The organism is Pseudoalteromonas thalassia (genome assembly GCF_049257215.1).
Classification (GTDB): Bacteria; Pseudomonadota; Gammaproteobacteria; order Enterobacterales; family Alteromonadaceae; genus Pseudoalteromonas; species Pseudoalteromonas lipolytica_C.
Genome location: NZ_JBMMUE010000001.1, coordinates 403,700 through 518,022, shown reverse-complemented (window position 1 = coordinate 518,022; position 114,323 = coordinate 403,700). Strand labels below are relative to the sequence as shown.

The following is a 114,323-nucleotide window of genomic DNA, read 5'->3' as shown; positions in this document are numbered from 1 at the left end:
TGTGAACAGACCTGAAGCTTTCAGCGCCATGAATTCGATAAATAGCGGTCCAATATCGGACCTGCCTATCTGTAACATTAAATCTGTTACTTACCGCCGAAGAGCTTTCAGACAAAGCGAGTTCAGCTATTTTGAGCTTGAATGCTCGGTGATGTTTGGACATAAAAAGACCCCCAGTAATTGGAATGTCCAACTATTGGGGGTCACTTCACATTGCTCGGTTTTTTTATGTACAATATGCCAACTTGCTAATTAATTAAACCAACTTAATTATTCTAACGTTACCCGCAGCTCTCTTGATTGGGCAACCCCTTCCTGCCGATGCTCGAATCCAGAGTAATCTACTTTTACACCGCTAAATTCAAATGCATAACCCCCCGTTTTGCCTTCTGAATCTATCATAGCTAATAGGGCGTTATTGTCTTTACCTGCAAAGTTAGTATTCTCGTACTTAACAAGATACTTAGCTTGAGCACCATCATAATATACGCAATACCCTACAAATAATTGATTATTATCATCATCAGTATAAATAACCCAACCAAATGAGCCGTCTAGCCCCATTGAACGCTGAGTCCATGCACGAGCAAAATGTGCCTCAATGCCTCCACTTTGAGGATATTGCATTGTCCCTTGCATAGTACCACTTGTTTTATAACGCCATGTTTTGTTGGTGTTATTCACAATTTCAGGCACTATCTGCGTTGAGGCATTCCCTTCATTTTTTAGTATTTCAAACGCTGTATCGGCTAATTGAGTAAATACATCGGATACTGGTCTTCCATCGATTGATACATAAAGTGAACTCATTTTCCTTCTCCTAGTAAATTTTTAGCTAAACCCTCATGGTTCAGTTAAATAGTAAGATGGAGAAATTCACTTGTGTATTACAGATTATTACATGGCTTGAGTACAGAATGCTGTGCAGCAGACATAAAAAAACCGAGCTCGTTGGCTCGGTTTATTATTGGATAGTATTACTCTTTAATCTTCGCCTTTAACGAAAGTGCTTCTTCTTGCACTTCTTCTGGACCATTTTCGATCACATCTTCAATGGCTTGTAATGCAGCATCAAAGTCGTCGATTTCAATATATGCCCTTGCAAGGTCTAGTTTTGCTGAGTATCCGCCACTTTCGGCATCAACATCTGTTGGGTTGTCACCTGCGAGTAATTCATTAAAATCACTAAGCCCTACATCCATATCAACCTCATCGTAAGGTTCATGGTCTAATGCTTCATCGTCGCTTTGCTCAAGTAACGAGTCAATATCAACAAACTCATCGCCTGTAGACTCAGGCTCTTGAGCTGCTGATACATTATCCTCAGGCTCTGGCTGTGCGTCGTTTTCAATCTGCAAGTCTTCATTTAACAGTGCGTTAAAATCAACATCAAACTCACTGGCATCTGCAATGTCGGCTTCATCTGGCTCTGCTAGCTCATTTAGCAGCGCATCAAAGTCTGTTTGAGTTAAATCAGCCATGAAATCATCGTCGATTTCATCATCAGATAGCGTAGTTAAGTCATCACTGCCCACAATTTCTGATTCAATGTCTGCGATGGTGTCAGCTTCGTCTTCATGTTCAAGCTCAATATCGTCAAGGTCTAGCTCAAACTCCGCTTCGCTCTCAAGGTTATCGCTATTATCTGCAGCTGTCGGCAGCTCAGACTCAGCACTTGTACCCACTGCATCATTTGACTCTGTTAAGTCATCTTCAGATTCTAGAGCATCTTGCTCAGTAAACTCATTATCTAGCAACAACTCATCGTCAAAGTCATCCTCTAACTGATTAAGTTCATTACCACCCGCCAGTGAATTTGCAAGATCTTGCTCTGCCTGACTTGGCTGTAAAGATAAATCGTCTTGGAACTCATCTATTGAGTCTTCTGACTCAAAACCAGCATCATCTAACTCAAGTTCAGGATATTCATCAAGTTCTTGACTCGGTGTAACTGTGTCTTGAACGAGAGGCTCATCTTCAACGCCTAGGTCAAATTCATCTGTTAGTTGATCATCTGCAAGAGGATCGTCACCTAAATCTATTTCAACTTCTTCAATATCTTCTTGAGGTTCATCATCAATAGACCAGTCTGGAGCTGCTATATAATCATCTTCGTCTTCACCTATTTCACTTAATAATTCATCAACACTTTTTAGTGATGGATCATCAAATTCATCCAGTGAATCTTCGTCATCTAGTAGATCATCGGTGTCTTCGTTAAACTCGTGATTAAGCGCTTCATCAATATCGACTAAATCAGAAGCCACTGACTCAACATTCAAGTCATCTATTGCTTGGTCTGCATCAGCTAGATCTTCTAGTGACTCTTGTAAACTCTCATCGTGTTCTTGGCTTTGGGCATCATCATGACTTAAGTCATCTATCTGAGCTTGTGTGTCCTCTTTAAGTTCATTAGCCTCTTGAATTAACTGTTCAAGCTCATCATCTGAAACAGCTTCATCATCATCTTCTTCCAGTAGTGAGTCTAAGTCGCCCATATCTAAAGAGTCAGCTAACTCGTCCTCAGAACTGCTTGGCTGTGCTTGTTCAACTTCATCAAGTAAAGAATCTATATCGTCTTCTTCAAGTGCATCTTCTGAATCACTTTCTTCAAGATCACCTTCGTCGATTAAAGAGTCAATGTCATCGGTATCAAGGCTATCTTCATCGTCTTGCTCGTCGACTAGCTCATCAACCGCAGGCTCTTCAGCTGCTGCATCTTGCTCGGCTACATCGTCAATTAAAGAGTCAATGTCATCGCTAACAAGGCTATCATCATCGTCTTGCTCATCGACTAGCTCATCAACCACAGGCTCATCTGCTGGTGCGTCTTGCTCGGCTACATCGTCGATTAAAGAGTCAATGTCATCGCTATCAAGGGTATCGTCATCATCTTGCTCGTCGACTAGCTCATCAACCGCAGGCTCTTCAGCTGGTGCCTCTTGCTCGGCTACATCGTCGATTAAAGAGTCAATGTCATCGCTATCAAGGCTATCGTCATCGTCTTGCTCATCGACTAGCTCATCAACCGCAGGCTCCTCTTGCTCGGCTACATCGTCGATTAAAGAGTCAAGATCATCGCTATCAAGGGTATCGTCATCGTCTTGCTCATCGACTAACTCATCTACTGCCGGCTCTTCAGCTGGTGCATCTTGCTCGGCTACATCGTCGATTAAATAGTCAATATCATCGCTATCAAGGCTATCTTCATCGTCTTGCTCATCGACTAGCTCATCAACCGCAAGCTCTTCAGCTGGAGCCTCTTGCTCGGCTACATCGTCGATTAAAGAGTCAATATCATCGAGATCAAACGTATCGTCATCGTCTTGCTCATCGACTAACTCATCAACCACAGGCTCTTCTGCTGGTGCATCTTGCTCGGCTACATCATCGATTAAAGAGTCAATGTCATCGATATCAAGAGTATCTGAATCGTCTTGCTCATCGACTAGCTCATCAACCGCAGGCTCTTCTGCTGGTGCCTCTTGCTCGGCTACATCGTCGATTAAAGAATCAATATCATCGAGATCAAACGTATCGTCATCGTCTTGCTCATCGGCTAAATCATCAGCCTCAACTTCCTCTGCGGTATCATCTATTGACGCATCAAGGTCGTCTTCGTCTAACTCATCTTCGTCAATTAAGTCATCAATATCACTTTGCTGTGCAGGCTGTTCGTTTTTAGTTTCTTCTATTAACGAATCAATATCATCAGAGTCGTCTTCTGCTTGTGTATCATCAATTAGACTATCAATATCGAAATCGTCTTCATCAATGAGTTCTGCTTCAACATTGCCTGTTGTAGGCTGTTCATCGGCAGCATCGAGTAAGTCATCAATATCATCTAAATCAACGTCTTGGTTATCATCTGCACTCGCATTTTGCTCATCAATTAAACTATCAATATCAAAATCATCTTCAGCAAGCTCTTCACTTAGAGCCGCCATATCTTCATTTGTATCATCAAGTGAATCATCTGCATCATTGTCGAACAAGTCATCAATATCGTCAGCACTTAAAATATCGCCAGATAAGTCAGTATCTGACTGTTCACTATCCAGATCTATTTCATCACCTAAACTATCGTCTGTTTGGTCAAAATCTTGCTGTAAAAATGCATCCAAATCATCGTCGTCAACGCCCGCTGTCGACTCATCAGCAAACTCAATATCATCGCTAAGCAAACCGTTTAGTTCATCTTGATTTAATACGCTATCGTCGTCCTCGAAACTATCATCAATACTGTCGTCGAAAATAATATCATCGTCTGGCAGCATATCTTGATCGTCATCTAATCGGACACTTAGTTCGTCATCATCGTCTGAGGGCTCAGGGACAAGTGGATCAGTTTCTACAATTGGATCAAGATCATCATCTGGCGTATGGACAGGGCTTTGCGGTAAAAACTCATCGTCATCAATATCATCGGTTTCGCTGCTATTGCGTTTTTTCAAGAACATCACAACGGCTGCAATTATCAGCAAAGCTGGTAGAAACATTAAAGCACCGAGAACAAATGGGTTACTCAGAATAGACGAAAAATTAAACCCACTGTCCTCTTCAATCTTTTTTGCTCTTTGCTGCTCTATAATTTCGTTTTGTTTGGCTATCAGCTCTTTAAGCTGCTTTTGGATTTCACTGTCTTGACCAAGTTGATCACGAACAGTCTCAAGCTCCTTAGATATACCCGTTAACTGTTTTTTTAGTTTGTTATTCTCTTCTAAAATTTCTTCTACATTCTCGACCGACGATTTAAATTGCTTTTGCAACTCAACAAGCTGAGTGCCTTGCTCTGCTTTGATCGTATTTATTTCTTGTTTAAGCTCTTGTTTTGCTTCGTCTACATCGACTTTACGAGCCTGCGTTACATTCTTTTGTGATTCATTTATTTCAGCAGTCGTTAACGTGCCGTTTTTCTTTTTTTCCCATAATTCATCATCTTGCTCTGAGCGCGCTTTTGCTAACGTGGGATTGACCGCACGCATCTCTGCAATTGTTGGGATTTTAAGGTATGCGCCATCGCGCATATGATTAAGGTTTTGGTCTAAAAAAGACGACGGATTTTTGTCATACAATGCTTGCATGACTTGGTAAATAGAAACTGAGTTATCAGGACGAATTTTTGCGGCGATACGCCATAACGTATCAGTTGGCTTTATTGGGCCAATTGATCGCCCTTGCTCACCATAGTCGACCCCTTTAGGGCCTTTAAGTGTGGAGCCTTCATCAGAGTATGTCGGTGTAACCACCAATGCAGACGCTAATATGAAGAGTGTTGCTAAACCGCGCATGCTGATCCTTTATGTTTTAAATGTTAACGCAGCAACCTTGGTTGCTTAAACATCAAGTAATTCTTGCAGAATTGATTCTTAATTATGCTTTCTTGCAAGCTCTATTCCAGCTGCAGACTATAAACCAGATGCTAGGCAATATCCATCGCAACACTTTGAAAGTAAATAGCTTAAATATCTACGGCTGAGAGTTTTATTTATTGTTATTGTTAAGTTTATACGCTTTTACAGCGTATGCGGCAATAATTTGGCAGTGAATTCACAAAAAAAGCGGCAAATTGCCGCTCTCTTTCACTTATAGCTCAGCCAAAATCATCAGATTTACAAATAATTTGCGATTAGCTCTTCAGCAATCTGCACACTATTTGTTGCCGCACCCTTACGTGTGTTATCACTAACAACCCACATATTTAAACCATGTGGATGCGAAATATCGGCACGTAAACGCCCTACATACACAGTATCGTTGCCGCTAGCGTCAGACACTGCTGTTGGGTAATCCGCTAAGTCTTCAATAAACTCAACACCTGGTGCATCGTTTAATAGCTGCTTCACATGTTCGATATCTACCGGCATACGCGTTTCAATATTAATCGCTTCACTGTGACCAAAGAACACAGGTACGCGAACACAGGTAGGGTTAACCACTACGCTGTTGTCACCTAGGATTTTTTGTGTTTCGTTCACCATTTTCATTTCTTCACGTGTATAACCGTTATCTTCAAAGCTGTCGATTTGCGGGATCACGTTAAAAGCGATTTGTTTAGGGAAAACAGCATTATCCATCGGGCGCGCATTCATTAAGTTTGCTGTTTGCTTAGCAAGTTCATCAACCGCTTCTTTGCCTGCACCTGATACTGCTTGATAAGTTGAAACATTAATGCGGTCAATACCATAAGCATCATAAATTGGCTTTAACGCCACCAGCATTTGAATAGTTGAGCAGTTAGGATTTGCAATAATATTGCGGTTTCTGAAATCAGCTAAACTCGATGCATTCACTTCAGGAATGATTAATGGCACATCGAAGTCATTACGAAAGTGTGAGGTATTATCAATTACCACACAGCCAGCATCTGCCGCAATCGGTGCGTATTTTTCAGAGACACTACCGCCTGCTGAAAATAAACCAATGTGAGCTTGGCTAAAATCAAATTCTTCAACATCGATTACTTCAATGCTTTCACCGCGAAATTGAATTTCTTCACCAGCACTGCGGCTGCTTGCGAGTAAAAATAATTGGTCAACTGGAAACTTACGATCTTCTAGGGTTTCGATAATTTGACGACCCACTAAACCAGTGGCACCTAATACGGCTACATTAAATTTTTGCGACATGTGTTTTCCTCTGTTGAATAAAGCAAATGGCTTTATTCGTTAATTCTAAATCCCAGTGCAGCTAATGCGCCTTCACATGCACTGTTGGCAGCCACCGATAAAGTACTAAACTCTCGTCGTGGCGGGTAATTCTTGCGTAAACTATCAAAGCCTTCGCTTGCTAATTTACTTCGTAAAATGCCATCGTCACGACGCACATCATAAATTAGATGCACTAAGCGACCTATATCGTCTAGATTAAAGGTTTCACCTAGTGTGACACAATGGCTGATTGGCTCCGGTAAAAAATCGTCCAGAGACTTAAGCGCTACGATGCCTTCAAGCTCACACACTTGCTGATACAGCATTTGTGTGCCGCGAGCTTTGCCTTCGAGTGTATGCCCTGCAATATGCACACTGGCATAACGCACATAATCAAGCAAAGGAGTCAGTATATTGGGTTCATTTTCCCAAACATCAAGCACGCAATCTAATTGGGCACCTTGTTCAAACAATGCTAGCAATGCTTGGTTATCAATTACATCACCACGGCTTGCATTGATAATTGTCATTCCAGGCTTAAGTGCCTTTAAGCGTGTTTCATTAAGCATGTGCAAGGTTTTATGTGGCCCCTGCTTAACTAATGGCACGTGAAAAGTCACAATATCAGCTTGAGCTAGTAATGTGTCTAACTCAATGTGTTCTGCAAGTTCACCAGCTTCATACTTTGGTGGGTCACATAGCAACACATTCATACCGAGCAGGCTCAACTTATCACGTAAGCAGCTTCCTATACTGCCAACACCAACTATCCCTATGGTTTTACCCTGTAATGAGCTGGCATTTTCTTGGCTCAAGGCATATAAGCTACTAATAACATATTCAGCTACCGCAACGGCATTACAACCAGGGGCGCTGCTAAATGCGATATTTCGCTCAGCAAGTAATTCGGTATCAATGTGATCGACACCTATGGTTGCTGTGCCCACAAATTTTAATTTATCTGCTTGAGTTAGTAGGGCTTTATCTACATTGGTCACCGAGCGAGTTAACAAAATGTCGACTCCAACTAGCTGCTCTGGTTGTAGATTACGGCCATCAAATCGCTCAACATCACCAAAATCGGCAAAGTACTGCTCAACCAATGGCATATTTTGATCTGCAAGAATTTTCATTTGTGTGTCCGAGAGGCAGAAAGTGGCGCTATTGTAGCGAATTTATCGGTATTCGGATAGGTAACAACTAAGACGATTTTGGGGTTATTTATACCCAAACCACCTCAAGGTGCGAGTTTCAGTTGGAATTAAATGCGATAATGAAAAAGCCGAGCAATTGCTCGGCTTTAAGCAAATACTGGAGAGGTTTAACCTTTATATTTGCTCATTACGAGAGTGGCGTTCGTGCCACCAAAACCAAAGCTGTTAGACATAACTGTATTTAGTTCAACGTCTTTACGCTCAGTTACGATATTTAGACCTTGTGCTTGCTCATCCAGTTCATCTATGTTGATTGATGGAGCAACAAAGTTATGCTCAAGCATTAATAGCGAGAAAATTGCTTCGTGTACGCCTGCTGCACCTAAAGCATGACCTGTCATCGCCTTAGTTGCACTGATCATTGGAGAGTTACCACCAAATACTTCTTGGATAGCGCCAAGCTCTTTAACATCGCCAACTGGTGTTGAAGTACCGTGAGTATTTAAGTAATCAATACCACCTTCAAGGCCTTGCATTGCTTGTTTCATACAACGTACAGCACCCTCACCTGATGGAGCTACCATGTCGTAACCGTCAGAAGTTGCACCGTAGCCTGTGATTTCTGCATAGATGTGCGCACCACGAGCAAGTGCATGCTCTAATTCTTCAACAACAACGATACCGCCACCGCCAGAGATAACAAAACCGTCACGGTTTGCATCGTATGTACGTGATGCTTTCTCTGGTGTTTCATTGTACTTAGTAGACAATGCACCCATTGCATCGAATTCCATTGCAAGTGTCCAGTGAAGCTCTTCACCACCACCTGCAAAAATAACGTCTTGCTTACCTAGTTGAATTTGCTCAACCGCATGACCAATACAGTGTGCCGATGTCGCACACGCAGAACTGATTGAGTAGTTAACACCTTTAATTTTGAAAGGTGTTGCAAGACACGCAGAAGTCGTGCTCGCCATAGTACGTGGTACCATGTAAGGACCAACACGTTTTACGCCTTTTTCACGTAAAATGTCAGCTGCCTCAACTTGCCACTTAGATGAACCACCACCTGAACCCACTAATAAACCAGTGCGCTCGTTTGAAACTTGCTCTTCACTAAGGCCTGCATCTTCAATTGCTTGTGCCATTGAGATATAAGCGTATGCAGCTGCATCGCCCATAAAACGCATTGCTTTACGATCAACAAACTCTTTAACATCAATATCGATTTTGCCCGAAACGTTACTACGTAGGTTGTAGTCGGCAAATTCTTGGTTGAATGCAATACCACTGCGGCCTTGTTTTAATGATTCTAATACTTCTTCTTTGTTGTTACCGATGCTTGAAACAACACCGATGCCCGTAATAACGGCTCTTCTCATGGGTAATTACCTTAGCTCTATACTAAATTGTGTTCTATTTTACGCTGAAATTACTTTCGAAGTGGTCAGCTTTCTAGCGTACACTTGTACTCTGAATGTCTAGCTTATAAATAACGCCAGACTATTTCAAAGAAAACACGTAAAATAATTAAAAAAAGTTTGTAGTTAATTAGTTAAACCATGATCAAAAACGCACATATTCATTTTAATCACCTTGGTACCCCTGTCGCCGATCAGTTTGACGATGTTTATTTCTCTAACGACGATGGCTTAGCCGAATCACATTATGTTTTTTACCAACAAAACAATATCCCGCAACGATTACAAAATCATGACCGTAACCACTTTGCCATTGCTGAAACAGGCTTTGGTACTGGGCTTAACTTTTTAAATACCTGGCAACATTTTGCTGCTCACCTTGATAGGCAGCATGCAGAGCTAGAAGTTCAAAATCAACACGACCTTAGTGGCAATAAATGCGTAAATAGACTGCACTTTATCTCATTCGAGAAATACCCTATTAAGCGTGATGACCTCGCACAAGCACTTAAAGCCTGGCCTAATTTAAGCGATTATAGTGAGCAACTAATTGCTCAATACCCTATTAATTTGGCCGGTTGTCATCGTCTTGAATTTGCTGGCGGCAAGCTAATACTCGATCTTTATTTTGGTGACGTACAAGACAGCATCGATATCATGAGCTACCCAAGTGAAGGGGTTATCGATGCCTGGTATTTAGATGGTTTTGCTCCAAGCAAAAACCCTGATATGTGGCAGCAAAGTTTGTTTAACAAAATGCGAACTATTTCAAGAGCAAATGCCACACTCGCCACTTTCACTGCAGCCGGCTTTGTAAGAAGAGGGCTAATCGAAGCAGGCTTTAGCATGAGTAAAGCAAAAGGCTACGGTAAAAAGCGCGAAATGCTGATTGGTAAGCTAACCGAGCCTAATCAGCAACAATCAGGACCTGCGTATTTTGCTCACCAACAAAGTGAACTGAGTAATGTAGCTGTTATCGGCGGCGGTATTGCCAGTAGCTGCGTACTGTATTCACTGGCTAAAAGAGGCCTGAATGCCACACTTTTTTGCCAAGATAAAGCCCTTGCCATGGGCGCTTCACACAATGTACAAGGGGCTGTTTATCCGCATTTACAAGCGAAGAATTCACCGCACAGTGAAATGTTTGCCTATAGTTTTTTATATGCGATGCGTCTTTATCAGCAATTGCTTGATGATGGTTTTGACTACCCTCACCAGTGGTGTGGTGTATTGCAACATGCGGTTAAACAAGGCCTAGCTGATAAACATCAAAACCTTGCCGATAAAGAACTTTGGCCTACTGAATTAATGCGCAATGTAAGTGCCGAAGAAGGTGATAAAATTGCCGGTGTAGATACTGGTTACTCAGGTGTGTTCTTTGCAAAAGGCGGTTGGGTAAATCCACCAGCACTTGTTACAGCAATATTTAAAGCAGCAAACTCCTTAAGTGCGAGTAACAATAGTAAAATAGATAGCCACTTTAATTGCCATATTGAAAAACTCGAGAAAACCGCTGACGGCTGGCTGTTACACAGCAAAGAGCAAACATTTGGGCCTTTTAGCGATGTAATTAACTGTGCTGGTGAACACAGTGATCAGTTTAGCCAAACTCACACACTCCCCGTTGTCGGTGTGCGCGGCCAAGTCTCTCATGTACAAGCAAGCGAGCAGTCAAAACGCCTGAAAACCGTGCTTTGCCATAAAGGCTATTTTACTCCTGAATATCAGGGTCATCATTGTATGGGCGCGACCTTTGAAAAAAACTCAAAAAGCCGTGAAGTTAAAGAGCAAGACAACCACACTAATCGCGAGCAATTACTAAATTTTTATCCCAACTGCGAGTTTGCCAATAGCTTAGGTGAAATAACGGCAGCGAAAGCAGCGGTTAGATGTACCTTCATCGACCACCTTCCTATGGCTGGTGAGTGGGCTGAACAAAGTGATTATGTAAATGCGTTTGCCAATCTACGCTTGGGTAAGCGTTATCAATACCAAGCTTTAACGAAACCTCAGCAAGGCTTGCATGTGCTTACTGGCTTTGGAGCAAGAGGCCTGTGTAGTGCCCCTTTGTGTGCTGAGCATTTAATTGCTTGTTTAAACAATGAACCAAGACCATTTAGTGAACGTGTGAGCCAAGCCATTCACCCTGCTCGCTTTATTGTACGCGATTTAATTCGCAATAAAATTTAGCGGTTGGATGGGGCTTTAATTAGCCCCATTATTGTTCTTGATTACAATTTCGTTTTTAGTTTCCCCTTTAAAAATAATTCCTCACCCCAAGGTCTTTACTTACACAGTAATTAGAAGGAGTTTGATATGAAGACCTTAATCATTGGCGCCACAGGTCAAATAGGTAAAATGACCACCGAAAAAATGCTGGCAAGCGGTCATGATGTAGTGGCTTTAGTTCGAGACAAAAGCAAACTGAGTACGCTTGAAAGTAATAATTTAACGATTGTTGAGCAAGACCTCGAAAATGATTTTAGTCGTGCCTTCGAAGGCGTTGAACAAGTAATTTTTAGCGCGGGCTCCGGCGGCGCAACAGGTGCAGATAAAACCTTACTGATAGATTTATGGGCCGCTGTTAAAGCGATTAATTATGCGGCAGATGCCAAGGTTAAGCACTTTATTATGGTCAGCTCAATTGGTGCTGATGCCCCAGACAACATTGAAAGCAGTATAAAACCGTATTTAGTTGCTAAGCACATGGCTGACCAGCATTTAATCAATAGCGAATTAAATTACAGCATAGTCAGACCTGGCACTTTGTTAAATGATGCAGCAACGGGATTATTAACCACCACACGCCCTGTAACCCGCCAAGATGCGGTGATCAACCGTGAAGATGTGGCCGATACCCTGCTATACCTTGCTGAACATACACCGAAAAAGCCAAGAGTGTTTGAATTGTTTAATGGTGATAAATCAATCGACAGCCTTCTGAGCGATTGAATACGTATGCATAAGAAATAAGATTGAGAAAGCGCGTAAAGCACTTTAGTTTATTGTTTACATAATAATAACAAAGGTGCTTTATGCGTCATTTTGCTTTTCTTTTTTGCTTTGCTTTTACGTCGGCTTGTTTCGCTGCACCGGTAAAAGTACAAAGCTACAGTGGCGATACCTCCCTTCCCCACAAATTATTGATCAGCGCCATTGAACGTGCTGGCTTAGAGTATGTTCATCCTTACGAAACCAATAAAGATATCTCTAATGCACGTATCTTAAACGATGTAAAAAACAACCAGCTGGATGTGATGTGGAGCATGACATCTACTCAGTTAGAGCAAGATTATCAAGCTGTTTATATTCCCTTGTTTCGTGGCTTACTTGGCATGCGAGTAGCAATAGTGAAAGCACAAAACCGCGAACTGTTTAGCTCGGTAACTAGCTTACAAGATTTAAAACGTTTCACCGCTGGGCAAGGTAAAACCTGGCCAGATACGAAAATATTAAAAGCAAATCAACTACCCGTTGTTACCACATTAAAATACCCTAACTTATTTCCAATGCTTGAAGGCGAGCGCTTTGACTACTTCCCACGTGGGGTGAATGAACCTTGGGATGAAATTGCCAATCACTCAGAGCTTAACCTCACTGTTGAGCCATACTTAGTTATTAAGTACACCGCACCACTTTACTTTTTCGTCAACAAAAACAATCACACACTACATAAACAGCTAAATGATGCCCTAAACGAGATGATTGCCGATGGCACATTTAACGCCATGTTTTTGGCAGACAGCCAAGTACAAACGGTTTTATCAAAAGCCAATTTAAGCTCGCGTCGCGTTATTGAGCTAGATAACCCAACGTTATCGTCGAACACACCTAATAAAAATAGCCCTTTGTGGTTTAACCCATTTCAATGAGCGCACAATGAAATCATTAAAATACAAAATGACTTTGGCACTGTCTTTGTGCCTTTTACTAAGCGTGATCTTCGTGATCAGCGCAAACTACCTGCTGGCAAAGTCGAATCAGACACAGCAATGGCAAGATGACATCACTGCCCTTAATGAGCAAATGCAGGTTATTTTAGCTGAACCGGTATTCTCTTATGATGAGCCGTTAATCAATCAGATTATTAAAGCCTTTTCGCAAAACAAACATGTACATAGTATTTCAGTGACAGATCATCGTAATAAGCCACTTGCCGCTATCGCTAAACAAAGCAATAGTGCATCGGTTAGCAAAACTATTGATTTGCACTATTTAGATAATTTAATTGGTCACATAAAAATTGGTTACTCACAACAAGCACTGCATAGCACCATTGCTGAGTCGACACGCACCATGTTTATTACCTTGCTAGTCTCTTTTATCGCCTTGGGTGCGGTGATTATTTATATCGTGCGGCTTTTAGTGATAAAACCAATCGATAGCGTAAATAGCCTTGTTGATGAAATTGTCAAAGGTGAAGGCGACCTTACAAAACGCATTAGCTACCAATCGAATGATGAAATTGGCTATTTAGTTGATGGTTTCAATCGCTTTATAGCGCAAGTACAAGAAATAATTACAGAGTTAGGCAGCACAGCCAGCGAGCTTGAAATGATAGCCAGCACAGTAAACGAAGCATCTGTGCGCTCTAAAAACGAAGCCGAGCTTGAATACAACCGCACTGATTCAGCAACCAATGCGCTTAGTCAGTTAAGTGAAGCAACCAAAGAGATTGCCCAAGGAGCTAATCAAACCGCGCAGCAGACAACCGACGTTCATCGCTTATGCCAACAGGGCGAACAAAATATGAATGCCAATGGCAACATGGTAGATGAGTTAGCTGCACAACTCGACCATACATCAAACGTGGTTAAACAACTTAACGCCAGCAGTAATGAAATTAGCCAAGTGCTCGATGTTATAAAAAGTATTGCCGAGCAAACCAATTTACTGGCTCTAAATGCTGCTATTGAAGCGGCTCGTGCTGGTGAATCTGGTCGTGGCTTTGCTGTAGTAGCCGATGAAGTAAGAGCGCTTGCTAGTAAAACCTATGATTCAACGTCTGAGATTGAATCAATTATTGTATCGCTACACAACAATACCTCTGACTGCGTAACGGCAACGGAGCAAAGTAAATCATTAAGCGATAAAGTAAGCCAAGCGAATCAAAAAAGCCAAGCAGTGTTTAAAGATATTGCTAAACAAATCAATACCATTAATCAAATGAACGAGAGCGTTGCAGCAAGTTCTGAAGAGCAAACCAGTGTGACCGCTGATATATTAAATACCATGCAGCTTATTAACCAAGGCGCTAAGAGCCTATCGCAAGAAGCTCAACACCTCGATAACACCATAGGCCAACTCAATGAATTAGAACGCGGCATCGTTGCTAAACTGGGTTTGTTCAAATACTAAAAGCCATAATTCCCTGCCACGCAAGTTGCAGGGAAAGCACCGTTAACACTAAACGAAAAATCTTTTTAAATTTATCTGACGAAATGCGGTGCAGTAACTTAAGGCCAAGCCAAGTACCTAATGCACCGCTCAATATCATGAGCATAACCAGCGGCAACCACTGCCAAAATGCAAACCCGACAGCCCCATATAAAATCGCTTTTAAGGTATGTTGCACTGTCATGCAGCTTGAGAATGTGGCGGTAAATTTAAGCTTATTATAATTATTGACATATAAGCAGCTGCCAACCAAGGGCCCGCTTGCCCCTACAAACATCGAGATAAACGTGGTCCAAAGCCCTGCGAGAACACGCCATAACTTTGAGGTTTCTCTAAGCTTTGGCGTAACTCCCCACAGTAAATAAAGCACAAAAGCGGCTACCACTATTTTCATTAATTCAAGCGGAATTGATGTGACAATCGTTGAGGCAACCAGCGCACCTATGACTCCCCCCAGTGAGAAGTACACAAACATAGCACCATCAATATGTTTAAACGTGAACATAAAGCGGTTTGCATTAGAGCCTAACTGCACTAAGCCATGAACAGGAATAACCACACTCATAGGAAGCATAGATGCCATGATCACCAGCAACATCAATCCGCCACCCGCACCAAAAGCCGCTGAAATCATTGAAGTAAAGCCCGCAACCACAATGAGCATTATTGTGCTGATCGGACTTAATAAATCTCCACCCAAAAACTGCCAACTGATCAAATCCATTGTTATGCTTTAAATAGTGTGTTTAATCTAACGCTACCATGACTCACCACTATTAGCGACAAATTGGAAAATAGTTTCGACTAAAAGACCATATCAACCAAAAGAGAAGTGCCCCTAAATTCACAACTGGTCAGACTTGTGGTTTATTTTGTTAAACCGATGGTATATAACTATGCCCACAACACAATAAAATTGAAGGCACAGCATGACACTGATGAATGTAAGTACACAAGGATCTGTTGCTATATTAACTATGACAACAGCTGAAAATCGCCACAATCCTGCTTTTGCAGAGGCCTTTTTAACTTGCCTTGACGAAATCGAACGTAACCCTGAACACAAAGCACTGGTGATCACTTCAAGCAGCGAGAAATCATGGAGCTTGGGCATAGATACCGATTGGCTTATGCCCGCATTAAAAACACAAAAATTTGCAGAAGTAAGTGGCTTTATGCACTCAATGGATGCGGTATTCAAACGCCTATTACTGTTCCCAATGCCAGTAATCGCAGCGATAAACGGCCATGCATTTGGTAATGGTGCAATTTTATCGTGCGCCTGTGATTTTAGGTTTATGCAAAGCGACCGTGGTTTCTTCTGCTTCCCCGAAGTGGACTTATCAATCCCGTTTTTACCGGGCATGCTCGCCTTCATTAAAAAAGCCATTCCAGACTATCGTTTTAACGAGATGATGCTAACGGGCCGCCGTGTTACTGCAGACGAACTTGCCGCTGATCATGTTATCGAACAAGCCTGCCCAAACAGTGATGCCTTGTTAAATACCGCCCTCGAATTTGCCAGCCAGTTCGATAAAAAACGCGCTATTTTCGCCGAGCACAAAAAGCGCCTACACAAACACATCATCGACACCATAGATATAGAAAACAAACCGATTATTGATACCGTTCAGTTGGTTGTTTGATAAATAAAAAACCCTTAAGTTACAACTTAAGGGTTCTTATCTTAATCTTTTACATTAAATTACTCTTATAAGGCCTAATTGATATTTAGCCTTCATCATGTTGCTTAAGTTTGAGCCTCGAATACGAGACTACTAAAATAGTCAAAGTAAATGTAATTACAACTAAAATATAAAATACAGAAACACGCTCAACGGTAATTACTTTTAAATGGTTCAGCGCATAAGAGCATGCCTTTTCATTATATTTATTGGCTAAAACAACTAGGAATTTATGACTATAAATCAATGCTGTATAGTTACCCACACAAAAAGCTAAATAGCCAATAACAATGGCTATAGGCTCTTTGATTGTTCGAGTCGCCTTCTCATTACCTATGGTAAACCCTGCAACAGCTAGGCTGACGACCCCGAAGTAGTTCCATAACTTATCAACTTGTGAGTATTGAGCTTGAAACATTTGGAAAATTTCTACCATATTAACTGAATTATCCATTTATAATCCCCTAAGCAACACGCGTTACTTTAAGTTGAATACTTCCTTGGTTATTACGGTACAGAGACCAAACATCATTTGGAAAAGCATAAAAATACCCTGAAGATTCAACTTTTAAAGCGTTAGGTTTATTTTGATGCCTAGGAAGCGCAACATACTGATGCGGATGAGGACTACCATCATTTGGTACTGCTGTTTCTTGGTTTGAGTCATTAGCAATGCAACCCACAGCGATAAACCAAGGCATATGCTCTACACGCTTGGTTCCCCAAAAATCTGTAGATCTATTTTCTGTTGCTTGCTTAAATTTGCGCTCTGTCATCCCCCAAATAGACGATGCAAATCTAATAATATCGCCAGCTGTTAACTTGCCATCTTCTGTCCCTAACCAGTCGCACACATCTTTGCTATCTTGCCAACATCCTTCAGCTTCAAAAATATATCGCTGCCCTTTTTCCATATAAATATAGGTAGGAGTCCAATGCTGCTTTGCAAAGATATTTACTTGTGAAGATTCATTTTTTGCTAATTTTATTGTTGGCCAATATTCAGGATGCTCTATAGGCGAGACTGCTTGTCGTTGAAACACACTTTCATGGAAGTGCGCTTGGTTTTCAGCAACAACACAGTCTATATTTCGAGGTCGTGATCTAAACTTAGCAAAAATGCCTTTATAAGAGTTGTGTAACACACCTGCGGGATTTGGCTTCAATTGCTCAAATATTCCATCTCTAAAAACTAATCCAGCTTCGGCTGCTTCTTTTAACATCCATTCAAGTGTTATATCTGATAAGTCAGTATCGCTGTATCCACCGCCCACATCAGAATGCACGCCCGGAAACCATTTTTCTTTAACGTCACGATCACTTGCATACTCAGTCCAGCGAGTAACACAAAAGCTACTCCTTTTTTCATCCATAGCCATTGCATGCCTTGCAATATTTATATGTTTGCCAAGCGTGGTATCGTGGAAACGCCATGAGGCAGGATTATCTAATAAGTTAAAAAGCTCCATATCATTAGGAATACCTAGCGCCCCTACGGTATCCCATACACCAATAAAATGAATTTTTAGAGCAGCTTTGTGATTTAAAAACTGGCTAGGTTCAATAGTTTTAACACCTGATTTATAGTTATCAAAATGCTTATGAACATGCTCCCATTGTTCCTCACTTTTATCTATTTTGCTAAAATCAAGCAAGCCTAGATTAAGTAGCCCGCCTAAACTTCTTGCTGTAAAGGCGCCGCGACTAAAACCAAATATATAAACCTTATCACCATCGCAATAGTTATTTGCCAACCAGTAATAGGCACTACAAATATGACGCTTAATGCTTTTTCCTAAAGCTCCATCAACAATCGAATCTTTTAAACCTGTTTCTTCACCACCAAGCCCTGGGTGGTAATATGCTTTTTGTAACTCCCCCATACCATCTTTTTTTGCTAGAGCATGGTAAAGCTTTACAACATTTGTGGGTGCGGGTATGCCGTTATCTTCTTGACTTGGGTTATTCCAGGTTCCGTCACAACAAATAATTAAATTAGCCATAAGTACATCCTTGTATGTTCATTTGTCTAACTTATCTAGGCAACGGCCTCTATAAAGTCAAAATTTAACCACTTCAATAATGTAATTTAGGAATTTTCTGAGAAGGTACTTTTATGAGGAAACAGTTTCACATTCTTAGTTAAACTGTTGTAACCGAATGTTTTTTTGAAATAAAAAAGGCCGCTCCGAGAGCAGCCTTTTTCATATTTGGTGGAGCTGGGGTGAGTCAAACCAAACAATCAACCACCTGATTTTAAATAAAAATTTAAAAACCTAAATAACCCATGGGCCTCAAACTATCTCTGAACCCCGGGTTCAACTTTGCTCAAAAACAGGGATGAAAAAATTTTGAAATTTTCCCTTTTTTAATGCTTTCAGCATCGTATTTTGTCTGATAAGTTCGAAATTGTACGATGAGTACTTAATATAGCAGGGATGCCTCAGTTTTAAAATTAATACGTGAGGGCAAAATGCATCTAAACGGAATAACAACTAACGCGCATGAAATAACCAACAATTTTATTTCAGAACAGATTCAAATTTCCGGCTCTAAAAGCATATAAAACAACAACTTAAAATTAACCACTTCCGTGGAACATATGACATATGTGCGACATTAAAAGAAATTGTCATAACCTTGTCGTCATACTTAGTTTTAAGTGAAAATAGTAAAAATGGGCTTGGCATGATCCAGTTTCTTTAAATAGAAAAAAAGCGCAGTTAAACTGCGCTTAAACTTCTCACTGTAAATTTATTTTTTACCTTGGTAATTTGGGTTGTTAGGGTTTAATTGATTAGCCCGATTATCCTGAGCTTTTTGATACGCAGGATTATTACCTGAAGTACCTTTATTACCGTTATTTTGATTAGCTTTGTGATTATTGTTAGACATAAGAGTCTCCTTTAAAGGTTAAAAAAGAAAATTCGATTTTAGGAACTTCAGCGATTGCTAAAGCTCCTTCAATCGTCGAATATCATTTTTAAAATTTTTAAACGCTCTAAAATCACTTGGAGTACTTGGTACAGTTACTTTAAAACCCGAAGGTGTTATTAACTTTGGATGCTTGCCTTGCCTAATAGACCAACCTTTTTTCTTCAACAAAGCGCGCACTAGCATATTTATATCTTTGTCACTGCTATACTTTTTCATATACAAAGCCCTAAAAGAGTAACTTTGTCTATTGACGTATAACACTGTTTCTTAGCATCACTAGTCCAACAACTAAAATTGTAGCTTTCAGTCATGTTACAGCTAATAGTGAACTCTTTAATGTTTGTCATGTAAATCTCCATTTGTTGCTGACAAACACAGATTCACCTAGTGCAATGCACTAAAAAGCATTATTTTAAAATAATCACATTTTTTGAAAATAATTTAACAAATCATCAAATTCCTCAGCCTCATTGTGCTGGGCATGTATATGTTCAATGAGTTGTTTAACGTTACTATTATTGGCCTTAATTTGGTTTGATAACGCTAATGCCTTATCCATATCATTATTTAGATAAGCCAATAGTAAGTTATCTGTAGGGCTAATAAGTGCGGATTGGGTAAGCAGAGCATGAAGTAAACTCAGGTTTTTACCTAACGCAAGTTGTGGGAGAGTAGCAAAGGGATTTGGAAGCCTATTAGAGTAAAGATCCATCTCACTTGCCAAGTCATCAATAAATTTAACTGCGTTTTGATTACTAAGAGCAACTCCCATTAAAGAATTATTTTCAGTAAAAAGCAGTTTAACCGTTTTTACTGATTCAGCTCTAAAGAGCCTGTCTTCGAAAATCTTTTTTACGTCTTTAGGATCGGTAAAAATAGCATTCAGTAGTAACGCATTAAACAAAACATCTAACTGCCCTTCAGCTAGATATTGCTTAGATCTTTGAACTACTTTCTCAGTATTAACTTTGACAAGCTTATTTCGCACTAAAGAATTAGCTTTATCTTTTAAGTATGTACTTTCTTTGGCAACTTCAATTCCAAATAAATGACGAATTGCATCGGGGATAGTTAAACCACTAGCCATTGCAAAAAGCTTCTTTTAGCAAGCTACTTGCTTTAACTTGCTCTAATTGCTCAGCACTCAATGATAAACCAACTATTATTTGTGCTAAATCGAACCAATTAAGAGTTCTATAATTGCCATACTTGTTTTTACATTTGGGTGGAGTCTTAATATATTGCTGTAAAACACCTATACAATAACCCGCCCTCATAGCTTCAGACATTGAAGTATGTAAAGCTGCGTATTTACCTGTTTCTTGCTTTTTATTGAATATTTCAATCACCTCTCTACATGATGACTGTAAAAAGGCAGTATCTTCTGGCTGAAATAGCTGCTCTTTTGCAACTATGTTATTACAAATAAACAAACAGCTTGTAATAACTACACTTTGAACTAATTTTCTCATATTAAAAACTTCCCTGTTAATCTATCCCACTACGCTTGCTGATTCGGATTTTTCAGGTGCTCCTGCACTAAAAGCGTCTTCAGCTTTCTCTTTTGATTGTTTGTCCTTTTTTAGATAAAAAGGAGGCAGTGGAGTTCCTGCATAGATTGCCGAAATTATAACCAATACCGATAAAAACGACTCAAAATCAGCATGCCTATCTAGAATTTCAACTCCCAGTACACCTTGTTCTGCTAATTCTAAAATCAAATAGATTGCATAAAAGAACATATACAAAAGCTCTGCAAAAGCGACAACAAACACAAAGCGTTTTATAGCTGCCCATTTTGACCATTTCAAATTAATGCAGCGATTATAAAAACGCCAAATCACTGCTGTTAAGAATATAAAAAGACCTAACTCTACCAAGTCTAAATCAGATAAACCGGCATCATACTCAAAGAAAGAAAAAGGTATCAACAGCAAGCTAGAAATTGCAATCAGGCTTAAAACTATATATAGAAAAACAACTGTAAAACCACAGGCAAAATGCCCAAGTAAAATATCAACTGTATTTAGAAATGACTTCATTTTCATCCTTGAATTTATTAGAAAATATATTTTTCAATATCATCCCTTGTTGCATAATAAAGGTCCAGAAAAATATAAATAAATTGATTATTAAACTCAAAAGGGCAGTAACATGGAAGACTTTAAAAACTTTGATGAAATAACAAAGATGGATGAAAGGCACCGGCTAACGGGCTTAATTACAGGAGCTCCTATCAGCCTTAAATACATTTATAAATACTTAGAACAAGAAAAATTACACACAAACGTACCTGAAGAGGTCAAAAATCAGTTCAATGTTCTTAAAAATATGGCTTTATATACATATTTTTCTTACTCCTTAGCGCCGGAGGTTAACTTCAAAACATACACTCTTATTGAGCTTTCATTACGTTTAAAAATAAAACCAGACAAAAGAATGATGCTTCGTCAACTCTTAAATCATGCAGTCAATCAACAACTCATTTCCGATAAGGGATTCCGACATGTCAAATCACCTTCTAAAAGTAATAAATGGTGTAAATCACTACCAAAACTGTTAACAGGTTTAAGAAACCCAAAGGCGCACGGCTCAACAAGCTTGACCGGTGAATGCCTAACTAACATATCAATATGTGTAGATTTTATTAATCAATTATTCATTGAAGCAAATTCAAGTAATGTTGATTAGCGAACGTTTAGGCTGCAAAGCTTACAATCATACTTTTATTACTAATATTGGTTAGGGTTACTATAATTTTAATAAGGATGAATATGAATGTAAAACACACTCCACCTAATGGCGAAAGCATTGTTCACAAAGGACAGAAAGGTGGGACAACTGGTTGTGGTATAAACACAGAGATAATTCAACTCATTGGGCAAATACTACAGATAGGATCACATGCAACAAAAATGGTTGTAAGAATTAATTTAGCTTGAAATCAAGGGCCAACTTACTAGCCCTTAATCTACTTCTAAATCCAGTCGTGACTCTTTAGCTGCTCCCACGCGGAGGTTACATGCTCTAAAGACATTAAGCTCTTCTTACGCTCATTCCAATTTTGAATAGCCATAAATGCTTGCTCAGGTGTGTTTGCATGCTCTTGTTTAGCAACCCAATGAACTGTCGCTAATAACTCCACACCATATGGTGACTCATACCCTTCGATTAAATCTGTAACACGCGCTATTCGAGAACTTATTTCAGGGTTAGAGCTTGCTAAAAATAACTTTGCATCTTCGAGTGTAGTTTCAACTGGACGGATTTCAGACTCAACAACACCATCGCCTACACCTTGAATATAATGACCGTCCATCGTATTTAAAGCATGCCTTAACGCATCAGCATAAGGACCAAACTTATCTTTAACAAAGTTAAGTCGCATATTTTCACCAGCTGCCTGTAAAAAGTAGGCAAGCTTTTGCACTTCAATTTTTGATAAGCCATAACTAACTGATTGGTACGATTGTAATAGAGCTAAAATTGCAGCCCTACCTGGAGTCATTTTTGGCTTAGGGGTACTTGTTTGCATGTCTTGTGCTTTTATAGAATCTGTCGGTTCATATAAATAAACATCAAGTTCTGGAATGTCAGCCAGATACCTTAACATTAAAGGTTTTACTATTTCCCAATCGAGACCACCATTACCACAACCTAAAGGTGGAATAGCAATAGATTGGATGTTTAACTCTTTAATACGAGCAACTAAATCTTGTAAACCAGCTTCAATATCTTTTAAGCGAGAATCACTGCGCCAATGACCTTTTGTTGGGAAATTAATAATAAGCCGAGGAGTGGCAAGTGCGCCTAGTTCAAAAATAAACATTTTACCTAGGGCAACGTCTCCAGCTTTACAGGCTGTCGCATAAGCTTTGTAGTTACTTGGCCATTTCTTTTTAAACTGTAACGCAATACCTTTACCCATAACGCCAACACAATTAACGGTATTGACTATGGCATCAACATTTTGCTGTTGTAAAAGATTGCCCTCTACTGATTTAATACTCATACAGCCCCAAAATAACTATTAAAAATACCAAGCTGGCATAACAACTACTGGCAAGTCTAACGCAAAGCGCCTCAAAATAGCATTAACTTCTTGCGCTTTTGTTTGGTTGGCTACACCAATTCGTACTCCCCAAGTAAGTGGTACTTGCTCTTTTATCAAAAACTCAGCCATACGTTTTTCTAGCCTTTGTGTATATCGAGGGTTAGTAGGCACTGCATGAAAAAATTTACAATACCCATCTAAACTAGGCTGTTCTGTTAGAAGCTCCCAGTCAATTAATGTATGTAATTGTTTTAAGTCCGTACTTGGTTTGCTATACGCAATAGTCGCATTTCGATCAAAAAATATATACTCACGCATACCTGAGCGATAAGCTTCCTCTATTGTTAATTCAAAATAAATAATATCAGTTTGACTATACTTACAACCCTCTACTCGCCCATTATGAATTGCAGATAACATTGGTGAACGTGGTGCAAAATAAAAAGGCACATAATCATGAATACTTCCACCAGGAGGGTTAATTACCTTTTTGTTAGCACGAGTGCTTTGCGCGCCTTTATGTGCGATATTATTGTATGTAATGCCTAATCCAGTTGACTTCTCTTTACTCCACAATGCTTCGTGCTGACAAATCATCGGCAAGTTATCAATCGCAGTAATATGGAATATTCGTACAGGTCTAGGCATGGTCATAGACGATTTGTCCTTTTAAAAGGGTTCTTTTATCTGCATGTATTTTATCCGCAGGTTCTAGCAAACCTATTGCATCAGTGAAATACCGCAGTCCAGCCCATTGGTTATAGCAGCCAATTATATAAACTCGCTTTTTAGCTCTTGTAACAGCTACATTGAGTAAGTTAGGTTTACTAGCTGCCCATTTAGCAGCCCCTGCACTGTCAGTTGCACCTAAAACAAAAATTACTAACTTTTCTTCTTTACCCTGAAACGTATGAACAGTTCCTACCCGCCCTTCTAGCCAAGTTTTAAACTCGGAATCACTAAATTGCTGGTGTGAAAAATGTGTCTTGAGGTATTTATCAACGCCTTTTTTAACATTAGAAAATGGCGAAATGATATAGCAGTCAGGTAAATGTCCCTCTCTATTGATGAACTCATAAAGCATTGAAAGTACATATTCAGCTTGCTCAGCGACAAAATGTTTACTCTTCTCTGTTCCACTAACGTCAAACCAGCTACTAGGGCCCCATATAAATGGCTCTGTTTCAGCTATCTCATCCAAACCATGAATCATTTTATTGTTATAAGCTATTTGATTTGATATTGAAAACATGGGATCACTACAACGACGATGCACACGCAAAGGACTACCTAGCCATTTATCATATGCAATTTGCGAAGTTCCGTAAGGGTTTACTCTATCGGCAAGTTCTTGCACTGAAGTCAAAGAGGGCGACCAGTCAAGCCAATCATCTTGCAATAAACGCTCTCCCAAAAATTCAACTATGTCTGGCGGTATAGTAAATACAGGCTCAATTTGTAGTGGGTCGCCAACAACTACTGCACGTTTTGCTCGTAATAATGCGCCAACGGCTAGTTGTGGTGAGGCTTGGCCTGACTCATCGATAAACAACCAACCTATATCACCTTGCCCAAAGCTTGAAAATTGATTCGTTACCGATGCAAACGCGGAAGAGACTACCGGGCAGATCATAAAAAACAATTGCCACATTAATTTAGCATCGTCTGGTTTAGTAATTTTGTCTTGCAATAAATCAGGGAGTTTATTGAGAGTTTGACTGAGGCCATTATTGTAACTCGCCACTAGCCAAGCTTCATGCAGGTTAAAAGCTGCAATCGTTAGTTCAGAGCGAAGTTTATTAAGTGTTTGACTGTGCCCAAACGCCTTGCGCTGGTGGACTGTTGTATCTAAGTCATCGTTAGCTGATACAAACATCACATCAGAATGAAGCGCCAGGATTTCTTTACACGCTCTCTCCTCAGCAAGTACTTTAGATTCGAGTGTTACTACTTGGATTTTTAAAGCTTCAAAAGCTCTCTTTCTTTGTTCAACTCGTAAACAGAATGCACTATATAACACCCTGAGTTTACAGCTTTTAAAGATACGATAATGCCACCAAGGCAAACATTTCTGATGGAGCTTTGATGCAAAAAAATGACATTTTCTATAACTGGCTTCACTCTCTAAGCACTTTTGACTTAGCTGCTCCAAACGATGCTTTAACTCAGCAAGCGCTTCTAAGCGCTGTAAATCTACTATCGCTTTATTTACTGCCCTTTCCGCTTTTGCATATTGCTGCTGTGAATCTTTAAATAATGTTTCAGGTTCGCCTTTTTGGCTTAATAATTTAATACCATCAACCAACGTTGTATAGCTTTTAGAGACCTCATCGGTCTGCATCTTATCTGTTTTATCGAAGAACACTTTATTCGTGAAGCGCTTTCTATTGCCACTATTTCCTAATGCAGCTGCAATCATGCCCCAACAGTCATCTTTCTCTTCAAGACCTATTAGACGTTTTTGTTTTATTTCAACATGAGCTGCTATTTTTTGAGCCACTGATTGAAGATAGGTTAAGCAATTAAACTCATTCCCTAGCGCCTTAATTTGAGGCAGCTCCTTCGTGATATTTTCAACTGCATTATTGTTGCTAGAAACAACTACCATTTCAAAACCGGTGAGTTCGGGTTTAAGTACTTGTATTGAAGAGGCCTCATCACCTATTTTTATTTTCTTCGTTTTAGAAAATGCTCCTTTAGAGCTTTTTAAACGAGACAGCACTTTTGCGCGCTTAACAATATTAGCTGCAATAATGTCTCGCAGCATAGTTGTTTTACCAGTACCTGGTGGACCGTTCACTGAGTATAAGCCACCAGCTTTAATATGTTCAGTAGCTGTATTTATTGAAAACTGCTGCATTAGACTCATAGTATGCTTAGCACTATCAGGCCATCGCCCTAAAGGCATATAATTATGAGAAAGCTTTTGTTTAATGATACTCTCGCCTGATTTACTTAATAAATCTGCGTAATAGTTAGGTTTTTTAAGTAAATACGAATATAACGGAGAACTAGTATCTAGCTCATTCTTTTCAATCAATTTAATAGAACGGGCTATATCTTCAATAAAAAAACTATTCAGTATAGGTACATCATTTTCATTAGTATGTGAATCAAGCTGCTCTACAGATTCTGCGACTACTTCCTCAACACCCGAACTATCTTCTTTCAATAAATCGGTAAGTTTACGTAACTTTTCTAAAGCAGCATCAGTAATCAATTTTGAACTTTCAGGGGCAGGCTCTCTGGGTGCATTGTTTAATTGCACTATTAAGGAATAACATGTTTCATTTGGATTGAATCCCGCCCACTGTGACAAAAACTTTAATATTTCAAATAGCTCAAAATGAGTAAATGCATCACTTGTATTCGTTTCGTGTTTAATGTTACTGGCTAGCCGATGAATATTTTTTAATTTATCAGAAAAATCTGCTACGTCTTGGTCAAAATCACTTTTTCGCAGATTGTCTATTTCACCCTTTAATAATTTCCCTAAAGCCCATGGCGCAGTAGACATTTCAAGAGAATCAAGTTGAAGCTCAGCTTGTGCATTTAGTTTAATTTTAGCGCAGCAAGTAATACCGCCATCATCACGTCGCTGCTGCCAGTCTTCCTCTTTTTGAGAATTCATGGAGTGATCATTTGCTAAGCCTTTAAAGTAATCTTTCGTCTGTTGTGCAAACTCATCACGATTAAAAATGCCAATATAAAGAGTATAGGTATATGCTTTATGAGGATGATAACTTTTACCAGCCAAACGAATATGCTGACGGTTAAACCAAGGCAAACAATTTGGATTTTTTTTAAAATCACTAGCTGTGTATTGTAAAAAACCATCATCACCTCCTGGCAGCATATTTTTTAAATTAAAAGTATTAAAGAACTCAGTTTGTAGCCAAAACTGCAAAACTTTTAATGCATGGTTTTTATCAAAGTTCATTAACAAAAAAGTCCCTTTCATCATTAATTACTGGTCCATCTAAAGTACCTGAGATGGCATTTCTATCAATAAGTTTCAAAACCGATTTATCAATATCAAATGGTAGTACTTTGAGTGTAAGCCCGTTATCAAAAATAAAATCAGGCAACGGACTTAAAAACTGTGGGGTCATAGGGTAAATCAACCAAATCACTGGGGGCTCTGATTCACCTTTTTGGTAAGTTTGGTTATAGGCCAGCATCTGGTATATGTCACTTTCACTTATTCCATACTTTTTGTTCGGGAAGTTTTCATCTATCACCTTCCACTTCGTATCACCAATAATTAATTTATCTGGTGCCTTGATATGTAAGTCAGGCTTTAATTGGAAAAGCTTGCCATCATTAGTGCGTTTTTTAATGTCGCTAGGCGTATGGCTTATTAAGTATTGACTGCTGGTTTGTGTTTTTATGTCATAGTGTTGAAATTGCTTTTTCAGACAAATTGGTACGTAATCTTCAAACACGCGTTCCATAGGAAATAATATAGACAGCATACTTTTTGAACCGTTAACCGATGTAGGGCTTTGTTCTTTAAAAATCATCTCGATCCATGGTCTAATCGCTTCATAGTGAGACAAATGCCTACCCCGTTGCCAAGCATTGAGATCCTGCCAAATAGCTTTTGAGCTTGTTACTTCTTCAAAGTGAAATAGTAACTCCCTGCAAAGGTGTTGCGTTTTTGCTGTCACGCGCTTAAGCGACCAATGCAAAGCACTTTTAATTAATCGGTTTTCAGGACGGTTAGTTGTTAGCTCATCAAAGGCTATAAAGTGATGATGTTTATTAACTAAGTTATGCCTGATTTGCTGGCTAACTAGTATTCTACCTTTAATAAAAGGCTCATTGCTCTCGTGCGTTTCATACTGTCTTGCCACACCACGCTTTATTAATAAGCTTACCTCTTGCAAAAACAATTGTATGAATACATCAAGTAACGGCATTTTAGCCATATCTAACGATGCATTGTCAGCAACCCTACCTGGTAAATACTGTGTTGCCTTTAACATCTTTATAAGGTTGGAGCGATTCCTGCTAATACTTTCATCACTCTCAGCATGTACACTTTTCCGATGTGTTTTAGGCAATATTTCAATTTGGTCGCCACAAGGTAAGCAAATTACACCAACGTAGTTTTGGCAAACTAATACCTCTTGTCGCTTTTCAAAGCCATACCTAAATAACTTATCGTGGTCTGCCTCACTGCAAGTTAACAGTTGTTTGAGCGCTTCAAATTGAGAGTGCTCTAGATTTAAGTTATCACCCTCACATTTAGTAATATTACTTTTATACAAGCGAGAAAACTCATAAACAGACCATGTACGCATAAACCTTCCTTAGTTTTGCTCTTGTCCAGAAAAAAGCGCGGCAAAATTTTTGCCCTCAATACTTTGATAAACAGCTGTATAGTTCTCAATCTCGTCAAAAGCTTTAGGATCTACAAAGTAAGACTTTGCTGCATACTCATTTGCGTCACCAAGCCAAGTTGTATGAGCATCTTTAAGCTCTGAAACAAATCCGTTACCGTTAAATACTTGCTTAATTTTATCCCAATCTTCAAAAAAGTATTCTTCCAGTAGCGGCATGATGTTAGAGATAAAGACTTGTTTAAGACCTGCCAAATTACTTACATTCATTAATAAAGCGTGGCCAATAATGTGCTCTCTATCTAATAAAAGTTCTATACGTTTATTAATCGTGAATAATAGCTTTCTTACATCAATACCATCTACATTATCCTTTAGTAAGGAGTAGTCAGTTCTCAGCTCTTTAAACTCAAATCGGCGTCTTAACGCTATATCTATATGAGTTAAAGAACGGTCAGCCGTGTTCATTGTGCCAATAATATCGAGGTTGTTAGGTACCGAAAAAGGTAAATTTGAGTAAGGCAAAGTAACTGTAAGTTCGTGCTTTTCACCAGCACGTTTATCTATTTCAATAAGACTTATCAACTCACCAAATATCTTACTAATATTGCCTCTGTTAATTTCATCAATTACTAGCGCATATTGATGGCTAGGGTCAGCTTCAGCACGCTTACATAAGCGCTTTAAAATACCAGGTTTTACAACGTAACTTATGTCACCATCGTCGTTAGTAACTGGCCTTAAACCCTCAATAAACTCCTCATATCCATAAGATTGGTGAAAAGTAACAAACTCAAAGCGCTTTATTTCGTCCTCAACAGGAGGGCCTGCCTTAAGCTCATTTAATTGTTCTCTAAAACCAACAATTACTTCATGTTTTTGATCAACAATAGTCCACTTACTTTCTGTATTTTTATCAAAAATTAGTGGTTCAATGCGCTTGGCGTACTTAACAGTTTTTGAATCTTGAATTGCATGCGTTTGCAAGGCTGCCCACGCTGTCTGACGTATGTTGGCAGTTCTACCATTTAGCGCTAACTTTTTTGTAAAATACTCATGGTTCACAATTTCTGTCACTGAAACTTCTTCATCTATGTCAAGCAAAATAAGAGTAATGATTTCAAACCAACTTAATTCACTCAATTTATTATTAAGCCAAACTTCAGGCTCTTCAGAAGTTCCGGTTTCTGTATATTGTTCTTTTAAAAGCTTTTGAAGGGTATAAGTTTTACCAGTACCTGGTGGACCGTAATAAATAAAATTCTTGCTCACTTGAACTCTCTTTAACTTCACGCCCGGAGAAGAAACAGGTTTTACCTCTGATTTTATCGTTAACTCTCTTATTTTAGAATAATCATCAGGTAAAAATCCTTTTCCATCATTAGGAGGCCATTTTGCTAAAAAATTTGCGCCATAACTTTCATTGTTGATACTTTGATAGTCAAGCGTTGTTAAATCAATCGGTTCTTCTCCATACTCACTTTTTACGCTTGGAGAAGTGTAACTAACCGTATAACTATTTTTAGAATAGGCGATTTTTACAAACCCCTGTGTTGCAATTTTTTTACTCTTCTTTTTTCTACCAGCTTTCAATGGTGATCTTTTATTATCTGTAAAAAACCAATCAAAACCCTTTTTATGAAGTGTATATATAAATTTTGCTAGTTCATTCCTATGCTTTTCATTTTGAATAACTTCGACAAACTCTTTCTGACCAATAAAGTGGATAAAAAAATCAGCAACTTTCAAATCTAATAGCTTTTTTAGTGCTGCTCTAGCGGCACCATTATAAGTATTTCCAACTTCTTCTTTATTACCATTAACTTTATATATGTCATATAAATCAATTAAAGCAGGTATTTCTAAGTTAAATACTTTACTGCCGTAATCTTCCTCAATACGATTTAAGCCTGATAGATAGTTGTCTGCCGAATTCTCAGAAACAGGCTTAACCTCAAATGGCTTACTGAGCCCCTCAAGGAAACGTTTTCTAAAATCATTCATTTTTATTTTCCTTAATCTTAGAGAGTATTATTGTGCATTTCCATCAGCCAACCCAACATCCCCTCAGAGTTAAGTAGTCCGTGGCAAAGTATTGAATTCCAGTTATTACATGTACCTGTTTGTTCATCATACCTCTCTAAACAATCTTCAAGAGCCTCAATAACATCTACTTTCGTAACTTGCTTTCGCTTTGGTAGTGTTTGTATGACATTGGATGGTTTTATCTTTAATTTTACTAGCTGCCCTTTAAGCCACTTTTCAATACCAGATTTAATAACAATGCTGTGAGTGTGAAATTTGATTGATGCTATTTCAGGATGTTCAGGGCTTATAAATATCAACTTCAAATCAAAAAATTTAAAGTTATTACGGGGTGTTATCTTGCAACTCAGTAGTCTGTCAGATAGAAATTGATCATAGTATGGATGCAAAACTCTTGCCTGTGTAGCTTCGTCACCTTTCAAAGCGGAGCCTCGCTTTAAATTACAATCACAAGCTGGCACCAAATTTTTTGAAAAAATAGACCAAGCCTGATAATCGGCTTTTGGTAAAAGGTGATCTCTTGTAAACGGCTTAAACCCACCACACATAGGGCATACATCAGGCGATGAATTAGTAATTTTGTCGAGATAATCTATAGAGCCTGGTGGGGATGAATAATGTGAAAGTAGTCCTGCTTTTAACTTTTCACAAATTATAGGGCTTGTAATTAACCAAGGATTTCCACAGTTAATGTCATAGTCTTTGTAAGCCTGAGCAATTAATACCTTCTGTTTCTTCAACTCTGGGTATGATGTAAGTCCTAATTTATCATTCTCTGCTAACTTATCTAAATGACATAGATCCTTTACTATCACTGGAGTCAGCTTTTTCAATGTTCAAGTTCCTCAAACCTAGCTTTTAAATCCATCAAAACGCCTATTGATAGCTCATTTCCTAATTCACCCTCAACACCTTCAAAGCTTTTATGCTTAACTTTTTCAAAGATTTTATCGGTTAAACGGTTTTCAATGTCCTCATCAAAAACGAATTGTGAAATGGATTCTATATCAGCACCAAAAGTCCTTAACCTAGGCGTAGATATATTAATACCGCCTTCAGTATTAGCTGAAAAAATATGGACCTGCTCACGCCCAACCTCTCGAACAAAATAGGGTGAGTGTGTGGCTATAACTGCATAAGAACCAGTATGCTCTAAAATATAATCTAGCAATTCAATAAATTCACCCATAAAGTTAGGGTGCATATGTGTTTCAGGCTCATCTAAAACTATAAGAGTTCCATTTTCAATATATAAGCAACACTGTAAAGCAAATTGAAAAAACGTTAATTGGCCGCTACTTAGTGGAAAATAATTATCATTTATTTTAATTAATACCTGCTTACTTGTTTGGATGATTTCATTGGTTTTTAAGCCTTGCTCATAAAAGCCACTTGTTATTCCAAGCCTTTCTAGTGGATGATATTGCTCTTCATCAGCTTTAACATACAATGAGCCTACATCAATAACTTTTGATATTGCTCTCTTAAATAGATCAATTCTATACTCATCTCTTATCAAGTCTTCACTTCTAGATAGCTGTGCAAGTAGTGGTCCTATATAATTTCTTTCTCGAGCAGGAACATTATTATTTAAGTTAATTTTGCGATAAAAAGTTTTCTGGTTGTTCGCATATTCCCCAGGAAAAGTTGTACTAGCTTCACCTGGGCTTACAAGTGCAATCAGTCGATTCACCATTAATTTAGCTTCATCATGATTAATGTCTTTAAGCTTTGTTGAACTTGGCTCTTCTCGTTGTAAGATAGCTCGACATAGCTTGTTAAGTGTTAAACTTTTACCTAACCCATTTTTACCTATTAAAACATTAATTCTATGTGGAATAATTGGGTTTGAATCAACGCCAAAACGGAATTTAATTTTATGCTCATTTTGAAAACCATCTAATTGAAATTGAAGATCAAATTGATTGCTTATCGCTGAATAATTTTCAAACTCTACTCCAGCCAACAGGGTTTCAGCGTTATGGTAAGCGAAGAAAGCTTCCGAATTTCTCATAAAAGCTCTTCTAAAAACCGCTAACTGCGTTATTTTTTTGTATCTACGCTGCGCTTCCATAGACTTATCTTGCCCAAGAAACACTATATTATTCAATGAATTTAGAAAACGTTGAGCTTCTTCTACTCCCAATTCCTTTATAACTTTGCGATATTCTTGCATATTCGGAAAGTGGGTGAAAAAATCAAACTGACCACCATTTGATTTATACATTAAAGCTTTATCAATACTGCCTAATCGCTCATATTGTTCGTTATCTAAGGCGTTTAACTCAGACTCCGTTTCTACCTTAGGAATAAACCCAATAAGTAAATCACCTTCAATTGATACAGTATTCTCTTTAGACTGAGCTTTATATTTAGCATTTATCAAATAACCAAAGTCATTCCAGCTACTTGATTGTTGTATTAAAATCATTCCTGCTAAAGGGTTTGGTAAACTGTCCTTATTAGGAAACAGACAAACGTTATATGAGTTAGGTTCCATTTTATAATGCCAGCTCGACTATGGCGTCGGTGAGGTGAAGTTTAGTCGTTTGTTCGTCGGTTAAACGGGCTTTAAGTTGATCGCATAACGTCAATAGCACATCGACTTTATTAACTACCCTTTCAAATTCTTCGAGTGGTGGACAAGGAACTAAAACTTGGCTAAGTATTTCTAAGTTTATATTCTTTTGTGCGGTTGATGGGGCAAACTTTTCTAAATTAGCCTTTGCTGTTCGAATAAAATAATCGAAATACTTCGTTGGAATTTGAGGCTCAAAACATGTGTAACCCACTACGCTATCAGGAAAACAAGCATCAAAACCAAGAATTCCAGTATCAGCAATATTTGCTGCTATGGTGATACACAATGTACCTTTCGGCCAAAGTTGACTTTGTGCTAGACCTACTTCGTTATACATAGCTGTGTAGGTTTCTATAACTTCAACTGAGCGAGCAACATCACCGGTTTGAACTAAAGGGATAGTCCCGTTTTTATATAACTTTGGATCATTACGCGGGCGGTGCTTGGACTTTCCTCTAGCTAACTCACCTAAATCAGGTAGCCTACACCACTCCCACCCACTCGGTAACTCAAACGGCTTTTTTTCTTCGGTGATTGCAGGCAATGGTTTTTGCTTTTTGATTTTTTTGTCTTTAATCAGTTGGGATTTTTCTGCTGCTATGCGCTCTAGGAGTTTGGCGGCGGGTTCGTCGTTTGGGTTTTGTGGGACGAGTTTGCCCATTACTGCGAGTTGTAAAATGGTTTGTTTTAGCGTGTCGATGCTGGCGGTGGTGGTAAATAGCGTGTCGAAGTGCTTGCTTAAGCGTTGCCAGTTTTGTTGGAACTGTTCAGCAGCTTGTTCCGCTGTTGCTCCTTGCTCTGGTGTTTTTAGTAGGGCCTCTAACAGTACTTCAACTAATGTTTGATGTGCCGCAATACTATTTTCAGTTTGTGCCTCAAGCGCATCACACAAGCTCATTAGCTCTTCAACTTTAGCAACAATCCGCTTTTGCTCATTTATAGGAGCTAGAGGGTGTATGCTACATATTGCATCCTGAGTTCCTAGTCGCGGCATTTTTACGCCATACATTAATGAGCTAACGTAACTGATAAACGAAGGTGATTTTAAAAGACATCTTAAATACTCTGCTTGGATGGCTTTACTAGGCACTATAGCAACAATTTCAGTTGTACAAACTCCATCACTATCGGCAATAAGTACTTTATTCAAGTAAGGTCGTAATTTTCCGTATAAAACATCACCTTTTTGAAAAGTTGATTTATTTGATTTAGATTCTCGCTCTGAATACTGAGCACGATAAATTAATTTGGAAGTATCTTTTTCAATATCCTCTAAATCTAGCAACCAAGTAGTTTTATTTATTTGCTCAGGAGCCATATTTGGTCGCCCATTGTAATCAGCAACTGTGTTTAACCGTACCCAATTCCAGCTTTCAGGCAATTCAAACAGCTTTTCATCTTCACTGATTTCAGGCAGAACTTTTGGCTTTTTAATTTTTTTCTCTTTAACCAATTGCTCTTTTTCAGCGGCTATACGCTCCAGTAATACTGAGACTGGTTCGTCGTTTGGATCTTGTGGTACTAATTTGCCACGCACGGCGAGCTCTAAAATAAGTTCGCGGAGTTTTTTAATGCCATGAAGTGAAAACTTTTTAGATGAACCGCGCCCTGATGAAGATTTTTGCTCTATGGCAGTGGTCCAAATATCAAGATGCTCGGTGATTAGCTGCTCTGCGTTTGTGCTTGGTGTTTTATTATCAGCCATTACTTGCCCTCAGTATCTTTTGAAAGGGCTGCTGACAATATGCCTTTAAGCTGATCGCGTAATGCTTGTATGTCTGCTTGCTGCTTTGAGTAGTCGGCTAATAGCTCTTGTGGGTCGTGGCTTATTACCTCGCCTACATGCGGGTTTTTAATGTCGAGGTTGTAGTTACGGGCAATGATATCGTCGATTGATACTTTCCATGCTTGTTCGGTTTCAGTTCGGCTGGCAAAGCCGCCTGCCTCGTTGCCCCACCATTCGAGCTCCGTTTTAAACTCTTCAAACTTCATGGGTTTGGTTTTGTTGTAATTTTTAACCCCAGCTGGGTATGGGTGCTCGTAAAACCACACGTCTTTGGTTGGCGTGCCTTTGGTAAAAAACAGTATGTTGGTTTTAATACCGGTGTACGGGTTAAACACACCATTAGGTAAGCGTACTATGGTGTGTAAGTTACATTCCTCAACCAATAGCTTTTTAATTTTGGTTTTAACGCCTTCACCAAACAAGGTGCCGTCTGGCAATACAACTGCTGCTCGCCCTTTAGTATTGAGCACTTCTATAATGAGTTGTAAGAACAAGTCGGCTGTTTCGCGAGTTTGCATGTCGCTTGGGAAGTTTTTTTCTATACCGTCTTCTTCGGTGCCACCAAATGGTGGGTTGGTGATGATAACATCTACTTGGTCGTCCCAGCTTGAAAGCGATTTATTTAACGTATTCCCATGTTTAATTTGTACCGGTACCTCAATGCCGTGAAGCATCATATTAGTAGTACACAGTAAGTGCGGGAGTTGTTTTTTTTCTACGCCGTGTATTTGCTTTTGAAGTATTTGGTGGTCGTCGCCCGATTTAACATAGTTTGCTTTTACGTGGTCGAACGCACACGCTAAAAAGCCACCGGTACCACAAGCCGGGTCCATGATTGACTCGCCTAGTTTTGGGTCGGTTACTGCTACTATAAATTTAGTAATTGCGCGCGGAGTGTAGAATTCGCCCGCGTTGCCTGCGCTTTGTAAATCTTTTAATATTTGCTCGTACAGGTCGCCAAATAAGTGGCGCTCTTTTGAGTCGGTAAAGTCTATTTCGTTTAGTTTGTTGATCACCTGACGCAGTAGCGTGCCGTTTTTCATGTAGTTAAAGGCATCACTAAATGCCTCTTTAACTACATAGCCGCGTGGGTTTTTATCTATCGGCGCGGTTAGGTTTTTAAGTTCAATAAATAGCTTATCGTTTACAAACTCTAAAAGCTCATCGCCCGTAATGCCTTCGTTATCAGCAGCCCAATTGCGCCATAAAAATTGCTCGGGGATTGGCTCGCGGTAATCGTCTAATTCAAGCTCTAGCTCTTCTTCTTGCGCGTCGAATACTTTTAAAAAGAGTAGCCACGACATTTGGCCAAGGCGTTGTGCATCGCCATCGACACCGGCGTCTTTACGCATAATATCTTGAATAGATTTAATAGCTGAACTGATAGACATAATATTCTCTTGTTTGATTATTTTTATAAACAGCGGCTAAAAGCGAGTATGAAAGCTGTTTACTTTAAATAGTTTAATACTTTGCTGACGCTAATACATAGCATCGGCAATGATAAATTTAGGCTGTTTTAGGCGCTGGCATTTGGTAAATTTCGGCTTCGAGCTCTTTAAGTGCTTGCTCGTATTGTGGTTTGCCACCAAAGCCTTTTTTTACTATTTCACTTAGGCTACCAATTTCGTTAAACGGCGCCACTTTAAGTGCTTGCATAGACTCTATTTCTTGCACGCCTACATCGGCGTATTTTAACAGAAGGTTCTCTAGTACGGTGTGTGCGGTACCCGAATATTTAGTGAAATAGTTACGCTTTTGTACGTTATCTGCGCGCTCTTTACGGGTAAGGGGTGGTTGGTCATAAACAACATGGCAGATCATATCAAATGGGTCCATGTCTTTGCCTACTTCTTCCTCAAGCGCTGACCAAATGATGCCCTGTTCGGCAAGCTCATCGATAATAACTTGTTTACGATCTGACTCGTTCCAACGTTTTACAAACTCATCAAGTGAGCTGAACTGCTTACTCATAGTTTTGCGGGTGTAATCTTTAAATGATTCGGTAACGAGTTTACCGTCGGTATCGTAATACTGCACCCGTTCTGCCACTTTACTAACCGTAACACCTGATACGCGGTACTTAACCATTTTGTTTGTTTCATCTTCCCAATTGTCATCAAGCGTGCCATCGCCTTTGGGGTCATTAATAGAATCGGTTGTATCATCAACAGTTAAGTTATCGTCGAATACGCTATCAGGATGCTCTACATCGGTTATATCATCTTGTGATTCAAGATCAACGTCTTCGTCTTCAATGTCGGTGGGCGTTACTTTAATTACTTTTTCTGGTGTGCCATCAAAGCGTTCATCGCAAATAACTCAGTGGCTTTTTTAAAGTCGAGTATCGTAAACCATAGCTTGCCGTAGCGGTCGTCAATACGGGTACCACGACCAATAATTTGTTTAAACTTGGTCATTGATTGAATGTTTTGATCAAGCACTACTAGCTTACAGGTTTTGGCGTCTACCCCTGTGGTCATGAGTTCTGAGGTCGTGGCAATTACTGGGTATGGGCGTTTAGGGTTTATAAAGTTATCGAGTTGGCCTTTACCTAGTTCATCGTCGCCGGTGATCTTCATTACGTACTTATCGTTTTTAGCCATTTGCTCTGGGTTTAAGTTGGCAAGGGCGCGGCGCATACGTTCGGCGTGGTCTATGTCGTTACAAAACACAATGGTTTTAGCCATAGGGTCTGTACGCTTTAAATAGTTAGTAATGGTTTCGGCCACTAGCTGGGTGCGTTCGTCTATGACCATAGTGCGGTCAAAATCTTTTTGGTTGTATATGCGGTCTTGTATTAGTTCACCGTTATTATCAATCTGGCCTTTTGTTGGCCGCCAGCCTTGTAGGTCTACATCAAGATCAACACGTACCACTTTGTACGGTGCTAAAAAGCCATCTTCTATGCCCTCTTTAAGGGAATAGGTATAAGCAGGGTCGCCAAAGTAATCGGTGTTTGATACTTCGTCGGTTTCTTTTGGTGTTGCGGTTAAACCTACTTGAGCTGCCCCTTTAAAATAAGTAAGTATTTCGCGCCACGCGCTATCTTCACTTGCGCTACCACGGTGACACTCGTCAATAATAATTAGGTCGAAAAAGTCTGGTTCTACTTGCTTAAACGCTTTTTGAGATTCTTCTGGTCCTGTTAGCGCTTGATAAAGTGCTAAATGTATTTCGTAAGCAGGGTCGATTGTTCTGCCGGTAATTTTGGTCATTGACGTACCAAACGGCTGAAAGTCATTAATGCGAGTTTGATCTACCAATATGTTGCGGTCTGCTAAAAACAAGATGCGTTTTTTAGCACGTGATTTCCATAAGCGCCATATGATTTGAAACGCGGTATAAGTTTTACCGGTTCCTGTTGCCATAACAAGGAGTACGCGGTCTTTACCTGACGATATAGCCTCTACTGTTTTATTAATTGCTTGGAGCTGATAGTAACGCGGGTGTTTACCGCTACCATCGTCATAGTAAGATTGGTTGATTATAGGGAGTTGCGATTCAGCATAGCCCTTGTAAGCGCAATACTTAGCCCAAAGCTCTTGTGGTGATGGAAAATCTTCTAAGCGTATTTCGGTTTCGAGGTTATGCGCATCAGCCGTACCTAGCTTGGTTTTATCATGAAATATAAAGCCATCACCATTAGAGGCAAATATAAACGGCACATCAAGCAGCCTAGCGTAATCTAAGCCTTGTTGTAGACCTTTGCCTACTTCATGCTTATTCGCTTTAGCTTCAATAACAGCAAGCGGCATACTGGGTTTATGGTAAAGCACTATATCAGCAGATTTGACCGTTTTACGTACACCAAGTTGCCCACGGACGATTACTTTACCGTCACGTAGTTTAACCTCTTGGCGTATTTGGGTAATATCGTCCAAGCCTGCGGTTTTAACTGCGGGTAGAATGAACTTACTTATTATATCGGTTTCGCTGAGCTTTCTTTTATCCATAACTAACATTCCCTGCTATTTATCATCAGCTTAACCAACTGACGATAAAGTAATACTACGTTCAGTTATGCTATATAAAACAGTCAAAATTAGCAAAGATTAGAATTTATTAATCAAAGAATCTTAGAAGATTCTAATTTACAATATACAGCCATGTCTTTTGAGTAACTCCCTTACTCAAATTTTGATTAACCTTTATTGCTAAAAATTTTGAACTAAGTGCTCACTCCACCACTCCATCATCTCCCTTCTACGAGCTAGATATTGAGCTCGATTTTATGCTCGTCTAACCTCATTTTTATCAGTATGGGCCAATGCGCTTTCAATCAAATCAGGGTCGAAGCCCTTTTCATTCAGAATTGTACTACCTAAAGCTCTTAAGCCATGAGCGACTAGAATGTTTTGAAAGCCCATTCTTTTTAATGCTGCATTTGCCGTTTGTGGATTGGTATGAGTTCTAGGATTTCGGTCCGCAGGAAATATATATTCTAAATGAGCACTTATTGGTTTCATAAGCTCAAGTAAGTGTAGCGACTGCTTAGTTAAAGGAATTTTATGCTCCTTCCTTGCTTTCATTCTTTCTGCAGGAATAGTCCAAATTTCATTTCCAAAATCTATTTCAGACCATTTAGCACAAGCTGCTTCTGATGGCCTGCACAATGTGTGTAATTGCCACTCGATGAGGCATCGCGTTGTATATTTTATACTTGCACGATTTAATCGCTCTAATAATTCAGGTAATCTTTCTGGCTCAATGGTATTCATGTGATTACGTTTAGGAGACTGAAAGGCACTTTTAATTCCAGCTAATGGATTAGCATGGATAATTCCCGTATTAACGGCATACGTCATAATCTCATTTACACGCTGGCAAAGACGTCTTATTAGCTCATAAACTCCTCGGGCTGCTAAGGGTTGCATCACTTCAATAACCAAAGGAGCTGTTAAGTCTCTTATTGCTCTATCTCCTAATCTAGGAAATAAGTGGTTTTCTAAAGAACTCCATAAATCCTCAGCATAGCCTTCTGTCACAGTAGTCTTTTTTATTTCGAACCACTTTTGAGCCACCAGCCTAAAAGTGTTTTGAGCTTCGCTTATTTCAAATGCCTCAGCCTGTTTTTTGTGTTCTTTTGGATCAATGTTTTTTGCGAGTAATGTGCGAGCTTCTTCTCTTAATTGCCTAGCTTCTTTTAGAGTAATTAGTGGGTAAGTACCAAAGCTAATATTTGTTCTTTTTTTGGTATAGGGAGGACTATACCGAAAGATCCAAGATTTAGTTCCTGATGTGAGAACTCTTAAAATTAAACCTTCGCCATCTGATAACTCATAATTTTTATCTGATGCTTTAGCTCTTTTTATTTGAGTATCATTTAATCGAGTTGCTACTTTAGGCATTGTCTGCACCTGCTGAATGAGGTCACTTTCAACCTATAGCCCATGACTTTTAGCCTATCAATTTTGTGAGACACTCTATGGAACATCTTAACCCGAAAAGTGCGAAACAACGTAGAACTGTACAGATACAAAAAACCCCTCAAACCTAGAAGGTTTAAGGGGTTTCAGGTCGTCTTCGGTGGTAACCGAACACTGTATTGGTGGAGCTGGGGGGATTTGAACCCCCGTCCGAAAAGCCTCGACCTTTGGTACTACATGCTTAGTATCGTCTTTTAGTTAACCTTTACAGCTCGGACGAACACGATCTGCAAAGGCGAGGCCGCTTAGTTTTAGCCCTTCAACCCCGGCCAGGGTTTCCGCAGCGAGTCTGTGTAGGGTGACACTTCAGAACCGGGTCCACAGACATACACCGGAGAAGTGCTAGCGGGCTATTATGCCGCTAGAGCGTAGTTATCGTCGTTTGCGATTACTTTAAATTGCGGCTTTTTTACGAGGCCAACCGCACCTCGACATGCACCTCGGGCGTCTTGAATTCCGTCGAATCCTAATCAGCCCCTGAATTTGGTATCTCATTCAGAGTGTGCAAGCAGTATAACTGAGTAAGTCGTTTTTACTCAAGGCATTAATGAGGTTATTTTTGCTAAGTCCCTTTGAATGCTGAAATTTCAAACAGGAAATATCAGTTTTTATACATATTTTTACATTTAATGCATACATTATCTTAACATAGTACAAAAGTTGTGCTGAAATGGGGGTTGTTGTTACCTCTACTATAAAAATCCTGTAGCAACACATAACTATAATAACAAGCCGTATTTTACAGGACTTACTAAATGTCGATGTTTACCTTCGATAAGCAAAGTGGTGATGTCTCTTTGCAAGAACACCCACGAGATGCAGGTTTTCCTATCAATAGTGCACAATTGATAGAAGCGATTGAACAATCGCCTTATGCTAATTTTGAGTTAGTAGATGCCAATATCGGCAAGCTATTCACGCCAAGTAGCCATTACCAAACTCAGTCTTTGATTGTTGCCAAAGCTGTAGATGCACAGTTAAAAATTAGCATTGATGAAAAAAACATGGTGGTTGAAGCAAGTATAACAACTGCCCGCGGTGGAAAAATTATCAGCATGGACTGTGCTAAAGCAATGCTGGCTGAAGCCGGTGTTGTAAAAGGTATTAGTATCCGAGCGCTTGATACATTTTTAGGGCAACAATTTAAACAGCCCCCCGGCGCCCATTACTCCGCTATTATTGCACATGGCAGAATGCCCAAAGAAGGCACTGATGCTAAATTCGTGCGTTTATGCTCAACAGCACAAGACCGCGTATTAAGCCCACAAGAAACCACTGGCGGTAAAGTGGATATGCGCAACTTAGGTGCCATTATCACAGTTAAGCCTGGGACGCCGTTAATGCAGCGAGTTCCTGCAACCGGTGGAGAAGATGGCTTTACTGTATTTGGTGATGTTTTACCCGCTAAACCCGGAAAAGATCTCCCTCTTGAACCATTCGAAGGCACACGAATTGACCCAGCTAATAGCAATATGCTGATCGCGGATGCTAAAGGGGTGCCTGTTGCCCTACCCCGTGGTATGCGTGTTGATGATGTATTGTGTTTTCATCATGTTGATGTAAGTACAGGTCATGTTGAGTTTGATGGCAGTGTTATTATTAGTGGTGATGTTAAAGATGGTATGTTCGTTAAAGCAACGGGCGATGTTACAGTCTTAGGTTTTGTCGAATCAGCGACTATTGAAAGCAAGAGCGAAGTGACAATTATGCTAGGTGCGATTGGTCGTAAACGTGATAATGCAGATTCCTTTACTTGCAATATTACCGCCGAGCGCACTATTTCTGTTGGTTATGCTCAATATTGCCACATTAAAACACAGCAAGATCTGTTTATAGAGCGCCAAGCATTACACTGTGATTTAAGTGCTAGACGACTTATTCGTGTGGGCAAAGCGAACAATCCTCGCGGTAAAATTATTGGTGGCAATATTTTAGATGCTATGCGAATTGAAACAGGCGAGCTTGGTGCGCCATCAGGCACCAAAACTCGTGTTTTTATAGCGCAGTACTGGCATGATTTACGCCAAAAGCAGCAACAAATTAATGACTTTGAAAAGTTATTAGCAACAAAAGCCGCTGCCCTACAGCAAGCACGCAAAAAAGCCAACAAGATCCCAGATGCAACACAACGGGCTCATTACATTAATAAGATTACTGCAAGTGAGCAGCAAATTAAGTTAAAAACGGCCAGTACGAAAAAGAAAAAGCATTTGGTCAAACTAAAAATTTCACGGTTACTAGCAACAAGCAGGCTTAAAGTAAATGAGTTGATGCACCCAGGGGTGGAGCTTAAGATTGCACAAGAGAGTAAACAGTTTTCACGTATCTACCCTCCTAATATGCTGCGCTATGTTGAAGGAAAAATTACTCAGTCGTTTTAGCGGCTGAGTCTTGTTCTTCTTCAGTTACTTCGGTTTCTGGTAGCGGCCAACCACCAAGTTGCTGCCAGCGATTAACGATCAAACAAAATAGCTCGGCTGTGCGTTCGGTATCATAAAGCGCTGAGTGAGCTTGTTTGTTATCAAACTCAATACCAGCAGCTCTACACGCTTTGGCTAAAACGGTTTGCCCTAATGCAAGCCCTGCAAGTGAGGTGGTATCAAAGCTAACAAATGGATGAAATGGTGTACGCTTAATTTTACAACGCTCAATCGCTGCATTTAAAAAGCCGTGATCAAACGCTGCGTTATGTGCTACAACCACTGAACGCTGACAACCTGCTGCTTTTTGTGCCTTGCGCACAACTTTACAGATCTCTTTAATCGCTTCTTCTTCTGGTACAGCACCACGTAAAGCTGAAAACGGATCAATACCATTAAACTCAATAGCCGCTTGCTCGATATTCGCGCCTTCAAATGGCTCAACATGAAAATGAACTGTGTGATCAATACTTAACACACCATGTTCATCCATTTTTAATACAGATGCGGCAATTTCTAATAGCGCATCGGTGTCTTTATTAAAGCCTGCAGTTTCAACATCAATCACAACAGGAAAAAAGCCACGAAAGCGTTTTGCGAAAAGAGTTTGTTCAGTATTTTCCATAGTCTTCTTGGTTTGCCAGTGTAAGCTGGCTATTATGTCAAAAACCACGGCTGCTCTGCTAGGGGTAATACACTGAAATCGTATATTCTTAACAAGTTTTTAGGCACATTATTTGCTTTAAACTAATCAGCTAGCGCTGTGCTATGCAGTTTTAACTATTTAGCACACAAACTTGCCAATTAATTGGCATTGATGATTTGTTGGAGATTTACCGTGATGAAGTTTTCATTACTCCCTTTAAGTTTAAGCCTTATGTCGCTATTTGCTGCCACACATACAAGCGCAGCTATGCGTGAGTACACTGCAACAGCAGATACTTCTAACTGGAATATGGTTAAAACATCTCGCTTAGAATGCCAATTAAATCATGAAGTTCCTTACTATGGTGAGGCTATTTTTAGCACCACGGCCAGTAAAAATAAAGACGTTAACTTTAATCTTGATATGGTTGTTAGGCCAGATAACTACAGCATTGCTGGCTTAAAAGCAGTGCCACCACACTGGCGTGCAGGCACCCCAGCCCGTGATTTAGCTAATATGAAGCTGTTACGAAAGTTTGACGGCGAACTGGGTAATAAAACTGCGTGGGAGATGCTCACAGAACTTGAAAAAGGTTACCAACCGACATTTTATTACCAAGACTGGCAAAACAGTGCCGACAAAATTGCCGTTGGCTTATCAAGTGTTAACTTCAAGCAAGCCTACTGGGCATTTTTACAATGTCGCGATGCCATGTTGCCCTACAGTTTCGAAGATATTTCGTTCACTGTAATGAATTACGAACCAAACAGCAGCAACTTAACTAAGACATCGCAAAAGCGCTTGGAGAAAATAGCTGAATACTTAAAGTACGATACGAGTATTGCCTCTATATCAATCTCGTCTTACACCGATAGTTACGGCGGCCGCTGGAATAACCTCGAATTATCTAAAAAGCGCGCAAAAGCGATTAAAGACTATATAGTTAGCTTAGGTATTGATGAAAATAAAATTGATACTGAAGGATACGGTGAAAAACGCCATGTTGCCAGTAACGACAACATTCTTGGCCGGAACACAAACCGCCGTTTAGTGATTCAAATTGCTAAAATGTAGTAGCCGCTATTGCGGCTACTCGCTTTAACCCATTTCTAATGGCTTGATACCTTTAAAACGTTTTATCCATTTATCGCCAAACTGGAAGAACGCTAGGCTTATCATAATAACCGTTGCACCAATTACCAGCTCTTGATCAATTGGTTCATCGTTTAATAAGCCACCTATAGCAATTGCAAAGCTCGGTGTGATCAACGTTGTTAATGCTACTGTACTCGCGTTCAATTTTTGCAATACATGAAAATAAGCCAGCGCACCAATTAATGAACCAAACACGCCTAAGTAAACAATTGAGTACAGTGATTTTGCGCTCCACATCTGGCTATTAAGTTGGCCATCTACCAGCAACCAAGTAATAAAAAACAGTGGCGTTACAAATACTAAAGCACCAAATGTGGTGGCCATTGGGTGAATAGCAATTCTTACCCGTTTGATCATCACGCCACTTAAACTAAAAAAGCACACTGCCATAAATACATATAGCAGACCACTAAGCTGCTCTACCCCACCTTGAATATGGCGCTGACTCACTAAAAATAAGCCAATTAAGGCGCAACCAAGTGCCGCAAGCTTAACCGCACTGAACTTAGGTTCGTTCAAGATCTTTTGCGCAAGTAAACCCGACAAAATTGGCGCAAGGCCAAACATCAACGAGATTAACCCTGAAGGCACCGTTTTAGCGGCCATGTAGCTTAATAACATGCCACCAAAAATACCAATGCTCGAATAGCCATAGAGGAACAAAGCGCGGCGATGCCAAGGCACTCGGATATTAGCCACAGCAACGACAAAGGCAGCCAACACCAGTCCCACCAGCATGCGTAAAAACACGGCTAGGGTCGGCGCTACCGTTTCACTACTCCAAACAATACCCAGTGGTGTTGTTGACCAAATCACCACCATTAAAAAATATGAGGCTTTAACAGGCACAAGCTTATTCCTTTAAAAAGGCGAAAAAAGCGGAAGAGAATTTAAAAGAGAAATAACCAACCGCTTAGGACGCGGTTAGTAAAACTTACTTAATTAACCGCAGCACATAACAGACCATACGACTGATGAGGTCAGGCGCATACAATTGTTTGTTGGTCGTTGGTTTAGCTGCATCATGGTATTTAAAAAGTAAGTTGAAGAAGCTTAAGAATCCACCCAAATGGTGATTTTGTCAACACTAAAACTCAGACAATTTTCCATAAAGTTTCTAGGCGTTTTCAACGGCCTGTTTGCACATGTAAATCATAAGTTACATTTAATTTCTTTGATTTATAACAAAACTATTTAAGTTTTGTTAAACAAGTTATATCTTGCTTGCCTCTCACGAAGTTTAAGGGGCAAAAAGTGCTTAAAAATAAAACAATAGGTAGCATGTTAATTGTTGCTGGCACCACCATAGGTGCAGGGATGCTGGCATTGCCTATCGCCTCAGCAGGGCTTGGTTTCACAACAGCGTTATCACTTATCTTACTTACATGGATTTTAATGACCTACACAGCATTATTGATGCTAGAGCTACATCAATATGCCGACAGAGACGCAACCCTCAATACCTTAGCTAAATCATGGTTAGGTAAACGTGGACAATGGGTGGCTAACTTTTCAGTGATGTTTTTGTTTTACGCATTATGCGCGGCGTATATCGCAGGTGGCGGTGCACAATTACAAGAAAAGCTTAACTCTGGTTTATCGCTTTCTTTAGCGCCGCAAGTTGGTTCAGTCATTCTGGCTGTGGTAATTGGTACGGTGGTTACGCTCGGCACTAGTAAAGTTGATAAACTTAACCGCGTACTTTTCACTATAAAGGTATGCGTACTAGCGAGCTTATTTTATATGCTGACACCATATGTTCACGGTCAGCACTTACTTGAAATGCCGATTGAACAAGGTCTGATTTTATCTGCAATTCCAGTGGTATTTACTTCATTTGGTTTTCATGGCTCTATTCCGTCGATTGTGAAATACGTGGGTTTAGATATCAAAACACTTCGTAAAGTGATGGTGGCAGGTGCAGCCCTGCCTTTAGTGATTTACATTTTTTGGCAGTTACTTAGCCAAGGCATGATGAGTCAAAGCGACTTGCTACAAAGCCAAGGGTTACCTGGATTCGTAAGCAGTGTCGCTAGCATTGCTCACAGCCCACATGTTGCCACAGCAGTAAACATTTTTGCTGATTTAGCGTTGGCCACGTCTTTCTTAGGGGTGAGTTTAGGCTTATTCGACTTTTTTGCTGATGCATTTAAAAAAGGTGATGGCAGTAAAGATCGTATCAAAACAGCCTTGATCACCTTTATTCCACCGCTTGGTTTTGCGCTATTCTACCCGCAAGGGTTTATTATGGCGCTTGGCTACGCCGCCATTGCGCTGGTTATTTTAGCGGTGTTTTTACCGGTTGCTATGGTCTATAAGCAACGAAGCAACAAACCAGATGCGGGTTACCAAGTTAAAGGCGGTAATATTGGTTTAGCACTGGCCGCCCTGTTTGGTGTGCTTATTATTAGTGCTCAAGGTTTACAAATGGCGGGGCTTATTCCAGCTATTGGTTAAACAACTAATCAAATCAAAAAAGCACCCGAGGGTGCTTTTTTTGTGTCTGGTTTAAGGTGAAATTAAAAAACCATCGCCTTACCGCGGCCAGATGCTTCAGAGGCCGCATCTAATTTACCGTCTTTATTAATGATCACATGTAAATCACCAAAATGGCGCTCATCAAGTGTATAACCCATTTTCTCAAGGGCTTTAACAACTTTTGGTTCAAGACCTGTGTGGTATCTAATCACATTTTTAGGCCATAACTGGTGATGAAAACGAGGACTATCTACAACCTGCTCGGCGGTCATATCAAATTCAATGGCATTTAAAATAGACTCATACACAGAGCTAATAATCGTGGTGCCACCCGGCGAGCCAGTTACCATTTTAACTTTGTTATCTTGAAGTAGAATGGTCGGTGTCATTGAGCTTAGCATGCGTTTATGTGGTTGAATTTCGTTAGCTTTACCACCAATTGCACCAAATACATTCATCACACCTGGCTTGGCACTGAAGTCATCCATTTCATCATTCAAAATAAATCCTGCGCCAGAAACAACAACGCCACTCCCAAAGCTCAAGTTTATCGTCGTGGTATTCGCTACCGCATTGCCCCACTTATCTAGAATAGAAAAGTGCGTTGTTTGTTCACTTTCGTGTAAACCAGGTTTGATGTTCTCGGTAGTTGAAATGGCATCTGGACGAATTGTACTTGCTCGCTTGGCGAGATAGTCATCTGCAAGCAATGCAGTTTTTGGCACTTCATAAAAATCAGGGTCGCCTAAATATTCAGCTCTGTCGGCGAATACGCGTTTACCTACTTCAGCCAAAATATGGACATAGGTTGTTGAATTGTGCTCAAGTGTTCCTTTTGGCTTTGCAAGGTCGTACATTTTTAGCCACTGTAAAATAGCAATACCACCTGAACTTGGTGGTGGCGATGTGAGCACTTCGTAACCACGCCAGTTACCCTTAATTGGTGTACGCGATTTAGCTTCATAAGCTTTTAAGTCTTGCTCAGTAATAATGCCACCATGTTGCTTCATAAACGTCGCAATGATTTTCGCAGTCTCACCTTCGTAAAAGCCTGCTTTACCTTGGTCACGAATACGCTTTAATGTGGCGGCAAGTTCAGGCTGCTTGAAAACCTTGTTTGCTTTGGCATCAGCAAAGTAATCTGAAAAGTTAATGTTAACCGACTTCTTAGCCATTCGCGCAATGTAACGCTCAATACTGGCGGCTAATTTTGGATGAACCACAAAACCTTGCTCTGCTAACTTAACTGCAGGCTCTAGCAGAGTTTTCCACTCTAAACTGCCGTGCTTTTGATGCGCAAGCCACATACCTGCAACACTGCCCGGTACACCACTTGCGTGAATACCGTATACCGACATGTTATCGATGACATTTCCTTTTTCATCAAGATACATATCTCTGTGTGCAGCAGCTGGAGCCGTCTCACGGTAATCAATAAAATCACCCTTGCCATCTTTTTGGATCAGCATAAAACCGCCACCGCCAATATTACCGGCTTCAGGTAAAGTAACTGCTAATACGAACTGTGCAGCAATTGCTGCATCAACTGCATTACCCCCCTGCTCTAAAATGGCACGAGCGGTGTCGCTGCTGTAACTATCAGGCATAGCCACAGCTGCTTGCTTAGCAAGTAGTGACTGATGACAAAATAATACGGCTACGAAACATAATCGCACTGCATACTTAACTATATGAGTCATAGAACTTCCTTTTTTATTGATGAAACTTTCACCCATTTACGCATGTTAAAGCTGGTTGGGTCAATCAGTTGTGTTCAAATGGTGTTAATTGCTCTTTTGGACAAGAGTAGAGCACCGCAGGTAATTTGCCGTGCTCATCTGTATGGTTATAGTTTTTAATAAATTTAAGCCCGAGCTTTTCCATCACTTTAATAGAGCCGATGTTATCCTTCAGTGCTGTTGCTGAGAGCGATTTAACTGTTGGATCCTGACATACCGCATGGGCAACAGCTAATGCAGCCTCAGACGCATAACCTTTGCCCCAGCTAATTTGTTTAAAGCGCCAACCAATTTCTAAATCACTGTAATCAGGCTGTTCAAAAAAGCCCATAGGCCGTACTAATACCCAGCCGATAAATGTATTGCTCTCGATGATATTTACCTGCCAAAGCCCCCATCCTTTTTGCTCATTACGATATGCATCCAAGCGTGGAATGAATACCTCTTTGATAGTCTGCATACTGGATATTTTGCCACGAGTTAGATATTTCATTACCTCTGGGTCGTTATCGAGCTCATATAAAAGCTCGGCATCATTGCCATCCATTAATCGAAAACTTAAACGTGTTGTTCTAGCTATGTTCATTTTTATTTGTTTATACTGCTTGTGGAGTTGGATAACCATTAGAGAAAATTATGAAAAAATTAGCAAGCTTAGTTTTATTAGGCTGTATAGCCTTAACAGGATGTGACGATGCCGAGCAAGCAAAGAAAGATGCCAGCGAAGCAAAAGAAGAAGTAAAGCAAGCTCTTAATGACGCTTGGGGCGACGTAAAAGACGCCACCAATGAGTTTAATGATGACTCGCTGCAAGAATTACTCGAAGAGAGTAAAAAAATGGGCTTAAACATGTATGACGACGGTAAAGAAATTGCCTTAGACGCATGGATTGAGAGCAAAGAAGCAGCAGGTGAACTTACCGAAAAAACCAAGCAAAAAGCCAAGGAGCTAGCTGAACAGCTAAAAGAAGTGCGTGAACAACGCGAGCAAGAAAAAAATAATTAATAAAAAGGGCAAGTATTTACTTGCCCTTTTTTGTTAGTAATTAAAGCTCAAATTCTTTTTTGAATTTTAAGCCAAATTCGCTGCGGTCGTTGCTGCGCATCACGCCAACAAAGCCAGATTGTTGTAAGCGACCTACATCATAAACTTCGTTTAACACGTTCTCACCGTAAAGAGTCACTTCAAAGTCACCGTTCGGGTTTAAGTAAGAGATGTTAAAGCCAACTAATTCACGCGAATCAATGTGTTCACTTTGGTTGAAAACTGATTGACCTTGCATATCGCTACGGTAAGAGTAGTTTGCGTTTACTGCCACTGTGCCACCGTTACTTAAATCAATGAAATAAGAAGGTGCGACCATCACAGTCCAACGTGGTGTTAGTGCTGGTGAATCACCTTTACCAATACCTAATACACCGTCATCTACTTCTGTGATTTCTGAATCTAGGTAACCAATAGCACTACGTAGCGTAAAGTCATCAGTAAATGCAATTGTTGTCTCAAGCTCGATACCTTGTGCTTTAGATTCACCCGCATTTTCTACGATAGTAACGAAACCGCCACCTGCAGTTGGATCTGAGAATGGTAATGCAAGGTCTGTGTAGTCAGTAACAAACACTGCAAGCATCATAGATATATCTTCATGTACCTGACCTTTAAGGCCTAGCTCATAGTTAATAGCTTTTGTTTCATCGAAAGAAACAAATTGATCAGGACCACCAAATGGACGCGGTGGGAAACCACCTGTTTGATAACCTTTTTGGATTTGGCCATACACGTTCATGTTATTGCTAAGCTGGTACGACGCATTTAAATCCCATGTTACTGCATCAAAATCAGCACTTACGTATTTACGTGTCGCAAACGTTGGGAACAAGGCATCGGCTTCTTTTTTATCTTTCGAATAACGTAGACCACCACCCACCGTTAAATCGTCGCTTAGGTCATAGCTTGCATTGATATAAGCCGCGTATGAGTTAGTCTCTTGGTTGATATCAAAGTAACCGTAATCACCAAACGACGCGGTAGTACCATCATTTAAAAGGCCATCTGGTGTGTTGAATGGGCTAAATACAAACGGACCAGAACTTGTGAAGCCATCTTCATTAAAGAAGTACAAACCAGACACAAAGTCCATGTTATCGAAGCTACCGTTTAATTGGATTTCGAATGAATATTGATCTGCACCACCTTCTTCAGGGAATTCAGATAAGTTAAGAGCTACAGCGTCATCATCAAGACCACCTTCATACTCTGAGCTACGGTAGCTGGTGATGAACTTAGCTGTGTAGGTATTATTGATGTCCCAATCAGCGGTTAAAGACGTGCCCCAGCCTGAGTAAGCTGTCGACTCAATACCTGCTACCGTTGATGCTAAATCATCAGGATCGCTTGGTAACATATCTTCTGTTAGTAATGGGAAATCACCATTGAATGGGTCATTCGGATCCAGTGGCGCTGTTAATTCAATTGTGTATGGTGATTGGCCTGATTCGTTATCAACACCATCAATTGAGAACACAAAAGATAAGTCGCTGCTTGCTTGCCATTTAAGCGCCATACGACCGCTTAACTCTTGCTCTTCACCGATTTCTTTTTCTGGGTTAGCAAGTTTAATCGCTTCACCTACACCATCGCGTTGCTTATAAGACACGCTTGCAGACATGCTTACAGTGTCGGTGAGGCTGTTATTAAAGTAAACGTCACCCGCTAAACGGCCACGGCTACCTACTTTTGCCGTTGTCGTTACAATGCCTTCATCACCTGGTTGCTTAGTAATAATATTTACAGCACCACCTAATGTGTTACGACCGTACAAAGTACCTTGTGGACCACGTAACACCTCTACACGCTCAACATTTGGTAATGATAAGTTTGAGCCCATTTGGCGACCAAGGTAAACACCGTCTAGGTAAACACCCACGCCCGGATCAGTTGTGATCACGTGGTCTTGTAAACCAATACCACGAATAAACACGGATGCATGGGCCGCATTACCTACACCATAACGGGTGATGTTTAGGTTAGGTACGTATTTACCAATGTCTTCTAGGTTGCTCATGTTTGCTTTATCAATCAGGTTTTCACCGATTGATGTCACCGCTGTTGGCGACTCAAAAATGCTTTCTGTACGCTTACGCGCTGTTACTTCGATTTTCTCGAAAGCATCTTGTTTAGCAGAGGTTTTTTCTTGCTCAGCAAACGCTGAAGTAGATAATGCAGCAACAATGGCCACAGTTAACTGTGAGAGATGACGTAATTTCAATTAAAACTCCAAAGGATACCGTGTGTGTATTTTCGCCCATAAATTTCAGGCATAAAAAAAGACGCTTAGCTATAAGCATCTTTCCTCTGGAAGGGCATTATATGTCAGTTTTGTGAAAACATGTATAATTATTTTATTTTTTATTAATTTTAAATAACATCCTCCTTAATATGTATTATAAATAGCATAATTTTACCCAAAACAACTCCTTCCTTGATCTCACCATTCATTTGCATGCAAACAGACAAGGTTAAAATTTTTAGAAAGTAAACCTGTAGCGCTTAGCTAAAAGCAATTAAATCTTCATTAACTCCTCTTACTTTTGATTGAATAACAAACAATAAATAGTCTATGCTTTTAGTTGACCCCATTTTGCAAGGAGCAAACTTTGAAATTACCTACCCCTTTGCGTGTTGCTATTTTAGCCGCAGCCACTGCGATTTCACTTACAGGCTGTCAACTCACCTCTAGCGAACTACCTGCTATTAGCGATACAGGTACCAAGCATATTGGTCATGTAGTTTGGCACGATCTTATTACCCCTGATTTAGCACAATCTAAAGCCTTCTATGGCGATGTGTTTGGTTGGCAGTTTAAGCAGGTTAACGACAGCTATTTACTCGCTACCTCAGACGGTCAATTAATTGCAGGTATGGCTGAGCTTGATAATAAGCAAAATGCCAGCCATTGGCTGAGCATGTTAAGTACTGACAATATCGCTGCAATAAGCGAAAAAACAGTCACAGCTGGCGGTAAAGTTTTAATTGCTAGTACAGAAATTAAAGGACGAGGCAGCATAGCAGTATTAGAAGATCCGCAAGGCGCGGTATTTTCTTTGATCAACACAGTTAATGGTGACCCAGCTGCTACATACAGTGATAATCGTTGGATATGGCAAGAAGTCTGGACTGACAACCCTGAGCAAAGTCAGTCTTTTTATCAATCGCTTGGCAATTATTCTGTTCAGACTAAAACACTGGGTGAGAATAACTATAAATATCTAACAGCCGATAATAAACCGGCTATTGGTTTTGTTAAAAAGCCTGACACTAACATTGGCAATACCTGGGTTAACTACATTAAAGTTGCCAATATTTCCGACACACTCCTTAAAGTAAAAGCCGCAGGTGGTGTAGTTCTTATGGCGCCGACTCAACAAGTGCGAAATGGCAGTGTAGCCATTATTCGTGATCCTGCAGGCGCAGGTATTGTAATTCAGGAGCAAATGTAATGAAAAAACGCATTCTAAAAATAGCCACGGTAGCAGCCACCTTAGTGCTACTAAATGCATGCACACCTTATGCTAGCCTTGATATTAATGCCCCTTTTAAAGTTGGGCCTGTCTATGTAAACCCAAGTATTGGCATTGGCGGGACGCTTTAAAAATAAAAGTCTCCGCCCTTAATTAATGCTTTATCTTTAAACGCTGGACGTGCGAAAGCACGTCTTCAGCTTTTGCACCTAAATAAACATAAATAGCTAAAGCCAATAACAGCCCCGCCACAGCAAACATCATCAGCACAGCAGGAATAACATACTCAGTTTGCCCAAGCGCAGCCTTGAACATAGTTAATAATGCCTCAATCGATACTGCAATCAGAATAGTCGAAATAAAACGCGTGATAGTGCGGCGAGTCGAGCTATGGCGGAAGATATCTTTATGCATCAAAATTTCTTCCTCGAGAATTGTTTTTCCTAAATCAAAAATGGCTAATGCAAGAGTAACGAAAATGATGATTGTAAAAGGTTTTAATGGATCAGAATGAGGCTGCTCACTCATTAACAGTTCTAGCATACCGATGAATACTTGATAGAGTAAATAAAAGACTAAACAAAACAAACAACCAACAATTAAGCCGTAGCCAGCTTTAAAGTAAGCGGTCATGCTTGCACGTTTAGTATCACCCATAATAAATTCAACCAGCTCAGTTAAGCAGACATCTATCACAAGAAAATAATGCCCCCCTTGTTTCTTTTCGACCGGTTTAATTGCAGAAATACATAAATGCCTAGTTGCTGTCGAGATATAAGGAGAGGTGAAATGTGCCTCAGGTGCGCTCGACACTAATAAAAAATAAGGCCTAGCGCTTAAATCCTGCCCAGCTCCTTTATGCGCCAAGTACTTCTTGTACTGACGTTTAAAGCAGACATTATCACCGAGCTGAATACCTTGCTCATTTAAGCAATACTGTAACTCTAAGAACGGATACTGTTTTACAAGTTGCTGATAGTCTTGTTCGTTGGTGATTGAAGCTTGCACACTCGCTAAAATAGACAGTAGTAAATTGTGTATCAGCAATTGTTGTTCTTCATATCGCTCAATTGCACTGAGATAACTCATTCTCGCCATCTTTGTATCCTTAAGAGAATAGATACAACTAAGTAAGCAAGGTGTGCTCCAAGTTTAAAAAGCGATAATAATCAGCTTAATATAAAAAATGACGATATAAAATTAGAATAATGGCACTAAAAAAGTGCATCGTGTGTTGTATAAAGCACTAAAACGAAAAAAGCCGTAACACGCTGTGTTACGGCTTTTTAATTTTGGTGCGGATGGGGGGACTTGAACCCCCACGGCCGAAGCCACCACCCCCTCAAGATGGCGTGTCTACCAATTCCACCACATCCGCATACAATTCTGTATGTTGTTAAGCTTTTTGTTTACTTGAGGAATGAAAACAGCTTAACAAGTATTAGCCTAAGCCAATTAATTTGGTACGTCAGAGCTCTTTTCTTCTGTTACCGGCACATCGTTTTGTGCAGGAGTAACAGTTTCAACAGCTGGCGCAGCTTCTAGGTTTTCCCACTCATCAGTCTTTTTAATTTGACCAGCTGTTAGGTTGCCTAGAACAATACTTAGCACAAAGAAAATTGTTGCTAAGATTGTGGTTGTTTTAGTCATGAAGTTACCAGCACCAGATGAGCCAAACACGGTTGCAGAAGCACCTGCACCAAATGATGAACCCATATCTGCGCCTTTACCTTGTTGGATTAAAACCATACCAACTAGAGCTAAAGCAACAATTAAATAAACTACTAATAAAATTTCGTACATCTTATACGGTCCCTTTTGCACTTTCGCAGATTGCAGTAAATGAGTCTGCTTTTAGACTTGCGCCACCAATTAGGCCACCGTCAATATCTGGTTGTGCAAATAATAATTCGCTATTTTTTTCATTCACGCTACCACCATATAAGATGGTTAATTGCTGCGCTAAGTCATCATCTAAAGAAGCAATTTTCTCACGGATAAACTTATGAACAGCTTGCGCTTGCTCAGGTGAGGCAGTCTTACCTGTGCCAATGGCCCAAACGGGCTCGTATGCTACCACAGAATTCTTCAGTGCTGCTACACCTAATTTGTTAATTACAGCATCAATTTGTGCTGCAACTACTAATTCGGTTTCATTTGCTTCACGTTGCTGTTCACTTTCACCAACACATAGTACCGGTGTTAAACCAACATCTTGCGCACGAGCAAATTTATCTGCCACAACCTCATCTGATTCGCCATAAATACTACGACGTTCAGAGTGTCCAACAAGTGTGTATGTTGCACCTAAGTCTTTAACCAGTTGCGCATCTACTTCACCGGTAAATGCACCTGCTTGGTTCTCAGAAACAGTTTGTGAACCAACCACAACATCTTGCTGAGTTACAGCGTTAATTAATGGGAATGGTGGAAAAACCACAATATCAAATTCATCCGATTGAACATCTTTAATAGCGCTAGATAGCTGTTCAACAAGCTCTAATGAGCCGTTCATTTTCCAGTTACCTGCTACCATCGGCTTACGTGCTGCCATATTTCCACTCCACATTAGAAAGCGGGCAAGATACTAACTCGACTTGCCCTAAGTTACAAGAGGTTATTGTTATACCACGGTTTGTTTGCTCACAGATTCAACAACTGCGGCAATTTTTTGAGCACTATCAAGGACAATTTTCTCTTGCTCAGCTTCAACCATCACGCGAACAACAGGTTCAGTCCCTGATTTTCGTAGTAACACTCGTCCTGTATCTCCTAGTTGCGCTTCAACTTCAGCAACCATATCGATAACAGCCTGAGCTTGTGTTGGATCTGTGCCCTGAGGGTAACGTACGTTGATCATTTTCATTGGGTATTTTGTAAAGCCAGCGCCGAGGTCTTGTAATGTTTTATTTTGCGCGACCATAGCTGCGAGTACTTGTAAGCTCGAGATAATACCATCACCCGTACTGATCAGGTCTAAATTCAATACGTGCCCTGAACTCTCACCACCAATTTTCCAGCCTTTTTCTTGTAAAAGCTCCATAACGTAGCGATCGCCCACTTTACTACGAGCAAAACCAATGCCGCGCGCTTTTAGGGCATTCTCTAGGCCCATATTTGACATAACGGTGCCAACAACACCACCACCTAGAATATCGTCATTAGCAGCTTGGCATGCAATGATGTAAACAATATCATCACCATCAAAAACTCTGCCATTGTGATCAACCATCATTACGCGGTCACCATCACCGTCATAAGCAATACCCACATCAGCATTATGTTCTAATACTTTGCGTTTAAGAGTTTCAACATGAGTTGCACCACACTCTAAGTTGATATTTACCCCATTTGGCTCGCAAGCATGACAAATAACCTCTGCGCCTAGCTCACGCATTACCGAAGGAGCAATGTGGTATGTAGCGCCATTGGCACAATCAAGCACAATTTTTAACCCTTCTAATGACAGGCCTTGTGGAAATTGGCTTTTACAAAACTCAATATAGCGACCATCCGCTGTTTCTAAACGACGAGCTTTACCTAGTTTGTCTGAGGCAACACAGGTCATAGGCTCATCCATCATAGCTTCTATTTCAAGCTCAACTTCATCAGGTAGCTTTAAGCCTCTGCTTGAAAAGAATTTAATACCGTTATCATGATATGGATTATGCGATGCACTAATTACAATGCCTGCTTCAGCACGGAATGTTTGGGTTAAATAAGCAACAGCAGGTGTCGGCATAGGGCCCAAAAGAACAACATCAATACCCGCCGCAATTAAACCTGCTTCAAGCGATGTTTCCAGCATATAACCTGAGATACGAGTATCTTTACCAATTATAACTTTCTTGGTGCCAATTTTTGATAGTACACGACCAGCAGCCCAGCCTAGTTTTAAAGCAAATTCAGGGGTGATTGGAAACTCCCCAACCATGCCACGAACGCCATCCGTGCCAAAATATTTTCTTGTTTTACTCATTTGTAATTCCTTTCTTACATGCTTGCCATACGCTAAGCACATCGACTGTTTCTAATACATCATGTACACGAATAATTTTAGCGCCATTTTGGGCCGCAATTAATGCTCCCGCTAAGCTACCTGCTAAACGCTCACTCGTGTCTCTTTTTAATAAGTTACCTATCATTGATTTGCGTGATAAGCCTGCTAACACTGGTAGATTAAATTGATTAAACTCATCAAACCTATCAAGGATTTGATAGTTATGAGCCAGTGTTTTTCCAAATCCAAAACCTGGATCCAGTATAATTCGATGTTTCTGAATACCCGCTTGCTCGCATGCTGCAATACGCTCGGCAAAAAAACGGTTTATGTCTGCAAATAAATCAGTATATACCGGATTACTTTGCATAGTTCGTGGCTGCCCTTGCATGTGCATTAAACAAATAGCCACATCTGGGTACTCAGCAAGTACATCTATAGCCCCAGGTTCTTGCAACGCTCTTACATCATTTATGATATCAGCACCGGCAATAATCGCTTGACGCATCACTTCGCTTTTACTGGTATCTATAGAAATAATGCAATCGCTACTTTGCCTAAGTGCTTTAACCAATGGGATTACGCGTTTTAGCTCTTCATCTAAAGACACATCAGGTGCGCCTGGGCGAGTGGATTCACCACCAATATCAATAATTTTTGCGCCTTGATTTAAAAGAGCTTGCGCTTGTTTGACAGCGCTGTCGAGCTGACAGTAGTTGCCGCCATCTGAGAAAGAGTCAGGGGTTACGTTTAAAATCCCCATTACAATAGGGTCGTCGAGGTGTAAAGTGCGACCTCGGGGTAATTTAATAGCGGTCATCGATCACCTTTACTGCTTCCATGGCAAAAAATACAGTATTGTTTTCTGCTACAAAAAAGCCCCGGCATGCGGGGCTTTTGCTTTTTCTATTTTAGCGATTATTCAGCTTTGTCATCAAGGTTTGTTTCATCCTTTTTTACTGAATCTTCGCTTTTTGTCTCTTCGGGTGCCGATTCTACTTTCGGAGCCGAAGATTTTTTGTCATCTGGACGACGGTCATGAACATCACGAGGTTCACGAACTGGCTTACGAGCCATTAAGTCATCAATTTGACCCGCATCAATCGTCTCGTACTTCATAAGTGCATCTTTCATCGCATGAAGAATGTCGATGTTATCTTTTAATATTTGCTCAGCACGTTGGTAGTTACGGTCTGAGAACAAACGCACTTCACTATCGATAACTTTAGCTGTTTCATCTGACATGCTCATAGCACGGCTACCACCGCCACCCATGTACATTTCGTTTTGATCTTCAGCATAAAGTAATGGACCTAGCTTTTCACTTAGACCCCACTGAGTAACCATTTTACGGGCAATATCAGTTGCACGTTCAATATCGTTACTTGCGCCCGTAGTTACTTTATCTTCGCCATAGATTAAAGCTTCAGCAATACGGCCACCATAAAGACTCGAAATCATTGACTCCAGCAGCTCTTTTGAGTGACTCACGCGGTCTTGCTCTGGCAAGTACATAGTGACACCCAGTGCACGGCCACGAGGGATAATAGATACTTTATACACAGGGTCATGTTCAGGCACCATGCGACCAACAATCGCGTGACCCGCTTCGTGGTAAGCAGTCATTTCTTTTTCTTGCTCACTCATCACCATGGTCTTACGCTCTGCACCCATCATGATTTTATCTTTTGCTGCATCAAACTCTGCCATGCTTACAACACGCTTGTTACCACGTGCAGCATATAGCGCAGCTTCGTTAACTAAGTTAGCAAGATCAGCACCAGAGAAACCTGGCGTACCACGTGCAATTACAGCCGCTTCTACGTTGTCACCTAGTGGTACTTTACGCATATGTACTTTTAGGATCTGTTCACGTCCGCGAATGTCTGGTAAACCAACAACAACTTGACGGTCAAAACGACCAGGACGTAATAACGCTGGGTCTAATACATCAGGGCGGTTGGTAGCTGCGATAACAATAATACCTTCGTTACCTTCAAAACCATCCATCTCTACAAGCATTTGGTTAAGTGTTTGCTCACGCTCATCGTGACCACCACCCATGCCGGCGCCACGTTTACGCCCTACCGCATCAATTTCGTCGATAAAGATGATACACGGTGCGGCTTTCTTCGCTTGCTCGAACATGTCACGTACACGTGATGCACCAACACCAACGAACATTTCAACGAAATCAGAACCTGAGATTGTGAAAAACGGCACTTTTGCTTCACCTGCAACGGCTTTTGCAAGTAACGTTTTACCTGTACCCGGAGGACCTACCATTAGTACGCCTTTCGGGATGCTACCACCTAGCTTTTGAAATTTAGATGGGTCACGTAAGAAGTCAACCAGCTCAGTTACATCTTCTTTTGCTTCGTCACAACCAGCAACATCAGCAAAAGTAGTTTTAACTTGGTCTTCACTCATCAGGCGCGCTTTACTCTTACCGAAAGACATCGCGCCTTTACCGCCACCACCTTGCATTTGACGCATGAAGAAAATCCATACACCAATAAGCAGTAACATTGGGAACCAAGAGATTAAAATGCTGGCGAGGAAAGACTGCTCTTCAGGCTTTACACCTTTCACATTGACATTGCTTTTTAATAAATCGTTCAAAATGTCTTTATCATACATTGGCATGATAGTTTGAAAGCGCTCACCGTTTGTTTTGGTGCCAGTAATAGTACCTGTTGTGCTTTCGATTGAAACTTCTTGAATAGCGCCGCTACGAGCATCGCTTACAAACTGAGTGTAACTTGTTTGGCGATCAACTTGATCACCACCATTAAAGCTCTGAAACACTGACATTAGCACTACTGCAATGACCAGCCAGAGTATTAGATTTTTCGCCATATCGCTCAAGGGGTTAACCTCTTGTATCCAATTAATTTAAATTCAACTTAACGCTGCACAACTGTACTACAGTTTGTAGCCTGTCGCCACTATATAAACTTCCCGAGAACGGGCACGCGAAGCATCGGGCTTTCTAATTTTTACCGCTTTAAAGCTATTACGTACGTCCTGCAAGTATTGATCAAATCCTTCGCCTTGGAATACTTTGACACAAAATGCGCCGTTTTTCTTTAAAACTTGGTGACACATATCCAACGCGAGTTCTACTAGGTACATACTACCAGCTTGGTCAACAGATGTATTGCCGCTCATATTTGGTGCCATGTCAGAAAACACCACATCAACATTTTTTCCGTCAATACGAGTTAATAACGCATCAAGCACGGCTTCTTCACGGAAGTCGCCTTGCAAAAAGTCGACACCTGCTAGCGAATCCATTGGTAGGATATCACACGCAATAACTTGACCATTATCACCTACTTTTTCTGCTAAGTATTGTGACCAACTACCTGGAGCCGCACCTAAATCAACCACCGTCATTGATGGTTTTATTAATTTATCTTTGTTTTGAATTTCGTCTAATTTGAATACCGCACGAGAACGCCAGCCTTTCTTTTGCGCTTCGTGAACATAAGGATCGTCGAAATGTTCCTTCAGCCAACGCTTAGAACTGGCTGAATGTTTTTTATTTGCCATAAAATTAATACGTAACTAATTAGTAATATTCTCTAGATGGCGTTAGAATACCCTTAATTCAAGCCATATTCAGCAAAATTTGTAACAACATGAAATTATCGAACAAACAAAAGCAGTTTTTAAAAGGTCAAGCACACAGTTTAAAACCTGTTGTATTACTTGGTGCTAACGGTTTAACCGAAGGTGTTTTGGTTGAGATTGACAGCGCTTTAGACATTCACGAATTAATCAAGGTTAAAGTACCTACTGATGATCGTGAAACTAAAGCATTGATTTTTGATGCGATTGTTCGCGAGACTAAAGCAGAGAAGCTTCAAACAATTGGTCACACAATTGTTCTGTATCGTCAAAGCGAAGATAAAAAAATTCAATTACCACGCGGCTAAGTCCGTATCGGCAATTTAAAAATAAAAGCCAGCGTTACTCGCTGGCTTTTCTATTTCTGAATCGATTTTATTTTGTAACCAAACATGAGTCGCTTGCTATTTTTCTGCACGAGTGTATTTAAGTACCCGATTAATGAACTCAGTAGTTAATTCATTAATCAAACCCGTTTCGGCATTCAACACTAAACTAAAGCCAATATTCAAATGTGGAAACACCACAAGATCACTACGATAACCTTGCACCCAGCCACTATGGTAATAAAGTACTTCGTCATCATAGTCATAAATACGCCACCCCAATCCGTAAAAAGCATCATTTACGTGCTCTCGCCATACTCTGCGGCGAGTTTCCTTTTTGGTATGCGTATATGGGCGTGTTTGTTTGATCAGCGCATCCAATGGCAGCACATCAGGGAATTGCCCTAATTGGGCGTTTAGCCATATTGCCATATCACTGGCGCTTGCATTTACACCTGCTGCCGCTGGCACCTTATAATAATTTTTCTTTAAACGTGATGTATACCAACGCTTTCTGCCACGCACATGTGGATGCGCATAGTTTTCATCTTTTACCATGCCTTCAAAACCAACGCTGGCATCATTCATTTTTAGTGGCGCAAAAATATATTCAGTGATCCAGTGTGAATAATCCATTTGAGTTGATTTTAAAATTACTGAATCAATTAAACTAAACATCACATTTTGATAGCCATAGCACTCACTAGGCTTACAAATTGGCTCTACTGCTAATAAACGTTCAACAATGTCGGGATAACTCATCCGTGATTCGATTAAGTTATCGTAGGCATTTGGCACCAAGCCGCTTGAATGACTCAATATATGATAAATTTTTAAATCATCTTTGTAGACGGTATTTGAAAACTCAGGAATAAATTTACTAATTGGATCATCAATATTAAATTCGCCTTGTGCCGCAAGTTTTGCAGTAAGTGAGCCTGCAAAAGTTTTTGACACCGAAGCTAAACGAAACCGAGTATGTTGGTTTACCCTGCGACCATCCTTTATTTTTGTTCGCCCAATCCCTTTGATGAAATCCTCTTCTCCTAACTTCACAATCGCCAATGAACCGCCAGGAATACCTTTACTTGTTAACTTGCGGGTTAAATATTTATTATAATCATCGACGAATGTTTGCCATTGCTGATCACTAGCAAGTGCATACCGACTTGAAAAAAGCTGAATAAGAAGGAGAAAAAAGAAAGGAATAAAACGTAAACTGTACTTCATTAGTTATTTTTTTAAATTCGTTTAGGAAGTTTCTCATAACATAATATCATGAACTTTTGCTTCGACTAACGTACAATACGCTTAATCTTTATTTTTTATGGGTAGATTATACTATATGCGCTTTCTTTTTGTTTTGATTTTTTGTTTTATCTCAGTTGGTTGCGCTTTAAAACCAGAACCAGCACCGCTTTTAACTATGCCAAAAAAACCGACACTGCAAAGCCAATACTTTCAAATTGAGTATCAAACAGAGCACGAAGCTCCTAAAGTTAAGTCTGTTCAATTGCCAGCCCATGCCGTTAAAAAGAATCAGACTGTTACTATTATTGCCGACAAAACGAGTGTTACTGACACTCTTTATAAACAAATTTCAGATGCTTTAATCGAAAAACAATTAAAAGTAATAGAAGGTGATGAAGCTGATTACGCTTTGTCGATTCATCAGCTTGATTTAGATTTGGTTGATGATACTGAATATCAGCTAGTTAAGCCCGATAAAGCATTTCCATTGTTTGCAGATATTGCTGCGCAATATCCAACTCAACAATGCGCAACTATTTTGGCACAAGTAAGCATGCGTCTAACGCATAAAAAGACCGGAGATGTGGTCTGGTTTGCAAAATCTTCAATCGACAGCGCGAGCTTTCACCGTGAGCCTCTTATTTATCGTGTAGAGCAACAGCAAACTATTAAAAATGAGCTAGAAGTTGCCAGCTTTATTCATGCACAAAATACTGAACAAGCTCGTCTAGAGCGCATTAACAAAAAAGTACAGGTACCGCCTTACCAAACTGTGATGCGTATGAGTTCATTAACTAAGCAACAAGGTCCGTGTAATCGCACTGAAATTAGTGCTCTAACACCCATGATGCAATATTACCTCAGCAGCATCCTGCTCGATAAAATTAAAGTACAATAACATCTAGGCTGTTTGTTTTACCCATAAACAAACAGCCTATCTTTTAGTACTCGTAACACTTTCTTACACATCTAAGCCCTCACCTACATTTTTTTACAGATTACAGGAACTCGATAACAATATACTATATCCTCTTACGACATTACTTTTTCGAAACAAGGATGAGACATTGCGAGTTTACGCCACCATTTTAGTACTTTGCTTGTGGTTTTTCGCTGCATCAAGCCATGCCAGTAATCGCTATTATGCTGACAACACTTTGGAGCCAAGCCAAGGCTTTGCTTGGGACTGGGGCATTGGAGCGGGTTATTACATCGAAGACTCTTACCTAGTAGGCATGGACTCATATAATGATGGTTTTGAGCCAGACATTCACCTTGCAATATCGTATGAAAAGTTTTACCTCGACTATGACCAAAGCCAGTTAAGTGGTGGCCTAACTATGGGCTATAGCTTGATTGACAAGTTTGAATGGGGTCTTGATTTAGTCGGTACAAACATTCAGTCTGGTTTTGATGAAACTGGTCTCGCCTTTTATGGTGACGATGTCATCGATGAACTAGCAGGGATAAAAAATAGAAATTACGATTTTGATGTTGGCTTGCGTTTATCTCGCCGCTTTGAAAACTCGCAAATTTCATTTGAGTATTTACAAGATGTTTCCGGCACACATAATGGCTGGGTAATGAATTCGTTTTATAGCCAAATTATTCCATGGCGAAACTGGGAGTTTCGTTCTGGTGTTGGCTTAAGTGCCTATTCTGAAGACTTTACTAATTATTATTTTGGTATTTCAGAATCAGAAGCACTTGCAAACCGCCCTGTTTATCGCCCTGATACCTCTTATAGCCTGATCTTTGAATTTCATGCCGAATATCCGCTTAACAGACATTGGGTATTCTTAACAGGCTGGCTGTCTACTTGGTTTTCTAGTGATATTCACCAAAGCCCTATTATTTCACAACAGTATCAGCATAAAGCCAAGGTAGGCGTGCGCTATGTCTTTTAAGTATTATTTCATCATAGCGTTCGGGTTATCTGCCACATTACATGCGCAAGAACAACAATCCGTTGATACAAAAGCTAATGCCTTGGTTGCATTACCTGACACCTGTGTTGCACTTCGTGAGGGCAGAAGCTGTTACGCCGATGTAGACATTAGTTGGCAACAACAGAGCATAGGCAACTATTGCTTACGTAACGAACAAAGCAAACACATCATTCAATGCTGGCTGATGCAACAAAAGGGTTTATTTCGCTACGAATTCGACTCAGCAGAAACAATTGGCTTTGAACTTATTAATAGTGACAACGGCAAAGTCGTTGCCACCACTGAAATACAACTACAGTGGGTTTATAAAAATCGTCAAAAGAAACGCCGTTGGCGACTGTTCTAACCGTTTGGAGTAAATAATGGAACATTACGGAACAATATTATTAGTTGAAGATGATATTTCACTCGCCAATTGGGTGGCCGAATACTTAATTGAACAAGGTTATAAAACCACTATTTGTTCACGAGGCGACCTCGTTGTTGAGCAGGTACGTAAAACAGCTCCTGACTTAGTGTTACTCGATATAATGCTTCCCGGACAAGACGGCATTAGTGTTTGTCGTGATTTAAGGCAGTTCTATCAGGCTCCTATTATCATGCTGACAGCACGCGACGAAGAAATGGATGAAGTCATTGGTCTTGAAGTAGGTGCTAGTGATTACATGATGAAGCCTGTGCGTCCTCGTGCTCTGCTCGCGCGCATAAAAGCTGCATTGCGCTCTAAAACTGACTCGCAAGATACCAGCAAAGAAAGTACCACAATCAATGTTGGTAAACTCACTATCAATACAGAATCACGTACTGTGTACTTTGGCGAAGATGAAGTTCATATTTCAAGTGCAGAATATTTATTATTACATTACCTTGCCAGTAATGCAGGCCAAGTGGTATCACGAGACGCCGTGTTTAAGGCGACCAAAGGCAGAGAGTATGATGGCTTAGACAGAAGTGTCGATGTGCTCATCTCGTCTTTACGTAAAAAGTTTAATGATGATCCACAACACCCAGAAAAAATTAAAACGATCTGGGGCAAAGGCTATTTGCTTGTTTCGACAGCGTGGCAGTAAACGCGTGTGAAAAAGTTTTACCTTTCCTTATTAGGCAGTGCACTCCTTTCGATTATCATTTTGGGTTGGCTTATTGACGCGTTCAGTCAGCAAACCCAAACGCCTCATGACGTTTTTTATAGCGAAACCCAAATGATAAAAGGTTTTGCAAAACAATTAGCAGCAATTTCACCCAGCCAACGCCCACAAGCTATCAAGCAACTTAATGATGACTTTACTGTTCAGCTTGAATACAGGCCAACACAATCGCTTGCTTTACCTCAATCATTACTTGCCCAAATTACGCAACCAAGCGGGCTTATTCTCGAAGATCAACAAGGTTATTACTTGCTTTACAGTGAACCAAACTTAGGGTCACACCATTTAAAAATGCGCTTAATGAAAGACCATAGCCATGAACAAGGTAACGATGTGTTACTAACTATGCTTTTTTATGCTGGGCTTTGTGTGTTCATGGGTTTTATCATTACTCCATTAGCAAAGCGCTTATCGGTGTTAAATGACGCGGCGCAACGTTTTGCTAAAGGTGACTTGAAAAGCCGCATTCATGTATCACATTTTACCTATATCAAGGACGTCGAGCTAACCTTTAACCGCATGGCAAGCCAGATAGAAAAGCTACTTGAAGAAAACAAGTTGATGGCGTCAAGTTTATCGCATGATATACGAACACCTATTGCCTGTTTACGATTTGGATTAGAGGCAGCACAAGATAGTCCAAACGAACAAAAACGTCTGGAGTACCTTGCCCGTATGGAGCAAGATCTTGATCAAATGGAGTCGATGCTAAAAAGCTACCTTGCTTTTGCCACACTAGAACAAAAAGCGAATCAGCTCACTTTTAATGAGTCAGCTCTTGATAGTTATACCCTTACTTTAGTTCACCAACTAGAACCTAAACTGGAGCAACGTCAGCTTCGCATTCAGCAACAAATCGAACCTGGCGCTGTATGTGCCGATCTACACTGGTTAGCCAGAGCAATCGTTAATTTATTGAGCAACGCTTGTGATTTTGCGACATCAGAAATTCTGATTTCCGCTAAACAAGCTGGAAATCAGGTTATTTTTACAATTGAAGATGATGGTCCGGGAATAGATCCAAAAAACTGGCATAAAGTATTCAGTCCATTTTTCCAAGAGCAGACTCATCGTAATCGAGATGGTGAAAGTTATGGACTAGGTTTAGCCATTGTCGCTAAAGTTGCTGACTGGCACCACGGCACTGTCAGCGTTACAAAGAGCAAACAGCTCGGAGGCGCTTGTTTTACTCTTTCAATTCAAAATAAAAGCCTTTAAACATGTTTCAATTATGTTAATTGTCTCGTATTGTAGAGAACAATTGCACGAAATGTACGCTGACTTCAAAGATAACAATATATAGAACGAATTTGACCTAGATTAACTCTTTTTATTTGATGTTAATTCAAGTAGATTGTCAGCGCCGTCAAAGATAGAGAAGTAAAATAATATGAGCGCATCACGTGGGGAGTTCAGCTCCCGCTTTGGATTTATAATGGCTGCAGCGGGCTCTGCCGTTGGCCTAGGAAACATTTGGGGCTTCCCAACACAAACAGCAAGTAATGGCGGTGCCGCTTTTTTGGTTGCCTATTTAGTACTGGCGTTTTGTTTAGCTTATCCTGCATTAATGGCAGAGCTAGTTATTGGTCGTCATGGGCAAGCTAATGCTGTCAGTTCGCTTAGAAAAGTGACTAATCATCAGTGGCAAAAGAAATTTGCATTTATGGTTGGGTTTGGTGGCATTATCTGTGCGGGCCTTATCTTAAGCTTTTATGCTATTGTTGCAGGCTGGATGCTAAGTGCTACTTTAGAGCCTGTCGCACAGTTATCTGGGCAAGCCCAAGCAAGCACTTGGTTAAGTGAGCAGTCACTATCAAGAAACTTAATATTCACAGCTGCTTTTATCATTTTGACCGTGTCAATTATTTCGAAAGGTGTAGAAAACGGCATCGAAAAGTGGTCAAAGCGCTTAATGCCTGCATTGCTAGGCATTTTGTTCATGCTGATCATTTATGTAATGACGCAAGATGGGGCTATTGCTGGCTTAAAAGCGTATTTAGTGCCTGACTTTTCTTCAATTTTAAATCCTGAGCTACTTGTTAATGCTTTAGGCCAAGCATTCTTCTCACTATCGCTCGGTACAAGTGTGATGATTATTTATGGCTCATACATCAGTAAAAAAGAAAACCTTGTATCGCTAGGTGCATATGTAACGCTTATTGACGTGTTTATTGCTTTTGTAGCCGGTTTATTAATTATCCCTGCAATGTATGTAGCACAAGCACAAGGCGTACAGATATTTTCGCCTGAAGGCGCATTACTTTCTGAAGATACCTTGGTGTTTCAGGTATTACCTGCCCTGTTTACAAGTATGGGAGATGTGGGTATTTTTGTTGGCTTTGCTTTCTTTGCTTTGATGAGCATCGCCGCATTAACTTCATCAATTTCAATGCTAGAAGCCCCAGTATCTTATGCAGTTGAACGCTTTGCTTTAAAGCGTGTGCAAGCAACTTGGATCATCGGCGGTATTATTGCACTGATAAGTTTTACGATAGTGTTTAATCTAGGGACGCTATTTGGCTTTGTAATAACTTTAACCACTAAAATTGGCCAACCAATTCTTGGCTTAATGTGCTGTATTTTTGTAGGCTGGATCTGGCATAGAGCATCTTTATTAAAAGAAATTCAGCAAGGCTGCCCTGATGTTGCGAATAGCTTCTTCTGGAAAGTATGGCCATGGTATATCAAGTTCATTTGCCCACTTGCCATCTCACTCGTGTTTGCAAACTCACTGTTAAGTTAACACATTGCTGAGGTAGCCATTTGGCTACCTCAGACACATATCTTGATGTGGAATACCATCTTCTAAATAATCATCACCCACATTCTCAAAGCCAAACTGCTGATAAAACCCTGTTAAGTAGCATTGAGCCCCAATCATAATTGCTTTATCAGGCCAGTGTTCTAGACAGGTATCAATTGCCATTTGCACGAGTTTAGTCGCTAACCCTTCACCGCGAAATTGCTGCGCAACCAGCACACGACCAAATGCACTATACTGCTCATTTTTCTTATAACAACGTGCATAGGCTGCAAGTTGCTGCTCTCTGAATAAAAATACGTGCTGAGTTAATTCATCATTATCAACATCGTCAATTTCCGGGTAAGGACAGTTTTGCTCTACGACAAATACGTCTACCCTTGCACGTAAAATTGCGAGCAACTCATCTTTACTGAGTTCGTCATAACTTTTAACAATATACATAACGCTCCTTTTCGAAGACAAAAAACCCAGCCTTAGCTGGGTTTTAACTAACTATTCAGTCGTTAGTCTTTAAGCAAATAATCGTTCAAGCTGGTCACATAACTGGGATAGATTTACGTGATCATGCTCAATAGTTAAATCCACATAACCATCACCTCTAAAGGCACGGTCAAGCTCAATTAGCACATGTGTTTTATGAGCTTCAGGAACAAATGATAATTCAATCTCTTGTAAGCCAAATAAGCTTCGACTGTTTGGTCGATACTCAAGCTCTTGGTAGCAGCCTGAATGAGATTGAAAAGTAGGTGCGCGCAAATAACCTTTTTCAACATCTGCTTTTACTAAATTAAAACCAAGCCTATCCATTGCTTCCATTAATGTACTAACAGCATCATTAGGGTAAATGTGTAAGGCATCACGATCCGTAGGGTCGAGTGCTAAATCAATATCTAAACCTGTCTCAAGCCAGACATGGGATTGATTATAGCCGGCATTGATTTCTGTTATTGGGGTTTCAGAATGTAGTCGTGCTTCAAACGGGATATGCTTTTCTGCACCGGCACTGATAATACCAATATCTGGAATACGCCACTTTTCAATGACATGATTGGTAAAATAATCGCCTTCTTCGCTTTCAACTTTTACACGCGTCATAAGCGCCAAATCTAAACCAGCAATTTCTTGATCAACATCACCGCCTTTAATCACAATCATAGCGTTGAACTTTTGACCTGGTTGCAAGTGCTCTGTCTCAAGTACAGTGTCAACTTTAGCTGCACCAATACCTACTGATGCAAGGATTTTCTTAAACATCTTTTCTCCTTAAGCCAACTTTAATAAAAGACGACTTAAATTCCTTCGTTATTGCATCTTAACCACAATTAAAAGCTATTGTCAGCGAAAAAATGGTGCTTTTGACGGATTAATCAATAAATAGCGCAAATGTGTTTATTTTTTAAACTCTTCTGCTTCGATATTGTTTTCCAATAAGAAATATTTCGCTACACTGCTAACAAATGAAGTTACAAGAATAATTATGGAATTAATCTACTTTGCTACTGCGTTTGTCTGTGGCTTTGCTGTTTACCAGTTAAAGCTTCCTCCTCTTATTGGCTTTTTGTTAGCAGGCTTCGCGCTTAATTTATATGGCTATAAAACAACAGAATTACTCAATACCCTTGCAAACTTAGGTGTTACCCTGCTTCTATTTAGTATTGGCCTTAAACTAAAAGTGGCTAATTTAATCAAGCCTCAGGTGTGGGCCCCTGCTTCGTTACATATTGTAATTAGTAGCACACTGTTCAGTGCTTTTATGCTGCTGCTTGGCGCAATTGCACTGCCTTTATTCAGCGAGCTTACATGGCAGAGCGCATTGTTAGTGGGCTTTGCTTTTAGTTTCTCAAGTACAGTGTTTGCAGTGAAGGTACTTGAAGAGCGCGGCGAGATGGCCAGTCTGCACGGTAAAATCTCCATCGGTATTCTGGTTATGCAAGACATCTTCGCGGTGATCTTCTTGGCCATTAGTACAGGAAAAGCGCCGAACGTTTGGGCGCTGGCGCTATTAGTTGCTTTACCTCTGTTACGCCCAGTTATGTTTTGGGTATTAAACCGCTCAAAGCACGGTGAGTTATTACCTTTATTTGGCTTTTTCTTTGCCCTTGTTATTGGCTATCACGCTTTTGAATTTGCAGGCTTAAAAGGTGATTTAGGTGCATTGATAATAGGCATGATGTTCGCTGCACATAAAAAAGCGGGTGAATTATCAAAGTCTCTTCTTAATCTAAAAGATATATTACTCGTTGGTTTTTTCTTAAATATTGGTTTGAATGCAGAGCTAACTAGCCACGCAGTACTTGTTGCGCTGGTATTAGTTTTCGTATTACCGATAAAAGTGGCGCTGTATTATGTATTAACTAATGCATTCAAACTGCGCGCACGTACTTCTTTGTTAAGTGCTTTTAGCCTTGCAAACTACAGTGAGTTTGGGCTTATTGTTTGTGCCGTTGCAGCATCAAGCAATATGATCACTTCAGAATGGCTTGCAGTAATGGCAATTGCTGTTTCGATCACCTTTATTTTGGCATCACCCCTTAACAAACGTTCGAATGAAATCTACGTTAAAATTGAGCGCTGGTTACTTAAATTTGAAAGTGATACTCGGCTTGCAGAAGAGCTGCCAGTTAACCTTAACGATACTAAGATTGTGATATTTGGTATGGGTCGGATTGGAACCGGTGCTTATGAAACAATTAGTCAAACTCATCCAAACCTTGTTGCTGGTATCGATATAAAACCCGATGTGGTGGAGAAACATATTCAACGTGGTCGTCGAGTATTACTTGCCGACGCAACTGACCCTGATTTTTGGCAACGAGTAAACCATTCACATGTTGGTATGGTTATGTTAGCAATGCCTAAGCATATGCAAAATATTTTTGCCTTGGAGCAACTTCGGGCTTCAGGTTATCAAGGTCAAGTAACGGCGATAGCAAATTACCCTGACCAGCAAAAAGAATTAGAAGATATGGGGGTTGACTCTACTTACAACTTCTATTTAGAGGCCGGTAGTGGCTTTGCGGAGCATGTAAAACAAAAACTTTTTTCATAATGTAAAAAATAATTCTCGGTTCCTCTAAATGGAACCGAGAATTATTTCACTATATTCAGTTAGTTGCCAAGCCTATTTTCTTACCTTTAAACCCTCGTCCCCTTACTAGGTCAACGCTATTTACAAAGCTTTACATCAACAATAGCAATCTCTACTAAAAAAAGAGTAGAATCAATCTCAAGGTACTAAGCTAAGTATCTATTTTTAACACAAAAACGTTTAACTTCACTGTGGTTTTGCGCCTTTTTGATACACTGTAGTTAAATGGATTGAGGTTATTTAAATGAAAGATAAGTTTACCAGTGAGTTTTTAGCAAACACGGATGATGCACGTTCCGGGAAACTTGTAGATATACAACAGCGGCTTGATGAGTTACAGCAAAATGGTATGACAGCAACGGATATTAGAGCTGTGCTATTCAACAAGATGCTAGATGTTTATCAAGTACCAAGCGATCATTTTCTTCGTGAAATCGACACACCCGATAGAATTGATGACCCTAATATTCTGCTTAAACTCAAACAGCTTGGTTTTACAAAAAAACGTCGATATCAACTTCACTAATAGTTATTAGAAATTAGTGAATATTTTCAGAGGGCCTACCTCCCTCACTAAATAGGCTGTTTCTTGCCCGTCACAGCCTATTTTCTCTCCTTGTTTTACCGTATCATCTCCCTTTTATACAAATCTGAGAATAAGATGGATCCAGCACTACTCAAACGTGCCATAAATACAAAGATGCCCTTTGGCAAGTATGCAGGTCGACCATTGCTGCTCCTACCCGAGCCATATTTAGTGTGGTTTAAACAGCAGGGATTTCCTGAGGGTCAATTAGGGGCACAACTTGCGATGATATACGAAGTAAAACTCAATGGTCTTGAAAAAATGCTAATGCCACTATTAGATGAAAAATAATTAAATTTTTTGAGAACTTTTATAAATTAGTATGGTCTATTACTTTGCTACTTGTTTATTTTTGGTTTTAACCTTTAAAAAGCGCCTCAGGCGCTTTTTTTATATCTGTGACATTTAGTCAAAGTAATAGCCAGTTACTTAAGTAAACATAGTTGTGGCAATAACCCCGCCTTTATAACAAGGTAACAATTACGTCATTGAGTTTTTCGGCCATTGCGGATTGGTATAAGGTTTTTGAGATTTACTTATCTTTAAATAATCGAATAACAAACTTCGCACCACCGAGCGTTGAGTCACACACCTGTAGTTGTCCTCGATGCCAGCTGACAATTTTAGCCACTATCGCAAGCCCTAAACCAAACCCCCCTGTTTTCTTATCACGGCTTTTATCTAATCGTGTAAAGGGCTTTAAGATGCTCTGCCATTCAGACTGAGCAATACCTGGGCCATCATCCTCAACAACTATTTGCACGGCATCTGGGTGTTCTTCAAGTATCAAATTAATTTTATGATGCGCATATTTTTGTGCATTACCGAGTAAGTTTTGAATGCAGCGCGCAATAAAGTGCTCATCACAATTATAATAAAGCTGTGACGGCGCATTAACTGCAATATCAATGTCTGTAGCAAACTCAAGTTTATTTACCACACTATTAACTAATGCGGTTAAATCACAAGAATGGCTTTTTAAACTGGGTTGATGAGAGTCAAGTCGTGCATATTCGAGCATTTCAGAAACCAAGGCTTCAAGCTCAGCAATATCTGCCTGCATATTATCAATATAGATAAACGATTTCTCATTCTCAATTTGTTCCTCTAGCATCGCCACTGCAAACTTTAAGCGCGCAAGTGGTGTTCTAAATTCATGAGAAACAGACGAAGTCAGTTCTTGCTGCGCTGCTAAAAGATATTGAATACGTTCTTGCAACGCATTTAAGGTATCGGTAATGGGAAGAAAAAAGGATTTAGATGCATCTTGTAATTCAAAATCCTGTGCCCCACCCACAGCTTCACATGCAAGCGTTAACTTATTAAAGTCTCGCCAAAGTAAAAAGCTCCATAGCCCAACAGGTAAGCCAATCACAGTTAATAATAAAAAGTAAGGCCAAACGGAACTAAAGCTAGGGTTAGCTACAGATAAAGGGCCTATATGCAACAATTGCGCATCATTCAGTGCTACGTACCAAACTACACGCTGGTCATGATTAAACACATAGAGGTAATGCTTTTCATTGAGTTGCGTTTTCAGGTTTTCAGGAAGGGCAAGATCGCTACGATTGATTATCTCGCTATTAAACTCTTGCTTTAGTTTTGTTAAACCACCTTCTGTTTGACTGAGAAGCCAAAGGGATTTGCCAAATTCTTGATCAAGTGCAATATGTTGCTGTGTGTCTTCATAGGGCCATAACTGTTCTATGACCCCACTAACTAAAAACAGAGAAACTATTATATATAAATATAAGCTAGCAAATAGTTTCCCCATTAATGATTACATGTCCCATGCATCAGATACGAAAAGGTAACCTTGGCCCCAAACAGTTTTGATACGATATGGTTTATCACTATTATCACCTAGTTTCTTGCGGATCCGAGATACGCGAACATCAACGGTACGGTCTAAGCCATCATACTGACGACCAATCATATGTTGATGTACATGTTCACGGCTTAACACTTCACCTGCATTTGAAGCGAGTAACCATAGTAACTCAAACTCATGAGATGTAAGTGTAATTTCGTTGCCTTTAAGTGTAACAATGCGACTGGTTTTATCAATGCTTAAATCACCAAACGTGAGCTCTTCAGGTGCTTTATTTGAAGCTTGGCCTCGGCGCAATAATGCATTAATGCGTGCAAGTAAAACACGTGGTTCTGCTGGTTTAATAACATAATCGTCAGCACCAAGTTCAAGCCCAATCACTTGGTCAAAATCTTCGCCTTTGGCGGTGAGCATTAAAATGGGTAGATTAAATTTATCACGTACTTGACGGCAGACACTAAAACCATCTTTGCCTGGTAACATGACATCTAATATCATTAAATCAACTGGGTTATTCTCTAAATAATCGAATACTTCATCGCCGCGTTCAAGGACCGCAACATCCAACCCATTATGCTGAAGGTAATCCTTGGTTAACTGCTGTAAGCCTAGATCATCTTCAACAAGTAAAATCTTTGCCATTGGTTGCTCCTGAATTAAAAAAAGCTCCACGGTGAGCGCAATCTTCGTCTCTTTGTTTTTGCTTCAGTGCTTTGCACTTCGACTTTTGCGGTTGCAATTTCGCTCCCCGTATGCGGATTGACTAAGGAGTATATTGTTTCAACCTGAACCCGCGCTTTATGGTTTAACACCCCTTTGCGAAGACCTTGCCAGCACTGTATCTGCTGCTCATTTTGGTATAAACACAGATCTTGAGGCCGCGCTATTTGCCAGCTAATTTTTAAATCAAGATCACAAAACTCATGCTGTTGTAGCACAACACACACTTTAGGTGAGATATCAAACTGAGTCGCTTGCGCATGGCTTGGGAACGGCCAAGTAACTACTGCAAACACACACAGACTAAAAACAAAATACTTCATATTAAAAAATATGATTGAATCCTATAAAAGCAGTCATTGAATACGTGTGTTCAAAAAGCGGACTGTCATCCACGGCTGAATAGTCATAATATGCTAAATGAAAACGAAGAGAGTTAGCCTCACTCAATGGCCAACGGGCGTCGATTTTAGCATAAGGTTGCCAACTACTGCCAACATCAATTTCCCCATATGAGGTCTCTTCAGCCGATAAACCATAAAAATAATCATTAAGGCCGGCTGATTTGTACCAAACACCGAGACTTGGTGCAACACTGAGGTTACCTACTTGATAATGAGACTGCCATTGCAGCGCACTTCGCATTCCATTGTAAACACCAGAAACATCCATTAGTGCTTGCACAGAAAAGACGTGGTTATTTTGAATGTAATGATAACTAAGACCTGCATCGAGCGCCCAACGTCGATGGCGAATATCATCAACAGATACTGTTTTACTGCTTAATTCATTGCTGCTTGTTGACTCGACTATAAAGCTACTAGATGAATTTAGCGCAAATACATTGCTTGGATGAAAATCGATAAAAAAGCGAGTTTCGGGGTTAAACTCAGTGACAACATTAAGCACATGAGAGTTACTCTCTAAAAGAGAATAACCTAATCGGCCATTGTCAAAAAACCACTTATCTGCATAGTAGGCAACTTCAGGGAGCAAAACTAAGGGTAAGTTATCGCCACCGTGTAATGGATTTGTAATAGCACCAATACCAGTATTAATACTGATATGCCATTGATTGGTTTCTATTTCTTGGTTTGCCTTGCGGCTTTCACGTTCAGTGCGAGTTGAATCATCAGCATACGCTTGATTCACTAACATGACAGTCAAAGCATATATCGCTGCGCACATCCTGATCGCTTGAGACTTCATTATTGTTGTTACGACCAAAAAGATTTTCTAATAACTGCATACTATCAAGATGTGAACAAACTGTCCTTGCTAGGTTACAACTATTCACAAATTTGATACAAATATCGATAAACTCTGTTTATGCTGGTTACTCTTCGATAATTTCGACGCGGTTTCGGCCATGTTCTTTAGCTAAATAAAGAGCCCTATCGGCAATTGCAATAAGTTGTTCTGGTTGACTATTTTTAGATTTAATCGCAACACCAAAGCTTGCAGTGACGTGTCTTAAGATAGTCTCAGATTTAGGGTCTTTGATCTGTAACTTAGTTATGGCTTGACGTAACTGTTGGGTAAAATTGGTCATATCACTGATTGTGGCAAAATGCGCTGTAAAACAGAACTCTTCTCCACCATAGCGGTATACTTGCCCGACACTCGAGACATGTTTTAATAATTTAGTTGCAACAGCGCGCAATGTTTGATCACCCTTTTGATGACCAAAAGTGTCGTTAAATGATTTGAAATGATCAATATCAACCATAACAAGTACGGCAACCCCAGAAATATCAGGTGCTTGGCAAAACTGAACCACATCTTCGTCAAACTTGCCTCTATTGAACAGCCCTGTCAGGGGATCTCTTTCAGCCTTACTTTGAGATTTAATGAGCTCTTGTTTTAATTCAGTGATCTCTGAGTAAGCATGCGCAAGTTGATTTTGAAAGTCCTGAGCACGATTTTGTAAGGCAGCAGATTTGTCACTCAAACGCTCAACACACAGAAGAACTTCATCAAAGCCACTCTCTTGGCTTATATCGGCCTCATTAAGTTTGTCACGACACTCTTTTAAAACCGAATCAAACTCTGCAGAATAAGTTAGTGCCTCGCTAATATCATGATGGACCTTACCAACAACATCACTAAATCCATCAGATAGTTGATAAAACAAAGCCATGTCATCATTTGAAAGGTATTTGTTAAACAAGTAATTGGCTTGCTCTGTGCTGCAGGTATTATATTTATTGATAATAGTGTCTAATTCTTGACTGAGCTCGTGATTCTTTTCGCTAACATAGCAATACCACAGCGCATAATTGAGTGGCGTAATAGGTATTTTATACTTAACCATCAAAGGGATGGCTTGTTTTAAACAGTGACTTGAAAAACTTAAAGAATGTCCGGCTTGTGCTGACAGGGTCATAAATCTTTGCAATCCTGATATTATTATTTAGATTCACGTTAGCAATCGCTTAAAAAAAATCAATATAAAAACCGCTTGAAGTATAAAAAAACAGCATAAAACACGACATACTTTTTTCTAAACCAATACTAAATAACTAATTTAAAATCCGCCAAACCGCTCACTAACAACTACTTTTCAATTCAATCATCTTAAAATATCAGATTGCCTGTTGTGTCATTGATTGTGCAATACTCCAAATAGCGTTTAAAGCAGGATCATGGCGCTCTTTGTTTAGCACTGCTAAACCTATTTCAAAGCCATCAATACTTTGCTCTGTATCACTAACTATCTGCACCTTGTCTTTTAATGGACTATTATCTAGAACGATTTTAGGAACCATAGCAATACCTAAACCTAAGCTCACCATAGAAACCATTGCTTCGTGTCCTGCCACCTGAGCATAAATACGGCCATGAATATTATTTTTTCGCCACCATTGCTCTAGGCGCTGCCTTGATAAACCTTGCTCAGCAACAATAAATTCTAAAGCAGACCAATCAATTTGCTCAGCACTTGCAAGCTTTTCGCTGATCGGACAGACAATTTTTGGTGCAATTAATACCAAAGGAGAGTAACCAATACTGGTAAAAGCAACTTGCCCAGGTAATTTTGCTGGCTTTGCTGCGATTGCCATTGCTTCATGGCCATCTAATACTCGGTTAATAGCTAACGCGGGATCGCCGGTATTTAAGGTGATCTCTATATAAGGATGCTGCATGCGAAGCTGTTCTAATATTTGATGTAAAAAGCTATACGATGCAGTCACAGAGCAATATATGCTGACATTGCCATAAATATGTTGCTGGGGCTCTTGGACATTTGCTTTAAAACGATGCCAACTGGCCAATGTCGCATTAGCGTACTCAATAAAAGACTCACCTTCTCGTGTTAATTTTACAGAGCGGTTATCCCGGTTAAATAACACCACTCCGACTTCTTCTTCGAGCTGTTTAATATTTCGACTTAACGTAGGCGCACTAATATGACAAAGCTCACTCGCTCTGGCGAAATGTAGCGTCTTAGCTAAAGCCAAAAAGTAATGTAGATGTTTGTGATCCATAAACCCACCATTTCATTTTATGAAACACTTTAATTCAAATATATCATTTTACGCAAGGCAAAAAATTGCATACTGTTAACTCACACAAAGGGCAACAGATTGGCTCTTTGTTTTCTAACAAATTAGTTTTTTATAGGACACTAACAATGGCGAATTATTTTAATACTCTTCCTTTAAGAGAGCAGTTAGCGCAATTAGCGCAGTGTGAATTTATGGATCCTTCAGAGTTCTCTGAAGGCGTTGATGCTTTAAAAGGAAAAAAACTCGTTATTGTCGGTTGTGGTGCTCAAGGCCTTAACCAAGGTTTGAACTTACGTGATTCAGGCTTAGATGTTTCTTATACATTACGTGAGTCAGCTATTGCCGAGCGTCGTCAATCATTCTTAAACGCAACTGAAAATGGCTTTACTGTTGGTACATACGAAGAACTTATTCCAACAGCAGATGTAGTACTAAACCTAACACCAGATAAACAACATACTTCTGTTGTTACTGCAATCATGCCTTTAATGAAGCAAGGCGCAACACTAGCATATTCACACGGTTTCAATATCGTTGAAGAAGGCATGCAAATTCGTGAAGACTTAACAGTTATCATGGTTGCACCAAAATGCCCTGGCTCTGAGGTTCGTGAAGAATACAAGCGTGGCTTTGGTGTACCGACTCTTATTGCTGTTCACCCTGAAAACGACCCTCAAGGTCATGGTCTTGCACAAGCTAAAGCATACGCTGTTGGCACCGGTGGTCATCGTGCAGGTGTATTAAAGTCATCCTTTATTGCAGAAGTAAAATCTGACTTAATGGGCGAGCAAACAATTTTATGCGGTATGCTGCAAACAGGTTCACTACTTTGTTTTGATAAAATGGTCGAAAAAGGCATTGATCCAAGCTACGCATCTAAATTAATTCAATACGGTTGGGAAGTAATCACCGAAGCTCTTAAATACGGTGGCGTCACTAACATGCTTGACCGCCTGTCAAACCCAGCAAAAATAAAAGCGTTTGAACTAGCCGAAGAGCTAAAAACAATTATGCGTCCGCTTTATAACAAGCATATGGACGATATCATCAGCGGTGAGTTTTCTCGTGGCATGATGGCTGATTGGGCTGAAGACGATGCAAAATTACTTGCATGGCGTGCTGAAACAGCTGAAACAGCATTTGAAAAGCAACAAAATACAGATCAAGAAATCAACGAACAAACGTTCTTCGACCAAGGTATTTTAATGGTTGCAATGGTTAAGGCTGGTGTAGAGCTTGCGTTCGAAACCATGACTGCTGCAGGTATTATCGCAGAGTCAGCTTACTATGAGTCATTACACGAAACGCCGCTTATCGCAAATACCATTGCGCGTAAGAAGCTATTCGAAATGAACAGAACAATTTCAGATACAGCAGAATACGGCTGTTACCTATACAACCATGCGTGTTTACCGCTATTACAAGACTTTATGAAAAACATCGACACAGATGTAATTGGTAAAGGCTTAGATACAACAAGTAATCAAGTAGATAACCAAGCATTGATTGCTGTAAACAAAGCTCTACGTGAGCACCCAGTTGAGGTAGTAGGTAGCAAGCTACGTGGTTATATGTCAGCAATGAAGAAAATTGTTTAACCCTGGAAAGTAAGTTTCGCTTGTTAGAAACCAAGCCCAATTGCTAATATGCTTTGGGCTTTTTTTTTTGTTCCTACATTGATTCGTCATCTGCAAAGTATATGCTAAAATTACTGACTTAAATGTTGTAAACTAAGACACTTTCATGGCGTTAAATCAACTCACCATTACTAAAAAGATAACACTGCTTGGCAGTGCAATTGCATTAATTGTTGCCGCTCTCATTGGCGCAACAGCTCTGTACAGTGCAAAACAAATCATCGAACAACGAATGATTGAATCTGAGCTACCTAGCAAGCTGCAAGCAATTGATAATTATATTACTCACAATATAAATCAAATGATCAGCGCCGCTGAGCAACTCTCTAGTAACGAATTTGTATTAGAGTGGGCGCGTTCAGGCAATACTGATGATAAAACACTGCTAAAAGAGCTTAACCGCCTTGTTAAGCAATACGATTTAGCAACCGCTTCTTGGGCTAATCGTGAAACGGCACAATACTGGAATCAAGACGGTTTCTTGCGAGTTTTAACTAAAGATCAAGATGGTTGGTTTTTTGCGTTTACTAACACAACGCAGCCGTTTTCTATTAGTATCTATCAAGAATCACCAACTGATGTGAAAATGTTTGTAAACCACCAGCAAACCAATGGCATTGGTTTAGCCGGCCTTGCAAAAAGCATTGACGATATGCAAGCAATGCTAAAGCGCTTCCAAATCGAAGAAACAGGGTTTGTATTTTTGGCTGACAAAAATGGGTTAATCCAGCTGCATAAAGATGCTGATAAAGTCGCGAAAGCAAAACTTGATAGTATCTACTCGCCGGGTATTACAAACACACTCTTAACAAACCAAGACTTCAACCTACAAGAAATCGAGCTTAATGGTGAAGCCACTTTAGTTGCTGCAAGTCCAATCAAAAATACAGATCTATTTGTTATCGCTCAGGTACCAAAACATGAAGTATTTTCGAGCATTCAAGTTTTACAATGGCAAATTATAAGCTTTGCTATTGTTATTGCACTGATAGCGAGCTTTGCAGGCTTATTATTAGCACGCACACTGTCATCTCCTCTTTCAAAAATGGCCGAACTGTTTACTCGTTTAGGCTCAGGTGATGCTAATTTAGCGTACCGACTACCTGACTCAGAGCAGCCTGAACTTGCTAATTTATCAGCTGGTTTCAATCAATTTATTTCTAAGATAGAAACCGCTATCAGCCAAGTTGCACAAGAAAGTAGCGAAATAAGACAAAGTGCCTCTCATGTTTTTAAACAAGCGCAAAAGAACTCTGAAGCGCTTGATAATCAAAAAGAGCAAACTATTTCTGTTGCTGCTGCTATTAATGAAATGGGCGCAACCGTGCAAGAAATAGCCTCAAGTGCTGCAAATACTGCCAAGTTAACACAAAGCAGCAAAGATAATACTAAGCAAAGCCACACTCAGGTCACACAAAGTAAAGAAGCGATAATAGAACTGGCGACCGATATCGATAATATTACAGAGCAAGTGAATGAGCTGGCACATAAAACACAAGCCATTGCCAGTATCGTTGACTCAATCAGAGGTATTTCAGAGCAAACAAATTTACTGGCTCTTAATGCGGCTATTGAATCCGCACGAGCTGGTGAGCATGGCCGTGGTTTTGCTGTTGTGGCAGATGAAGTAAGAGCACTTGCAAACCGAACTTCACAATCAACAACTGAAATTCAAACCATGATCAGTGAACTAAGTAGCACCTCTGACTCAGTGGTAAATCATATAAATCACTCGAAATCACAGGCTCAGGTTAGCGTTGAAGCAATGCAAAGTTCAGTAGAGTTGCTCAATGCCATTAATGATGCAGCTAATGAAATCAATGATATGGCAACACTCATTGCGACCGCTACTGAAGAGCAAAGTAACGTGGTAGCTGATGTAGGCCGCAACATTGAGCAAATTAGTGATATCAGCGATACCGTGATGCGTGAGCAAATTGATACAGAGCAAGCGATTAAAGATTTAGCAAGTAGCGCACAAACCTTAGATGACCTTGTTGCTACATTTGATAAACGCTGACATGTTTTGTAACAGATAACACTGACCCTTTTTTATTCACGGCCTATACTTAAATAGTATTAGGCCATGAATTTAGAGGGTCAGATGAAAACAATTACCGTTGCTTTAATATCGAGTCTAAGTTTTTTAACCGCTTGCAATAGTACACAAACTAACTTAGTTCCCCCACCACTGTCGTTAACACAAGCCAACGAATTCATTGTATCTGAGGTCGAAAGCCAAGAGCAGATATTTGCATTGACCCCTCAAATTAAAGAGCAGCTCAACACTGCCTTTCCTAAAGAAGCTCGAACGTTACAAAATGCCAAAAAGTTACTTTATTTTTTGCTTAAAAATGGAGACTCGTCACTTTCATATCAATCAGGTGCAACACTTACGGCAGGTCAAAGCTATGCCAATCTAAATGCAAACTGTTTATCGCTATCAATATTAGCCTACAGCTTAGCTGAGCACCTCGGACTCGAAGGGCAATTTCAACAAGTTCATATACCTGAATATTGGGCCCTCAATAACGGCTTTAATTTGCTAACAGGCCACATAAACTTAAAAGTAAAAGAAAGCAACAAAGCATCCGTAAATCATAAGGTGATTTACCCACAAGAACGGGCAATTATTATCGACTTTGATCCGAATAGTCGCCAAGAAGCATTTAGAACGACTAACATTAATAAAGCCCGAATCACCGCAATGTTCTACAACAACAAAGGTGTTTCAGCAATGCTGAAAAATGACTATGACCTTGCTTACAGTTATTATTTAGCTGCGATTAATGCGGACTATAAATACTCTGGTGCATGGGGAAATCTTGGGGTACTTTTTAGGCTTAACAATGATTTTCAGCGTGCAGAAACAGCGTATCAATATGCAATCACCTTAAACTCAGACAACAACACTGCTCTTGGCAATTTAGCTCGGCTTTATAATTTAACTGACAGAGTACAGCAAGGTCGCGAAATTTTAGCTATGCTCGACAAAAAACGCCAAGCAAACCCGTATTATCATATTTCGCTTGGCAATGATGCCTATACAACAAAACGCTATAGAGATGCTATCAAGCATTACAGAAAAGCCCGTGAGCTTGACCCAAAATTACATGATACCGATTTTGGTTTAGCACGAACTTATTATCAACTTGGCGATTTAAAACTGGCTAAAAAATATTTAACCATGGCTAACGATAAAGCTGACTTTGAGGAAGATAAAAAACGCTATGAAAGCAAGCTACGTGCGCTTCGTTCACATACTGCAAAACTGTCTTATCACGACTAGTTTAATTTACTTTTGCTGTTTTCAAGTCAATGCAAGCTCACAGAAACAGCTTGAACACGATATAGCGACTCTTACATCAAACCAGTTTTATGGCCGAAAAACGAATACTGTTGGTGCTAAGAGGGCTGCAGAATATATTACCCAGCGATTTAGTGACCTTGGTTATCAAATTCAACGCCAAGACTTTCACTACTCGGGCACCTTTTACCAGCAACCCCAAGCTAGTAACATTATTGCCGTTCAGCCAAACAGCTGCCAATCGTGCAAATTAATCGTGTTAACCGCACATTACGATCACTTAGGTTTACAAGGCAGTCGTCTTTACCCTGGAGCTAATGATAATGCCAGCGGTGTTGCAGCCCTTCTTTATATAGCAGCCATTTTTGCTGAGAAAACATCCCCATATAAGCTTGTGTTTGTTGCTACAGATGCAGAAGAAAATGGCTTACATGGTAGTGATTATTTCGTTTCTACATTAAATCCTAGCGACGTAAAGCTGAACATTAACTTAGACATGTTAGTGGTTAATCAGCACAAACCGCGTATGATCGCATTTTTAAATCATCAATCGCAGTACAAAAACGCCATAAACTCACTGTCTGACGAGAAAATACGGTTTATAGCAACAAGTTCTTCGCACTATTTAAACCGTTTGTTTGATTTAAAAGTTAACTGGCTTAAGGCAAGTGACCACTACTCTTTTGCTAAAGCTGACATTCCTTATATTTACTTTGGTATGGGTGACGATAAGCACCATCATCAAAGCACTGATACAATTGCACACATCAATTTCGATTTATATGAACACGCTATTCAAAAAATAGCTGAATTTATGGACAAGCTAACCGACTAACTTAGTAGTTAATTTAGATGTGGCTACAAACTGTATTTTTTGCGCCTTAGTGAGCTTTTTTACGCGACACTCCAATTTACTTGCCTCACTGCGACTACCCACTTGTTGTTGGTAAATTAATTTAAGCGGCCCTTTGCCTTTTAAATTTTTCGCACCTTTGCCAGCTTGGTGGGCTTCAAAACGTTTTTGTACATTGGTACTGATCCCCGTATACCAATGCCCTAAACGAGTCTGAACAATATACAAATGCCATGAAGCATCTGAGTTATCGCTGTTTTTTATTGGATCGAGTAAACTTTCTGTATTATCTGTGGTCAAATTTATGCCTCGTGATTGTTAATCGCATTTCAGTAAAAACAATTACTGAAAAGGGTTTTACCTTCTGTGACTAATCGGTATCATGCAGTGTATAAAAAATAAGGATTCAAACAAATAATGCAGTCGTTTAAAACTTTTTCTTTTTGGTTAGTACTTACCCTTACTTTAAGTGCTACAGCAGGGTGTTCAAGCTGGGTTTACCGTATCAATATTCCACAAGGTAACTTTTTAGAGCAATCTGACGTTGATAAACTTCGCATCAATATGACACGCGAACAAGTTCTTTATGTACTTGGTAAACCAGTAGCTGAAGATTCATTCGACAATAATACATGGCATTATCTTTATGTATTTAATATTGGTCGTAGTAACGAACAGCGTAAATCACTAACGCTTAACTTTGAAAACGATAAACTGGTTTCACTTTCAGGTGATTATGAACAGCCAAGTGAATTCAATACACCGCTCGAGCAAGAGTAACGAATCACACTTAACAAAAAGGGTAGCTTAGCTACCCTTTTTGTTATGCTTTATTTAAAGGGCGACCGCCCGTTACTTTGTTTGCTCGGCCTTCTTCTTTTGCTTTTTCTGCTCGGCGTCTGCGTGCATCTTTTGGATCTGCAATTAATGGGCGATAAATCTCTATTCTGTCGCCATCCTTAACCTGCTGATTTAATTTGCAGGTTCGATTCCAGATCCCTAATGTTAAATTGTTAGCATCGATTTCAGGACATTTGTCAAAAATACCTGACTTTATCACCGCCTGCTCTGCACTAGTCCCTACCGGTACTTCAACAAGTAAACTTGTCGCTGTGGTAGGTAGCGCATATACAACTTCAACAGTAATCATGTGCGTGCTCCGTAAACAGTTTTCGCGCGCTGAGTAAACGCATTCACCATATTTTTAGCAACTTCGTTAAATATTTTACCAAAAGCAAGCTCAATTAGTTTACTGGCAAATTCAAACTCTAAATGTAAGTGCACTTTGCATGCTTGCTCATCTAGAGGTAAAAACTGCCATTTACCCTGTAGCTTTTTAAACGGCCCATCCACTAAGCGTAGCGTAACCGTTTGCTCATCTATAAAGGTATTTTCGGTGGTGAACCACTTTTTCAAACCTGCTTTCGAGATCTCTAAGCTGGCTGTCATGCCGCTAGTTTGTTGTGCAATTATCTTCGCATCAGAGCAATGCGGCAAAAACTCTGGGTACGCATCTACATCGTTCACAAGATCAAACATTTCTTTACTGCTGTACATTACCAGCGCACTTTTTTCTATCTGCGGCATATTCACTCCCAACTGTGTCGGCGAATTTTAGCAAGCTTTGGCTATTTCCCCAAATTTTAGTAGCGTGAAAATTTATGCAAAGCCTTAAAAAAGCGATGTAAAAACGCTGTTTTTACGTATAATATGAACCACTATGGCTAAGAAAAAATCATCTAAATCGACAAGTAATACCATCGCGCTTAACAAAAAAGCGCGCCATGAGTATTTTTTACACGATAAGTTCGAAGCAGGGGTTGAACTACAGGGCTGGGAAGTAAAAAGTATCCGAGCTGGTAAAGTAAACATCTCTGAGACTTATATTCATATTAAAAACGGCGAAGCATTTTTACTTGGCAGTCAAATTCAGCCACTCAATAGTGCTTCTACTCACGTGATTTGCGATCCTCTTCGTTATCGTAAGTTACTTTTAAATAAGCGTGAAATCGATCGTCTTATCGGTGCCACAGAACGCGATGGGTTTTCTTTAATCGCAACTGCAATGTACTGGAAAAAATGCTGGGTGAAGTTGGAGTTCCACCTTGCTAAAGGTAAAAAGATGCACGACAAACGCGAAGACGGAAAAAACAAAGATTGGGCGCGTGAAAAAGAACGCCTAATGAAACATAAAGCATAATTCTGCTCTTTGAGCCTAACCTAAGGTTAGGCTCCTATCCCTTATAAACTCTCGCTTTTTACAAATAAATCAATACCCCTTCTAAAAACCCATACTTTTTTGCTATTTCAAACATTATCATTTACATGATATCAATCTTTACTGTGATATTTTCACAATACTTTCACAATTAAACAAGGATTGAAATTTATGAAGAACACCCACCGCTTTATACAGCGACCTCTCTATGCATTTACAATTGCAGCGTTAAGTGGCACAAGTTTTATGTCTGTTGCCGCACAATCAGATGGAGCTGAAAAGGTCGAGCGTATTGAAGTTACAGGTTCTCGCATTAAACGCTCTGATATTGAAGGCCCTTCACCGGTACAATCTATTAGTCGTGCTGATATCGACAATATGGGTTACGACAATCTACAGCAACTATTGGAGCGTATGCCAGTTGCAGGTAATGGAACTTTCTCTACGCGCGGTAATAACCAAGACTCAACAGCAAATGGTGCCGCTGCAGTGAGTCTTCGTGGCTTAGGTTCAGATGCAACACTGGTACTAATTAATGGCCGCCGTGTATCTATTAGTGCCTTTGCAGAAAGCATTACCAATTCATTTGTTGATATCAACTCAATCCCAGTCTCTGCTATTGAGCGTATCGATATTTTAAAGGATGGCGCATCAGCAATTTATGGTTCTGATGCAGTTGCAGGTGTAGTTAATATCATCTTAAAGAAAGATATTAATGGCCTGGAAGTAAACCTAGGTTACGGCGGTACTGATGGTCCTAACTACGAAGAAAAAACGGCAAGCCTAGTTTGGGGTACGAGTACTGAAAAAAGCAGTGCGTCAATCATTATTGACTACTTTAACAACACAGCGCTGTCTTCTGATGAAATGGGTCGCTTAGGTACTGCAAATCAAGAACCTTATGGCGGCATGGATTTTCGTTCATCGCGTGGCTTCCCTGGCTACTTTTACGTAGATGGCGAAAAAACAATTGACCCTGCATGCCCGGCAGAAAATGCCACAGCAAGTGGGAGCTGTTTATTTGACTACGGCCCATTTGGTTATGTAACTCCGGCATCAGAGCGTGTTGGTGCTATATCACAGTTTGAATACAACTTTGATAACGGTATTTCAGCTTTCTTAGAAGTGGCTGTACAACATAATACATCGCAAGCAGCTGGTGCCCCTACCCCTCTTGATGAAGATGCAGGCTTAACAGTGCCAGCAAGTCATCCAAATAACCCATTTGGCCAAGATATCGAGATTGGTCGCTACAGAACGGTAGATGCAGGCCCTCGTCAATGGGACATTGAGTCAGATACGTTACGTTTTGTTGCTGGTTTAAGAGGTGAGATCAGTGACTGGAGCTGGGAAGCGGCAGTTCAAAAAGGCCGTAGTAAATCAATGCAAACAGGTGATAGAAGCCAAGGTTGGGTGCGCACTGATTTCTTACAACAAGAAATTGACGCAGGTAACTATAACCCATTCGGTGGCACCTATAATGACCAAGCAGTTATTGATCGTATTACCACAAGCTTAGTTCGCCGCGGCGAATCTCACATGACATCATTTGATGCAAATATCAGTGGTGAAGCATTTAGCTTTGGCGATGATGTAGTGATGATGGCTGCAGGTATTGAATACCGTGAAGAAGATGTGAGCGATATTCCAGATGACCAATTCCAACGCGGGTTAATCTTTGGTACTGAGTCTGTATCAGCTGCAGCAGAGCGCGATCAGTATGCTGCTTATATTGAGTTTTCAATTCCGTTAGCAGAAAACTTAGAGCTGCAATTAGCAGGTCGTTACGATGATTACAGTGACTTTGGTTCAACAACAAACCCTAAAGTAGCTGTGCGCTGGGCACCAACTGATTCAATTACTGTGCGTGGCTCTTGGGCTCAAGGTTTCCGTGCTCCTTCACTGGCACAAATTGGTTTAGGTCCATCTGAAGAAAGTCAGTTCTTTGTAGATACTTACCGTTGTCAGGCAACGGGACAGGATTGTAATGCTCTAGATTACAATATCCAATTTGCGGGGAATCCGAACCTTGAAGCTGAAGAATCAGAGTCATGGAACGTGGGCTTCATTTGGGCACCAACCGCTGAGTTTGGCTTTGGAATCGATGTATGGAGCATTACACAAGATAATAAGATAGACGAACAAGAGTTCGGCCCTATCTATGATAACAACTGTAACGATCAAAACAGCACTGTGTGTGTGCGTTTAGCACCACAAAATGGTCAAAGTTTAGGTGTAATCCAAAAAGTTTACAGCACCTTTGAAAACGTTTCATCGCAAGAAGTATCGGGTGTTGATGTGTCGGCAAACTACACTCATGCTATGAACGATTACGGCTTCTTAAAATTCAATTTAGAATGGGCATACCAAAACGAATTTAAAAAAGATAGCCGCGATTACACAGGCGAGTACCGTTATCCTGAGAACCGTTGGATTTTCTCAACAAATTGGGAAATGGGTGACTTCAATACCAATGTGAACGTTAGCTACACAGGCGAGTTTGAAGATACACCAGACATCGACTTTGATGGAAACTTAGACTTTGATAGCAACACATCACGTATGGTTGATTCGCAAACACTGGTTGATTTACAAACTGCGTATAACTTCTCAGATAAAATCAAACTATCTGTGGGTGTGAATAACGTGTTTGATGAAGATCCTCCGTTCGCGATCGGCGATGGTGATGGCGACTTATATGGCTATGTATCGAGCGTACATAACCCACGTGGTCGTTATTTCTATACTAAGCTAACAATGCGCTTTAATTAATCTCGTTGAGCTTAAAAACAAAAACCCGCCAATTGGCGGGTTTTTTAATTCGCTAACAAAGGCCTAAATTATAGGTCGCCTTCGTTTTCAGAAAGGAATTTAGCAACACCTTCAGGGCTTGCATCCATACCTTTTTTACCTTCAGTCCAACCTGCTGGACATACTTCACCGTGCTCGCTGTGGAACGCTAGCGCGTCAACCATGCGGATCATTTCGTCGATGTTACGGCCTAGTGGAAGGTCGTTAACTACTTGGTGACGTACGTTACCTTCTTCGTCGATTAGGAAAGAACCACGGAAAGCAACACCAGCTTCTGGGTGCTCAACGTCGTATGCTTTACAGATTTCGTGTTTAACGTCTGCAACTAGTGCATATTTAACTTGACCAATACCACCGTCAGCAACGGCAGTGTTACGCCATGCATTGTGTGAGAATTGTGAATCGATAGAAACACCGATTACTTCAACGCCACGCTTTTGGAACTCTTCAAAACGCTTGTCGAAAGCGATTAACTCTGAAGGACAAACGAAAGTGAAGTCTAACGGGTAAAAGAAGATAACTGCTTTTTTACCTTTGATAGTTTCTTTTAGGTTGAAGTTTTCAACGATTTCACCGTTACCTAGAACAGCTGCTGCAGTAAAGTCTGGTGCCTGACGGCCAACTAATACACCCATTTTTATCTCCAAATATTTGAGTTTATTTCCAATTGCATAAGCAATACTTACCTTTATATGGTTCCAAAAAACTAAAAACCAAGAGTAAGCACTGATATTTTGTAAGATAGTTTAAAGAGGTTACAGATAAATGAACAATCGGAAATATCGATATCACCAATCGGAAAAATTGATTTAGCTAAGTTACTCATTATCCATTGAATATTAATGAATGAACAACTGACTAAAGAGTAAAGCGTGCCCTCTCAAAGATATATTCTACAGAGCACAACACGCATCTTTAATCAGTACATCGGAAGCTAACTAATCCCTAAGTACTTATGCACCTGAACTGATAAACGCCAATTTTTCTCAATACATGTTTCAATAGCAAGTTTGGTCGCTGACTGCTTTTGACTAATTGGTTGAAGGTACACTAAACGTGGATTCACACCCGTTTTTAAGAATAAGTCTTCAAGCTCTTCAACATGCTTTTGCATTGCAACAGGGTGTTTTATTTCGTCAGCACGCTGCATCGCACTGCGCAGTACTTTATAGCCACCACGCATATTAATTTTTGGTGATACGGTCACCCATGTTTGCTCAGGCGCTAAAATCTCAAATGTGCCGCTGGTTTCAATTTGCGTCGAGTAGCCATTTGCATGTAATAGTTCACACACTGGGTTTAGGTCGTACATGCATGGCTCACCCCCGGTGATAACAACATGTTTAGCGTTATAGCCACGTTCTTTAAATAATGCTAATACTTGCTCTGCTGATGCTTCTGCCCAATGATCAGAATCCGCTTTTTTCTCGACCGTGTCATCAAGAGACACTTTATATACATTATCAACATCCCATGTTTGCTTCGTATCACACCAAGCACAGCCTACAGGGCAGCCTTGTAAACGTAAAAAGATTGAAGGTGTACCCGTAAAACTTGCTTCACCTTGAATTGTTTCAAACACTTCGTTAATTTTGTACAAAAGACATCTCACTTACGACACGACGGTATAAAATACATACCATCAGATAAACCAAAAACACTGGCAAAAATTGTTATTTAGGCCCGAGCCGTGTAGTATATCGCGCCCTGAAGTAAACCTCTATCAAAAGTAAGAGCAAAACAGTTATGACGCAAAAAGTAGTTGTTATTTATTCCGGCGGTATGGACTCGTTTACCGTATTAAATAAAGCCCTGCAACAAGGCCACGAAGTGTATGCCCTGTCGTTCGACTACGGCCAGCGTCATGTTAAAGAGCTTAAAGTTGCCGCTCAAGTATGTGAAAAATTAGGTGTTCCACATAAAATTGTTGATATTTCAGCAATCAACCAATTGATTGGTGGTTCATCACTGACCGACGATATTGACGTGCCAGAAGGTCACTACGAAGAAGAAAGCATGAAGAGCACAATTGTGCCTAACCGCAACATGATCTTACTTTCACTTGCTGTGGGTTATGCGGTGTCTTTAAAAGCCAGCAAAGTTTATTACGGTGCGCATTCAGGCGATCATGCTATTTATCCTGATTGTCGCCCTGAGTTTGTGCAAAAAATGGATGATGTTTGCCGTATTGCTAATTACGACGCTGTTGAGATTTTCAGCCCGTACTTAAACAATACCAAAATCGACATTTTAACAGACGGTTTAAAAATGGGTCTTGATTACAGCCAAACATGGACCTGTTACAACGGCCGCGACAAAGCCTGTGGCAAATGTGGTGCCTGCCAAGAACGCTTAGAAGCTTTCGCATTAAATAACGTTACCGACCCTATCGAGTACGAATAACCGTAACGTTTAAGTTTAAAAGGCGAGATTAACTCGCCTTTTTTGATTGTGTTTGTTGGATAAGTTTTAGCAGCTCTGCAGTAGCAGTCGCATCGGCTAATGCTCGGTGATGATTAGTTAAATTCAATTCAAAATGTGCCGCTAAATTACCGAGTGAATAAGACTTAAGCTTTGGAAATACTTTGCGCGACTCAACCACTGTACATAGCTTTGGCATTTTAAAGCCCTGCCCGATTGCACTGTATTCTTTGCGAATAAAACCGTAATCAAAATTCACATTATGGGCAACAAAAACACTGCCTTTTAAAAGTGAACGCAGTGTATCGGCAACCTCTTCAAAGCGAGGAGCATCACGCACCATCGCAGCATTAATTCCTGTTAGCTTAGTGATAAAGGCAGGAATACTTCGCTCAGGATTGATTAAACTTGCCCACTGCTTTATCACTTCGCCCGCTTGTAACTGCACAACTGCAATTTCGGTGATTTTATTATTACCTTGTACGCCACCCGTGGTTTCTATATCAACGACACTATAAATACGGTTCGGATCATTAAACCAATTTACTGCAACGATATTTACTGCAAAGCCCTGCTGTTTTAACACCTCAATACTGACAAGTTGGTTACGTCTTAGTTTGTCGCCAGGGGCTTTTACTTCTTCAAAGGTGAGCTTATCCCCTTTTAGCACCATCAAGTCTGGGTAACCGTCTTTTAGCTGCTTAAAGGTTTTTGACATTTGTAATAAATGCGCTTTTAAATTTGCAAGCGGGCTGTGTTTTATTAATACCTCTAGCGGCTCTAAAATATCGCTATGCCACATAAAAACACCATTAGGTATTTCGTAAAACTGCCCTGCATTTTTGCAGACATGTTTATACAAGGCTTCATTGCTAGTGAAATTTGCAAGCTTTTGCTCAATTTGTGTTTGTTGCAAAGTGTAAAAGCAATCAGCCTGCAACACCTTTGGGTAAATATCAAATTCATTACACGGCGGGTGCGGAGTCTCTATAAAAAGCTCTTGCCAAAACGTTAAGGTAAAGAAGCTCAACCAAAGATTATTCTCAGTAAAAAATACCGTGTTACCAAGCTGTTGATAGTGCCCGCACACTCCTTGCTCTACATCGCCGCGGTAAATATCATCAATCTCTAATTGATGCTCTGTATCCATGAGCATTTGTGTTAAGCGTGAACGTTGTTGCTTGTTATATTTACGCTGTAAAAAATCTTCAGCGAAATACAAAATGCCATCATCAAGTGGGTCTTGAATAATACTTTCAAGCTTTTGCTCAACCCAGTCTTTATCTCCTTGCTTATAACGCTGGCGAATAGCTAGCTCTTGCGCTTCACTGCTGCCTTCACAGTGCTCAAGTAACTCAAATGCAAATGCTAAGTTATGCTCTTTGAGTTGTTTGTATAGGCGAATAAGTAACTTATTTTTAATACTCTGGGCTAGTTCATCTTCACAGCTGATAGCTAAAAGCGCATGGGCTAAGTTTTGATACTGTGTTTGTGACTCGCTTTGCTTAAACTGCATGCGTAATTGGTTTAATTGATAATGTGTTTGTGCCTCGGCTAGCGTTTGAAAACGCGATAAGCTCTCGCTGACATCGCTACGCACTTTTGCAATTCCTAAGTCACGCATCACAAATCGGTTTTGATGATTTATATCGCCGCCACTCAGTCGGCCACTGTATAAAAACTCAAAATATTCATAATATTGGTCTCGGCTATTAACTACAAACTGACTAAACAATGCCTCTAAATCAGCGTGGCTACGATCGATATGTTGTTTACACAGTTGGGTTAAGCTCTGTTTGCTGGCTGACTTTTTGTAATCAGCTTGAGTCGCCATTAACGCATCGTTTGCTAATAAGGTTAACAGGGTTGGCTTTGTTAAATGTTCAAGCAATAGATCTAATTCGTCGTTGTTAGGATGCGCTACCAGTCCTTGTTGTTTTAACTTAAAAATAGCACCGTGAAGATTAGGGATCTCTTCATAATTTAATGATGACAATGCGACAATTTTTGGCTTACGAGAATAAATACGCAGCAAAGTACACAAGCTTTGCTCATCAAGTTGAAGGAGTTTTTTAAGAAATTGCTGCTGCTCTGCTAAAAGCAGATGCCTGCACTGAGATTGAATAAACTCAGCAAGCTCAAAGAAGTGACTTAAATAATATTTTGCTGGTAATTGTGTTTTCATAGCCAAACCCGACACTGTATATAATCACAGTATCGGGTATTAGCTAAACGATTTCAATATTTGAGGCTATTTAACTTTTAAAATACCGACAACCGCGCAAATTGCGCCACCCACCATACCGAGCCAAGCTTCAATTGGTGTATCACCACTAAACGTGCGGCTAATTTGCGCACTCGCCGAGTCATACACGTTGTAACCCCAAACCGCGAGTGCTACACCAATAACAATTAAAGCAATCCCTATAATTTTTCCCATTGTGTTGTTCCTTATTGTTGTTTTTTATTACATGTTAGTACGAACAGTTTTGCACATAAAATAATTAGCTGCAAAACCTTAAGCAATAATCAAACTAAAGATTATGTTTTGCCCACTTAACGAAACATGAAGCTCTGCACCAATTGCTCGACTTAACGCCTTGGCAATGGATAAACCTAAACCGAAGTTATCATTAGACGTTCTGGCACTGTCTTTTTGCCATAGTGGATCAAATAACTGGCTAATATCTTCATCTGTTAAGGATACTTTTAATTCATTGGTAACAGAGAATTGCAACTTACCCTCGTCATTCAACTGCGTACTTACAGTCACTACGCTCTTTTCTGGGCTATATTGTTTGGCGTTATTGACAAGGTTGGTGATGATTGATTCAAGTGCAAATAGATTACTAACAATCGCCGGTATATCTTCTTGAAGTGCAAATTCAACTCGCTCTAAATCGCACTTTTCTAAGATGCGCATTATGACCTGATTTAAATCACAAGCGTCTTGTTTTGGTAGGGCTTCATTACTGTATTTATGCAGTAGCAATAAGTTCGACACAATGCTTTTTAACCGTTGGCTAATTTTTAGTACCTCGGGTTTAAAATCGGCTTCAAATTCTTTTTCATCAGGAAAACGAATTGCCACTTCGGTCATGTTGATTAGCTCAGCAATAGGGGTTTTTAGTTCATGAGCGATGTCTGAGGTTAAACGTTTTTCGCGAAAGTAAAGCTGCCTATTTTCTTGAATAAAGGCATTTAAGCTATTTACAATCGGCTGCAGCTCTTTAACTGGTTCTTTAACAACAATTATTGAGTTTTTATCAGCGATACTGAGCTTACTTATATCACGATTTAATTTATTGAGTGGTGCTAGCGAGCTGTCGACCGATTTACGCACAAATAAACGAATAAAGACAATGACTGTTACTGTGGTTACCACAAAAATAATGTCGATAAGCCATAATATAAAATCAACTTCTTCGGAAGATGCGGCATAAGCCAACGTGAGTGTTTTAAAGTTCGGCTTACTCACCCCATCATAAGAGCTGTGGTGCGAATGTGGATCAAACTGCGGTTGAAAGCGAGTATAAATGATCCGTCCATCTCGACCATCTGGTAACTGGGTGGTCATTATTTTCGCTTCACCGAGTTTTAGTTCTTGAAACTTAAGGCTCTTTACTGGAAATAAATCAAGACTTGGTGAGCGAATAAGTACGCCCTCATCAGTCCACACTTGAAAATACTCAGGTTCAACTCGGCCATCAAACTCCGGCATAAACTCACCTGGGTGGTTAAAACCTATCCCTTGGTCGTCCTCATGTACCAGTGTCATTAGCATACCAGCTTTTGAGTGTAAGCCACGGTTAAACTCATTATCTATCCAGCTGTCGACGGCAATATCTGTGGCTAATAAAATACCTAAAACAAGCCCTGTTATAGCTATGGATAGAGTAAAAACTAATTTACTGCGAATTGATTTCATCACCTTCCTTGAATTATGTAACCAAAGCCGCGCTTGGTTTGAATAGGTAACTCACCACCTGCCGCTCTAACCTTTTTACGTGCCGATGATAAATGCGCCTCAATAGAGTTTTTCGAAACCAAGTCATATTGCCCAGCAATATAAGTACTTAACTTTTCTGATGTAATTACTTTATTTTGATTGCTAAATAAGCACTCAACAATTTTGTATTCGTTGGGTGTAAGGTCGATGACAGTGTCACCGACTTGCAACAGTTTTAATTGTAAGTTCAAAGACAGGTTATCTATGCGGATCACGTCACTGATTGTTTTCAAGCCACCGCGACGCATCAAGTTTAATAACCTTGCATGAAGCTCATCAAACGAAAATGGTTTTGTTAGGTAGTCATCAGCCCCTGTCAGCAGCCCTTTCACTTTGTCTTCAGGCTCTTGCTTGGCAGATAAAATCAGCACACGCACATCGAGCTGCTTTGCTCTAATTGTTTGTAATAGGGTAATACCATCAATGCTGGGTAACATAATGTCGAGTATGATTAATTCGTAATCTCCTGTCATTGCCATACTAAGTCCTTCAGCACCATCGCCAGTTTCATCAATGGTAAAACCTAGGTTTTCAAGGCCAATTCGTAGACTACGTCTTAATGACACTGAATCTTCAATAATTAACAATTTCATATGTTACTCAAATAGGTAAAAACACTTTTACGTCATCAGGTTACGCCACCAAACTTAAGATTCACTTAAGATTTACTGAAGTTTTTCTGGTTTAGAAAATATTAAGATTACCATAAGGATTTCTTAAGTTTTGCTTCCTACTATTGCCGTAGTTTCGATTAAGTAAGTACGACTATGACAGCAAAACTCTCCGTTTTAAAACCTTTGTTTCGTTTTACCTTATTATTAATGGCAGTTTTTATGCTGTCGAGAATTGGCTTGCTGTTATGGCAACAGCAACGGCTCGTTGATGGCGACAGCTTAGCGGTGCTAATGGGTGGCCTGAGAATCGACTTGAGTAGCCTTGGTTACTTATCAGCCTTAGCTGTTTTGATGTTACTTGCTAACGTGTTTTTGCGCAGTAAGACCGCTTTATTTCAACATGCTTTTACTCTTTATAGCAGCCTAGTTGTGACTTTAATCGTGGTTGTTGAGGCTTCGACACCCGCGTTTATTAACCAATACGATGTGCGACCAAATCGCTTATTTGTCGAATACCTAGATTATCCTCAAGAAGTATTCTCTATGCTGTTAAATGGCCATCTGCTGGCTATGATAAGCAGCTTAATTATTGCAACATTAAGTTGTGTGTTTACGTATCGCTTTATAAGCGCAGCATTTAGTAAACAACAAAACTCTAAAAAAGTTAGCCAAGTTGTAATACTCGTTACCACCTTATTAGTTTGTTTAATTAGCGCAAGAGGTACTGTAAGTCATCGCCCGTTAAATCCTGCGTTAGTGTACTTTTCAAGTGACTCGCTGGTTAACTCCTTGGCCCTTAATTCAACTTACAGTGTCGCATTTGCTATTAAAAATATGGGCAATGAAAAAAATGCCAGTAGCTTGTATGGCACCATGCCACGTGATGAAATTTTACAAACAGTCAAGCAAGCCGCCTATAAACAGCAATTTATCACTGAGAGTATTCCTACTCTTGCTAACAACCTGCCTTTTAACACCGGCAAACAAAAGAATTTAGTTATCATTTTAGAAGAAAGCTTAGGCGCACGCTTTGTTGGTGAATTAGGTGGCATTGGCGTGACTCCTGAACTAGATAAGCTTTATCAACAAGGCTGGGGGTTTGATAATTTATACGCTACTGGCACACGCTCTGTTCGTGGTATCGAAGCAGTTACAACGGGGTTTACTCCTTCCCCTTCACGCTCTGTGGTAAAACTTTCTAAATCACAGCACAACTTTTTTTCTCTTGCCGATGTATTAGCCCGCACCGGTTATACCACCCAATTTATCTACGGCGGTGAAAGCCATTTTGATAACATGAAAAGCTTTTTCTTAGGGAATGGCTTTAGCGATATTGTCGATATTAATGACATACAAAGCCCAGAGTTTATCTCATCTTGGGGAGTAAGCGACGAAGACTTGTTTAATCAAGCTGATAAAGAGCTAAACGAGTTAAATAAAGCGGGCAAACCTTTTTTCAGCCTTGTGTTTACGTCAAGTAACCACGACCCATTCGATGTACCAGAAGGTAAAGTAACGCTACCTGATGGTCACGACCCAGAAAACTACAAACGCGACCTAGCAATTAAATACGCTGATTATGCATTAGGTAAATTCATCGCAAAGGCAAAAACGCAAAATTACTGGCAAGACACGGTATTTTTAGTGGTTGCTGATCATGATGTACGGGTGTTTGGCTCAGAGCCTGTACCGCTTAAATCTTTCCATATTCCTGCTGTGATCCTAAACAGTGATGTGAAAGCAAAGCGCGATACTCGCTTAGTCAGCCAAATAGACTTACCTGCTACTTTGTTGTCTTTATTAGGTGCAGGGCAAGCAACTCCCATGCTTGGCTATGACTTAACTAAACAATACCCTGTTGAGCGCGCCATGATGCAGTATTACGACAACTTTGCTTATGTAGAAAATGGTGAGGCGGTAATACTAATGCCAAACCAAAAAGTGAGTTATTGGCGTTATGACACAACCAATAAAAGCCAAGTTGCCATTGATAAACCCACCACTGACTTAAATCTTGCCAAAAAAGCGCTGGCTCATGTCTTATTTAGCAATCTTGCTTATACCGAAAAGCTGTATCGCTTACCGAATAAATCATAGCGATGAGGAATGACTATGAGTATGCAAATCAAACAACTTTTTACTAAAAAATGGCCCGTTAGCTACAGCCAATTTGTCTGGCTAGTGTCTTTATATTTAGTTATCGCTTTTAACGGCTTATTTTTATATAACGTGTTTGAGGCGGCAGCCAAGCCTGGGCATGTCGACTGGTTATTCATAATAACCGTGCCGTTTTTCTTATTGGCATTGACGGCAATGGTGCTAAGTTGGCTGTCGTTAATCACCTTTGTAAAGCCCATACTTTTGACAAGCGTGGTGCTCTCGTCACTGCTGTTTTATGCCACTTTGAACTATGGCGTGATCTTCGATAAAAGCATGTTGCAAAATGTCTTAGAAACAAATTCAGGTGAGGCATTTTCATACCTGAATGTACAAGTGATCGCTTTTATTGGTGTGCTTGGGGTGCTGCCAGCCTATTTGTTTTCTCGCTTTAAGATTGTTGGCCACTTTCGCGAACGCCTAAAAAGCTTTGCGCTATTAAACCTTGCAGCTGTTATCGTTGTAGCCATTATTGCGGTACCATTTTATAAAGATTATGCCTCTGTAGGGCGTAATAACCGCCAATTAACGAGCTACATAACTCCTTTTGCATTTTACACTGCAGGTTATAAGTACTTGCGCGATAATTATTTTTATCCACCTTTACCATTTAAAGTATTAGATAAAACACCGCATTTATTGGCTAAGCAGCAAAGCTCACTCACTATTATGGTAGTAGGCGAAACAGCACGAGCTGCCAATTTTTCACTGCAAGGTTATGAAAAACCAACCAATCAAAATACACCTAAGCTTGGGGTAAAATATTTCAGTAATGTTAGTTCATGCGGTACAGCAACCGCAATTTCTGTACCTTGCATGTTCTCTCGATTAGACCGCAACAGCTATGATTCACGTATAGCACAAAGCCAAGAGAATGCGCTTGATATCATTCAACGAAGTGGAGTTGAAGTAACATGGATTGATAATAACAGCAGCTGCAAAGGGGTTTGCGTGCGTGTTAAATCACAAACGATAGAACCGACAAAGAGCAATCCACTTTGTGATGGCCATTACTGTTTTGATGAGGTACTTGTTGATGAGTTAGCAGCAACACTTGCCAAGAGTAATGCAAAGCACCAACTAGTGGTGTTACATATGATTGGTTCACATGGGCCAACCTACTATCGCCGCTACCCAAAAAAAGACACTAAATTTTTGCCTGACTGCCCACGTAGCGATATCCAAAATTGTAGCAGCGAGCAACTCACAAACACCTATGACAATACCATTGCTTATACCGACTTAGTGCTGAGTAAACTAATCAACTTGCTTAAAGACAGTAAAGCGGATGATAAATCACTGCTATATGTCTCTGATCATGGTGAGTCGTTAGGTGAAAAAGGTTTGTATTTACACGGTTTTCCATATGCACTAGCGCCAAAAGAGCAAACTCAAGTGCCTATGCTGTTTTGGAGTAATAAGCTAGCCGATAGCCGCTTTAACCAATGTATTGAACAACAGCGTAACCATGCTTTTTCGCACGATAACATTTTTGACACCCTACTTGGCTTAACCCATGTCGGAAGTACTAAATATAATCCTGAGCAAGACATTTTTTATGCTTGCTCAAAACAAAGCTAACGAAATAGAGATTTCATACTATGCAATTTGATAGCACTAACAAACCCATAGGCATTAAACGTATTCGCCTTGCATTTAAAAATTCCCAACGTGCATTCACGTGGTTAGCAAAACATGAATCTGCTTTTAAACAAGAGCTGATACTATTGGTCCTTGCCATAGCCGTGGTTTTTGTCTGGCAAATTACCCTGTATGAGAAAATCATGCTGCTTGTATCTGTGCTATTTGTGATGTTTGCTGAAGTGGTCAATACGGCAATTGAAGCAGCAATAGACCGCATAGGCCTTGAAATTCATCCGTTATCAGGCCTAGCTAAAGACTTGGGGTCAGCAGCCGTACTTATTGCTCTTACAATTTGTGCGCTAGTATGGGGCGGTGTATTTGTTAACAACCTAGGTTAACTGGCTTTTTTATCATCCGGGGTGTCATTACAAAGTGCACAATGTCGCCCTTTTGATGAGTGATATAAACGGGTTGCGATAAAAATTGCCGTTGCAATAAATGACCAAAGTAACGCAAAACTTAATGCGCTTTGTGTGTCGTGACCTTTAAGGATTTCTACCATAAACAATAAAATAGCCACCAGCGTGAAAACTCTAGTGGCTCTTAAAATCCAAAATTTTGTACTCATAACTTACTCCTTTAAAAAAGTAAGTGTAGTTCAAAGTAAGCAAAAACGCCTAAAAACCCAAAGCAGGCTCAGACAAAATCTGTACATTATTTTTAAATACTTCTAATTGCCCTGCCGGAGATTGTTCAGTACCTAGCACGATAACATGACACACATAGCGATAGCCGTTATTCATAAATGTATAAAAATGGTTACCGCCACTACCATCAAAGCTTAACGTGCCCCCTGTTATCACCAATCTTGGATCATCCAGCATTGATTGTTCAATATCCCAAGCCGCATAGCGGTATTGATTTTCTGCCAACTCATCAATACGAATTAAATGCTTTTTTGTCTTCCAAGTTAGTATCGGCTGAGTAAATTCGCGAAGGGTTTCGTGTAAAGCTTGTTTTTGCTCTTCAATAAGCGCTTCGCGTAATGTTTTTTCTGCATCTGATTGATAGGTCACAGCCCAAATAGAGCCATCAAAGTCTAACCAAAGTTTGCCTGAATCAAACATAATACCGCGCCAACCCATCATCTCCCAATCATGACGAATATTTGAGTTAGCTATCGACTCAACAAATTGCTGATCAAATACCTGCTCAAATTTATCGATAAGCATTTGCTTATTCTCAATGTCTTTAAGAGGGGCTTTACGCTGCAATGGATAGTGGACTCGTTCTGCAATCGCCGCTTTATCCCCTGCTTTAAACGCTGCAACCACAGGTTTTACTATTTTGATATGCTTTGTTGCGGCAGTAGCCCATGATGAATAAGAGCTACCAATCAGTACGATTACACTTAACAAAACTGCTTTCACTTTAGTATCCATTTTTTAGTTTTTTAAAGCGTAACAAATTAGGGGACACGCAGTACAGCCTCAACTAAAATTCTAATTGAACTGCATCACTTTGATTACCTAATCTGTCAACGGCTATTACTTTAATTGTTGTTAATGTTTGTTGCTCTTTTTCTGTAGCAACTTTGAGCGTATGTTTATTGTTTGCATAAAGCTGATAATGCCAATCGTCACCGTATTTAAAATACACCAAGCTCTGCGTTACTTGGGGTTCATTTACATGCTGCCAAGATAGCTCAATGTGATTTGCTGAACGTTCATATGAAACTTTAAATGGCTCAACCGCTGGCATGTCTATCCAAGGGGTTTGCGGTATTAATGCTTGGTGCTGAAACACGCCTTTTGCTAATGCATCACTCATTAATCGACTACCGTCAAGCGCCGCAACATTCCAAAAAACAGTCCCTGGCGATGCTAAAAATCCTCGGTTAACCATGATCTGATTAACCACTTCATCGACACCCGCTGTATCAAACGACCGAAGTGCGTTAATACCCGGCCATAAATGACGTTGTTTGGTGTTTTGTGTTTGCCACCAATTTACCAGCAGTGGATAACTTTGCGCGTACTGGTTTATTGGCCAGTACAATTGTGGAGTTAAGTAATCAAGCCACCCCTCGTTTAGCCATAACTTAGCATCCGCATAGAGCTTCTCGTACTGATCCATGCCACGAATTGAGTCTGGATTATTGGGTCTGTAGATACCAAATGGGCTAATGCCAACTAACACATGGGGTTTAGTTTCTTTAACACGAGCATAAAGACGTTTAACAAATTGATTGACCGCTTCTCTACGCCAATCTGCAACTATTAACTTGCCGCCCGCTTTTACATAAGCCTGATATTGTAATGCGTCAGGGAAATCTTCGCCTTCATTATAAGAAGGGTAAGGATAAAAGTAGTCATCGTAGTGAATACCATCTAAATCGTAATTTTTAACAAGTTCCGTTAATGTATTTAAGGTGTGAGCAACCACATCTTGATCGGTTGGTAAAAACCAATAAGTACTATTTTTTAGTTTTACCACTTGGTCTGGCATACGTGTGACCACAGAGTGTTCAGACACAGGACCACCATCAGGATGATGGGCTCGATAAGGGTTGAACCACGCATGTATCTTTAGGCCACGCTTATGTGCTTGCTCAATCCAAAACTGTAGCGGGTCATAAAATGGTACTGGAGCTCTGCCCTGCTCGCCAGTTAAATAATAAGACCAAGGCTCACGACTACTGTGATAGAAGCTATCTGCTTGCGGGCGTACCTGAAAAATCACAGTATTAAAGTTATGCTGTTGTAATTTATCGAGAATTTGAATCGCTTGCCGTTTTTGCTCTGTAACAGCTAACCCAGGCTCAGTTGGCCAGTTAATGTTTGCTACTGTGGCAACCCAAGCAGCACGAAACTCCCTTGCGACCTGTGGTTGGTAAATCGTACCAAGCAGTTGTTTTTCAGTATACGTTGTTTCATTTTTTGACAATAAACTACACGCACTTAAAACCAAGCACATGCTCAATAGCGATAAAATTTTTAAATACATGATCAACCTCATAAAAAAGGCACAGCAATCATGTTGCTGTGCCTTCAATTTCACTAAACTCAAATGAGTATTAGAACTTCATTTGTGCGCCAATCAAGAAGCGACGACCATAATCATGAATTGCTAATGGACGATTAGCATCTGGCATACCTGTGCTATTACCTGAAGTCGCTTTTTGCTCTTCATTTGTTAAGTTAATAGCTTGGAAAATAAGATTAAAATCTTCAGAAATGTTATAGCTAACATTTAAATCATATTGACCAAAACCATCCTTATACTGGTTTAAGCCAAGGTAATTAGTATAAAAATATTCTGAACGATATGTATAAGAAACACGGGCACTGAAAGCAGTGTTTTCATAATAAACCGTCGCATTAAAAGTATCTTCTGAGTTGTTTGGCAACACAGCTTCTTCACCTGCGGCTTTTTGTTCTGGTGTTTGCTCTAGTTCAGCATCTGAATATGTATAGTTGGTTTGAATACCAAAACCGTACATAAGCTTTTGAGTGTAGTTCACTTCAAAGCCCGAATTCTCACCACCTAGGCCATTTTGAGGCTGAGTCACTAAGAAATCACGAACCTCTTCAACGCCGGTATCAGGGTCTGTCCATGTCCACTGCTTTTCAATCGTTGTATTGGTGATATACGAATCAATATCTTTGTAGAAATAAGCTAATGACAATATTGATGACTCATTAAAGTACCACTCAACTGATAAATCATATTGAGTCGAACGATAAGGTTTTAAGTCTGGATTACCTTGTGAACCTTTACAGCCTGTTGCCGCTGCACAGTAGCCACTTTTACGCGCTGATAAAAAATCGTAGTCAGGGCGAGACATTACTTTAGCCGCAGCAAAGCGAAGCACAACATCATCCGTAAAGTCATAATTAATGTTTACACTTGGTAAGAAGTCATCGTAGCTATTTGAGCTATATACATCTTGAATATTTTCAGGCGCAAAACTACGTCCAGTGTACTCAACTGAACGAGAGTCAAGCTCTGTTTTAACCGCGCGTACGCCCATATTACCGCGCCACTTATTGTGCTCGAACACGGCTTTGACGTAGCCAGCTGTAACGGTTTCTTCAAGGTCGAAGGTGTAGTCAAGGTGCTCATAAGGACCTGATGTTGGGCTAGTAGACGAGATCCAGTCTGCATACTGGTTATTATCAAACTGCCATAAAATGCCGTCGCTAGTAGAATCGCTTGCAAACATACCCAAATTAAAGCTCTCACCTGATGCTGACACTTTTGGATAGTTGGCTTTCATCAAACTGGCAGCTTTTGTATGCTCACGGTACTTTACACCCGCTTTAATTGCAGTGAAAAAACCAGTGTCTAATAAATATTCAACATCAAACTGCGCATAAAGCTCATCAGAGTCATTGAGTATGTCATTTTTATGGTTGTAATCTAAACGGTAATCTTGTGGGCTTAAATCTGCCGATAAAGTCACATCTGGCGTGCCATTTTCTAACGTAAATGACGCATTTGTATTGGCATAGTACTCTGAATAAACATCACTCACCTCACCGTCAGCTTTACTGTAACCTAGCTGACCTGTAACAGTGTAATCATCTGCTTTGTAAGTCACTTTTAAATCATGAGCTTGAGTCTTAAATTCACCACGGTAGCCCGCATTACCATAATAACCCAAGTTATTGTGTGCTGGTAAATCACCGGCGACAACCGTACCGTCAACGATAACGGGGTTCTCAATGTTAGCAATATTTTGCAGGATAAAACCGCTTGAATACGTGCCATATGATTCATGTTCTGACTTTGAATATAAGTTATTGAAAACAAAATCAAGGTTATCATTTGCAGCGTATTGGAATGTCGCTGTTGCGGTATCTAAATCGCTATCACTTGCGTAGCGGTTGTAACCCACTGCCCCAGGATAAAATTCTGCATTACCATCTTGGTTAGCATCTGTGCTGCGATATCCAAAACGTACTTCTTTACTATCACGCTGCGTTGCTGTTTCTTTGTGCACGAAGCCAACATTAAAACCAAAATCTTGGGCTTCATTTTTCCATGAATATAAACCAGACACGTATGGCTTAGTTTCATCTGCGTTTTCAAAATGGAATGCTTTTACTGAAAGCGCTGCATAGTTAGCTTCACTATCAAGCGGTTTGCGTGTTTTTACTACAACAGTGCCACCAATTGACCCCTCATCAATGTCAGCTTCAGCAGACTTATAAACCTCGAGAGTATCGACCATTTCTGCTGGTAATAATGAGTAATTAAAACCACGCGACGGGCGTGTAATTGATGCCGAAGCCGTTGCAGAAGCCACATTTTGGCCATTTAACAGCGTTATATTTAAATGAGGTGCTGTACCACGAATACTCACTCGGTCGCTTTCACCGCCTAAGTCTTTCTCTACTTGCACGCCAGGAATTCGTTGCAATGCATCTGCAACTGTTTGATCAGGAAATTTACCGATATCTTCAGCAGAAACTGCATCAACTACGCTGTTTGAAAAGCGTTTCATATTAATACTTTTCTCAACTGACGCCGCATAGCCGCGGACTTCTATCAGCTCAATATCTTCTTTTGTAACTTTCTTTTTTTCATCTTGTTGATCAGCTGCAAAGGCTGGTGCACATGTTCCAAGTAAAAGAGTTGGGAGCAATGCTTTTTTGATGCAAACAGTTAGCGTGGAGAATTTTTTATTCATGGAAATGTAACCCTATCGTTTTTTAAAAAGTGAGAGATTTTGTGACTACAAACTACATAAATGCTCTTTTGAACAACAATTGGTAACAACTTTATTGTTACATTGCGGCTACAATAGTAGTAATATTTTATAAAATCAAGATATTTTATTCTTTAAATTTTATATATTAACAATATTAAATTCCAAAAAAGAGACAAAAAACACACTGCAAGCAACCTTGAGATTAAAAAACAATTAAAATCATTAACTTATATTAATACTTTATAAAATAGGTGCTTTTTAAGAATTGAAGAATTACATTCGCGTGTTTGTTTTGGGGAATTTTTTATTCAATAACAAAACTAAGAATCAATGGGAATGGGCAATAAACGTCTATAAAACAAACGCTGCTAGTGTCTATTACAAGCACATTAAATGTTAAGCACTCTTTGGAAAAATAAAACTCAGCTAACAACAGAAAATTTAATATTGAATAGTTTCTGCCTATTTAAAAAAGAGTGATGAAAACTCACCACTCGCAAACTCATCGAAGTTAAGATAAGAGGAAATAAAACTAAATGGCTTTAACTTGCCATCGCATTGTCGACGTAATCTTCGACCATATCAGCAAAATCTTGCTCAACAATACCAAGCTCAGTAAAACACGCCTCTTTGATTTTAAACCATTCGCTTGAATACTGTTGGTGACGGGCATAATCCACAGCACTTTCTGCACATTTTAAAATGGCATAGGCCATACGTTGTTGTTCATCGTTATTTTGCGCTAAAAAGTGCGTGTTATGATGGTTTAAAATAACGTGACAAAGTGGCTTAGGTAAATGCCAAGAAACAGAGATAAAGTAACCAATCACCGCGTGGTCACACTGGTAGCGTGCTTGTTCAAGGTCTGTAATCGCATGCTCTTTAGCTAGATTTGCTTGTTTAAGTACCTCGACATAATCTGTAAATTTTAATGCCATTGCGGCAATACCCACATTATGAAAAAGCCCTAAAGAATAAAGCTCATCTACTGGCATTAATGACTTATAACTATTACCGAGCAGCACACAAGCATTGGCAACTTCAAGCGACTCATCCCAGAAGCGCTCTAGGCTTATGCAGGCATTGCCTTTAAAATTTTGCTTAAGTAAGGCCAGCGTTACCAACCGATTAAGCTGCTCTAAGCCTAAAAACATCGCGGCTTGGCGTATATCACTTATAGTGCGTTGTAAGCCAAACACCGGGCTGTTTATAGTTTTTAACAATAAGGCCGAAAGGCTAATGTCTTTTGAAATTAGTAGGGCTATTTTATCTAAACTTGCATCCGACTTTTGCATTTCATCAGCAATTTGGCTCAATAATTCAGGTTTAGGTGGAATATGAAAACCGCGTTCAAGCGAAACTAGGCGTTGTTCATCTAAGTTGATCATTTGCTCAAGAGCCTCCTTTAATAAGCAACGAGCAATTTAATGGTTTAGATGTGTAAAGTAGCCTAAGAGGTTTATCTTAGTATTGTTTGAGATCAAGTAGTTGCGCAGAAAGAGAATTCATTGCGTAAAAAACGGCATAGTAATACGTCAATTAATATGCCGCCTATTGGTTATTTGCTTAGTGAGAAAGTACGCTTAGCCACTCATCAGGGTTTGCTAAAATAAACTCAAATACATCATGGTTATTTAACGTAATACGAATTCCATCAGCTGTAATTGGTAAAATACCCGCGCCTTTACCTGAACACTTATCAACGTTATTGATTTGCGATCGTGAAAATGTGTATGGACCTAGGCCTAACTCTTTGTTAAATGGCTCAAAAACAATGTCTTGCTCTGTAACTAAAAGCTTACCATCTGCTTTTGCGACACCTGATTGAATAGTTGCCATTGATTCTTTGACTGTTTGCGCTTGCATATCCTTTACTCCACTTAACAAATGAGTGTTAGCTTACACTCAATTAAACCTTAAAATTATGTACCAACTTAAGATACAATAAGTACGAAAAAAGTACAGTGCTATTGATTTAAAATATTTTTTATGAATAGCTTATTAATCGCTTTAGGTTATTTTCATGTTATTGGTTAAGGCTTTTTATTATTCACATAAAAAGCCATTCTGACTTTAGTCCATTCTTATGTGAACATAAAAAAATGCTGCTATGCTTAAAATAATAATGGGATAGATGCATTAATCTAATGACAAAAGCGCTGCTGCAAACTAAAAAAAAGTTAAAAATGAATGCATCTATCGTGATTGCATTAGTCATATTGCTTACTTTTACTTCTTTATTCTCTTATAAAAATGTCGACTCGCAATGGCATGATTATTCTGAAACAGCAACAAATGTTTATGTCCTTCACGACAAGCTTATTCAAAAACTAGGTTATGGTGGTTTTATTCATCATTTTAAAAACTTGGTGCTAAGAAAAAACACTGAGCTTTACCTTCCCAAAATTAAAAATGAACTTGCCGCAATAAAAGACTTACTATCCAAACTCAGCGCAATAGAAGAATACGATCAAACAGCGCTTACTGACGTTACAAAAACAGTTAGTGAGTATGAAGCTAAACTCGACATTGCAATAAATATGATTGCTGAAGGCGCTACAAGTGAGCAAATCGATTTAGTGGCTAAAGTGGATGATGCTGCGGCATTAAAGGCTCTTTCAGAATTCGAAACACATATAAATACGATACTGAAGGACAAAGGCCTTGCTATCAATAACAACTTTCAACTCGCTTACATCGTACATATTTTAACCACCATCTTGCTTGCCAGCATATTGCTTGTTTACTTTAGAAAGCTTTCAAACTCTTATAAACAACAGATTGAACTCACCGAGCGTGCTTTAGAAGGCACACGAATAAAATCAGAGTTTTTAGCTAACATGAGTCATGAAATCCGCACCCCTTTAAACGGTATTATGGGGCTATTACAAATTTTACAGCCAAACATTCAAAAACCGAACAATATAGAAGTTGTTGCTAAGGCGCTGTTTTCTTGTCGATCACTACTTACCATCATCAACGATATTTTAGACTTTTCTAAAATGGAGGCGAACGAGCTATCAGTTGAACGAATAGACTTCTCTCTCTCGCGGGTCGTTGAGTCAATTAATTCTGATTTTTTGCCTGTCTGTAATGAAAAATCTATCTATTTAAAAATTGAAGTTAGTGATGATATAGAGGATTTATGGATTGGCGATCCGGTACGCATAAGACAAATACTGTTAAACCTAGTATCTAATGCAGTTAAATTCACTGAACAAGGAGGTGTAAGAGTTATTGTCAAAAAAGCTGCTCAGCGCGAGGGAATAGAATTAGATGTTATCGACACGGGTATTGGCATGAGCAAAGAAGGACTGTCTCATCTTTTCAATCGATTTCAGCAAGCCGATAACAGCATTACCAGGCGCTTTGGAGGTACAGGTCTTGGCATGTCGATTACAGTTAATTTAATAAACCGCATGGGTGGTAGTATTGATGTAAAAAGTGAACTTGGTAAGGGCAGCCGTTTTACAGTGTATTTACCACTTAAGCTATCTCAAAAAGCTCATATTGATGAAACAATTACTCACATTAAAGTACCTGACTTAACAAATCAGACGGTATTAATAGCAGAGGATAACCCTTTAAACACCATGATTATTAAATCAATGCTAGGAGAAACCAATGCTGAACTACACTTCGCACAAGATGGTAAACAAGCTATAGAGTTATTTAATAAGCTCAATCCTAGGCTAGTACTTATGGACATACAAATGCCAAATATGGGGGGCATTGAAGCGTGTGCTCATATACGAAGAGTTAACGAAGCAGTTCCTATTATCGCCCTTACTGCCAATGTAATGAAAGAAAATATTATCGAGTATATGAACTGCGGCTTTAACGGTCACGTTGGTAAGCCTATTGAAAAACACCTGCTGTTTAACACGATTAATGATGTACTCGAAATTAACCAAAATGAAGGCTTAGATTAAAGTTTTCATCAAAATTCACAGCTTATTTTGCTATTTCAATAAGCTATAGATTTTCAAAAAATGGCAAATGAACAGCCCACTCCAAAACACTTATTTAACCTTTATATAACGATTGACTTACAAAAAAAGATCGCCCATAGTCATTAATCATCGGTACACATTGAACCTAATTATAAAACCAATTAGTAGCAACCGCTGCTATCTAGTAGCAACCGCTGCTATCAAAATTAAAATGTGGAGGGGTGCGTTATGAACCGTAAGTCTAAACTAATATACCGTATTATGTTGGCCTCTAAGTTTCATAGCCGTGACAAAGCGATTTCACTTGATAAGCTAAAACAAGGCTGTTGTTTAAGTGAGTCCGAATTGCTAACCGTTTTAAAAGAGCTTGAAATCAACCGGCTCATTAGCTGGGATCCCAGCAAATCAACTTTTCAACTATCCGCTTAAAAGCGGACCAAGTCACTGACTATTTGGTTGTTAGCAGTGGCTTTTGTTCAACACATTTATTTAATCATTTAAGTACTTTATTAGTTGCTTATTCTCAGCGAATAGCAAGAATCAACTTAATCGATTATGTAAACACAAAGTGAATACGTATGCACTTTATTGTTGCAGCTAAACGCGAAGGCTATAGTAAGGACACCTGCTGATTTTTCAATCAGCATATAACACTAGACAACAAGGCCTTAAAATGACTCATATTACAAAAAAGTGCTTACTTATATTCATACTTTGTTTACTCGCTTCGGCGTGTACTCAAACAACAAATAGTGCTTACCAACCAAAACCCTATGTAAAGATAACGCATCCGGCATGGTCAAAAAATGCAGTGATGTATCAGCTAAATACTCGCCAGTTTACTAAAGAAGGCACTTTTAATGCCGCACAGCAACAACTGCCGCGCTTAAAGAAATTAGGTGTCGATGTTATTTGGTTAATGCCAATTCACCCTATTGGTGAAGAAAATCGCAAAGGCAGTTTAGGCAGCCCCTACTCAGTAAAAGACTACCGAAAAGTAAACCCTGAATTTGGCACACTAGATGATCTTAAAGCCTTTGTGAATAAAGCACATGACATGGGCATGTACGTTATTTTAGATTGGGTAGCAAACCACAGCGCATGGGATAACTGGCTTAGATATGAACACCCCGATTGGTACGATAGAGATTATCAAGGCCAATTTAGACCGACGCCTTGGTGGGATTGGTCTGACATTATCGACTTTGATTATTCAAAACCAGCGCTTCGTGAGTACATGACAGAGTCGATGAAATACTGGGTAAAAGAAGTCGGTATTGATGGCTATCGTTGTGATGTAGCAGGCTTTGTACCCGTAGACTTTTGGAACAATGTACGCCGTGAGCTTGATGACATAAAGCCTGTTTTAATGCTTGCTGAATGGGAATCGCGCGATTTACATGCCGAAGCCTTTGACATGACATACGCTTGGTCATGGTCTGAACACATGCGCAAAATTGTAAATGGTCATGCAGATGTCAGCGCCCTATTTATTTACTATTCATGGAATGAAAGCGCATTCCCAGCCGAGGCTTATCGGCTTGTAGGGGTTGCCAATCACGACTCGAATGCATGGGAAGGGACTATGTTTGAAACCTACGGTGACGCACTTGAAGCGGTCATTACGTTATCGGTCGTAGGTGAAGGTTTCCCAATGATTTATAACGGTCAAGAAGCAGGAAACGATAGACGACTCGCCTTTTTTGAACGCGATCCGATTAAGTGGCAACCCCACCCAATCGGTGATTTATATAAATCACTATTTGCACTCAAACATAATAATGAAGCACTATGGAATGGCCAATTTGGTGGACGCATGGTACATGTACCAAACACTGCACCAAAAACAGTACTTAGCTTTGTTCGTGCAAAAGGCAACGATAAAGTATTTGCCGTATTTAATTTCTCGAAAGAACCAAAAACAGTCAGTTTTGAGGAACCATTATATTTAGGTAAGTACACTGATGCTTTTTCAAAACAGCTAATAGAATTTAATGAAACAACAGAACTCACAATTCCGGCGTGGGGATTTAGAGTGTTTGTGAAATAGTTTTAAGAGCCTAGGTTCTAGGTTCTAGGTTCTAGGTTCTAGGTTCTAGGTTCTAGGTTCTAGGTTCTAGGTTCTAGGTTCTAGGTTCTAGGTTCTAAAGTAAATTGTAAGAAAGAAGACATCATTCATACCAGCTAATAAATCGGTGTAATTTAATAGAAAATTAAAGCGGGTATCGAAAGCGTGTTTAAAAAAGAGATAAGTATGAAGAAAGTCACCCAAAGAAGATTTTGGGTGGCAGTCTTACCAGCCACATCTCGGCACACACGTCACACGCTGTGGCTGCTCCCTTCCGGGCCTGACCAGATTCACCTGCTAGTGTTGCGAGAGGACCAATAAGACTACCATTGAGAGCCTCGTTCGGCGCGGGAGGGATTATCTCTAGTTTTAGCCTGTTATTCAAGGGGTATTCGAAAAAGAAAGTGCGATTGCATGCTTAGTATACAATCGCACAGTAAATAAGTGATTTTCGTTAATTACTTTTCAAGCTCAGCTTTAATGTTGCGCAGAGCTGCTTTTACTTTTTTCATGTTCTCTGGACCCATACGCAGCAATTGTTTTTGCGCATCAGGTAAATTTTCCCACTCAGAATAAGCATATTGATAAGTAACTGAGTTACGTACCAACGGCATTTCACCTTTTGGTTCTGGAGTATCAAGCAGAACGTCAATCGCCTCTTCTAGCGTGCCAGTGAATGCATCACCTTCGTAGCCAATTTCAGCATAAGCTTCGTTAATCAGTGGTTTGTATTCGTCATACATACGTATAACTTGTGCAGCACTTAAACTAGTAAATAGTTTTACGTAAGGGGTGTAACGCTCATAGCTATTTGGATCGATTGTTAAAATATCCCCTTCAATCACTTTAAATGACTCTTTAGGGCGCTCAACAGGCGCATGGCTTAATGCCACTTTACCTTTGGCGATATTATCAACATACACAACACCGCGACGAATAAGGTCATCGGTCACCATTAAGCTCATCACTTGATCGCTTAATAACTCATCCATACGTGCTACAACCACTTCATCGCTTTCATTGAGCGTAGGCAGTGGCTCTACCTCTGGTACTGGCTCTGGGGTTCGCTCTGGAGCCGTTTCAACCACAACTGGCTCTGGTTCTGGCTCTGAGGTTTCAGGTTCAGGCTCAGGGTTTTGATATTCAACCACAGGCACTTCTTCAGTGACAATGTCTTCAACAACTTGCACTGGCTGCTCTTCTGGTTTCAATAAAATAAACGCCGCAACACCGGCGATAATAATTAATATAACAACCGCAAAAATAAGATTATTATTTGATGAACCTGATTTAACTGTAGGCTCTGACGAATGCTCAGACATACACACTCCCTTTAAAAACAAACAAAAAGACGAAAATTAACGTAACTCGCGAGCTAAACTTTGCTTCTTCTAGCTTAAAGACTTACAGTTGATAAATAAAGTAAAGACGCACAACTAGTTAAATGCAAATATGGGTACTAAGTTAAAAAAAACACAGCATTCAAAAGTCGCCTTACTACTTACAGGTGGTGGCGCTCGTGCTGCTTATCAAGTGGGCGTGCTAAAAGCAGTTACTCAAAGCATGCCGCGTACTGCCCCTTTACCGTTTACTATAATTAATGGGACATCAGCAGGCGCAATTAATTCCGCTGCATTAGCATGTTATGCTTCTTGTGCTCATTTAGCGAGCAAAAAACTAGAATCGGTATGGAAGAACTTTTCTACTTCACAAGTTTATAAAAGCGACTTCATCAGTGTTTTTCTGCATATTCTGCGCAATATGCTAACAAGCTTCCAGTCAGAGCATATAAACCACCCACCAGCGAGCTTATTGAATAACAAGCCGCTGAGAAAACTGCTCAATGAAATACTCGATTTATCACGTATTGAGCGAAATCTGCATAAAAATTATTTAGATGCTGTGTCTATTACTGCTTCTAGTTATACCACGGGTGACTCTGTGGCGTTTTTTCAGTCACTTACTCAAAAGCCTTGGCGCCGAGCGAAGCGCGAGGGACAAGCAACACGTATAAATGTAGAGCATTTAATGGCATCAAGTGCCATTCCTATGGTTTTTCCAAGTGTGAATGTACATAACCATTATTTTGGTGATGGCTCAATCCACCAGCTATCGCCCTTGAGCCCTTCTGTGCATTTAGGCGCTGAGAAAATTTTTATCATTGGTGTAGACGAACCAAAAGCACCACATCCTCCGGGCTATCAACCACACTACCCAGGACTTTCAAATATTGCGGGTCACTTACTCGACAGTGTATTTACCGATACCTTGCAGTCTGATTTAGAGCGTTTACAACGTATCAACCGAACCTTGAGCCTGTTACCTGCTCGCGACAAACATCAAGAATTAAAGCAAATCGAAACCTGCGTGATTAACCCCTCACAGAACTTTAATGTAATTGCCGCACAGTTTTATGACGATATGCCAATGGCGATTAAAGTGTTATTACGTCTTATCGGGGTAAAAAAACGCTCGCAATCAAGCTTAACCAGCTACTTATTGTTTGAGAAGCGTTACACACAAAAGCTCATCGAGATTGGCTACCAAGATGGCCTTAATAAACTCCCTGAAATTCGTAAATTCTTAGAGCTGGATTAGCTACTCCAAACCATCCAGCAAAAACCGCTCTACTCGCTCTACTCGGCGTGGTTTACCTTGTAGCACTAAAATGTCGCCAGCCAGTAAAATTGTTTGCGATGATGGAGCGTCAATTTCACGGTCTTGCCT

General features: G+C 40.0%; 97 protein-coding genes, 1 tRNA gene, 2 other RNA genes and 2 pseudogenes (1 of these 102 cut by a window edge). 37 read left to right on the top strand and 65 right to left on the bottom strand.

What is annotated here, in order from left to right; genetic code table 11:
• Positions 1-270: 270 nt before the first annotated feature.
• From AAEU31_RS02425 to fabB, 5 genes are all read right to left on the bottom strand, one after another.
• Positions 271-810: a hypothetical protein gene (locus AAEU31_RS02425; protein WP_421966301.1), complete on the bottom strand. Its 540-nt coding sequence runs from the start codon at positions 808-810 to the stop codon at positions 271-273.
• A 167-nt stretch (positions 811-977) separates the two neighbouring features.
• Positions 978-5,291, bottom strand: coding sequence for a FimV/HubP family polar landmark protein (locus AAEU31_RS02420; protein ID WP_421966300.1), 4,314 nt, complete (start codon positions 5,289-5,291; stop codon positions 978-980).
• A gap of 321 nt (positions 5,292-5,612) precedes the next feature.
• Positions 5,613-6,629, bottom strand: a complete 1,017-nt coding sequence (locus tag AAEU31_RS02415) for an aspartate-semialdehyde dehydrogenase (RefSeq protein ID WP_135924112.1) — start codon at positions 6,627-6,629, stop codon at positions 5,613-5,615.
• A gap of 32 nt (positions 6,630-6,661) precedes the next feature.
• Positions 6,662-7,783, bottom strand: a complete 1,122-nt coding sequence (locus tag AAEU31_RS02410) for a 4-phosphoerythronate dehydrogenase (RefSeq protein ID WP_421966299.1) — start codon at positions 7,781-7,783, stop codon at positions 6,662-6,664.
• 188 nt (positions 7,784-7,971) lie between these two features.
• Positions 7,972-9,186 (bottom strand): beta-ketoacyl-ACP synthase I, encoded by a 1,215-nt coding sequence (fabB, locus tag AAEU31_RS02405; protein WP_135924110.1) that lies wholly within the window; start codon positions 9,184-9,186, stop codon positions 7,972-7,974.
• Between the two features lie 180 nt (positions 9,187-9,366).
• Between fabB and mnmC the strand changes: the two genes are divergently transcribed.
• From mnmC to AAEU31_RS02385, 4 genes are all read left to right on the top strand, one after another.
• Positions 9,367-11,415 (top strand): bifunctional tRNA (5-methylaminomethyl-2-thiouridine)(34)-methyltransferase MnmC2/FAD-dependent 5-carboxymethylaminomethyl-2-thiouridine(34) oxidoreductase MnmC1, encoded by a 2,049-nt coding sequence (gene mnmC / locus AAEU31_RS02400; protein WP_421966298.1) that lies wholly within the window; start codon positions 9,367-9,369, stop codon positions 11,413-11,415.
• Between the two features lie 126 nt (positions 11,416-11,541).
• Complete coding sequence (locus AAEU31_RS02395; RefSeq protein WP_421966297.1) at positions 11,542-12,177, top strand: SDR family oxidoreductase; 636 nt, start codon at positions 11,542-11,544, stop codon at positions 12,175-12,177.
• 83 nt (positions 12,178-12,260) lie between these two features.
• Entirely contained in the window at positions 12,261-13,097 is an 837-nt protein-coding gene (locus tag AAEU31_RS02390) for a substrate-binding periplasmic protein (RefSeq protein ID WP_135924107.1), read from the top strand.
• Positions 13,098-13,104: 7 nt separating this feature from the next.
• Positions 13,105-14,583: a methyl-accepting chemotaxis protein gene (locus AAEU31_RS02385; protein WP_421966296.1), complete on the top strand. Its 1,479-nt coding sequence runs from the start codon at positions 13,105-13,107 to the stop codon at positions 14,581-14,583.
• Here AAEU31_RS02385 and AAEU31_RS02380 read toward each other — a convergent pair.
• Positions 14,573-15,346: a sulfite exporter TauE/SafE family protein gene (locus AAEU31_RS02380; protein ID WP_421966295.1), complete on the bottom strand. Its 774-nt coding sequence runs from the start codon at positions 15,344-15,346 to the stop codon at positions 14,573-14,575. The genes AAEU31_RS02385 and AAEU31_RS02380 overlap by 11 nt on opposite strands.
• A gap of 205 nt (positions 15,347-15,551) precedes the next feature.
• On the opposite strand from AAEU31_RS02380, the gene AAEU31_RS02375 reads away from it, so the two are divergent.
• Positions 15,552-16,268, top strand: a complete 717-nt coding sequence (locus AAEU31_RS02375) for an enoyl-CoA hydratase/isomerase family protein (RefSeq protein WP_421966294.1) — start codon at positions 15,552-15,554, stop codon at positions 16,266-16,268.
• A gap of 85 nt (positions 16,269-16,353) precedes the next feature.
• Here AAEU31_RS02375 and AAEU31_RS02370 read toward each other — a convergent pair whose 3' ends face one another.
• The 7 genes from AAEU31_RS02370 to AAEU31_RS02340 all read right to left on the bottom strand — a co-directional run bounded on the left by AAEU31_RS02370 (position 16,354) and on the right by AAEU31_RS02340 (position 21,286).
• On the bottom strand, positions 16,354-16,761 hold the full coding sequence (locus AAEU31_RS02370; RefSeq protein WP_421966293.1) for a hypothetical protein: 408 nt from the start codon (positions 16,759-16,761) through the stop codon (positions 16,354-16,356).
• Positions 16,762-16,771: 10 nt separating this feature from the next.
• Entirely contained in the window at positions 16,772-18,310 is a 1,539-nt protein-coding gene (locus AAEU31_RS02365) for a T6SS phospholipase effector Tle1-like catalytic domain-containing protein (protein ID WP_421966292.1), read from the bottom strand.
• A gap of 751 nt (positions 18,311-19,061) precedes the next feature.
• On the bottom strand, positions 19,062-19,202 hold the full coding sequence (locus tag AAEU31_RS02360; RefSeq protein WP_175082102.1) for an alpha-amylase: 141 nt from the start codon (positions 19,200-19,202) through the stop codon (positions 19,062-19,064).
• Between the two features lie 57 nt (positions 19,203-19,259).
• The gene (locus AAEU31_RS02355; protein WP_175082101.1) at positions 19,260-19,460 is read right to left on the bottom strand and encodes a hypothetical protein; all 201 of its coding nucleotides are present in this window, start codon (positions 19,458-19,460) and stop codon (positions 19,260-19,262) included.
• 205 nt (positions 19,461-19,665) lie between these two features.
• Positions 19,666-20,331: a hypothetical protein gene (locus AAEU31_RS02350; protein ID WP_421966291.1), complete on the bottom strand. Its 666-nt coding sequence runs from the start codon at positions 20,329-20,331 to the stop codon at positions 19,666-19,668.
• Positions 20,324-20,716 (bottom strand): hypothetical protein, encoded by a 393-nt coding sequence (locus tag AAEU31_RS02345; protein WP_421966290.1) that lies wholly within the window; start codon positions 20,714-20,716, stop codon positions 20,324-20,326. Before AAEU31_RS02345 ends, AAEU31_RS02350 begins: the two co-directional genes overlap by 8 nt.
• A gap of 21 nt (positions 20,717-20,737) precedes the next feature.
• Positions 20,738-21,286, bottom strand: a complete 549-nt coding sequence (locus tag AAEU31_RS02340; RefSeq protein WP_421966289.1) for a hypothetical protein — start codon at positions 21,284-21,286, stop codon at positions 20,738-20,740.
• A 112-nt stretch (positions 21,287-21,398) separates the two neighbouring features.
• On the opposite strand from AAEU31_RS02340, the gene AAEU31_RS02335 reads away from it, so the two are divergent.
• Positions 21,399-21,935, top strand: a complete 537-nt coding sequence (locus AAEU31_RS02335) for a hypothetical protein (protein ID WP_421966288.1) — start codon at positions 21,399-21,401, stop codon at positions 21,933-21,935.
• A 286-nt stretch (positions 21,936-22,221) separates the two neighbouring features.
• Here the strand turns inward: AAEU31_RS02335 and darG are convergent, their stop codons facing one another.
• From darG to ssrA, 12 genes and pseudogenes are all read right to left on the bottom strand, one after another.
• Positions 22,222-23,256, bottom strand: a complete 1,035-nt coding sequence (darG, locus tag AAEU31_RS02330; RefSeq protein ID WP_421966287.1) for a type II toxin-antitoxin system antitoxin DNA ADP-ribosyl glycohydrolase DarG — start codon at positions 23,254-23,256, stop codon at positions 22,222-22,224.
• Between the two features lie 18 nt (positions 23,257-23,274).
• Entirely contained in the window at positions 23,275-23,952 is a 678-nt protein-coding gene (darT, locus tag AAEU31_RS02325; RefSeq protein WP_421966286.1) for a type II toxin-antitoxin system toxin DNA ADP-ribosyl transferase DarT, read from the bottom strand.
• Entirely contained in the window at positions 23,939-27,238 is a 3,300-nt protein-coding gene (locus AAEU31_RS02320) for a DEAD/DEAH box helicase (RefSeq protein WP_421966285.1), read from the bottom strand. Before AAEU31_RS02320 ends, darT begins: the two co-directional genes overlap by 14 nt.
• The gene (locus tag AAEU31_RS02315; protein WP_421966284.1) at positions 27,228-28,604 is read right to left on the bottom strand and encodes an McrC family protein; all 1,377 of its coding nucleotides are present in this window, start codon (positions 28,602-28,604) and stop codon (positions 27,228-27,230) included. Before AAEU31_RS02315 ends, AAEU31_RS02320 begins: the two co-directional genes overlap by 11 nt.
• A 9-nt stretch (positions 28,605-28,613) precedes the next feature.
• Entirely contained in the window at positions 28,614-30,647 is a 2,034-nt protein-coding gene (locus tag AAEU31_RS02310) for an McrB family protein (RefSeq protein ID WP_421966283.1), read from the bottom strand.
• Between the two features lie 17 nt (positions 30,648-30,664).
• On the bottom strand, positions 30,665-31,522 hold the full coding sequence (locus AAEU31_RS02305) for a hypothetical protein (RefSeq protein ID WP_421966282.1): 858 nt from the start codon (positions 31,520-31,522) through the stop codon (positions 30,665-30,667).
• Positions 31,519-33,189, bottom strand: coding sequence for an AAA family ATPase (locus tag AAEU31_RS02300; RefSeq protein ID WP_421966281.1), 1,671 nt, complete (start codon positions 33,187-33,189; stop codon positions 31,519-31,521). Before AAEU31_RS02300 ends, AAEU31_RS02305 begins: the two co-directional genes overlap by 4 nt.
• 1 nt (position 33,190) lies before the next feature.
• Positions 33,191-34,975 (bottom strand): restriction endonuclease subunit S, encoded by a 1,785-nt coding sequence (locus AAEU31_RS02295; RefSeq protein ID WP_421966280.1) that lies wholly within the window; start codon positions 34,973-34,975, stop codon positions 33,191-33,193.
• A complete protein-coding gene (locus AAEU31_RS02290; protein ID WP_421966279.1) occupies positions 34,975-36,447 on the bottom strand; it encodes an N-6 DNA methylase in 1,473 nt (490 codons plus the stop codon). Before AAEU31_RS02290 ends, AAEU31_RS02295 begins: the two co-directional genes overlap by 1 nt.
• A gap of 118 nt (positions 36,448-36,565) precedes the next feature.
• Positions 36,566-39,012, bottom strand: a pseudogene (gene hsdR, locus AAEU31_RS02285) (EcoAI/FtnUII family type I restriction enzme subunit R).
• Positions 39,013-39,213: 201 nt separating this feature from the next.
• Positions 39,214-40,407: pseudogene (locus AAEU31_RS02280) on the bottom strand (integrase domain-containing protein).
• A gap of 198 nt (positions 40,408-40,605) precedes the next feature.
• Positions 40,606-40,963: a transfer-messenger RNA gene (ssrA, locus tag AAEU31_RS02275) on the bottom strand.
• A gap of 277 nt (positions 40,964-41,240) precedes the next feature.
• Between ssrA and AAEU31_RS02270 the strand changes: the two genes are divergently transcribed.
• The gene (locus AAEU31_RS02270) at positions 41,241-42,866 is read left to right on the top strand and encodes a flagellar assembly protein A (RefSeq protein ID WP_421966277.1); all 1,626 of its coding nucleotides are present in this window, start codon (positions 41,241-41,243) and stop codon (positions 42,864-42,866) included.
• Here AAEU31_RS02270 and rnt read toward each other — a convergent pair.
• Positions 42,850-43,530, bottom strand: coding sequence for a ribonuclease T (rnt, locus tag AAEU31_RS02265; protein ID WP_135924092.1), 681 nt, complete (start codon positions 43,528-43,530; stop codon positions 42,850-42,852). The genes AAEU31_RS02270 and rnt overlap by 17 nt on opposite strands.
• Positions 43,531-43,746: 216 nt before the next feature.
• Between rnt and AAEU31_RS02260 the strand changes: the two genes are divergently transcribed.
• Positions 43,747-44,625, top strand: a complete 879-nt coding sequence (locus tag AAEU31_RS02260; protein ID WP_421966310.1) for a flagellar protein MotY — start codon at positions 43,747-43,749, stop codon at positions 44,623-44,625.
• 24 nt (positions 44,626-44,649) lie between these two features.
• On the opposite strand, the gene AAEU31_RS02255 is transcribed toward AAEU31_RS02260, so the two are convergent.
• The gene (locus AAEU31_RS02255; protein ID WP_135924091.1) at positions 44,650-45,555 is read right to left on the bottom strand and encodes a DMT family transporter; all 906 of its coding nucleotides are present in this window, start codon (positions 45,553-45,555) and stop codon (positions 44,650-44,652) included.
• Between the two features lie 405 nt (positions 45,556-45,960).
• On the opposite strand from AAEU31_RS02255, the gene AAEU31_RS02250 reads away from it, so the two are divergent.
• Positions 45,961-47,163 carry an aromatic amino acid transport family protein gene (locus AAEU31_RS02250; protein WP_421966276.1) on the top strand — a complete coding sequence of 401 codons (1,203 nt, stop codon included), beginning with the start codon at positions 45,961-45,963 and terminating at the stop codon, positions 47,161-47,163.
• Positions 47,164-47,225: 62 nt separating this feature from the next.
• On the opposite strand, the gene ggt is transcribed toward AAEU31_RS02250, so the two are convergent.
• Entirely contained in the window at positions 47,226-48,884 is a 1,659-nt protein-coding gene (gene ggt / locus AAEU31_RS02245) for a gamma-glutamyltransferase (protein WP_421966275.1), read from the bottom strand.
• A gap of 64 nt (positions 48,885-48,948) precedes the next feature.
• Positions 48,949-49,515 (bottom strand): GNAT family N-acetyltransferase, encoded by a 567-nt coding sequence (locus tag AAEU31_RS02240; protein ID WP_421966309.1) that lies wholly within the window; start codon positions 49,513-49,515, stop codon positions 48,949-48,951.
• Positions 49,516-49,559: 44 nt separating this feature from the next.
• Between AAEU31_RS02240 and AAEU31_RS02235 the strand changes: the two genes are divergently transcribed.
• The gene (locus tag AAEU31_RS02235) at positions 49,560-49,928 is read left to right on the top strand and encodes a hypothetical protein (RefSeq protein ID WP_421966274.1); all 369 of its coding nucleotides are present in this window, start codon (positions 49,560-49,562) and stop codon (positions 49,926-49,928) included.
• Between the two features lie 40 nt (positions 49,929-49,968).
• On the opposite strand, the gene AAEU31_RS02230 is transcribed toward AAEU31_RS02235, so the two are convergent.
• Positions 49,969-52,191 carry a TonB-dependent receptor gene (locus tag AAEU31_RS02230; protein WP_421966273.1) on the bottom strand — a complete coding sequence of 741 codons (2,223 nt, stop codon included), beginning with the start codon at positions 52,189-52,191 and terminating at the stop codon, positions 49,969-49,971.
• A gap of 388 nt (positions 52,192-52,579) precedes the next feature.
• On the opposite strand from AAEU31_RS02230, the gene AAEU31_RS02225 reads away from it, so the two are divergent.
• Together AAEU31_RS02225 and AAEU31_RS02220 are read left to right on the top strand one after the other, a co-directional pair.
• Positions 52,580-53,422 (top strand): VOC family protein, encoded by an 843-nt coding sequence (locus tag AAEU31_RS02225; protein ID WP_135924086.1) that lies wholly within the window; start codon positions 52,580-52,582, stop codon positions 53,420-53,422.
• The gene (locus AAEU31_RS02220) at positions 53,422-53,574 is read left to right on the top strand and encodes a hypothetical protein (protein WP_295507803.1); all 153 of its coding nucleotides are present in this window, start codon (positions 53,422-53,424) and stop codon (positions 53,572-53,574) included. The genes AAEU31_RS02225 and AAEU31_RS02220 overlap by 1 nt, the downstream gene beginning before the upstream one ends.
• A gap of 22 nt (positions 53,575-53,596) precedes the next feature.
• On the opposite strand, the gene AAEU31_RS02215 is transcribed toward AAEU31_RS02220, so the two are convergent.
• The 8 genes from AAEU31_RS02215 to rlmE form a co-directional block, all read right to left on the bottom strand.
• Positions 53,597-54,541, bottom strand: coding sequence for a PDC sensor domain-containing protein (locus tag AAEU31_RS02215; protein WP_421966272.1), 945 nt, complete (start codon positions 54,539-54,541; stop codon positions 53,597-53,599).
• A gap of 195 nt (positions 54,542-54,736) precedes the next feature.
• Positions 54,737-54,821 (bottom strand) — tRNA-Leu (locus tag AAEU31_RS02210).
• 77 nt (positions 54,822-54,898) lie between these two features.
• Positions 54,899-55,246, bottom strand: a complete 348-nt coding sequence (gene secG / locus AAEU31_RS02205) for a preprotein translocase subunit SecG (RefSeq protein WP_135924084.1) — start codon at positions 55,244-55,246, stop codon at positions 54,899-54,901.
• 1 nt (position 55,247) lies between these two features.
• Complete coding sequence (gene tpiA / locus AAEU31_RS02200; RefSeq protein ID WP_421966271.1) at positions 55,248-55,997, bottom strand: triose-phosphate isomerase; 750 nt, start codon at positions 55,995-55,997, stop codon at positions 55,248-55,250.
• A gap of 69 nt (positions 55,998-56,066) precedes the next feature.
• The gene (glmM, locus tag AAEU31_RS02195) at positions 56,067-57,422 is read right to left on the bottom strand and encodes a phosphoglucosamine mutase (RefSeq protein WP_135924082.1); all 1,356 of its coding nucleotides are present in this window, start codon (positions 57,420-57,422) and stop codon (positions 56,067-56,069) included.
• Complete coding sequence (gene folP / locus AAEU31_RS02190; protein WP_135924081.1) at positions 57,415-58,263, bottom strand: dihydropteroate synthase; 849 nt, start codon at positions 58,261-58,263, stop codon at positions 57,415-57,417. The genes glmM and folP overlap by 8 nt, the downstream gene beginning before the upstream one ends.
• Positions 58,264-58,361: 98 nt before the next feature.
• Positions 58,362-60,302, bottom strand: a complete 1,941-nt coding sequence (ftsH, locus tag AAEU31_RS02185; RefSeq protein WP_135924080.1) for an ATP-dependent zinc metalloprotease FtsH — start codon at positions 60,300-60,302, stop codon at positions 58,362-58,364.
• Between the two features lie 66 nt (positions 60,303-60,368).
• On the bottom strand, positions 60,369-60,998 hold the full coding sequence (gene rlmE, locus AAEU31_RS02180; RefSeq protein ID WP_135924079.1) for a 23S rRNA (uridine(2552)-2'-O)-methyltransferase RlmE: 630 nt from the start codon (positions 60,996-60,998) through the stop codon (positions 60,369-60,371).
• An 89-nt stretch (positions 60,999-61,087) separates the two neighbouring features.
• Between rlmE and yhbY the strand changes: the two genes are divergently transcribed.
• Positions 61,088-61,384, top strand: coding sequence for a ribosome assembly RNA-binding protein YhbY (yhbY, locus tag AAEU31_RS02175; RefSeq protein ID WP_135924078.1), 297 nt, complete (start codon positions 61,088-61,090; stop codon positions 61,382-61,384).
• A 96-nt stretch (positions 61,385-61,480) separates the two neighbouring features.
• Here the strand turns inward: yhbY and AAEU31_RS02170 are convergent, their stop codons facing one another.
• Complete coding sequence (locus tag AAEU31_RS02170; RefSeq protein WP_421966270.1) at positions 61,481-62,632, bottom strand: serine hydrolase domain-containing protein; 1,152 nt, start codon at positions 62,630-62,632, stop codon at positions 61,481-61,483.
• A gap of 115 nt (positions 62,633-62,747) precedes the next feature.
• On the opposite strand from AAEU31_RS02170, the gene AAEU31_RS02165 reads away from it, so the two are divergent.
• From AAEU31_RS02165 to AAEU31_RS02140, 6 genes are all read left to right on the top strand, one after another.
• The gene (locus tag AAEU31_RS02165) at positions 62,748-63,551 is read left to right on the top strand and encodes a hypothetical protein (RefSeq protein ID WP_421966269.1); all 804 of its coding nucleotides are present in this window, start codon (positions 62,748-62,750) and stop codon (positions 63,549-63,551) included.
• 169 nt (positions 63,552-63,720) lie between these two features.
• On the top strand, positions 63,721-64,560 hold the full coding sequence (locus AAEU31_RS02160; RefSeq protein ID WP_235383494.1) for a MipA/OmpV family protein: 840 nt from the start codon (positions 63,721-63,723) through the stop codon (positions 64,558-64,560).
• The gene (locus AAEU31_RS02155) at positions 64,550-64,948 is read left to right on the top strand and encodes a DUF3019 domain-containing protein (RefSeq protein WP_421966268.1); all 399 of its coding nucleotides are present in this window, start codon (positions 64,550-64,552) and stop codon (positions 64,946-64,948) included. The genes AAEU31_RS02160 and AAEU31_RS02155 overlap by 11 nt, the downstream gene beginning before the upstream one ends.
• 16 nt (positions 64,949-64,964) lie before the next feature.
• A complete protein-coding gene (locus tag AAEU31_RS02150; RefSeq protein ID WP_135924073.1) occupies positions 64,965-65,672 on the top strand; it encodes a response regulator in 708 nt (235 codons plus the stop codon).
• A 6-nt stretch (positions 65,673-65,678) separates the two neighbouring features.
• Positions 65,679-66,968: an ATP-binding protein gene (locus AAEU31_RS02145; protein WP_421966267.1), complete on the top strand. Its 1,290-nt coding sequence runs from the start codon at positions 65,679-65,681 to the stop codon at positions 66,966-66,968.
• Between the two features lie 172 nt (positions 66,969-67,140).
• Positions 67,141-68,493, top strand: coding sequence for a sodium-dependent transporter (locus tag AAEU31_RS02140; RefSeq protein WP_135924071.1), 1,353 nt, complete (start codon positions 67,141-67,143; stop codon positions 68,491-68,493).
• Positions 68,494-68,517: 24 nt separating this feature from the next.
• On the opposite strand, the gene AAEU31_RS02135 is transcribed toward AAEU31_RS02140, so the two are convergent.
• Both AAEU31_RS02135 and AAEU31_RS02130 read right to left on the bottom strand, forming a co-directional pair.
• Complete coding sequence (locus tag AAEU31_RS02135; protein WP_138556976.1) at positions 68,518-68,955, bottom strand: GNAT family N-acetyltransferase; 438 nt, start codon at positions 68,953-68,955, stop codon at positions 68,518-68,520.
• Positions 68,956-69,024: 69 nt separating this feature from the next.
• Positions 69,025-69,768 (bottom strand): sporulation protein, encoded by a 744-nt coding sequence (locus AAEU31_RS02130; protein ID WP_135924069.1) that lies wholly within the window; start codon positions 69,766-69,768, stop codon positions 69,025-69,027.
• Between the two features lie 223 nt (positions 69,769-69,991).
• Between AAEU31_RS02130 and AAEU31_RS02125 the strand changes: the two genes are divergently transcribed.
• The 3 genes from AAEU31_RS02125 (at position 69,992) to AAEU31_RS02115 (ending at position 72,479) form a co-directional block, all read left to right on the top strand.
• Entirely contained in the window at positions 69,992-71,563 is a 1,572-nt protein-coding gene (locus AAEU31_RS02125; RefSeq protein ID WP_421966266.1) for a cation:proton antiporter domain-containing protein, read from the top strand.
• 283 nt (positions 71,564-71,846) lie between these two features.
• Positions 71,847-72,128 (top strand): hypothetical protein, encoded by a 282-nt coding sequence (locus tag AAEU31_RS02120; RefSeq protein ID WP_135924067.1) that lies wholly within the window; start codon positions 71,847-71,849, stop codon positions 72,126-72,128.
• Between the two features lie 135 nt (positions 72,129-72,263).
• On the top strand, positions 72,264-72,479 hold the full coding sequence (locus AAEU31_RS02115) for a DUF3820 family protein (RefSeq protein ID WP_138556978.1): 216 nt from the start codon (positions 72,264-72,266) through the stop codon (positions 72,477-72,479).
• A gap of 241 nt (positions 72,480-72,720) precedes the next feature.
• Here AAEU31_RS02115 and AAEU31_RS02110 read toward each other — a convergent pair whose 3' ends face one another.
• From AAEU31_RS02110 to ilvY, 6 genes are all read right to left on the bottom strand, one after another.
• Positions 72,721-73,962 (bottom strand): ATP-binding protein, encoded by a 1,242-nt coding sequence (locus AAEU31_RS02110; protein ID WP_421966265.1) that lies wholly within the window; start codon positions 73,960-73,962, stop codon positions 72,721-72,723.
• A 6-nt stretch (positions 73,963-73,968) separates the two neighbouring features.
• Positions 73,969-74,661 (bottom strand): response regulator, encoded by a 693-nt coding sequence (locus tag AAEU31_RS02105; RefSeq protein WP_135924064.1) that lies wholly within the window; start codon positions 74,659-74,661, stop codon positions 73,969-73,971.
• A gap of 14 nt (positions 74,662-74,675) precedes the next feature.
• On the bottom strand, positions 74,676-75,062 hold the full coding sequence (locus AAEU31_RS02100) for a DUF3019 domain-containing protein (RefSeq protein ID WP_421966264.1): 387 nt from the start codon (positions 75,060-75,062) through the stop codon (positions 74,676-74,678).
• Position 75,063: 1 nt separating this feature from the next.
• Positions 75,064-75,897, bottom strand: a complete 834-nt coding sequence (locus AAEU31_RS02095) for a MipA/OmpV family protein (RefSeq protein WP_421966263.1) — start codon at positions 75,895-75,897, stop codon at positions 75,064-75,066.
• Between the two features lie 178 nt (positions 75,898-76,075).
• Positions 76,076-77,125, bottom strand: coding sequence for a GGDEF domain-containing protein (locus tag AAEU31_RS02090; RefSeq protein ID WP_135924061.1), 1,050 nt, complete (start codon positions 77,123-77,125; stop codon positions 76,076-76,078).
• Positions 77,126-77,324: 199 nt separating this feature from the next.
• The gene (ilvY, locus tag AAEU31_RS02085; RefSeq protein ID WP_421966262.1) at positions 77,325-78,227 is read right to left on the bottom strand and encodes an HTH-type transcriptional activator IlvY; all 903 of its coding nucleotides are present in this window, start codon (positions 78,225-78,227) and stop codon (positions 77,325-77,327) included.
• 146 nt (positions 78,228-78,373) lie between these two features.
• On the opposite strand from ilvY, the gene ilvC reads away from it, so the two are divergent.
• The 4 genes from ilvC (at position 78,374) to AAEU31_RS02065 (ending at position 84,027) form a co-directional block, all read left to right on the top strand.
• Positions 78,374-79,846: a ketol-acid reductoisomerase gene (ilvC, locus tag AAEU31_RS02080; protein WP_135924059.1), complete on the top strand. Its 1,473-nt coding sequence runs from the start codon at positions 78,374-78,376 to the stop codon at positions 79,844-79,846.
• Between the two features lie 145 nt (positions 79,847-79,991).
• Positions 79,992-81,905, top strand: coding sequence for a methyl-accepting chemotaxis protein (locus AAEU31_RS02075; RefSeq protein ID WP_421966261.1), 1,914 nt, complete (start codon positions 79,992-79,994; stop codon positions 81,903-81,905).
• An 84-nt stretch (positions 81,906-81,989) separates the two neighbouring features.
• Positions 81,990-83,174: a tetratricopeptide repeat protein gene (locus AAEU31_RS02070; RefSeq protein ID WP_235403608.1), complete on the top strand. Its 1,185-nt coding sequence runs from the start codon at positions 81,990-81,992 to the stop codon at positions 83,172-83,174.
• On the top strand, positions 83,116-84,027 hold the full coding sequence (locus AAEU31_RS02065; protein WP_421966260.1) for a M28 family peptidase: 912 nt from the start codon (positions 83,116-83,118) through the stop codon (positions 84,025-84,027). Before AAEU31_RS02070 ends, AAEU31_RS02065 begins: the two co-directional genes overlap by 59 nt.
• On the opposite strand, the gene AAEU31_RS02060 is transcribed toward AAEU31_RS02065, so the two are convergent.
• Entirely contained in the window at positions 84,016-84,345 is a 330-nt protein-coding gene (locus AAEU31_RS02060; RefSeq protein WP_421966259.1) for a GIY-YIG nuclease family protein, read from the bottom strand. The two genes, AAEU31_RS02065 and AAEU31_RS02060, sit on opposite strands and share 12 nt — an antisense overlap.
• Before the next feature lie 117 nt (positions 84,346-84,462).
• Between AAEU31_RS02060 and AAEU31_RS02055 the strand changes: the two genes are divergently transcribed.
• Positions 84,463-84,825: an outer membrane protein assembly factor BamE gene (locus tag AAEU31_RS02055; protein WP_421966258.1), complete on the top strand. Its 363-nt coding sequence runs from the start codon at positions 84,463-84,465 to the stop codon at positions 84,823-84,825.
• Positions 84,826-84,868: 43 nt separating this feature from the next.
• On the opposite strand, the gene AAEU31_RS02050 is transcribed toward AAEU31_RS02055, so the two are convergent.
• Together AAEU31_RS02050 and AAEU31_RS02045 are read right to left on the bottom strand one after the other, a co-directional pair.
• Positions 84,869-85,195, bottom strand: coding sequence for an RnfH family protein (locus AAEU31_RS02050; protein ID WP_135924053.1), 327 nt, complete (start codon positions 85,193-85,195; stop codon positions 84,869-84,871).
• A complete protein-coding gene (locus AAEU31_RS02045; protein ID WP_135924052.1) occupies positions 85,192-85,632 on the bottom strand; it encodes a type II toxin-antitoxin system RatA family toxin in 441 nt (146 codons plus the stop codon). Before AAEU31_RS02045 ends, AAEU31_RS02050 begins: the two co-directional genes overlap by 4 nt.
• A gap of 133 nt (positions 85,633-85,765) precedes the next feature.
• On the opposite strand from AAEU31_RS02045, the gene smpB reads away from it, so the two are divergent.
• Positions 85,766-86,245, top strand: coding sequence for an SsrA-binding protein SmpB (gene smpB / locus AAEU31_RS02040; protein WP_063700124.1), 480 nt, complete (start codon positions 85,766-85,768; stop codon positions 86,243-86,245).
• Between the two features lie 264 nt (positions 86,246-86,509).
• Positions 86,510-89,035 carry a TonB-dependent receptor gene (locus tag AAEU31_RS02035; protein ID WP_421966308.1) on the top strand — a complete coding sequence of 842 codons (2,526 nt, stop codon included), beginning with the start codon at positions 86,510-86,512 and terminating at the stop codon, positions 89,033-89,035.
• 68 nt (positions 89,036-89,103) lie between these two features.
• Here the strand turns inward: AAEU31_RS02035 and AAEU31_RS02030 are convergent, their stop codons facing one another.
• Positions 89,104-89,709 carry a peroxiredoxin C gene (locus tag AAEU31_RS02030; RefSeq protein WP_135924050.1) on the bottom strand — a complete coding sequence of 202 codons (606 nt, stop codon included), beginning with the start codon at positions 89,707-89,709 and terminating at the stop codon, positions 89,104-89,106.
• A gap of 299 nt (positions 89,710-90,008) precedes the next feature.
• Positions 90,009-90,674 carry a 7-carboxy-7-deazaguanine synthase QueE gene (gene queE / locus AAEU31_RS02025; RefSeq protein WP_135924049.1) on the bottom strand — a complete coding sequence of 222 codons (666 nt, stop codon included), beginning with the start codon at positions 90,672-90,674 and terminating at the stop codon, positions 90,009-90,011.
• Positions 90,675-90,796: 122 nt separating this feature from the next.
• Between queE and queC the strand changes: the two genes are divergently transcribed.
• Entirely contained in the window at positions 90,797-91,477 is a 681-nt protein-coding gene (gene queC / locus AAEU31_RS02020) for a 7-cyano-7-deazaguanine synthase QueC (RefSeq protein WP_281546462.1), read from the top strand.
• A gap of 28 nt (positions 91,478-91,505) precedes the next feature.
• Here the strand turns inward: queC and AAEU31_RS02015 are convergent, their stop codons facing one another.
• The 4 genes from AAEU31_RS02015 to AAEU31_RS02000 all read right to left on the bottom strand — a co-directional run bounded on the left by AAEU31_RS02015 (position 91,506) and on the right by AAEU31_RS02000 (position 96,097).
• Positions 91,506-93,680: an exonuclease domain-containing protein gene (locus tag AAEU31_RS02015; RefSeq protein ID WP_421966257.1), complete on the bottom strand. Its 2,175-nt coding sequence runs from the start codon at positions 93,678-93,680 to the stop codon at positions 91,506-91,508.
• A gap of 66 nt (positions 93,681-93,746) precedes the next feature.
• Positions 93,747-93,935 carry a DUF3185 family protein gene (locus AAEU31_RS02010; RefSeq protein ID WP_135924046.1) on the bottom strand — a complete coding sequence of 63 codons (189 nt, stop codon included), beginning with the start codon at positions 93,933-93,935 and terminating at the stop codon, positions 93,747-93,749.
• 78 nt (positions 93,936-94,013) lie between these two features.
• Entirely contained in the window at positions 94,014-95,423 is a 1,410-nt protein-coding gene (locus AAEU31_RS02005; protein WP_421966256.1) for a sensor histidine kinase, read from the bottom strand.
• Positions 95,423-96,097, bottom strand: a complete 675-nt coding sequence (locus AAEU31_RS02000; protein WP_135924044.1) for a response regulator transcription factor — start codon at positions 96,095-96,097, stop codon at positions 95,423-95,425. Before AAEU31_RS02000 ends, AAEU31_RS02005 begins: the two co-directional genes overlap by 1 nt.
• A gap of 174 nt (positions 96,098-96,271) precedes the next feature.
• Between AAEU31_RS02000 and AAEU31_RS01995 the strand changes: the two genes are divergently transcribed.
• From AAEU31_RS01995 to AAEU31_RS01985, 3 genes are read left to right on the top strand one after another with little or no spacing between them, the layout of a single operon-like run.
• On the top strand, positions 96,272-98,215 hold the full coding sequence (locus tag AAEU31_RS01995; protein ID WP_421966255.1) for an LTA synthase family protein: 1,944 nt from the start codon (positions 96,272-96,274) through the stop codon (positions 98,213-98,215).
• 15 nt (positions 98,216-98,230) lie between these two features.
• Positions 98,231-99,856 carry a phosphoethanolamine transferase gene (locus AAEU31_RS01990; protein WP_421966254.1) on the top strand — a complete coding sequence of 542 codons (1,626 nt, stop codon included), beginning with the start codon at positions 98,231-98,233 and terminating at the stop codon, positions 99,854-99,856.
• A 20-nt stretch (positions 99,857-99,876) separates the two neighbouring features.
• Entirely contained in the window at positions 99,877-100,257 is a 381-nt protein-coding gene (locus tag AAEU31_RS01985; RefSeq protein ID WP_075594281.1) for a diacylglycerol kinase, read from the top strand.
• Here AAEU31_RS01985 and AAEU31_RS01980 read toward each other — a convergent pair.
• The 6 genes from AAEU31_RS01980 to AAEU31_RS01955 all read right to left on the bottom strand — a co-directional run bounded on the left by AAEU31_RS01980 (position 100,254) and on the right by AAEU31_RS01955 (position 107,441).
• Positions 100,254-100,487, bottom strand: a complete 234-nt coding sequence (locus tag AAEU31_RS01980; protein ID WP_135924040.1) for a hypothetical protein — start codon at positions 100,485-100,487, stop codon at positions 100,254-100,256. The genes AAEU31_RS01985 and AAEU31_RS01980 overlap by 4 nt on opposite strands.
• 49 nt (positions 100,488-100,536) lie before the next feature.
• Positions 100,537-101,289: a hypothetical protein gene (locus AAEU31_RS01975; protein WP_421966253.1), complete on the bottom strand. Its 753-nt coding sequence runs from the start codon at positions 101,287-101,289 to the stop codon at positions 100,537-100,539.
• Between the two features lie 64 nt (positions 101,290-101,353).
• Positions 101,354-102,865 carry a glycoside hydrolase family 10-like protein gene (locus tag AAEU31_RS01970; RefSeq protein ID WP_421966252.1) on the bottom strand — a complete coding sequence of 504 codons (1,512 nt, stop codon included), beginning with the start codon at positions 102,863-102,865 and terminating at the stop codon, positions 101,354-101,356.
• Positions 102,866-102,935: 70 nt separating this feature from the next.
• Positions 102,936-105,554, bottom strand: a complete 2,619-nt coding sequence (locus AAEU31_RS01965; RefSeq protein ID WP_421966251.1) for a TonB-dependent receptor — start codon at positions 105,552-105,554, stop codon at positions 102,936-102,938.
• 563 nt (positions 105,555-106,117) lie between these two features.
• The gene (locus AAEU31_RS01960) at positions 106,118-106,963 is read right to left on the bottom strand and encodes an HDOD domain-containing protein (protein WP_421966250.1); all 846 of its coding nucleotides are present in this window, start codon (positions 106,961-106,963) and stop codon (positions 106,118-106,120) included.
• A gap of 178 nt (positions 106,964-107,141) precedes the next feature.
• A complete protein-coding gene (locus tag AAEU31_RS01955; protein ID WP_235383478.1) occupies positions 107,142-107,441 on the bottom strand; it encodes a hypothetical protein in 300 nt (99 codons plus the stop codon).
• A gap of 320 nt (positions 107,442-107,761) precedes the next feature.
• Between AAEU31_RS01955 and AAEU31_RS01950 the strand changes: the two genes are divergently transcribed.
• From AAEU31_RS01950 to AAEU31_RS01940, 3 genes are all read left to right on the top strand, one after another.
• Positions 107,762-109,507 carry an ATP-binding protein gene (locus AAEU31_RS01950; protein WP_421966249.1) on the top strand — a complete coding sequence of 582 codons (1,746 nt, stop codon included), beginning with the start codon at positions 107,762-107,764 and terminating at the stop codon, positions 109,505-109,507.
• 249 nt (positions 109,508-109,756) lie between these two features.
• Complete coding sequence (locus AAEU31_RS01945) at positions 109,757-109,957, top strand: hypothetical protein (RefSeq protein ID WP_235383475.1); 201 nt, start codon at positions 109,757-109,759, stop codon at positions 109,955-109,957.
• A 244-nt stretch (positions 109,958-110,201) separates the two neighbouring features.
• Positions 110,202-111,578 (top strand): alpha-amylase family glycosyl hydrolase, encoded by a 1,377-nt coding sequence (locus tag AAEU31_RS01940; RefSeq protein ID WP_421966248.1) that lies wholly within the window; start codon positions 110,202-110,204, stop codon positions 111,576-111,578.
• 241 nt (positions 111,579-111,819) lie between these two features.
• Here the strand turns inward: AAEU31_RS01940 and ffs are convergent.
• Together ffs and AAEU31_RS01930 are read right to left on the bottom strand one after the other, a co-directional pair.
• An RNA gene (gene ffs / locus AAEU31_RS01935) (signal recognition particle sRNA small type) lies at positions 111,820-111,916 on the bottom strand.
• A gap of 138 nt (positions 111,917-112,054) precedes the next feature.
• The gene (locus AAEU31_RS01930) at positions 112,055-112,918 is read right to left on the bottom strand and encodes a DUF3014 domain-containing protein (protein ID WP_135924031.1); all 864 of its coding nucleotides are present in this window, start codon (positions 112,916-112,918) and stop codon (positions 112,055-112,057) included.
• A 130-nt stretch (positions 112,919-113,048) separates the two neighbouring features.
• Here AAEU31_RS01930 and AAEU31_RS01925 point away from each other — a divergent pair, with 130 nt between their 5' ends.
• Positions 113,049-114,194, top strand: a complete 1,146-nt coding sequence (locus AAEU31_RS01925; protein ID WP_421966247.1) for a patatin-like phospholipase family protein — start codon at positions 113,049-113,051, stop codon at positions 114,192-114,194.
• On the opposite strand, the gene AAEU31_RS01920 is transcribed toward AAEU31_RS01925, so the two are convergent.
• Positions 114,195-114,323 carry the 3' end of a monovalent cation:proton antiporter family protein gene (locus AAEU31_RS01920; protein ID WP_199525903.1) on the bottom strand. It continues 1,845 nt past the right edge of the window, so the window shows 129 of its 1,974 coding nt (coding positions 1,846-1,974); the start codon falls outside the window, past its right edge; it ends in the stop codon at positions 114,195-114,197.

What these genes read in the sequence shown, in the direction of transcription:
- AAEU31_RS02425 (WP_421966301.1), bottom strand. Translation starts at nt 810, where the DNA reads ATGAGTTCACTTTATGTATCAATCGATGGAAGACCAGTATCCGATGTA.
- AAEU31_RS02420 (WP_421966300.1), bottom strand. Translation starts at nt 5,291, where the DNA reads ATGCGCGGTTTAGCAACACTCTTCATATTAGCGTCTGCATTGGTGGTT.
- AAEU31_RS02415 (WP_135924112.1), bottom strand. Translation starts at nt 6,629, where the DNA reads ATGTCGCAAAAATTTAATGTAGCCGTATTAGGTGCCACTGGTTTAGTG.
- AAEU31_RS02410 (WP_421966299.1), bottom strand. Translation starts at nt 7,783, where the DNA reads ATGAAAATTCTTGCAGATCAAAATATGCCATTGGTTGAGCAGTACTTT.
- fabB (WP_135924110.1), bottom strand. Translation starts at nt 9,186, where the DNA reads ATGAGAAGAGCCGTTATTACGGGCATCGGTGTTGTTTCAAGCATCGGT.
- mnmC (WP_421966298.1), top strand. Translation starts at nt 9,367, where the DNA reads ATGATCAAAAACGCACATATTCATTTTAATCACCTTGGTACCCCTGTC.
- AAEU31_RS02395 (WP_421966297.1), top strand. Translation starts at nt 11,542, where the DNA reads ATGAAGACCTTAATCATTGGCGCCACAGGTCAAATAGGTAAAATGACC.
- AAEU31_RS02390 (WP_135924107.1), top strand. Translation starts at nt 12,261, where the DNA reads ATGCGTCATTTTGCTTTTCTTTTTTGCTTTGCTTTTACGTCGGCTTGT.
- AAEU31_RS02385 (WP_421966296.1), top strand. Translation starts at nt 13,105, where the DNA reads ATGAAATCATTAAAATACAAAATGACTTTGGCACTGTCTTTGTGCCTT.
- AAEU31_RS02380 (WP_421966295.1), bottom strand. Translation starts at nt 15,346, where the DNA reads ATGGATTTGATCAGTTGGCAGTTTTTGGGTGGAGATTTATTAAGTCCG.
- AAEU31_RS02375 (WP_421966294.1), top strand. Translation starts at nt 15,552, where the DNA reads ATGACACTGATGAATGTAAGTACACAAGGATCTGTTGCTATATTAACT.
- AAEU31_RS02370 (WP_421966293.1), bottom strand. Translation starts at nt 16,761, where the DNA reads ATGGATAATTCAGTTAATATGGTAGAAATTTTCCAAATGTTTCAAGCT.
- AAEU31_RS02365 (WP_421966292.1), bottom strand. Translation starts at nt 18,310, where the DNA reads ATGGCTAATTTAATTATTTGTTGTGACGGAACCTGGAATAACCCAAGT.
- AAEU31_RS02360 (WP_175082102.1), bottom strand. Translation starts at nt 19,202, where the DNA reads ATGTCTAACAATAATCACAAAGCTAATCAAAATAACGGTAATAAAGGT.
- AAEU31_RS02355 (WP_175082101.1), bottom strand. Translation starts at nt 19,460, where the DNA reads ATGAAAAAGTATAGCAGTGACAAAGATATAAATATGCTAGTGCGCGCT.
- AAEU31_RS02350 (WP_421966291.1), bottom strand. Translation starts at nt 20,331, where the DNA reads ATGGCTAGTGGTTTAACTATCCCCGATGCAATTCGTCATTTATTTGGA.
- AAEU31_RS02345 (WP_421966290.1), bottom strand. Translation starts at nt 20,716, where the DNA reads ATGAGAAAATTAGTTCAAAGTGTAGTTATTACAAGCTGTTTGTTTATT.
- AAEU31_RS02340 (WP_421966289.1), bottom strand. Translation starts at nt 21,286, where the DNA reads ATGAAGTCATTTCTAAATACAGTTGATATTTTACTTGGGCATTTTGCC.
- AAEU31_RS02335 (WP_421966288.1), top strand. Translation starts at nt 21,399, where the DNA reads ATGGAAGACTTTAAAAACTTTGATGAAATAACAAAGATGGATGAAAGG.
- darG (WP_421966287.1), bottom strand. Translation starts at nt 23,256, where the DNA reads ATGAGTATTAAATCAGTAGAGGGCAATCTTTTACAACAGCAAAATGTT.
- darT (WP_421966286.1), bottom strand. Translation starts at nt 23,952, where the DNA reads ATGACCATGCCTAGACCTGTACGAATATTCCATATTACTGCGATTGAT.
- AAEU31_RS02320 (WP_421966285.1), bottom strand. Translation starts at nt 27,238, where the DNA reads ATGAACTTTGATAAAAACCATGCATTAAAAGTTTTGCAGTTTTGGCTA.
- AAEU31_RS02315 (WP_421966284.1), bottom strand. Translation starts at nt 28,604, where the DNA reads ATGCGTACATGGTCTGTTTATGAGTTTTCTCGCTTGTATAAAAGTAAT.
- AAEU31_RS02310 (WP_421966283.1), bottom strand. Translation starts at nt 30,647, where the DNA reads ATGAATGATTTTAGAAAACGTTTCCTTGAGGGGCTCAGTAAGCCATTT.
- AAEU31_RS02300 (WP_421966281.1), bottom strand. Translation starts at nt 33,189, where the DNA reads ATGGAACCTAACTCATATAACGTTTGTCTGTTTCCTAATAAGGACAGT.
- AAEU31_RS02295 (WP_421966280.1), bottom strand. Translation starts at nt 34,975, where the DNA reads ATGGCTGATAATAAAACACCAAGCACAAACGCAGAGCAGCTAATCACC.
- AAEU31_RS02290 (WP_421966279.1), bottom strand. Translation starts at nt 36,447, where the DNA reads ATGTCTATCAGTTCAGCTATTAAATCTATTCAAGATATTATGCGTAAA.
- AAEU31_RS02270 (WP_421966277.1), top strand. Translation starts at nt 41,241, where the DNA reads ATGTCGATGTTTACCTTCGATAAGCAAAGTGGTGATGTCTCTTTGCAA.
- rnt (WP_135924092.1), bottom strand. Translation starts at nt 43,530, where the DNA reads ATGGAAAATACTGAACAAACTCTTTTCGCAAAACGCTTTCGTGGCTTT.
- AAEU31_RS02260 (WP_421966310.1), top strand. Translation starts at nt 43,747, where the DNA reads ATGAAGTTTTCATTACTCCCTTTAAGTTTAAGCCTTATGTCGCTATTT.
- ggt (WP_421966275.1), bottom strand. Translation starts at nt 48,884, where the DNA reads ATGACTCATATAGTTAAGTATGCAGTGCGATTATGTTTCGTAGCCGTA.
- AAEU31_RS02235 (WP_421966274.1), top strand. Translation starts at nt 49,560, where the DNA reads ATGAAAAAATTAGCAAGCTTAGTTTTATTAGGCTGTATAGCCTTAACA.
- AAEU31_RS02220 (WP_295507803.1), top strand. Translation starts at nt 53,422, where the DNA reads ATGAAAAAACGCATTCTAAAAATAGCCACGGTAGCAGCCACCTTAGTG.
- AAEU31_RS02215 (WP_421966272.1), bottom strand. Translation starts at nt 54,541, where the DNA reads ATGGCGAGAATGAGTTATCTCAGTGCAATTGAGCGATATGAAGAACAA.
- secG (WP_135924084.1), bottom strand. Translation starts at nt 55,246, where the DNA reads ATGTACGAAATTTTATTAGTAGTTTATTTAATTGTTGCTTTAGCTCTA.
- tpiA (WP_421966271.1), bottom strand. Translation starts at nt 55,997, where the DNA reads ATGGCAGCACGTAAGCCGATGGTAGCAGGTAACTGGAAAATGAACGGC.
- glmM (WP_135924082.1), bottom strand. Translation starts at nt 57,422, where the DNA reads ATGAGTAAAACAAGAAAATATTTTGGCACGGATGGCGTTCGTGGCATG.
- folP (WP_135924081.1), bottom strand. Translation starts at nt 58,263, where the DNA reads ATGACCGCTATTAAATTACCCCGAGGTCGCACTTTACACCTCGACGAC.
- ftsH (WP_135924080.1), bottom strand. Translation starts at nt 60,302, where the DNA reads ATGGCGAAAAATCTAATACTCTGGCTGGTCATTGCAGTAGTGCTAATG.
- rlmE (WP_135924079.1), bottom strand. Translation starts at nt 60,998, where the DNA reads ATGGCAAATAAAAAACATTCAGCCAGTTCTAAGCGTTGGCTGAAGGAA.
- yhbY (WP_135924078.1), top strand. Translation starts at nt 61,088, where the DNA reads ATGAAATTATCGAACAAACAAAAGCAGTTTTTAAAAGGTCAAGCACAC.
- AAEU31_RS02170 (WP_421966270.1), bottom strand. Translation starts at nt 62,632, where the DNA reads ATGAAGTACAGTTTACGTTTTATTCCTTTCTTTTTTCTCCTTCTTATT.
- AAEU31_RS02165 (WP_421966269.1), top strand. Translation starts at nt 62,748, where the DNA reads ATGCGCTTTCTTTTTGTTTTGATTTTTTGTTTTATCTCAGTTGGTTGC.
- AAEU31_RS02155 (WP_421966268.1), top strand. Translation starts at nt 64,550, where the DNA reads ATGTCTTTTAAGTATTATTTCATCATAGCGTTCGGGTTATCTGCCACA.
- AAEU31_RS02150 (WP_135924073.1), top strand. Translation starts at nt 64,965, where the DNA reads ATGGAACATTACGGAACAATATTATTAGTTGAAGATGATATTTCACTC.
- AAEU31_RS02140 (WP_135924071.1), top strand. Translation starts at nt 67,141, where the DNA reads ATGAGCGCATCACGTGGGGAGTTCAGCTCCCGCTTTGGATTTATAATG.
- AAEU31_RS02135 (WP_138556976.1), bottom strand. Translation starts at nt 68,955, where the DNA reads ATGTATATTGTTAAAAGTTATGACGAACTCAGTAAAGATGAGTTGCTC.
- AAEU31_RS02130 (WP_135924069.1), bottom strand. Translation starts at nt 69,768, where the DNA reads ATGTTTAAGAAAATCCTTGCATCAGTAGGTATTGGTGCAGCTAAAGTT.
- AAEU31_RS02125 (WP_421966266.1), top strand. Translation starts at nt 69,992, where the DNA reads ATGGAATTAATCTACTTTGCTACTGCGTTTGTCTGTGGCTTTGCTGTT.
- AAEU31_RS02120 (WP_135924067.1), top strand. Translation starts at nt 71,847, where the DNA reads ATGAAAGATAAGTTTACCAGTGAGTTTTTAGCAAACACGGATGATGCA.
- AAEU31_RS02115 (WP_138556978.1), top strand. Translation starts at nt 72,264, where the DNA reads ATGGATCCAGCACTACTCAAACGTGCCATAAATACAAAGATGCCCTTT.
- AAEU31_RS02110 (WP_421966265.1), bottom strand. Translation starts at nt 73,962, where the DNA reads ATGGGGAAACTATTTGCTAGCTTATATTTATATATAATAGTTTCTCTG.
- AAEU31_RS02105 (WP_135924064.1), bottom strand. Translation starts at nt 74,661, where the DNA reads ATGGCAAAGATTTTACTTGTTGAAGATGATCTAGGCTTACAGCAGTTA.
- AAEU31_RS02100 (WP_421966264.1), bottom strand. Translation starts at nt 75,062, where the DNA reads ATGAAGTATTTTGTTTTTAGTCTGTGTGTGTTTGCAGTAGTTACTTGG.
- AAEU31_RS02095 (WP_421966263.1), bottom strand. Translation starts at nt 75,897, where the DNA reads ATGTTAGTGAATCAAGCGTATGCTGATGATTCAACTCGCACTGAACGT.
- AAEU31_RS02090 (WP_135924061.1), bottom strand. Translation starts at nt 77,125, where the DNA reads ATGACCCTGTCAGCACAAGCCGGACATTCTTTAAGTTTTTCAAGTCAC.
- ilvY (WP_421966262.1), bottom strand. Translation starts at nt 78,227, where the DNA reads ATGGATCACAAACATCTACATTACTTTTTGGCTTTAGCTAAGACGCTA.
- ilvC (WP_135924059.1), top strand. Translation starts at nt 78,374, where the DNA reads ATGGCGAATTATTTTAATACTCTTCCTTTAAGAGAGCAGTTAGCGCAA.
- AAEU31_RS02075 (WP_421966261.1), top strand. Translation starts at nt 79,992, where the DNA reads ATGGCGTTAAATCAACTCACCATTACTAAAAAGATAACACTGCTTGGC.
- AAEU31_RS02070 (WP_235403608.1), top strand. Translation starts at nt 81,990, where the DNA reads ATGAAAACAATTACCGTTGCTTTAATATCGAGTCTAAGTTTTTTAACC.
- AAEU31_RS02065 (WP_421966260.1), top strand. Translation starts at nt 83,116, where the DNA reads ATGAAAGCAAGCTACGTGCGCTTCGTTCACATACTGCAAAACTGTCTT.
- AAEU31_RS02055 (WP_421966258.1), top strand. Translation starts at nt 84,463, where the DNA reads ATGCAGTCGTTTAAAACTTTTTCTTTTTGGTTAGTACTTACCCTTACT.
- AAEU31_RS02050 (WP_135924053.1), bottom strand. Translation starts at nt 85,195, where the DNA reads ATGATTACTGTTGAAGTTGTATATGCGCTACCTACCACAGCGACAAGT.
- AAEU31_RS02045 (WP_135924052.1), bottom strand. Translation starts at nt 85,632, where the DNA reads ATGCCGCAGATAGAAAAAAGTGCGCTGGTAATGTACAGCAGTAAAGAA.
- smpB (WP_063700124.1), top strand. Translation starts at nt 85,766, where the DNA reads ATGGCTAAGAAAAAATCATCTAAATCGACAAGTAATACCATCGCGCTT.
- AAEU31_RS02035 (WP_421966308.1), top strand. Translation starts at nt 86,510, where the DNA reads ATGTCTGTTGCCGCACAATCAGATGGAGCTGAAAAGGTCGAGCGTATT.
- AAEU31_RS02030 (WP_135924050.1), bottom strand. Translation starts at nt 89,709, where the DNA reads ATGGGTGTATTAGTTGGCCGTCAGGCACCAGACTTTACTGCAGCAGCT.
- AAEU31_RS02015 (WP_421966257.1), bottom strand. Translation starts at nt 93,680, where the DNA reads ATGAAAACACAATTACCAGCAAAATATTATTTAAGTCACTTCTTTGAG.
- AAEU31_RS02010 (WP_135924046.1), bottom strand. Translation starts at nt 93,935, where the DNA reads ATGGGAAAAATTATAGGGATTGCTTTAATTGTTATTGGTGTAGCACTC.
- AAEU31_RS02005 (WP_421966256.1), bottom strand. Translation starts at nt 95,423, where the DNA reads ATGAAATCAATTCGCAGTAAATTAGTTTTTACTCTATCCATAGCTATA.
- AAEU31_RS02000 (WP_135924044.1), bottom strand. Translation starts at nt 96,097, where the DNA reads ATGAAATTGTTAATTATTGAAGATTCAGTGTCATTAAGACGTAGTCTA.
- AAEU31_RS01995 (WP_421966255.1), top strand. Translation starts at nt 96,272, where the DNA reads ATGACAGCAAAACTCTCCGTTTTAAAACCTTTGTTTCGTTTTACCTTA.
- AAEU31_RS01990 (WP_421966254.1), top strand. Translation starts at nt 98,231, where the DNA reads ATGAGTATGCAAATCAAACAACTTTTTACTAAAAAATGGCCCGTTAGC.
- AAEU31_RS01985 (WP_075594281.1), top strand. Translation starts at nt 99,877, where the DNA reads ATGCAATTTGATAGCACTAACAAACCCATAGGCATTAAACGTATTCGC.
- AAEU31_RS01980 (WP_135924040.1), bottom strand. Translation starts at nt 100,487, where the DNA reads ATGAGTACAAAATTTTGGATTTTAAGAGCCACTAGAGTTTTCACGCTG.
- AAEU31_RS01970 (WP_421966252.1), bottom strand. Translation starts at nt 102,865, where the DNA reads ATGTATTTAAAAATTTTATCGCTATTGAGCATGTGCTTGGTTTTAAGT.
- AAEU31_RS01965 (WP_421966251.1), bottom strand. Translation starts at nt 105,554, where the DNA reads ATGAATAAAAAATTCTCCACGCTAACTGTTTGCATCAAAAAAGCATTG.
- AAEU31_RS01960 (WP_421966250.1), bottom strand. Translation starts at nt 106,963, where the DNA reads ATGATCAACTTAGATGAACAACGCCTAGTTTCGCTTGAACGCGGTTTT.
- AAEU31_RS01955 (WP_235383478.1), bottom strand. Translation starts at nt 107,441, where the DNA reads ATGCAAGCGCAAACAGTCAAAGAATCAATGGCAACTATTCAATCAGGT.
- AAEU31_RS01950 (WP_421966249.1), top strand. Translation starts at nt 107,762, where the DNA reads ATGAATGCATCTATCGTGATTGCATTAGTCATATTGCTTACTTTTACT.
- AAEU31_RS01945 (WP_235383475.1), top strand. Translation starts at nt 109,757, where the DNA reads ATGAACCGTAAGTCTAAACTAATATACCGTATTATGTTGGCCTCTAAG.
- AAEU31_RS01940 (WP_421966248.1), top strand. Translation starts at nt 110,202, where the DNA reads ATGACTCATATTACAAAAAAGTGCTTACTTATATTCATACTTTGTTTA.
- AAEU31_RS01930 (WP_135924031.1), bottom strand. Translation starts at nt 112,918, where the DNA reads ATGTCTGAGCATTCGTCAGAGCCTACAGTTAAATCAGGTTCATCAAAT.
- AAEU31_RS01925 (WP_421966247.1), top strand. Translation starts at nt 113,049, where the DNA reads ATGGGTACTAAGTTAAAAAAAACACAGCATTCAAAAGTCGCCTTACTA.